Source organism: Saccharomonospora cyanea NA-134 (assembly GCF_000244975.1).
GTDB lineage: Bacteria > Actinomycetota > Actinomycetes > Mycobacteriales > Pseudonocardiaceae > Saccharomonospora > Saccharomonospora cyanea.
The window spans coordinates 3,270,790-3,384,337 of sequence record NZ_CM001440.1 but is presented as its reverse complement, the minus strand read 5'-3'; the positions used below and the strand labels follow the sequence as shown (position 1 = coordinate 3,384,337).

Annotated in this window: 101 protein-coding genes, 1 tRNA gene and 1 pseudogene (2 of these 103 running past the window's edge); 62 read left to right on the top strand and 41 right to left on the bottom strand. The window is 70.2% G+C overall.

From position 1 onward, the window contains the following. The 3 genes in view from dxs to SACCYDRAFT_RS15805 are tightly spaced (at most 49 nt apart) and all read left to right on the top strand, a layout consistent with a single transcriptional unit that may run on beyond the window. Positions 1-1,918, top strand: the 3' portion of a protein-coding gene (gene dxs, locus SACCYDRAFT_RS15815) for a 1-deoxy-D-xylulose-5-phosphate synthase (RefSeq protein WP_005457591.1). 20 nt of this gene lie to the left of the window's left edge; the window shows 1,918 of its 1,938 coding nt (coding positions 21-1,938); its start codon lies beyond the left edge, outside the window; it ends in the stop codon at positions 1,916-1,918. A 49-nt stretch (positions 1,919-1,967) separates the two neighbouring features. Next, positions 1,968-2,663 carry a response regulator transcription factor gene (locus SACCYDRAFT_RS15810; RefSeq protein WP_005457590.1) on the top strand — a complete coding sequence of 232 codons (696 nt, stop codon included), beginning with the start codon at positions 1,968-1,970 and terminating at the stop codon, positions 2,661-2,663. Continuing rightward, complete coding sequence (locus SACCYDRAFT_RS15805; RefSeq protein ID WP_005457588.1) at positions 2,660-3,799, top strand: sensor histidine kinase; 1,140 nt, start codon at positions 2,660-2,662, stop codon at positions 3,797-3,799. The genes SACCYDRAFT_RS15810 and SACCYDRAFT_RS15805 overlap by 4 nt, the downstream gene beginning before the upstream one ends. A gap of 2 nt (positions 3,800-3,801) precedes the next feature. Here the strand turns inward: SACCYDRAFT_RS15805 and SACCYDRAFT_RS15800 are convergent, their stop codons facing one another. The 3 genes from SACCYDRAFT_RS15800 to SACCYDRAFT_RS15790 form a co-directional block, all read right to left on the bottom strand. Next, on the bottom strand, positions 3,802-5,043 hold the full coding sequence (locus SACCYDRAFT_RS15800) for a ribonuclease D (RefSeq protein ID WP_005457586.1): 1,242 nt from the start codon (positions 5,041-5,043) through the stop codon (positions 3,802-3,804). A gap of 67 nt (positions 5,044-5,110) precedes the next feature. Further along, positions 5,111-5,827, bottom strand: coding sequence for a response regulator transcription factor (locus tag SACCYDRAFT_RS15795; RefSeq protein ID WP_005439383.1), 717 nt, complete (start codon positions 5,825-5,827; stop codon positions 5,111-5,113). A gap of 513 nt (positions 5,828-6,340) precedes the next feature. Beyond that, positions 6,341-6,895 (bottom strand): DUF3000 domain-containing protein, encoded by a 555-nt coding sequence (locus SACCYDRAFT_RS15790; RefSeq protein ID WP_005457585.1) that lies wholly within the window; start codon positions 6,893-6,895, stop codon positions 6,341-6,343. Between the two features lie 79 nt (positions 6,896-6,974). Between SACCYDRAFT_RS15790 and hemE the strand changes: the two genes are divergently transcribed. Genes hemE through hemQ form a run of 3 tightly spaced genes read left to right on the top strand, consistent with a single transcriptional unit; the run spans position 6,975 to position 10,190 of the window. Then, positions 6,975-8,054, top strand: coding sequence for a uroporphyrinogen decarboxylase (gene hemE, locus SACCYDRAFT_RS15785; RefSeq protein ID WP_005457584.1), 1,080 nt, complete (start codon positions 6,975-6,977; stop codon positions 8,052-8,054). Further along, positions 8,051-9,493, top strand: a complete 1,443-nt coding sequence (gene hemG, locus SACCYDRAFT_RS15780; protein ID WP_005457583.1) for a protoporphyrinogen oxidase — start codon at positions 8,051-8,053, stop codon at positions 9,491-9,493. The genes hemE and hemG overlap by 4 nt, the downstream gene beginning before the upstream one ends. Before the next feature lie 4 nt (positions 9,494-9,497). Next, positions 9,498-10,190, top strand: a complete 693-nt coding sequence (gene hemQ, locus SACCYDRAFT_RS15775; RefSeq protein ID WP_005457582.1) for a hydrogen peroxide-dependent heme synthase — start codon at positions 9,498-9,500, stop codon at positions 10,188-10,190. Between the two features lie 51 nt (positions 10,191-10,241). On the opposite strand, the gene msrB is transcribed toward hemQ, so the two are convergent. The 5 genes from msrB to SACCYDRAFT_RS15750 form a co-directional block, all read right to left on the bottom strand. Beyond that, positions 10,242-10,667 carry a peptide-methionine (R)-S-oxide reductase MsrB gene (gene msrB, locus SACCYDRAFT_RS15770; RefSeq protein WP_005457581.1) on the bottom strand — a complete coding sequence of 142 codons (426 nt, stop codon included), beginning with the start codon at positions 10,665-10,667 and terminating at the stop codon, positions 10,242-10,244. Between the two features lie 10 nt (positions 10,668-10,677). Then, complete coding sequence (locus SACCYDRAFT_RS15765; RefSeq protein WP_005457580.1) at positions 10,678-10,977, bottom strand: hypothetical protein; 300 nt, start codon at positions 10,975-10,977, stop codon at positions 10,678-10,680. 45 nt (positions 10,978-11,022) lie between these two features. Further along, the gene (locus SACCYDRAFT_RS15760; RefSeq protein WP_052309201.1) at positions 11,023-12,492 is read right to left on the bottom strand and encodes a serine/threonine-protein kinase; all 1,470 of its coding nucleotides are present in this window, start codon (positions 12,490-12,492) and stop codon (positions 11,023-11,025) included. Between the two features lie 171 nt (positions 12,493-12,663). Continuing rightward, positions 12,664-13,374, bottom strand: coding sequence for a TVP38/TMEM64 family protein (locus SACCYDRAFT_RS15755; RefSeq protein WP_005457578.1), 711 nt, complete (start codon positions 13,372-13,374; stop codon positions 12,664-12,666). A 38-nt stretch (positions 13,375-13,412) separates the two neighbouring features. Continuing rightward, complete coding sequence (locus tag SACCYDRAFT_RS15750; RefSeq protein ID WP_005457577.1) at positions 13,413-14,714, bottom strand: AMP-binding protein; 1,302 nt, start codon at positions 14,712-14,714, stop codon at positions 13,413-13,415. A gap of 66 nt (positions 14,715-14,780) precedes the next feature. On the opposite strand from SACCYDRAFT_RS15750, the gene SACCYDRAFT_RS15745 reads away from it, so the two are divergent. Continuing rightward, entirely contained in the window at positions 14,781-15,665 is an 885-nt protein-coding gene (locus tag SACCYDRAFT_RS15745) for an endonuclease/exonuclease/phosphatase family protein (RefSeq protein ID WP_005457576.1), read from the top strand. 6 nt (positions 15,666-15,671) lie between these two features. Here SACCYDRAFT_RS15745 and SACCYDRAFT_RS15740 read toward each other — a convergent pair whose 3' ends face one another. Both SACCYDRAFT_RS15740 and SACCYDRAFT_RS15735 read right to left on the bottom strand, forming a co-directional pair. Next, positions 15,672-17,219, bottom strand: coding sequence for an alpha/beta hydrolase (locus tag SACCYDRAFT_RS15740; protein WP_005457575.1), 1,548 nt, complete (start codon positions 17,217-17,219; stop codon positions 15,672-15,674). 83 nt (positions 17,220-17,302) lie between these two features. Further along, positions 17,303-18,085 (bottom strand): pyrimidine reductase family protein, encoded by a 783-nt coding sequence (locus SACCYDRAFT_RS15735; protein WP_005457574.1) that lies wholly within the window; start codon positions 18,083-18,085, stop codon positions 17,303-17,305. 56 nt (positions 18,086-18,141) lie between these two features. On the opposite strand from SACCYDRAFT_RS15735, the gene zapE reads away from it, so the two are divergent. Beyond that, on the top strand, positions 18,142-19,194 hold the full coding sequence (zapE, locus tag SACCYDRAFT_RS15730; protein WP_005457573.1) for a cell division protein ZapE: 1,053 nt from the start codon (positions 18,142-18,144) through the stop codon (positions 19,192-19,194). On the opposite strand, the gene SACCYDRAFT_RS15725 is transcribed toward zapE, so the two are convergent. Next, positions 19,136-19,789: a phosphatase PAP2 family protein gene (locus SACCYDRAFT_RS15725; protein ID WP_005457570.1), complete on the bottom strand. Its 654-nt coding sequence runs from the start codon at positions 19,787-19,789 to the stop codon at positions 19,136-19,138. The genes zapE and SACCYDRAFT_RS15725 overlap by 59 nt on opposite strands. Beyond that, on the bottom strand, positions 19,786-21,021 hold the full coding sequence (gene rocD / locus SACCYDRAFT_RS15720) for an ornithine--oxo-acid transaminase (RefSeq protein ID WP_005457568.1): 1,236 nt from the start codon (positions 21,019-21,021) through the stop codon (positions 19,786-19,788). Before rocD ends, SACCYDRAFT_RS15725 begins: the two co-directional genes overlap by 4 nt. 165 nt (positions 21,022-21,186) lie before the next feature. Between rocD and SACCYDRAFT_RS15715 the strand changes: the two genes are divergently transcribed. Continuing rightward, positions 21,187-23,280 (top strand): S9 family peptidase, encoded by a 2,094-nt coding sequence (locus tag SACCYDRAFT_RS15715; protein ID WP_043537328.1) that lies wholly within the window; start codon positions 21,187-21,189, stop codon positions 23,278-23,280. A 3-nt stretch (positions 23,281-23,283) separates the two neighbouring features. Here SACCYDRAFT_RS15715 and SACCYDRAFT_RS15710 read toward each other — a convergent pair whose 3' ends face one another. Further along, positions 23,284-26,322 carry a glycoside hydrolase family 3 protein gene (locus tag SACCYDRAFT_RS15710; protein WP_005457559.1) on the bottom strand — a complete coding sequence of 1,013 codons (3,039 nt, stop codon included), beginning with the start codon at positions 26,320-26,322 and terminating at the stop codon, positions 23,284-23,286. Between the two features lie 232 nt (positions 26,323-26,554). Here SACCYDRAFT_RS15710 and SACCYDRAFT_RS15705 point away from each other — a divergent pair, with 232 nt between their 5' ends. The 6 genes from SACCYDRAFT_RS15705 (at position 26,555) to SACCYDRAFT_RS15680 (ending at position 33,644) form a co-directional block, all read left to right on the top strand. After that, positions 26,555-27,559 carry a LacI family DNA-binding transcriptional regulator gene (locus SACCYDRAFT_RS15705; RefSeq protein WP_005457558.1) on the top strand — a complete coding sequence of 335 codons (1,005 nt, stop codon included), beginning with the start codon at positions 26,555-26,557 and terminating at the stop codon, positions 27,557-27,559. Positions 27,560-27,654: 95 nt separating this feature from the next. Then, the gene (locus SACCYDRAFT_RS15700) at positions 27,655-28,884 is read left to right on the top strand and encodes a sugar ABC transporter substrate-binding protein (RefSeq protein WP_005457557.1); all 1,230 of its coding nucleotides are present in this window, start codon (positions 27,655-27,657) and stop codon (positions 28,882-28,884) included. Then, the gene (locus SACCYDRAFT_RS15695) at positions 28,881-29,843 is read left to right on the top strand and encodes a carbohydrate ABC transporter permease (protein ID WP_005457548.1); all 963 of its coding nucleotides are present in this window, start codon (positions 28,881-28,883) and stop codon (positions 29,841-29,843) included. The genes SACCYDRAFT_RS15700 and SACCYDRAFT_RS15695 overlap by 4 nt, the downstream gene beginning before the upstream one ends. Further along, positions 29,840-30,667, top strand: coding sequence for a carbohydrate ABC transporter permease (locus SACCYDRAFT_RS15690; RefSeq protein ID WP_005457545.1), 828 nt, complete (start codon positions 29,840-29,842; stop codon positions 30,665-30,667). Before SACCYDRAFT_RS15695 ends, SACCYDRAFT_RS15690 begins: the two co-directional genes overlap by 4 nt. A gap of 25 nt (positions 30,668-30,692) precedes the next feature. Continuing rightward, positions 30,693-32,690: a glycoside hydrolase family 31 protein gene (locus SACCYDRAFT_RS15685; protein ID WP_005457543.1), complete on the top strand. Its 1,998-nt coding sequence runs from the start codon at positions 30,693-30,695 to the stop codon at positions 32,688-32,690. 489 nt (positions 32,691-33,179) lie between these two features. After that, on the top strand, positions 33,180-33,644 hold the full coding sequence (locus tag SACCYDRAFT_RS15680) for a hypothetical protein (RefSeq protein ID WP_198284931.1): 465 nt from the start codon (positions 33,180-33,182) through the stop codon (positions 33,642-33,644). 74 nt (positions 33,645-33,718) lie between these two features. Here the strand turns inward: SACCYDRAFT_RS15680 and SACCYDRAFT_RS15675 are convergent, their stop codons facing one another. After that, complete coding sequence (locus SACCYDRAFT_RS15675) at positions 33,719-34,300, bottom strand: putative immunity protein (protein ID WP_005457540.1); 582 nt, start codon at positions 34,298-34,300, stop codon at positions 33,719-33,721. Between the two features lie 152 nt (positions 34,301-34,452). Here SACCYDRAFT_RS15675 and SACCYDRAFT_RS15670 point away from each other — a divergent pair, with 152 nt between their 5' ends. After that, positions 34,453-35,319: a GNAT family N-acetyltransferase gene (locus SACCYDRAFT_RS15670; protein WP_005457538.1), complete on the top strand. Its 867-nt coding sequence runs from the start codon at positions 34,453-34,455 to the stop codon at positions 35,317-35,319. A 94-nt stretch (positions 35,320-35,413) separates the two neighbouring features. Beyond that, the gene (locus tag SACCYDRAFT_RS15665) at positions 35,414-35,848 is read left to right on the top strand and encodes a VOC family protein (RefSeq protein WP_005457536.1); all 435 of its coding nucleotides are present in this window, start codon (positions 35,414-35,416) and stop codon (positions 35,846-35,848) included. Between the two features lie 35 nt (positions 35,849-35,883). Here SACCYDRAFT_RS15665 and crcB read toward each other — a convergent pair whose 3' ends face one another. Further along, positions 35,884-36,255 carry a fluoride efflux transporter CrcB gene (gene crcB / locus SACCYDRAFT_RS15660; protein WP_005457534.1) on the bottom strand — a complete coding sequence of 124 codons (372 nt, stop codon included), beginning with the start codon at positions 36,253-36,255 and terminating at the stop codon, positions 35,884-35,886. Further along, the gene (locus tag SACCYDRAFT_RS15655) at positions 36,252-36,677 is read right to left on the bottom strand and encodes a fluoride efflux transporter FluC (protein WP_005457532.1); all 426 of its coding nucleotides are present in this window, start codon (positions 36,675-36,677) and stop codon (positions 36,252-36,254) included. Before SACCYDRAFT_RS15655 ends, crcB begins: the two co-directional genes overlap by 4 nt. 37 nt (positions 36,678-36,714) lie before the next feature. Between SACCYDRAFT_RS15655 and SACCYDRAFT_RS15650 the strand changes: the two genes are divergently transcribed. Continuing rightward, on the top strand, positions 36,715-38,664 hold the full coding sequence (locus SACCYDRAFT_RS15650; RefSeq protein WP_005457529.1) for an aconitate hydratase: 1,950 nt from the start codon (positions 36,715-36,717) through the stop codon (positions 38,662-38,664). Here SACCYDRAFT_RS15650 and SACCYDRAFT_RS15645 read toward each other — a convergent pair. Continuing rightward, positions 38,610-39,623, bottom strand: a complete 1,014-nt coding sequence (locus tag SACCYDRAFT_RS15645; RefSeq protein WP_005457527.1) for a GlxA family transcriptional regulator — start codon at positions 39,621-39,623, stop codon at positions 38,610-38,612. The two genes, SACCYDRAFT_RS15650 and SACCYDRAFT_RS15645, sit on opposite strands and share 55 nt — an antisense overlap. A gap of 95 nt (positions 39,624-39,718) precedes the next feature. Here SACCYDRAFT_RS15645 and SACCYDRAFT_RS15640 point away from each other — a divergent pair, with 95 nt between their 5' ends. From SACCYDRAFT_RS15640 to SACCYDRAFT_RS15630, 3 genes are all read left to right on the top strand, one after another. Further along, positions 39,719-40,420 (top strand): DJ-1/PfpI family protein, encoded by a 702-nt coding sequence (locus SACCYDRAFT_RS15640; RefSeq protein ID WP_005457526.1) that lies wholly within the window; start codon positions 39,719-39,721, stop codon positions 40,418-40,420. Between the two features lie 75 nt (positions 40,421-40,495). Continuing rightward, a tRNA-Pro gene (locus SACCYDRAFT_RS15635) sits at positions 40,496-40,569 on the top strand. Positions 40,570-40,906: 337 nt separating this feature from the next. Next, positions 40,907-41,347, top strand: a complete 441-nt coding sequence (locus tag SACCYDRAFT_RS15630; RefSeq protein ID WP_005457524.1) for a hypothetical protein — start codon at positions 40,907-40,909, stop codon at positions 41,345-41,347. 288 nt (positions 41,348-41,635) lie between these two features. On the opposite strand, the gene SACCYDRAFT_RS15625 is transcribed toward SACCYDRAFT_RS15630, so the two are convergent. Next, positions 41,636-42,841: an MFS transporter gene (locus tag SACCYDRAFT_RS15625; protein WP_005457523.1), complete on the bottom strand. Its 1,206-nt coding sequence runs from the start codon at positions 42,839-42,841 to the stop codon at positions 41,636-41,638. Between the two features lie 967 nt (positions 42,842-43,808). On the opposite strand from SACCYDRAFT_RS15625, the gene SACCYDRAFT_RS15620 reads away from it, so the two are divergent. The 6 genes from SACCYDRAFT_RS15620 to sbnA all read left to right on the top strand — a co-directional run bounded on the left by SACCYDRAFT_RS15620 (position 43,809) and on the right by sbnA (position 53,758). After that, positions 43,809-44,696 carry a M28 family peptidase gene (locus SACCYDRAFT_RS15620; protein WP_157606518.1) on the top strand — a complete coding sequence of 296 codons (888 nt, stop codon included), beginning with the start codon at positions 43,809-43,811 and terminating at the stop codon, positions 44,694-44,696. Between the two features lie 842 nt (positions 44,697-45,538). Then, complete coding sequence (locus SACCYDRAFT_RS15615; RefSeq protein ID WP_005457520.1) at positions 45,539-48,022, top strand: Pls/PosA family non-ribosomal peptide synthetase; 2,484 nt, start codon at positions 45,539-45,541, stop codon at positions 48,020-48,022. A 58-nt stretch (positions 48,023-48,080) separates the two neighbouring features. Next, positions 48,081-50,642 (top strand): non-ribosomal peptide synthetase, encoded by a 2,562-nt coding sequence (locus SACCYDRAFT_RS15610; protein WP_005457518.1) that lies wholly within the window; start codon positions 48,081-48,083, stop codon positions 50,640-50,642. 11 nt (positions 50,643-50,653) lie between these two features. Beyond that, on the top strand, positions 50,654-51,643 hold the full coding sequence (locus tag SACCYDRAFT_RS15605) for a TauD/TfdA family dioxygenase (protein ID WP_005457516.1): 990 nt from the start codon (positions 50,654-50,656) through the stop codon (positions 51,641-51,643). Between the two features lie 11 nt (positions 51,644-51,654). After that, positions 51,655-52,737 (top strand): 2,3-diaminopropionate biosynthesis protein SbnB, encoded by a 1,083-nt coding sequence (gene sbnB / locus SACCYDRAFT_RS15600; protein WP_005457515.1) that lies wholly within the window; start codon positions 51,655-51,657, stop codon positions 52,735-52,737. A gap of 34 nt (positions 52,738-52,771) precedes the next feature. Next, complete coding sequence (sbnA, locus tag SACCYDRAFT_RS15595) at positions 52,772-53,758, top strand: 2,3-diaminopropionate biosynthesis protein SbnA (RefSeq protein WP_005457514.1); 987 nt, start codon at positions 52,772-52,774, stop codon at positions 53,756-53,758. A 509-nt stretch (positions 53,759-54,267) separates the two neighbouring features. Here the strand turns inward: sbnA and SACCYDRAFT_RS15590 are convergent. Beyond that, a complete protein-coding gene (locus SACCYDRAFT_RS15590) occupies positions 54,268-55,293 on the bottom strand; it encodes a 2Fe-2S iron-sulfur cluster-binding protein (RefSeq protein WP_005457513.1) in 1,026 nt (341 codons plus the stop codon). A 1-nt stretch (position 55,294) separates the two neighbouring features. Beyond that, on the bottom strand, positions 55,295-56,518 hold the full coding sequence (locus SACCYDRAFT_RS15585) for a cytochrome P450 (RefSeq protein ID WP_005457512.1): 1,224 nt from the start codon (positions 56,516-56,518) through the stop codon (positions 55,295-55,297). Positions 56,519-56,657: 139 nt separating this feature from the next. Between SACCYDRAFT_RS15585 and SACCYDRAFT_RS15580 the strand changes: the two genes are divergently transcribed. Continuing rightward, entirely contained in the window at positions 56,658-57,614 is a 957-nt protein-coding gene (locus SACCYDRAFT_RS15580; RefSeq protein ID WP_043536541.1) for an AraC family transcriptional regulator, read from the top strand. Here SACCYDRAFT_RS15580 and SACCYDRAFT_RS15575 read toward each other — a convergent pair. Both SACCYDRAFT_RS15575 and SACCYDRAFT_RS15570 read right to left on the bottom strand, forming a co-directional pair. Continuing rightward, entirely contained in the window at positions 57,579-57,794 is a 216-nt protein-coding gene (locus SACCYDRAFT_RS15575; protein ID WP_043536539.1) for a hypothetical protein, read from the bottom strand. The genes SACCYDRAFT_RS15580 and SACCYDRAFT_RS15575 overlap by 36 nt on opposite strands. Positions 57,795-57,898: 104 nt before the next feature. Continuing rightward, positions 57,899-58,384 (bottom strand): carboxymuconolactone decarboxylase family protein, encoded by a 486-nt coding sequence (locus tag SACCYDRAFT_RS15570; RefSeq protein WP_005457510.1) that lies wholly within the window; start codon positions 58,382-58,384, stop codon positions 57,899-57,901. Positions 58,385-58,562: 178 nt separating this feature from the next. Here SACCYDRAFT_RS15570 and SACCYDRAFT_RS15565 point away from each other — a divergent pair, with 178 nt between their 5' ends. The 3 genes from SACCYDRAFT_RS15565 to SACCYDRAFT_RS15555 all read left to right on the top strand — a co-directional run bounded on the left by SACCYDRAFT_RS15565 (position 58,563) and on the right by SACCYDRAFT_RS15555 (position 60,263). Beyond that, entirely contained in the window at positions 58,563-59,498 is a 936-nt protein-coding gene (locus SACCYDRAFT_RS15565) for an RNA polymerase sigma-70 factor (RefSeq protein WP_005457509.1), read from the top strand. A 136-nt stretch (positions 59,499-59,634) separates the two neighbouring features. Next, a complete protein-coding gene (locus SACCYDRAFT_RS15560; protein WP_005457508.1) occupies positions 59,635-59,850 on the top strand; it encodes a type II toxin-antitoxin system VapB family antitoxin in 216 nt (71 codons plus the stop codon). Continuing rightward, positions 59,847-60,263, top strand: a complete 417-nt coding sequence (locus tag SACCYDRAFT_RS15555) for a PIN domain nuclease (RefSeq protein WP_005457507.1) — start codon at positions 59,847-59,849, stop codon at positions 60,261-60,263. Before SACCYDRAFT_RS15560 ends, SACCYDRAFT_RS15555 begins: the two co-directional genes overlap by 4 nt. A gap of 13 nt (positions 60,264-60,276) precedes the next feature. On the opposite strand, the gene SACCYDRAFT_RS15550 is transcribed toward SACCYDRAFT_RS15555, so the two are convergent. Next, the gene (locus SACCYDRAFT_RS15550; protein WP_005457506.1) at positions 60,277-60,855 is read right to left on the bottom strand and encodes an AAA family ATPase; all 579 of its coding nucleotides are present in this window, start codon (positions 60,853-60,855) and stop codon (positions 60,277-60,279) included. Between the two features lie 195 nt (positions 60,856-61,050). On the opposite strand from SACCYDRAFT_RS15550, the gene SACCYDRAFT_RS15545 reads away from it, so the two are divergent. The 5 genes from SACCYDRAFT_RS15545 to SACCYDRAFT_RS15525 all read left to right on the top strand — a co-directional run bounded on the left by SACCYDRAFT_RS15545 (position 61,051) and on the right by SACCYDRAFT_RS15525 (position 65,054). Beyond that, positions 61,051-61,317, top strand: coding sequence for a FitA-like ribbon-helix-helix domain-containing protein (locus SACCYDRAFT_RS15545; protein ID WP_005457505.1), 267 nt, complete (start codon positions 61,051-61,053; stop codon positions 61,315-61,317). A 2-nt stretch (positions 61,318-61,319) separates the two neighbouring features. Beyond that, positions 61,320-61,889 (top strand): GNAT family N-acetyltransferase, encoded by a 570-nt coding sequence (locus SACCYDRAFT_RS15540; RefSeq protein WP_005457504.1) that lies wholly within the window; start codon positions 61,320-61,322, stop codon positions 61,887-61,889. Between the two features lie 125 nt (positions 61,890-62,014). Beyond that, positions 62,015-63,439 (top strand): serine hydrolase domain-containing protein, encoded by a 1,425-nt coding sequence (locus tag SACCYDRAFT_RS15535; protein ID WP_005457502.1) that lies wholly within the window; start codon positions 62,015-62,017, stop codon positions 63,437-63,439. Beyond that, positions 63,436-64,398, top strand: coding sequence for a sensor histidine kinase (locus tag SACCYDRAFT_RS15530; protein ID WP_005457501.1), 963 nt, complete (start codon positions 63,436-63,438; stop codon positions 64,396-64,398). The genes SACCYDRAFT_RS15535 and SACCYDRAFT_RS15530 overlap by 4 nt, the downstream gene beginning before the upstream one ends. Further along, positions 64,395-65,054: a response regulator gene (locus SACCYDRAFT_RS15525; RefSeq protein ID WP_005457500.1), complete on the top strand. Its 660-nt coding sequence runs from the start codon at positions 64,395-64,397 to the stop codon at positions 65,052-65,054. Before SACCYDRAFT_RS15530 ends, SACCYDRAFT_RS15525 begins: the two co-directional genes overlap by 4 nt. Before the next feature lie 395 nt (positions 65,055-65,449). Here the strand turns inward: SACCYDRAFT_RS15525 and SACCYDRAFT_RS15515 are convergent, their stop codons facing one another. Beyond that, positions 65,450-66,118, bottom strand: coding sequence for a winged helix-turn-helix domain-containing protein (locus tag SACCYDRAFT_RS15515; protein WP_043537322.1), 669 nt, complete (start codon positions 66,116-66,118; stop codon positions 65,450-65,452). A gap of 34 nt (positions 66,119-66,152) precedes the next feature. Beyond that, positions 66,153-66,884, bottom strand: a complete 732-nt coding sequence (locus tag SACCYDRAFT_RS15510) for a helix-turn-helix transcriptional regulator (protein WP_005457498.1) — start codon at positions 66,882-66,884, stop codon at positions 66,153-66,155. A gap of 166 nt (positions 66,885-67,050) precedes the next feature. Here SACCYDRAFT_RS15510 and SACCYDRAFT_RS15505 point away from each other — a divergent pair, with 166 nt between their 5' ends. The 6 genes from SACCYDRAFT_RS15505 to SACCYDRAFT_RS15480 are packed head-to-tail and all read left to right on the top strand — an operon-like array spanning position 67,051 to position 75,090. Then, positions 67,051-67,728, top strand: a complete 678-nt coding sequence (locus tag SACCYDRAFT_RS15505) for a response regulator transcription factor (RefSeq protein WP_005457497.1) — start codon at positions 67,051-67,053, stop codon at positions 67,726-67,728. Continuing rightward, the gene (locus tag SACCYDRAFT_RS15500; RefSeq protein WP_005457495.1) at positions 67,725-69,008 is read left to right on the top strand and encodes a sensor histidine kinase; all 1,284 of its coding nucleotides are present in this window, start codon (positions 67,725-67,727) and stop codon (positions 69,006-69,008) included. The genes SACCYDRAFT_RS15505 and SACCYDRAFT_RS15500 overlap by 4 nt, the downstream gene beginning before the upstream one ends. 34 nt (positions 69,009-69,042) lie before the next feature. Beyond that, positions 69,043-70,890 carry a fibronectin type III domain-containing protein gene (locus SACCYDRAFT_RS15495; protein ID WP_232283690.1) on the top strand — a complete coding sequence of 616 codons (1,848 nt, stop codon included), beginning with the start codon at positions 69,043-69,045 and terminating at the stop codon, positions 70,888-70,890. Positions 70,891-70,916: 26 nt separating this feature from the next. Then, entirely contained in the window at positions 70,917-71,843 is a 927-nt protein-coding gene (locus SACCYDRAFT_RS15490; protein WP_043537320.1) for an AAA family ATPase, read from the top strand. A gap of 2 nt (positions 71,844-71,845) precedes the next feature. Continuing rightward, a complete protein-coding gene (locus SACCYDRAFT_RS15485; RefSeq protein WP_005457492.1) occupies positions 71,846-72,979 on the top strand; it encodes a DUF58 domain-containing protein in 1,134 nt (377 codons plus the stop codon). Continuing rightward, positions 72,976-75,090, top strand: coding sequence for a transglutaminase family protein (locus tag SACCYDRAFT_RS15480; RefSeq protein ID WP_005457491.1), 2,115 nt, complete (start codon positions 72,976-72,978; stop codon positions 75,088-75,090). Before SACCYDRAFT_RS15485 ends, SACCYDRAFT_RS15480 begins: the two co-directional genes overlap by 4 nt. Before the next feature lie 13 nt (positions 75,091-75,103). Here SACCYDRAFT_RS15480 and SACCYDRAFT_RS15475 read toward each other — a convergent pair whose 3' ends face one another. Then, positions 75,104-76,393 carry a protein kinase domain-containing protein gene (locus SACCYDRAFT_RS15475; protein WP_005457490.1) on the bottom strand — a complete coding sequence of 430 codons (1,290 nt, stop codon included), beginning with the start codon at positions 76,391-76,393 and terminating at the stop codon, positions 75,104-75,106. Positions 76,394-76,473: 80 nt separating this feature from the next. After that, entirely contained in the window at positions 76,474-77,067 is a 594-nt protein-coding gene (locus tag SACCYDRAFT_RS15470) for a DinB family protein (protein WP_005457489.1), read from the bottom strand. A gap of 59 nt (positions 77,068-77,126) precedes the next feature. Here SACCYDRAFT_RS15470 and SACCYDRAFT_RS15465 point away from each other — a divergent pair, with 59 nt between their 5' ends. Next, positions 77,127-77,657 (top strand): hypothetical protein, encoded by a 531-nt coding sequence (locus SACCYDRAFT_RS15465; protein WP_005457488.1) that lies wholly within the window; start codon positions 77,127-77,129, stop codon positions 77,655-77,657. A 7-nt stretch (positions 77,658-77,664) separates the two neighbouring features. On the opposite strand, the gene SACCYDRAFT_RS15460 is transcribed toward SACCYDRAFT_RS15465, so the two are convergent. Next, positions 77,665-78,255 carry a TetR/AcrR family transcriptional regulator gene (locus SACCYDRAFT_RS15460; protein ID WP_005457486.1) on the bottom strand — a complete coding sequence of 197 codons (591 nt, stop codon included), beginning with the start codon at positions 78,253-78,255 and terminating at the stop codon, positions 77,665-77,667. An 82-nt stretch (positions 78,256-78,337) separates the two neighbouring features. Here SACCYDRAFT_RS15460 and SACCYDRAFT_RS15455 point away from each other — a divergent pair, with 82 nt between their 5' ends. After that, positions 78,338-79,180 (top strand): acyl-CoA thioesterase, encoded by an 843-nt coding sequence (locus SACCYDRAFT_RS15455; RefSeq protein WP_043536535.1) that lies wholly within the window; start codon positions 78,338-78,340, stop codon positions 79,178-79,180. Here SACCYDRAFT_RS15455 and SACCYDRAFT_RS15450 read toward each other — a convergent pair. From SACCYDRAFT_RS15450 to SACCYDRAFT_RS15440, 3 genes are read right to left on the bottom strand one after another with little or no spacing between them, the layout of a single operon-like run. Then, positions 79,155-79,640, bottom strand: a complete 486-nt coding sequence (locus tag SACCYDRAFT_RS15450; RefSeq protein WP_005457483.1) for a nitroreductase family deazaflavin-dependent oxidoreductase — start codon at positions 79,638-79,640, stop codon at positions 79,155-79,157. The genes SACCYDRAFT_RS15455 and SACCYDRAFT_RS15450 overlap by 26 nt on opposite strands. Then, positions 79,637-80,278, bottom strand: coding sequence for a hypothetical protein (locus SACCYDRAFT_RS15445; RefSeq protein ID WP_005457482.1), 642 nt, complete (start codon positions 80,276-80,278; stop codon positions 79,637-79,639). Before SACCYDRAFT_RS15445 ends, SACCYDRAFT_RS15450 begins: the two co-directional genes overlap by 4 nt. Beyond that, the gene (locus tag SACCYDRAFT_RS15440) at positions 80,275-80,910 is read right to left on the bottom strand and encodes a TetR/AcrR family transcriptional regulator (protein ID WP_232283689.1); all 636 of its coding nucleotides are present in this window, start codon (positions 80,908-80,910) and stop codon (positions 80,275-80,277) included. The genes SACCYDRAFT_RS15445 and SACCYDRAFT_RS15440 overlap by 4 nt, the downstream gene beginning before the upstream one ends. Positions 80,911-81,086: 176 nt before the next feature. Here SACCYDRAFT_RS15440 and SACCYDRAFT_RS15435 point away from each other — a divergent pair, with 176 nt between their 5' ends. Continuing rightward, on the top strand, positions 81,087-81,884 hold the full coding sequence (locus SACCYDRAFT_RS15435) for an alpha/beta hydrolase family protein (protein ID WP_043537319.1): 798 nt from the start codon (positions 81,087-81,089) through the stop codon (positions 81,882-81,884). 63 nt (positions 81,885-81,947) lie between these two features. Here SACCYDRAFT_RS15435 and SACCYDRAFT_RS15430 read toward each other — a convergent pair whose 3' ends face one another. Next, on the bottom strand, positions 81,948-83,135 hold the full coding sequence (locus tag SACCYDRAFT_RS15430) for a Cmx/CmrA family chloramphenicol efflux MFS transporter (RefSeq protein WP_043536533.1): 1,188 nt from the start codon (positions 83,133-83,135) through the stop codon (positions 81,948-81,950). A 383-nt stretch (positions 83,136-83,518) separates the two neighbouring features. Between SACCYDRAFT_RS15430 and SACCYDRAFT_RS15425 the strand changes: the two genes are divergently transcribed. From SACCYDRAFT_RS15425 to SACCYDRAFT_RS15390, 8 genes are all read left to right on the top strand, one after another. Beyond that, positions 83,519-85,033, top strand: coding sequence for a DUF2029 domain-containing protein (locus SACCYDRAFT_RS15425; RefSeq protein WP_005457478.1), 1,515 nt, complete (start codon positions 83,519-83,521; stop codon positions 85,031-85,033). A gap of 134 nt (positions 85,034-85,167) precedes the next feature. Next, a complete protein-coding gene (locus SACCYDRAFT_RS15420; protein ID WP_005457477.1) occupies positions 85,168-85,713 on the top strand; it encodes a YbaB/EbfC family nucleoid-associated protein in 546 nt (181 codons plus the stop codon). Between the two features lie 26 nt (positions 85,714-85,739). Continuing rightward, complete coding sequence (locus tag SACCYDRAFT_RS15415) at positions 85,740-86,048, top strand: type VII secretion target (RefSeq protein ID WP_005457476.1); 309 nt, start codon at positions 85,740-85,742, stop codon at positions 86,046-86,048. Then, on the top strand, positions 86,041-90,957 hold the full coding sequence (locus SACCYDRAFT_RS15410; protein ID WP_005457475.1) for a DNA/RNA non-specific endonuclease: 4,917 nt from the start codon (positions 86,041-86,043) through the stop codon (positions 90,955-90,957). The genes SACCYDRAFT_RS15415 and SACCYDRAFT_RS15410 overlap by 8 nt, the downstream gene beginning before the upstream one ends. A 42-nt stretch (positions 90,958-90,999) precedes the next feature. Beyond that, positions 91,000-91,446, top strand: a complete 447-nt coding sequence (locus SACCYDRAFT_RS15405; protein ID WP_005457474.1) for a hypothetical protein — start codon at positions 91,000-91,002, stop codon at positions 91,444-91,446. A gap of 77 nt (positions 91,447-91,523) precedes the next feature. Beyond that, on the top strand, positions 91,524-92,576 hold the full coding sequence (locus SACCYDRAFT_RS15400) for a TNT domain-containing protein (protein WP_232283688.1): 1,053 nt from the start codon (positions 91,524-91,526) through the stop codon (positions 92,574-92,576). 180 nt (positions 92,577-92,756) lie between these two features. Beyond that, entirely contained in the window at positions 92,757-93,650 is an 894-nt protein-coding gene (locus tag SACCYDRAFT_RS15395; RefSeq protein ID WP_005457470.1) for a hypothetical protein, read from the top strand. 134 nt (positions 93,651-93,784) lie between these two features. After that, entirely contained in the window at positions 93,785-94,219 is a 435-nt protein-coding gene (locus SACCYDRAFT_RS15390; protein ID WP_157606517.1) for a hypothetical protein, read from the top strand. 159 nt (positions 94,220-94,378) lie between these two features. Here the strand turns inward: SACCYDRAFT_RS15390 and SACCYDRAFT_RS15385 are convergent, their stop codons facing one another. The 5 genes from SACCYDRAFT_RS15385 to SACCYDRAFT_RS15365 form a co-directional block, all read right to left on the bottom strand. After that, positions 94,379-95,041: a methionine ABC transporter permease gene (locus tag SACCYDRAFT_RS15385; protein ID WP_005457466.1), complete on the bottom strand. Its 663-nt coding sequence runs from the start codon at positions 95,039-95,041 to the stop codon at positions 94,379-94,381. Continuing rightward, positions 95,038-96,072 (bottom strand): methionine ABC transporter ATP-binding protein, encoded by a 1,035-nt coding sequence (locus SACCYDRAFT_RS15380; RefSeq protein WP_005457465.1) that lies wholly within the window; start codon positions 96,070-96,072, stop codon positions 95,038-95,040. The genes SACCYDRAFT_RS15385 and SACCYDRAFT_RS15380 overlap by 4 nt, the downstream gene beginning before the upstream one ends. Continuing rightward, entirely contained in the window at positions 96,069-97,037 is a 969-nt protein-coding gene (locus tag SACCYDRAFT_RS15375; protein ID WP_005457464.1) for a MetQ/NlpA family ABC transporter substrate-binding protein, read from the bottom strand. Before SACCYDRAFT_RS15375 ends, SACCYDRAFT_RS15380 begins: the two co-directional genes overlap by 4 nt. Before the next feature lie 284 nt (positions 97,038-97,321). Then, positions 97,322-99,640: a beta-xylosidase/alpha-l-arabinosidase gene (locus tag SACCYDRAFT_RS15370; protein ID WP_005457463.1), complete on the bottom strand. Its 2,319-nt coding sequence runs from the start codon at positions 99,638-99,640 to the stop codon at positions 97,322-97,324. Continuing rightward, a complete protein-coding gene (locus SACCYDRAFT_RS15365) occupies positions 99,637-100,689 on the bottom strand; it encodes a LacI family DNA-binding transcriptional regulator (protein ID WP_005457462.1) in 1,053 nt (350 codons plus the stop codon). The genes SACCYDRAFT_RS15370 and SACCYDRAFT_RS15365 overlap by 4 nt, the downstream gene beginning before the upstream one ends. 158 nt (positions 100,690-100,847) lie before the next feature. Between SACCYDRAFT_RS15365 and SACCYDRAFT_RS15360 the strand changes: the two genes are divergently transcribed. From SACCYDRAFT_RS15360 to hisS, 5 genes are all read left to right on the top strand, one after another. Further along, entirely contained in the window at positions 100,848-102,158 is a 1,311-nt protein-coding gene (locus SACCYDRAFT_RS15360; RefSeq protein WP_005457461.1) for an ABC transporter substrate-binding protein, read from the top strand. Then, positions 102,155-103,069 carry a carbohydrate ABC transporter permease gene (locus SACCYDRAFT_RS15355; RefSeq protein WP_043536532.1) on the top strand — a complete coding sequence of 305 codons (915 nt, stop codon included), beginning with the start codon at positions 102,155-102,157 and terminating at the stop codon, positions 103,067-103,069. The genes SACCYDRAFT_RS15360 and SACCYDRAFT_RS15355 overlap by 4 nt, the downstream gene beginning before the upstream one ends. Then, entirely contained in the window at positions 103,069-103,911 is an 843-nt protein-coding gene (locus SACCYDRAFT_RS15350; RefSeq protein ID WP_005457458.1) for a carbohydrate ABC transporter permease, read from the top strand. Before SACCYDRAFT_RS15355 ends, SACCYDRAFT_RS15350 begins: the two co-directional genes overlap by 1 nt. A gap of 83 nt (positions 103,912-103,994) precedes the next feature. Then, complete coding sequence (locus tag SACCYDRAFT_RS15345) at positions 103,995-104,558, top strand: hemerythrin domain-containing protein (protein ID WP_005457457.1); 564 nt, start codon at positions 103,995-103,997, stop codon at positions 104,556-104,558. A gap of 248 nt (positions 104,559-104,806) precedes the next feature. Continuing rightward, positions 104,807-106,105, top strand: a complete 1,299-nt coding sequence (hisS, locus tag SACCYDRAFT_RS15340) for a histidine--tRNA ligase (RefSeq protein WP_005457456.1) — start codon at positions 104,807-104,809, stop codon at positions 106,103-106,105. A gap of 18 nt (positions 106,106-106,123) precedes the next feature. Here hisS and SACCYDRAFT_RS26955 read toward each other — a convergent pair whose 3' ends face one another. The 3 genes and pseudogenes from SACCYDRAFT_RS26955 to SACCYDRAFT_RS15320 form a co-directional block, all read right to left on the bottom strand. Then, positions 106,124-106,972, bottom strand: a complete 849-nt coding sequence (locus SACCYDRAFT_RS26955) for a hypothetical protein (protein ID WP_232283687.1) — start codon at positions 106,970-106,972, stop codon at positions 106,124-106,126. 160 nt (positions 106,973-107,132) lie between these two features. Beyond that, positions 107,133-107,786, bottom strand: a pseudogene (locus tag SACCYDRAFT_RS26950) (serine/threonine-protein kinase); the annotation flags it as partial. 1,388 nt (positions 107,787-109,174) lie between these two features. Beyond that, positions 109,175-110,164 carry a helix-turn-helix transcriptional regulator gene (locus tag SACCYDRAFT_RS15320; RefSeq protein WP_005457450.1) on the bottom strand — a complete coding sequence of 330 codons (990 nt, stop codon included), beginning with the start codon at positions 110,162-110,164 and terminating at the stop codon, positions 109,175-109,177. 115 nt (positions 110,165-110,279) lie between these two features. Here SACCYDRAFT_RS15320 and SACCYDRAFT_RS15315 point away from each other — a divergent pair, with 115 nt between their 5' ends. The 4 genes from SACCYDRAFT_RS15315 to SACCYDRAFT_RS15305 all read left to right on the top strand — a co-directional run bounded on the left by SACCYDRAFT_RS15315 (position 110,280) and on the right by SACCYDRAFT_RS15305 (position 112,717). After that, positions 110,280-110,747 carry a VOC family protein gene (locus SACCYDRAFT_RS15315; protein WP_005457448.1) on the top strand — a complete coding sequence of 156 codons (468 nt, stop codon included), beginning with the start codon at positions 110,280-110,282 and terminating at the stop codon, positions 110,745-110,747. A gap of 61 nt (positions 110,748-110,808) precedes the next feature. Continuing rightward, positions 110,809-111,027 carry an aldo/keto reductase gene (locus SACCYDRAFT_RS15310; protein ID WP_043536528.1) on the top strand — a complete coding sequence of 73 codons (219 nt, stop codon included), beginning with the start codon at positions 110,809-110,811 and terminating at the stop codon, positions 111,025-111,027. A gap of 357 nt (positions 111,028-111,384) precedes the next feature. Continuing rightward, positions 111,385-111,588 carry an aldo/keto reductase gene (locus SACCYDRAFT_RS25940; RefSeq protein WP_083844765.1) on the top strand — a complete coding sequence of 68 codons (204 nt, stop codon included), beginning with the start codon at positions 111,385-111,387 and terminating at the stop codon, positions 111,586-111,588. 175 nt (positions 111,589-111,763) lie between these two features. Next, entirely contained in the window at positions 111,764-112,717 is a 954-nt protein-coding gene (locus tag SACCYDRAFT_RS15305) for an erythromycin esterase family protein (protein ID WP_232283685.1), read from the top strand. A gap of 22 nt (positions 112,718-112,739) precedes the next feature. Here SACCYDRAFT_RS15305 and SACCYDRAFT_RS15300 read toward each other — a convergent pair whose 3' ends face one another. Next, positions 112,740-113,548, bottom strand: partial view of an MDR family MFS transporter gene (locus tag SACCYDRAFT_RS15300; RefSeq protein WP_005457444.1) — the 3' portion only. Its footprint extends 754 nt past the window's final position; 809 of the gene's 1,563 nt are visible here — the last part of the coding sequence; its start codon lies off the right edge, out of view; the stop codon is at positions 112,740-112,742.

Sequence of the window (113,548 nt, the reverse complement as noted above, 5' to 3'; positions counted from 1 at the left end):
GCACGGGCCGGCTGACCTCAAACGAATGGACCACGACCAGTTGGGCGTGCTGGCAGGGGAGATCAGGGATTTCCTCGTGGAGAAGGTGCGCAGGGCGGGCGGTCATCTCGGACCCAACCTCGGTGTCGTGGAGGTCACCCTGGCGGTGCACCGGGTGTTCGACTCACCGAAGGACGCCTTGCTCTTCGACGTGGGACATCAGTCGTACGTGCACAAGATCGTCACAGGCCGGCACCGCGATTTCGGCCGGCTGCGTCAGCAAGGTGGCATCGCCGGGTACCCGGCGCGTGCGGAGAGTGAGCACGATTTCATCGAGAACAGCCACGCCTCCACCGCCCTGTCGTACGCGGACGGGCTGGCGAAGGCGTACCAGCTCGCCGGTCTCGGCAGGCACGCCGTGGCGGTCGTCGGTGACGGCGCGCTGACCGGCGGCATGTGCTGGGAGGCGTTGAACAACATCGCCGCCGACCCCGAGCGTCCCGTCGTCATCGTCGTCAACGACAACGGCCGTTCGTACTCGCCGACCATCGGAGGGTTCGCCGAGCACCTCGCGTCGCTGCGCCTGCGCCGCGGGTACGAACGCCTGCTCGACGGGGGCAAGGAACTCCTGCAGAACACCCCGGTCGTGGGCAAGCCGCTCTACACCGCCCTGCACGCGGCCAAGGCCGGTATCAAGGACGCGCTCAGCCCGCAGGTCATGTTCTCCGACCTCGGCCTCAAGTACATCGGCCCGGTGGACGGGCACGACCTGGTGGCGCTCGAGAAGGCGCTGCAGAGCGCCAAGGCGTACGGCGGCCCGGTGATCGTGCACGCCGTCACCGAGAAGGGCCACGGTTACGCGCCCGCGGTGAACCACCAGGCCGACCAGATGCACCAGACCGACCCGATCGACCCGCAGACCGGCAAGCCGCCCGCCAAGGGCCCGAGCTGGACTTCGGTGTTCGGCGACGAACTCGTCAAGATCGGTGCGGAGCGCGACGACGTGGTGGCCATCACGGCGGCCATGCTGCGTTCCACGGGTCTGCACTCGTTCGCCGAGGCCTACCCCGACCGCTGGTACGACGTCGGCATCGCCGAGCAGCACGCCGTCACCTCCGCCGCCGGGCTGGCGATGGGCGGGCTGCACCCCGTCGTGGCCGTGTACTCCACCTTCCTCAACCGCGCGTTCGACCAGGTGCTCATGGACGTGGCGCTGCACCGCCTGCCCGTGACGCTCGTGCTCGACCGCGCGGGCATCACGGGACCGGACGGGCCCAGCCACCACGGCATGTGGGACCTGTCGCTGCTCGGCATGGTGCCGGGCATGAGGGTGGCCGCGCCCCGGGACGCGCAGACGTTGCGTGAGGAGCTGCGCGAGGCCGTCGAGGTCTCCGACGGTCCCACCGCGCTGCGGTTCTCGAAGGGCGGCGTCGTGGAGTCGGTGCCTGCCGTCGACCGCGTCGGGAGTGTGGACGTCCTGCGGAGCGACGAGCGGCGTGACGTGCTGCTCGTGGCCGTGGGCGCGTTCGCCCGGCTCGGGCTCGCCGCCGCCGACCGGCTGGCCGACCAGGGCATCGGTGTCACGGTCGTCGACCCGCGTTGGGTGCTGCCCGTTCCCGGGGAGCTGGTGTCGCTCGCGGAGTCCCACCGGCTGGTCGTCACGCTCGAGGACAGCGGGCGGCACGGCGGCTTCGGCTCGGCGATGGCCGCCGCCCTGCGCGACGCCGACTGCGACGTGCCGCTGCGCGACCTCGGCGTGCCTCAGCGGTTCCTGGAGCACGGCACGCGCGAGGAGGTGCTGGCCGGCATCGGCCTCACCGCGCAGGACGTGGCACGCAGGGTCACGGAGTGGGCCGCGGGCAGGCTCGGTGACGCTGCACAGGCCACCGAGGACGTGAAGGAGCCCGCGGAAGAGGCGGTGGACACACCCCGTGAATAGCGGTGTGCGCCATCAGATTTCTCTCAGGTGACTGTGACACGGTGTTCACGTGCGCGTATTGGTAGTAGAGGACGAGGCGCCGTTGGCCGAGGCGGTCGCGCGCGGCCTGCGGCGTGAGGGGATGGCGGTCGACGTCGCGTTCAACGGTGACGAGGGCCACGAGAAGGCGTCCGTCACCCGTTACGACGTGGTGGTGCTCGACCGTGACCTGCCCGGCATGTCGGGTGACGACCTGTGCCGGGAGATCGTGACGTCGGGTGAGCTGACCCGGGTGCTCATGCTCACGGCGAGCGGTTCGGTGTCCGACCGCGTCGAGGGACTCTCCCTCGGGGCCGACGACTACCTCGCCAAACCCTTCGCGTTCCCGGAGCTGGTGGCGCGGGTGCGGGCGCTGGGCCGCAGGGCCACGCCCGCCACCCCGCCGGTTCTCGTGGCCGCCGACGTGGAGCTGGACCCGGCCAAGCGCACGGTCCACCGCTCCGGGCGCCTGGTCGAACTCACCCGCAAGGAGTTCGGCGTCCTGGAGGTGCTGCTGTCGGCCAAGGGCGCCGTGGTGAGCAGCGAGGAACTGCTCGAACGCGTCTGGGACGAGAACGCCGACCCGTTCACCACCACGGTCCGCGTCACGGTGATGACGCTGCGCAAGAAGCTCGGTGAGCCCGGCATCATCGAGACCGTGGTGGGTTCGGGTTACCGGGTGCCCGGTGCGGGCTCCTCGGCGGAGTCTGCTTCGCTGGATCGGTGATCCGCCGCACCGGTCTCCCCGCGCGAACGCTCCGCGCCCGCATCACCGTGCTCGCGACCTCGCTCGTCGCCGTCGTGAGTGTGGTGCTGTTGTGGTTGGCGTGGCGGCTCGTCGGCGACTCGGTCGCCGCGGTGCCCCAGTTGCCGCCGGGCACACTCGTGCGGGTGGACGGCGTCGACGTGGAGGCGTCCGTGCTCGCCGACCACCTGCGGGAACAGGCGCGGGAACGGATGGTGGCAGCGGGGCTCACCGCGTTCGTGTTCGTGGTGATGGCCGCGAGCATCCTCGCGTGGACGTTGACCTCGCACGTGCTGCGCCCGCTGCGGGAGATCACCGACACCGCTCGGCGGCTGTCGGTGGAGTCGATGGGCGAGCGTATCGGCGACGTCGACAGCCGGGACGAGCTGGCCGAACTCGCCCACACCTTCGACGCCATGCTCGACCGCCTTCAGGCGGCCTTCGACGCCCAACGGCACTTCGTGGCCAACGCGAGCCACGAGCTGCGCACCCCGCTGGCGGTCATCCGTACCGAACTGGACGTGACGCTGTCCGACGACGAGGCCGACGAGACGGAGCTGCGTCGCATGGCGGGGGTGGTGCGCGACGCGACCGATCGCGCGGAGCGGCTCGTGAACTCGTTGCTGCTTCTCGCCCGCACCGACGGCGCGGAACTCGCGATGACCGAGCGCGTGGACCTGGCCGACGTCGTGGACAGCGCCTGGCGGGCGGTCCGGGTGAGTGCCGAGAGCAAGGGCGTCACGGCCCGGTTCGATCTCACCGGGGCGGTGACGGCAGGCGACCCGGCACTGCTGGAACGCGTCGCCGGGAACCTGTTGGAGAACGGCGTCACCCACAACGTCGAGAACGGGTGGATCGAGGTCACCGTGCGTCCGGGAGACGGCTCGTGGGTGGCGCTCACGGTGCGGTCGTCCGGAGGTGTCATCGAACCCGAGGCCGTGGCCGGGTTGTTCGAGCCGTTCCGCAGGGCGGGCGTCGCGCGCACCGCCCGCACCGGTGCGGGTCTGGGGCTGTCGATCGTCCAAGCGGCCGTGCGTGCCCACGGGGGCTCGGTGCGTGCCGAACCCGTGTCCGGTGGCGGGCTCGCCGTCGAGGTGCTGTTGCCCGCCGCCCGATGACCTCAGGCGCGGGCGCGCAGGGCGGTGCCGAGGGCCTCGGCGGTCAACTCCACCTGCCACGGCCTGGCGCCACCTTTCGCCAGGACCGTCGCCACGGATTCCCGCGAGGTGTCCGAGGGCGGGCGCCAGCAGGTGCGACGCACGAGATCCGGCAACAGCAGGTTCTCCACGGGCAGCCGGTGCCGTTCCGCGATGTCGGCCAGCGCCGTCCGCGCGGCGGCGAGCCGGGCCGCCGCGTCCGGGTCCTTGTCGGCCCAGCGGTTCGGCGGTGGCGGCCCGTCGTGGGAGACGGCGGTACTCGGCAGTTCCGCGTCGGGCAGGGTTCGGGCGAGCTGCAGTTGCCTGAGCCAGCGGGAGGTGTGCCGCCGCTGGACACGGCCACCGAACACCGGGAGCTTCTGAAGGTCGGCCGGGGAGCGCGGATCGGCGAGCACGGCGTTGATGATCGCGCTGTCGGGCAGGATGCGGCCGGGTGCCCGGTCCCGCTTGCGGGCCAGCTCGTCCCTCGCTTCCCACAGGGCTCGCACGGCGGCAAGGCCACGAGCGGTGCGGATCTTGTGGATTCCCGAGGTACGGCGCCACGGTTCCGAACGCGGGCCCGGTGGTTCGGCCGTGCGGACGGCCTCGAACTCCTGCAATGCCCACTCCAGCTTGCCCGACGCGGCCAGTTCGGCTTCGAGCTTGTCGCGCAGCGGGACGAGCAGCTCCACGTCGAGTGCCGCGTAGTTCAACCAGTCGACCGGCAGCGGGCGGCGCGACCAGTCGGCGGCACTGTGGCCTTTCTCCAGCCGGTAGCCCAACAGTTCCTCGACCAGCGTGCCCAGCGCCACGCGCTGGTACCCCGCGAGCCTTCCCGCGAGCTCGGTGTCGAACAGTGCCGGTGGATGCAGCCCCAACTCGGCAAGGCAGGGCAGGTCCTGCGACGCCGCGTGCAGGACCCACTCGGCGTCCTTCATCACCTCGGCCAGCGGTGCGAGGTCGTCGCGAAGGGGGATGGGGTCGATCAGAAACGTGCCGGCCCCCTCGCGCCTGATCTGGACCAGGTAGGCCTTCGGCCAGTACCGATAGCCGGAAGCCCGTTCGGTGTCCACGGCGAGCGCGCCGCTGCCCTCGGCCAGCCGGGCGCACGCCGCACGCAACGTGCCGGGATCGGCGATGACATCGGGGGTGCCTTCGGCCGGTTCCGTCAGCGGAAGAGGCGCAGAGGCGCCCGGCGTGCCGGAGCCTTGATCTGCGTTGTCCACGTCTGTGAACCCTACGGGACGGGTCTACCGCGCCTGGTTCGCCCGCCCCGTAGGGCCCCGAAACGGACTAGCGGATGACGCCCGCGCGCATGGCCAGCGCGACCATCTGCGCCCGGTCGCCGGTGCCGAGCTTGCGCCCGATCCGCGACAGGTGGGACTTCACCGTCAACGCGGACAGACTGAGCTCCTCACCGATTTCCTTGTTCGACTGGCCGTCGGCCACGAGTTGGAGCACCTCGACCTCGCGAGCGGACAGCTCACGCGGCGTGTTGTCGGTGCCCGCCACCCGGGTTCCGGTGGCCAGGACGGGGGCGACGCTGGGATCGGCGTAGACGCCGCCCTCCAGCACCCTCCGCACGCCGTCGGTGACCACCACCGGCGACGCGGACTTCAGCAGATACGCCTGCGCGCCCGCCTGGAACGCCGAACGCACGGCGTACGGGTCGTCGGACGACGCGAGGACCACGACACGGAGCCAGCCACTGCTGCGAAGCTCCGTGACCAGTTCGATACCGCTGCCATCCGGCAGCCCGAGGTCGAGGATCGCGAGGTCGCACGGCCCAGTCGCGGCCGCCCTCGCTCTCGCCTCGGCGACGGTCGCGGCCTCGTGGACCGTGCCCGCGCCCATCTGCGCAAGTCGTGCGGCGATCGCCTCCCTCAACAGTGGGTGGTCGTCGACCACCAACACAGAAAACAGTTCCTCCCGCGGGTGCGGGACCATGCTCGCCGGCAACGAGCCGGCTGGCGTGGATCGGACGGCCTGAGTAAAGCCGACGGCAGCCACGTCACTACCTCCCTGGAGTCGGTCGTGCCCCCCGACCGGCACCGGGACTTTCGGCCAATCAGCCGCGCCAGCTTTAGACCGAAAGTGGTGTCGTCGAAAGCACTCTAGCCGCCCAGGTGGGTCAGTGGGGACATTCACCGCGGATCTGTCCCTATCGGGTAACAGCTCACCGTCGCTTCTATAGCGCATTCGGGTTCTTGTACGGAAAGTGGTTAACGGCTTGCACAGCGTGGACGATGTAGAGAAGTTCCCGATCGCCGGACGCCCGTGCATTTGACCCGTGCAAAGGTGTCGCAGAAGTTCCGCGAACGGCTTTCCGCGCGGGCTGGACCGGGCGAGGCGGCCTGGTGAGAACGCGCGAAACCGCCGAAACCACCGTCTTCTCTCACGCTAGGGAAGGGTTGCAAACGAAAAGAAGTTGCCTCCGAACACCCGTCCGTGGACCTTCGACGCCACGGCGAAACGGTTTCCGGTGAATGGAGGCGAACAGCACCACGAGCGGTCCCGAGAGGTTCAGTCACCGCGCCGCTGACCGAACACGGTCACCCCGACCGGCGGCAGGCCCGCGTAGTGCGACAGCGCCATCGAGAAGGCCTCGCCGTGCGGCCGGAGGTCGGTGCTCGTCGGTGTCCACGACGCGCGGAGCTCGATGTCGTCGGTGCGGGTCGACTCCGCGATGTCGCCGAACCGAGCCGAGGACGTCTCGGTGACCGTGCCGCCCAACGCGGTCCAGGACGCCCCCGTGGCGTCGAGCGCGTCGGTGAGCCACGACCAGCCGACGTCGGGCAGGAACGGGTCGGTGGCGAGTTCGGCGTCGAGTTCCGCCCGCATGTAGACCACGAGCCGGAACACGCCGTTCCAGCCCTCCTGGCCTCTCGGGTCGTGCAGGAGCACGAGCCGCCCCATCGCGGGCACGTCGCCGGGTCCGGTGGTCTCCGCTGCGAGGGCGAACGCCCACGGTGCCAGGCGCTGCGGAGCCTTGATCGTTTCCAGGGTCACCTCCGGCCGCGGGGTCACGGAGCGCAACGCGGCAACGGCGGCACGGAACTCGTCGGGCGCCTCGGTCATCGCGGTCACCACTCGACTGTAAGGTGCACCGCTGCCCGTCCGTGGACAGGCGCGCCGGGGACAGGGCCTCGGGAGCGGCATGGCACGATTGTTGGTGATGACAACTTCTTCTCCGTCGGCCCGTCGCGCCCTTACCGACGCGCCGTTCCTCGTCGCCGCGCGGGGCGAGAAGCCCGCGCACGTGCCCGTGTGGTTCATGCGTCAGGCCGGACGGTCCCTTCCGGAGTACCGGCGGCTCCGCGAGGGCGTTCCCATGCTGAGCGCCTGCTTCGATCCCGAGATGCTGGCGGAGATCACGATCCAGCCCGTCCGCAGGCACGGCGTGGACGCCGCGATCCTGTTCAGCGACATCGTGGTCCCGCTGCACGCCGCGGGCGTGGACATCGACATCGTGGCGGGCACCGGACCCGTCGTCGCGAACCCGATCCGGTCGCGTGCCGACGTGGAGGCCCTCCCCGAGCTCGACCCCGAGCAGGTACGCCCGGTCACCGACGGCGTGCGGCTGCTCCTGGAACAGCTCGGTGGGACACCGCTCATCGGTTTCGCCGGTGCTCCGTTCACCCTCGCGTCGTATCTGATCGAGGGAGGGCCCAGCAAGCACCACGCCCGTACGAAGGCGCTCATGCACGGTGATCCCGAGCTGTGGCACGCCCTCGCGGGCGCGCTCGCGCGGATCACACTGTCGTTCCTGCGTGCGCAGCTGGACGCCGGAGTGGACGCCGTGCAGCTCTTCGACTCCTGGGCCGGGGCGCTGTCGGCGCGTGACTACCGCGAGTTCGTGCTGCCGCACTCGGCCACGGTGCTGGAAGGCGTGGCCGACTACGGTGTGCCGCGCGTCCATTTCGGCGTGGGCACGGCGGAGTTGCTTCCGGACATGCGGGACGCGGGCGCCGACGTCGTGGGTGTGGACTGGCGGCTGCCGCTCGACGAGGCCGCGCGCAGGCTCGCCGTGCCCGGCCGGCCCGATCCGGTGGTGCAGGGCAACCTCGATCCCGCCCTGCTGGCGGCGCCGTGGCCGGTGATCGAGGCGGAGGTGCGTCGCATCGTCACCGAGGGCCGAGCCGCGGGCGGACACATCTTCAACCTCGGCCACGGGGTCCTCCCCGACACCGACCCGGGCGTGTTGACGCGCGTCGTGGAGCTGGTGCACAGCCTGTGACCGGGAACGGGGAAGCCGTGGGGCAGGACCGGCCGCGCCACGTGGTCGTGGTCGGTGCGGGTGTCGCCGGTCTCAGCGCCGCGTGGCGGCTCCGCGCCGAGCTCGGTGCCGACGCGCGGATCACGGTCTGCGACGCGGCGTCCGTGCCCGGCGGCAAGATCAGGACCGTGGAACTCGCCGGACGCCGGTTCGACGTGGGCGCGGAAGCCGTGCTCGCCCGCCGCCCCGAAGCGATGGCGCTCATGCGCGAGGCAGGGCTCGGTGACCAGGTGGTGCACCCCACGGCCGCGTCCGGCTCGGTGCGTGCGCTCGGTCGGACGCTGCCGCTGCCCAAGGGCACGGTGATGGGAATCCCGGCGTCCGCGGAGGCCGTGGCCGGGCTGTTGTCCCCCGAGGGAGTCCGTGCGGTGGCCGAGGAACCGGACGCACCGGCGTTGACCCTGCCCGAGCACGACGTCTCCCTGGGCGGACTGCTGCGCCGGCGGTTCGGCGACGAGGTCGTCGACCGACTCGTGGACCCGCTCCTGGGCGGTGTCTACGCGGGCGGCGCGGACGGCCTCGGACTGCGGGCCACGCTGCCCGCGGTGGCCGCCGCCGTGGACGCGGGTGCGTCGTCGCTCACCGAGGCCGCGGCGAGCACGTTGCCGCGACGGCCGAGCACGGAACCGGTGTTCGCCACACTCCGGGGCGGGCTCGGCGGGCTCGTCGACCGGCTCGTGGAGGGAAGCGCCGCCGAACTGCGGCTCGGGCAGCCCGTACGGGAGCTCCACCGGCGTCCCGGCGGCGGGTGGCGACTGAGGCTCGGGGCCGCGGCGGCGGCTCACGCCCCGCCCGACTCGGACCTGGAGGCCGACGCGGTGGTGCTGGCGGTCCCGCCGCCCGCGGCGAGCCGGTTGCTCGCCTCCGTCGCTCCCGACGCCGCCGCCGCGTACGGGGAGATGGAACTCGCCTCGATGGCGGTGGTCGCGCTGGCGCTACCGGAGGGCACCGAACTCCCGCCCACGTCGGGCGTGCTGATCGGGGAACGCGAACGCCGCTCGGACGGCAACCGGTTCACCGCGAAGGCGTTCACGTTCTCGGCGCGGAAGTGGGCACACCACGGTGAGGAGGGCGGGCCCCTGCTGGTCCGCGGCTCCGTCGGCCGGTTCGGCGAGACCCGCTCGCTGCAGGTGACCGACGACGACCTCGTCGCGCGGGTGCGGTCGGACCTGGCCGAGCTGACGGGCGTCACCGCCGAGCCGGTGGACGTCCACGTCATGCGCTGGGGTGGGGGACTACCGCAGTACGGCGTGGGCCACACCGAGCGCGTCGCGCGGATCGAACACGCCGTCGCGCGGCTCGACGGACTCGCGGTCGCGGGCGCCGCGCTGCACGGTGTGGGCGTCCCCGCATGTGTGGCCACCGGAACAGCCGCGGCGCTGCGCGTGGTGGGACGATAGAGACATGGCGCGGTTGAACTACGACGAACTGAACAACACCATTCGTTACACGGCGTGGTCCGTCTTCCGGGTCGAGCCGGGCAGGCTCGGCGACGACCGGGGGCAGGCGGCCTCGGAGACCACCGACTACCTCGACGCCCTCGAGGGCAAGGGAGTCGTCGTGCGTGGTGTGTACGACGTGTCCGGCCTGCGGGCCGACGCCGACTACATGATCTGGTGGCACGCCGAGGAGGCCGAGCAGGTGCAGGCAGCCTACACCGGCTTCCGCCGCACGCCGCTGGGCCGCGTCTCGACGCCCGTGTGGAGCCAGTTCGCGCTGCACCGTCCCGCCGAGTTCAACAAGAGCCACATCCCCGCCTTCCTCGCAGGGGAGGAAGCGCGCAAGTACGTGTGCGTGTACCCGTTCGTGCGTTCCTACGAGTGGTACCTGCTGCCGGACGCCGAACGGCGCGCGATGCTCGCCGCCCACGGCAAGGAGGCTCGCGACTACCCGGACGTGCGCGCGAACACGGTGGCGTCCTTCGCCCTGGGCGACTACGAGTGGATTCTCGCCTTCGAGGCCGACGAGTTGCACCGCATCGTCGACCTGATGCGGCACCTGCGGGGCACCGAGGCGCGCAGGCACGTGCGCGTCGAGACCCCCTTCTACACGGGGACCCGCGTGCAGCCGGGCGAGCTGGTGCTCAACCTGCCGTGACGGGGGCACCGGGCCGCCGAGACCGTCCACGACGCCTCGGCGGCCCGGCCGTCAGTCTTCTGCGGGTACCAGGCGCAGCGCGATCGAGTTGATGCAGTACCGCTGGTCGGTGGGGGTGCCGTAGCCCTCGCCCTCGAAGACGTGCCCGAGGTGGCTGTGGCACGTGGCGCACAGCACCTCCGTGCGCACCATGCCGAGGGAGCGGTCCTCACGCAGCAGTACGGCGTCGGAGTCGGCCGGGTCGTAGAACGAGGGCCAGCCGCAGTGGCTTTCGAACTTCGTGTCGCTGCGGAACAACTCGGCCCCGCACGCCCGGCACTCGTACACCCCCGTGGTCTTGGTGTCGTTGTACTCACCGGTGAAGGGCCGTTCCGTGGCGGCCTGCCGCAGTACCGCGTACTCCTCGGGACTGAGCTGGGCGCGCCATTCCTGCTCGGTCTTGACGACCTTCGGTGTCGTTTCTGTGCCGGACTCCATGCGGTCCAGGCTACCCCGCGAGCCACGCGAGGAGATCGACCACGATGTCCCACGCGCTGACGATCACGCCGACGAGGATCAGGCAGACGATGAGCGCGGCGACCCACCAGCGCAACCCACCCGCGCGGTTGCTGCCCTCGGCGAAGTCCGCCACCCCGCGCAGGGAACCCTCGATGGTGAACGCGGGATCGCAGCGCTGCATGCGGTCCAGATGCTCGGCGAACGCCTGGGCCTCCGGGTCGTTCGGGTCGAGCCCGACGAGGTCGTCGTCGAAGCGGGGATGACGCTCGGAACCCGGGTTCTCGGCCATGTCTCCACGGTAAGCCACGTCGCGCCCGCCGCCACAGGGCGAATGTCAGAGCTGCTGGGAGGCGTTCTCGGGCCGAGGGTCGCTGTCGATCAGCAGCTCTCCATCGGCCTGCACGACACGTACGTAGACTTTTTGCCTACCGTTACCGAAGTCGACCTGGATCTCCATGTTGACCGAGCCGTCTTCGTTGTTGCGCTTCAAGTAGGCCCAGGCGCCCCACGCCCCGTTGCGCTCGTACCGCTCCCAGTACTCTTCATAGGCGTCCTGGTTTTCGAAGAGCGCTTGAGCCCCTGGGGTGAGCTTGTCCCAACTGTTCTTGGGGCCGTTGTGATAGTAGTACGTCATCAGCATGTCCCCGGCGCGACCCCAGTCGACCGTGCCTTCCGACTGCTGGGTCGTCGGCACAGTTTTCGAGCTCGGCGGGGCGGTGGGTGACTGCGACGTGCCGGGGCCTGCCTGCGGGTTCTCCTCGCCGCCGTTGTTGGTCAGCACGATCACCAGGCCCGCCGCGACGACGAGCACGACGGCGGCGACGGATCCGAAGACCAGGTTCTTGCGCGTGCCGCCACCCGAGGACGCGCTCGGCGCGGGTGAGGCACTCGCTACCGGTACGGCCGGTCTGGCCTGCGCCTGCGGGGCGGGTTCCGGGGAGGCGTCACGGCGCCACGGCGGTGGGCTCGCCGGGGCGGCCGGCGTGGCGGTCATCTCGCGCGTCTGTTCCTTCGGCGCCGGGGGCGCGACGGCCGTCGCGACGCCTGCCTGCCCGGAGGCCAGTTGGGCGAGTTTGTCGCGCGCCTCCGTCATGCTCGGCCGGTCCTCGGGCTCCGGGCTGAGCAACCGCATCAGCAGTGCGGTGGCGGGGCCCGCCTGCTGCGGTGGGTTGATCTTGCCGCTCGCGGCGGCGTACAGCAGCGCGAGCTGGTTGGTGTTGTCGCCGTACGGCGGAAGGCCCTCGATCGCGTGGTAGAGCGTGGCACCGAGGGCGAACACGTCCGAGCTGGGCTTCGGGTCGGCGCCTCTTGCCAGTTCCGGGGCGAGGTAGGCGGGGGTACCGCCGATGAGGCCGGTCTGCGTGAGCGTGAGATCGCCGGTGGCGCGCGAGATGCCGAAGTCGGTGATCTTGCAGACGCCGTTGTCGTCGATGAGGATGTTGCCCGGCTTGATGTCGCGGTGCACGATTCCGGCGCGGTGGGCGGCGATCAGCGCCGAGGCGACCTGCTCGCCGATCCGCGCGACCTCGGGAACCGGCAGCGTCTCGTGCTCGACGAGGACCGCCGACAGACTTCGTGACGGCAGGTACTCCATCACCAGGCACGGATCGCCCTCGTGCTCGGCGATGTCGAACACCACGATCGCGTTGGGGTGCTGGAAGCGGGCGGCGTTGCGTGCCTCGCGCATGGCGCGCAGCCGCATGGTGTCGCGCTCGGCGTCGGAGAGGCCGGGCTGCGCGATGATCTGTTTGATGGCGACGGAGCGTTCGAGGCGCTCGTCGATGGCACGCCACACGATGCCCATGGCACCGCTTCCGATGTGCTCGACGAGGCGATAGTGACCTGCGATCAATTGACCGGTGTTGATGGCACTACTCCTCGGTTACGTTCCGCGATCGTGACAAGCCTGTGTGTGCGGGAAAACTGTGATCTCCGCACTCGGATGAGTGTAGCGGTCCGGCTGCGGACGCCGACGTCAACCGCCGGGCGGTTCGGCGCTCGCCCTTTTCGTGTTCGCGTCCGTTTCCTCCGCCGTCTCAACGGTTTTTCCCTTCACCGGACCCACCGCCCTCAGTAGTCCCAACGCGCCGAGAACCGCGAATGTCGCGTAGCAGACGACCAGTGCGGGTGGCGTGGTTCCGGTGAGCGCGTCACCGAGCACGACCACCGCCACGGTGCCCGGCAGGCTGCCGACCGCCGTGCCCGCGAGGTAGGGCCGCAAGGGCAACGCCGAGACGCCGCAGAGGTAGCTGAGCGGAGCGAACGGCACGACGGGGATGAGTCGCAGCGACGCGACGGCCAGCGCACCGCCGTCCGAGAGCCGGTCGTTGACCGTCCTGACCGGCCTGCGGTGCAGGTGCCGCACCACCACGTCGCGGCCGAGCGACCGGGCGAGCAGGAAACCGAGCAGCCCGGACGACACCGTCGCCACCATCGCCACCGAGACGCCGACGAGTTCCCCGAAGAGCAGTCCCGCGGCGAGGTTGAACACGGTGCGGGGGACGGGCGCGGCCGTGAGCACGGCGTAGGCGGCGAAGAACGCCGCGACGCCCACGGCACCGAGGTCCTCGGCCCACTGGCGAACCTGCGCGGGCCCGGGAACCGGTACCAGCACGGCGACGACGGCGAGAGCGCCGAGGACGAGAAGTCCTACGAACACCTTGGCCGGCCTGCCCACGGCGACCACCGTAGACGACCGCCGGGGCGGCGCCGTGGTGTGGTGGGTCAGTCCCTGGTGTCCGCGGTGACCCGGCCGGTATGGCGCAGAGCACCGTCGGCATCGACGGTGCCCGCGTCACCCGTGCAGAACCAGCCGTCGGGTGTGCGGCGCTGGGTGAGCGCCTCCGGGTCGGCCAGGAAGGAATCGGCGACGAGGTGACCTCGCACCTGGATCTCACCGGGTGCGCCCGGAGCCACGGGCGTGCCCGTCGCGGGATCGACGACGCGCACCTCCACGCCGGTCCCCACCGGCCTGCCACCCGCCCGGCCGCGCGTCTCCGGCGCGGTGTCGCCGGGCCACAGTGCGGCTGGACAGCAGAGCTCCGGCGAGGAGTACATCGCCGTGGCGGTGAGGTCGAAGGCCCGCTCGGCCCGGCGCACCGCGTCCGGGGTGGAGGAGGGGGCGCCCACCACGCCGAGCCAGGTCCACGACGACACGTCCCTGGCCGTGGCCGGCACGGTCGGCGTGGTCGGCGTGGTCACGGTCAGGTCGGCGAGACCGACCACCAGTTCGGCGCCGGCGACGACGTGCGTGACGCCGAAGCGGGTCACGTCGGCGAGCACCACGGCCGGGGTCGGTGAGGGTTCCAGCAGGCAGGTGGCTCCGGCGACGACGGCGGCGAGCGCGAGGGAGAGCCACGCCGGTTCGTCCGGCGAGCACGCACACAGCACCACGTCGTCACCGCCCAGACCGAGCGCGTCGGCGGTGTCGCCGGCGTGCCTGAGGAGCGCGGACTCGCGGTGCGCCGCCAGCTCGGGCAGGAAGGCCACGGCGAGCTCGTCGCCGCGCACCTCCGGCATCGGCATCCCCACGGTGGGAGCGCTCGGTAGCCACGCGCCCGCTCCGACGTCGTACGGAGACGGGTCGACCGGCGGCACCCGGCCCGGCGCCGTCACGACGGCCACGGCCGGGACCGCGCCACCGAGCTGCTCGTAGCGGCGGACGGCGTCGTGCAGGGCAGAGCGTCCCGGCCCGGGATACGACGCGGCGACGACCTTGGGCCGCACCCGGCGCAGCACGTCGGCGAGCTCGTCCACCGAGCTGTCGGGACCAGCGCACACGACGTGCGCACCGAGGGACGCGGTCGCGATGTGCCAGTCCAGCACCGACGACCACGCGGGCAGCACGACGAGCACGCCGTCACCGCGTCCGACACCGGCCGTGGCGAGGTCGGCACGCAACTGCAGCGCGCGGCGCCACAGTTCCGAGCGACTGACATGCTGCGGGTGGTCGGGATCGGCGTCGATCGCGATGAGGGCGTGCGGGTCGAGCTTGGTCCGACCTGCGAGCAACGACAGAAGGTTCACCGAAGGTCAGCGAAACATCTGTCCGCGGTTCAGTCAAGACCACGGCGGTCGCACTATGGTCCAGACATGTTGACTTACCGTGTTCCCGCCAGTCCGTTCCGTGTCCGGCGACGCGCGTCGCTGGTCGGAGTCGTCGCCGCTGTCGTGACACTGCTGGGCACCCTGCTTTCCGCGCCCGCGTCGGCGGCGAACTCCTCCGCCCGGGTACTGCGTGTGATGAGCTACAACATCCACACCGGTATCGGCACCGACGGCAGGTCCGATCTCGGGCGGATCGCCGGGGCGATCCGTGACGCCGGAGTCGATGTCGTGGCGCTCCAGGAGGTCGACGTCCACTGGTCCGACCGCAGCGACCACGCCGACCAGGTCGCCGAACTGTCCCGCCTGACGGGCATGGCCGCCTACTTCGCGCCGATCTACGACCTCGAGCCCGCTCCGGGCCGCCAGGAGCGGCGTCGTTACGGCGTGGCCGTGCTGAGCCGCCACCCGATCCTGTCGGTCACCAACCACGAGATCACCCGGTGGTCCACGGTGGACCCGGACGCCGTACCGCAGCCCGCGCCGGGCTTCGCCGAGGTCGTCGTGTCGGTGCGGGGCAAGCCCGTCCACGTCTACAACACCCACCTGGACTTCCGGCCCGACCCCTCGGTGCGGCAGCGGCAGGTGACGGACACGCTGGACATCCTGCGCCAGGACCCGCCGGGCGCGCGCCAGGTGCTGCTCGGCGACTTCAACGCCGAACCCGCCGCGCCGGAGCTGTCGCCGTTGTTCGCGCACGTGCGCGACGCCTGGGGCGCGCGTGACGGCGGGCTCACCTTTCCGGCCGACGACCCGGTGAAGCGGATCGACTACGTCACCGTGGCGGGTCCGGTGCGCGCCCTCAATGCGTCCGTGCCCGCGCTGACGGCGTCGGACCACCGGCCCGTGGTCGCCACCCTGCTGCTGCGCTGACAGTGGTCACGCGGGGCACAGCGTCCCGTCGCGCGGCACCTCACCGTCCACGAGGAACGCCGTGACCTCCTCGCCGACGCACGGGGAGCCGAGCGCGCCGTGCCCCGCACCCTGCCAGGCCACCCGAACGGCACTGGGGATCTGCTCCGCGGCCCGGATGGTGCCCTTCTCGGGTGTCACCGGGTCGGTCGCGGTGCTCAGCACGAGGATCGGCGGGGCGTCGGGCGACCCGAGCTCCGGCGTCTCCTCCTGGCGGTTCGGCCACGGGCTGCACCACACCAGCCGCTGGGCCAGCACCGGGCCGAACACCGGATGCTCGGTGCCGAACTCGCGGGACACCTCGCGGAGCTGGTCGATCGGGAGCCGGGCGGCGGTGTCGTTGCAGCGGGTCGCGAGCACCCCGTCGGTTCTCGGAACGCCGGGCCCGGTGTCGTCGAGCCACGGTGCGACGAAGGTGAACAGGCGCGTGCCGTCTCCTTCTCGGGCGGCGTCGACGGCGTCGGCGAGCTCCGGCCAGCGCGCGGGCTGGGACAGGCCCGCGAGCACGGCGTGCTGGACGAGCACGGAACTCATCCGGTGCTCACCGGCGCGCAGAGGGGTCGTCCGGGCGTCGTCGGCGAGCTCCGACACGGCCGCGCGGGCGTCGTCGCCCAGAGGGCAGTCGCGGCGGGCGCAGTCGGCGGCGAACTCGTCGAGCGTGGCCTCCGCTCCGGCGGCCACGTCCGCCAGCACGCCCGCCACGTCGGGGGAGGGGTCGGGCACCCCGTCGAGCACGATCCGGCCCGCGTGGGAGGGGAACCGGACCGCGTAGTAGGCGGCGGGGACGGAGCCGTCGCCGTGACCGAGGATGTTGAGCCTGTCGACACCGAGTTGTGCGCGCAGTTCCTCGAGGTCACCCGCCGTGCGCCAGCTGTCGTACGCGGTCTGGACGTCCTCCAGGGTGATCGCGCACTGTTGCCCGGCCGTCCTCGCCGCGTCGAGGAGCGGATCGACCGTGGTGGTCGGGTCATGGGTCAGCAGCGTCTCGCGTTCGGAGTCGGGCACGCAGCGAACCGGGTCGGACGTGCCCGTGCCCCTGCGGTCGACGCCGACGAGGGAGAAGGTCTCCAGTACCTCGTCGGGCAGTGTCTCGGCGAGCCGCACCGCGTACCGGGTGCCCGGTTCCCCGCCGACGTCGTTGAGCACCACCAGGGGGATCCGGCCGTCGCCCACCTTCGTCAGGCCGATCCGGGTGAGGCCGAGCCCGGGAAGGCCCGGCGCGTCGAGCGAGAGAGTGATCCGGGCGCAGGACACCCGTGGTGCGTCGCGGCCGGTGTCGAGGCCGTCCAGCAGGCCGGGATCGCAGTCCTCCCACGCGAGCGACGAGCCCCTCGGCTCGGCGAGGTCGGGCAGCGGCACGTCGGGCGACGCCTCGGTGCTCGGGGACGGGGCGGGAGCGTCCTCGCCCTCGAGCACGGCGGGCCGGGACGACGGTCCTGCCGTGCAGCCCGCCGCGAGTAGCCCGACCAGCGCGGACACGACCAGACGTCGGCGAGCACGACCACGGCGTGGCACGGAACCGGCCCTCACTTCCTGCGGCTGACCTTCCTCGCCGTCAACCTTGGCATGGCGACGGTGAGGCGCTCGTGAGCGGGGTCTCACGAGCGCGGCCGGGCGGCTCTGCGGTAGCGCAGCATGAGGAACCCGTCCTCGTGCAACACCGAGTCGAGCCGCAGCGACCGTGGCACCGGGCTCGGTGTGCCCGCCACGATGCGGCCCGGGCCCGAGCCCGCCAGCAGCGGTGCGACGGTGAGGCAGAGCTGGTCGACGGCGTCGGCCGCGATCAGGGCGGCGAACAGGTGGGGCCCGCCTTCGCAGTTGACGCGCAGCAGGCCCCGCTCGGCCAGCGCCGCGAGTGCGGCTTTCGGGTCGACGGTCTCGGTACCGGCCTCGATGACGTCCACCCCGGCGGCGGACAGGTCGGCCTTGCGGCGGGCCGGCGCCTCGGTGGTCGTGACGACGATCGGGGGCACCGTGGTGTCGGTCACGATCGGATCGTCCGGCGTGAGGCGGCACGAGCCCGTGACCACCGCGATGGGTGGGAGTTCGCTCAGCCCGAGTCGCCGGCGGCGCTCCGTCCGCAGCTCCCGCGCCCGCACCCCGCGGTAGCCCTCGGCCCGCACCGTGCCCGCTCCCACGAGGATCACGTCGGCGAGGTCGCGGCCCAGGGCGAAGACCCGTTTGTCGGCGGGGTGGGACAGGCCTTCGGAGCGGTCCGCAACGGACACGGCGCCGTCCGCCGACGACACGAAGTTGACCTGTACCCACGGGCGGGTGAGCTCGGCCGGGTAGTCGTAGAGGCGTTCGAGTTCCGCGTCGGTGACGGACTCCGACGCCGCGAGGTCGTCCGAGGTGGGCAGAAGCCTGTGCACGACAGTCATCACAACACGGGCCGACCCGCGCGGGCATCACGGGGGCAGCACATACGCTGATCCGTATGCCGACCGAGCAGCTCACCGCGCGCCGTCCCGAGATCGCTCCCGACGAACTGGTCTCGACGCTCGTGCCCCCGCCCCGGTTCGACGGTGTTCGGTTCTCCACCTACGTGCCCAACCCGGCCGAACCCAGTCAGGCCGACGCCGTGACCGCGTGTTCCGCGTTCGCCGAGCGGGTGGGTGACTCCGGTGGCGGTGCGGCGAAGGGATGGCGGGCGCTGTTCGGGCGGGGTCGCAAGCAGACGGAACGGCCCGGCCTCTACCTGGACGGTGGGTTCGGGGTCGGCAAGACCCACCTGCTCGCGTCGGTCTGGCACGCGGTACCCGGTCCCAAGGCCTACGGGACGTTCGTCGAACTGACCCACGTGGTGGGCGCGCTCGGGTTCGGCGAGGCCGTGCGCAGGCTGTCCGGACACCGGCTGCTGGCGATCGACGAGTTCGAGCTCGACGACCCCGGCGACACGATGCTCGTCAACCGGCTGCTGCGGGAGCTGACCGACGCGGGCGTGTTCGTCGCCGCCACCTCCAACACGCTGCCCGACAAACTCGGCGAGGGCCGGTTCGCCGCCGACGACTTCCTGCGCGAGATCCAGTCGCTGTCGGCGAAGTTCGACGTCGTGCGCGTGGACGGACCCGACTACCGGCACCGCGGCCTGCCCGAACCGCCCGAGCCACGCAGCGACGACGAGCTCGTCGCGTCGGCGCGGAGGTGGCCGGGCGCGACGCTGGACGACTTCGACGCCCTCTGCGATCACCTGGCGAGCCTGCACCCCTCCCGCTACGGGAGACTCGTCGACGGGGTGGCGGCCGTGCACCTGCGCGGCGTGCGGCCCGCGAAGGACCAGGCCATCGCACTCCGGTTGGTGGCTTTCGCCGACCGGCTCTACGACCGCGCCATCCCGGTGCTCGTCTCCGGTGGCTCGCTCGGTGAGCTGTTCGACGAGGACATGCTCGCGGGCGGCTACCGCAAGAAGTACCTGAGGGCGGTGAGCAGGCTCACCGCGCTGGCTCGGGACGCCGTGTCCTCGCCCGCCTCACCCGGCGCCCAGGCCTGAGCGACACGTTCCCGAGCAGCGCGACACCCGACACCAGCGACACGGCGGTGGCGGCACCACCCGCGACGTCGGTGACGTAGTGGTAGTCCAGGCCCGCCATGCCGACGGCCGCGCACCCCGTGAGCAGGGTGCCGCCCGCGACCGTGAGCAGGCGGGCACGTCGCAGCCGGACGAGCAGCGCCACCACCGTCACTGCGGCGACCAGGCTGACGGTGTGCCCGCTGGGGTAGGCCAGGTGGTCGTCGTAGTAGCGGCCGAAGGCGGGTTTGAGCACCCAGGTGTTGACCGACACCGCGAGCGCGGGGCCCGTCACGGCGAGGACCACGACCTCGGGGCGTCCTCGGACCAGGCCGAACCCGGCGACGGCCGCGAGAACGGCGAGCACCGCCCAGGGCTCCGTGGGCGCGACGAGCAGCGTCAGCACCCACGCGCCGCCGAACGTGTCGTCGACGCCGCTTTCGAACGCCGCGTCGAACCCGGTGGGCGACCGTTGCCCGGCCACGGCGACGCCGAGCGCGAGGGCGAACGCCCCGCACAGCGCCGCCGTGACGGCCAGCGTCCGAGTGGACGCGACGGCGGGAGAGCCGTCGCTCATCCCCGGCCGACGACCTCGGCGAGCGCGGCCACGCCCCGGTCGAGGTCGGCCTCGGAGATCACCAGTGGGGGAGCCAGGCGCAGCGTGTGCCCGTGGGTCTCCTTGCAGAGCACGCCGCGTTTCATCAGCGCCTCCGACGCCTCGCGGCCGGTGAGACCGTCGGGCGCGAGATCGACCCCCGCCCACAGGCCACGCCCTCGCACCGCCGCGACCCCGTTGCCGAGGAGTTCGGACAGCCGCTCGTGCAGGCGTGCGCCCAGCGAGGTGGAGCGCTGCTGGAACTCGCCCGTGGACAGCAGCCGGACGACGGCGCGACCGAGCGCGCACGCGAGCGGGTTGCCGCCGAAGGTCGACCCGTGTTCGCCGGGGCGCAGCACGCCGAGCACGTCGGCACGCCCGACCACCGCCGAAACCGGCATGATCCCGCCGCCGAGGGCCTTGCCCAGCGTGTACAGGTCGGCGGTGACGCGCTCGTGGTCCAGCGCGAAGATCGTGCCGGTGCGGGCCAGCCCCGACTGGATCTCGTCGGCGATGAGCAGGGCACCCGCCTCGTCACACAGTCTGCGAGCCTCGGCGAGGTAGCCGTCCGGGGGCACGACGACCCCGGCCTCACCCTGGATGGGCTCCAGCAGAACGGCGGCGGTGTGCTCGGTGACGGCCTGCGCCAGCGCCGCCGCGTCGCCGTAGGGCACGACGACGAAGCCGGGCGTGAACGGGCCGAAGTCGGCGCGAGCCTGCTCGTCGGTGGAGAAGGACACGATGGTGGTGGTGCGGCCGTGGAAGTTGGAGCCCGCCACCACGATCTGCGCCTGCTCCTCGGCGACGCCCTTCACCCGGTAGGCCCACTTGCGCGCGACCTTGATGGCGGACTCGACGGCCTCGGCACCGGAGTTCATCGGCAACACCATCTCGGTGCCGGTGAGCTCGGCCAGCTCCCGGCAGAACAGTCCGAGCTGGTCGTGGTGGAAGGCGCGCGACGTCAGCGTCACCCGCCCCAGCTGCTCGACCGCCGCGCGCACCAGCTCGGGGTGGCGGTGGCCGAAGTTCAGCGCCGAGTAGCCCGACAGGAAGTCGAGGTAACGCTCACCCTGCACGTCGGTCACCCACGCGCCCTCGGCCTCGGCGATCACCACGGGCAGCGGGTGGTAGTTGTGCGTGCTCCAGCGCTCGTCGAGGGCGATGTACTCGGCGGCGCTGCTGGTCTCTGCGGACTTGTCGGCGAACGTCGTCATGCGTTCAGACTAGGGCGAAGCCTCCGGCGAAATCATCCGGCAAACATTGCCTGGTGCCGTCTTTCGTTGCGCATTCGAACCCGAACGGACACGGATCGTTGCGTCGGCCACGCGCGGGTGCCGTGGTTGGCACTTCGGGTGTGGCTTCTGCGACAGTGGGACCTCGTGACGGACGATCTCTCATTCCTGCGCCGACAGGCCAGGACCCAGCGATTCACACTGGGCACCCCGAAGAACTTCCGCGTCGCCGGTGACGGTACCCGGCTGCTGTTCCTCCGATCACGGACGGCGACCGATCGGCGCAACGACCTCCTCCACCTCGACCTGCGCACCGGTGAGGAGACGACGGTGGTCGACGCCGCCGCGTTGCTGCCGGGGGAGGAGGACCTGCCCGCCGAGGAGCGGGCCCGCCGCGAGCGTGCGAGGGAGACCTCCGGTGGCGTGGTCGGCTACGCCACCGACGACGCGTTCCGCGTGGTGGCCTTCTCCCTGTCCGGCAAGCTCTACACGGCCGACCTCGATGGCGGCGACGTCCGACTGCTGTTGGACGCCGCCGTGGTGGACCCGCGACCGAACCCGGCAGGAACCCACGTCGCCTACGTCAGTGAGCGCAGGCTGCGCGTGATCGAACTCGCCACGGGCGACGACCGCGCTCTCGTGGACGACGAGGGGCCCGACGTCGCGTGGGGCCTCGCCGAGTTCATCGCCGCCGAGGAGTTGAGCCGCACGCGCGGCTACTGGTGGTCTCCCGACGGCCGGAGCCTGCTCGTGCAGCGCACCGACCGTTCGGAGGTTCCGGTGTGGACCATCGCCGACCCAGCGCGCCCGGACAACCCCGCCACCACCGTGGCCTACCCCGCCGCGGGCACCACCAACGCGTCGGTGTCCCTGTCGTTCCTCGGGCTCGACGGCAGCCGTGTGGACGTCGAACACCTCGACTGGGAGTACCTGGTTGCCGCGCACTGGTCCGCCGCGGGCGACCCGCTCATCGCGGTCGCGCCCCGCGACCAGCGGCGCATCGACGTCTACGCGCTCGATCCCCGCGACGGTTCGGCGCGGCTGCTGCACAGCGAGACCGACGAACGTTGGGTCGAGGTCGTCACGGGCGTGCCCGCGTGGACCACCGACGGCAGGCTCGTGCACGTGGGTGTCCGCGACGACACCTACCGCGTGCTCGTGGACGGCGAGCCGGTGACTCCGCCGGGGCTGCAGGTGCGTTCCGTGCTCGACGTGGGCGACGAGGTGCTGTTCTCCGCCTCCGAGGACGATCCCACGCAGCTCCACGTGTACCGCACGAACGATGGCCGGGTGGAACGACTGTCCGCTGTGGACGGTGTGCACGTCGGGGCGGGAACGGCCGAGGTGACCGTGCTCTCGACGTGGAGTCTCTCCCACAGCGGGCCCAGGGTGTCGGTCCTGCGCGACGGCGAGCACGTCACCGACATCGCGTCGTACCCGATGGACCCCGGACTGGAACCCCGCCCGGTGTGGCTGACGGTCGGTGAGCGTGCGCTGCGGGCGGCGCTCGTGCTGCCCGCGGGCCGGGAGGTGGACGACGGCGGTGAGGCGTTGCCGGTGCTGCTCGACCCCTACGGCGGTCCGCACGCGCAGCGGGTGCTGCAGAGCCGCAACGCGTTCCTCACCCCGCAGTGGCTGGCGGACCAGGGCTTCGCCGTGCTCGTGGCCGACGGCCGTGGCACGCCGGGACGGGGCAACGCGTGGGAGAAGGAGATCCACCACTCCTTCGCCGACGTCACGCTGGCCGACCAGGTGGACGCCCTGCACGCCGTCGCCGAACGGTGTCCCGGCCTGCTCGACCTCGACCGGGTGGCCATCCGGGGCTGGTCGTACGGCGGGTACCTGTCGGCGCTGGCGGTGTTGCGCAGGCCCGACGTCTTCCACGCCGCCGTCGCGGGTGCCCCGGTGACCGACTGGTCCCTGTACGACACCGCCTACACCGAGCGGTACCTGGGGCACCCGGAGGCGGACCCGGACGTCTACGAGCGCAACTCCCTCATCGCCGACGCGCCGTCGCTGCGCAGGCCCCTGCTGATCGTGCACGGCCTCGCCGACGACAACGTGTTCGTCGCTCACGCCCTGCGGCTGTCGGGCGAACTGCTGGCAGCGGGCCGCGACCACACCTTCCTGCCGCTGGTCGGTGCCACCCACATGACCCCGCAGGCCGAGGAGGTCGCCGAGAACCTCATGATGACGCAAGTGCGCTGGCTGAAGCGGCAACTCGGCGTCGAGGCCGGGTAGGGCTCAGCGCAGCAGTCGCAGTGAGGCGAGGATGACCGGTGCGTCGAGGACGAGCACCAGGTCGTGCCTGCCTCGGGCCGGGTCGAGGTCAGCACGTACGGAGGTGTACGTGTACTTCTCGCCCGTCGACGGGACGGACACCGTGCCGAGGACCCGGCCCGAGGCGGGATCGTCGAGCCTCACCTCGATCCGGCCGCTGGCCGCGGCGGGATTCGCCACCCGCACCTCGATTCCCCGGACGCCGCGCCGCAGGTCCACGTCCCGGAACCGGATCCAGGCGCCCGCCTCCGTGGCCTGGACCGAGGTGCCGCGGGTCTTGCTGCGGTCGGTGAGAGTGATGCCCGAGTAGTCGTCGAAGTTCTGCGCGTCCCTCTCGGTGTGCAGGTCGCGGGGCGGGATCCGTTCCCCGACGACGCGCACCGACGAGGTGCCGCGGATGTCCGCCGCCGACGCGCCCACGAGGATGTCGTGCCTGGCCGACTCGACCACCCACTTCTCCCGGGTGACGTCCCAGTGGGCTAGGTCGGCGGCCCGGAGCGGGATGCGCACCGTGGCCGTCTCCCCGGGCTCGAGGTGAACCCTGCGGAAACCTCGCAGTCGCGACCGGGGCTGCGGGTTCCGGGACCGGCGCTGGTGCGTGTACAGCTGGACGACCTCCGCGCCCGCACGCGACCCGGTGTTGGTGACCTCGACCGCGACCGTGATCTCGCCGTCCGAGCGCAGCACGCCGGCACTCACCCTCGGCCTGCCGTAGGCGAACGACGTGTAGGACAGGCCGTGGCCGAACGGGTACAGCGGCGAGCCCTCGAAGAACTGGTAGGTCCGGCGGTGCTTGATCAGGTCGTAGTCGAGGATGTCCGGTAGGTCGTCGGCCGACCGGTACCACGTCTGCGGCAACCTCCCGCTCGGGTTCGCCACACCCACCAGGACGTCGGCCACGGCGTTGCCGGTCTCGGCGCCCGCGTGCGTCGTCCACACGATCGCGGGGACGTGGTCCTGCGCCCACGTGATCGTGGTCGGGTAGCTGTTGTTGAGCACCAGCACGGTGGCCGGGTTGGCGCCGTGCACGGCTTCCAGCAACTCCTGTTGTCTCGGTGCGAGCCCGAGGTCGGTGCGGTCGTCGTCCTCCCTGCCGTTGATGAACGGCATGCTGCCGACCACCACCACAGCCACGTCGGCGTCCCGCGCGGCGCGCCGTGCCTCCTGGACCCCGTCGCGCACGACCTCGCGGGTGAACACGGTGGCCTCGGCCGCCGACGCCGCGGTGACGGTGAGCAGCCCGTCCGCGCCCACCACGACGTAGGTCCGGTCGCCGAACCACGAGTCGTCGGTCTCGTTGCCCGCGTAGCGCAGTACGTGGCCGTCACCGTGGGGGACGAGGCTGAACTGCTGCTGAACGAACCAGCTGTGAGGCTGTTCGGAGTCGTTCACGAGCGTGCGGTCGGGGCCGAACGAGACGTAACGGCCGCCTGCCACCGCGCGCAGCGTCACGGTGCCCTCGCCCCAGTCGAACACGTCGAAGTGCGTGTTCTCGGCAGCCGAGCCGACCGTGGCCCTCAGCGCACCGGGCTCGGCTGTAGCGGTGACGTGGCGGCCGTCGGCGGTGCGCAGAGCGATGCGGTCGGCGCCCTCCTCGTGCACGACCTCCGCGTCGCCCAGCCGGTCGCTGAGCCCGTCCAGGACCGTGACGCGGTAGGGCAGCGCACCGGAGTACCAGTCGGTGTAGAGGGTGTTCGCCAGCGGACCGAGCACCGCCGCACGACGGATGCGCTTGGCGTCGAGCGGCAGCGTGGCGTCGGCGTTCTTGAGCAGGACCACGGCCTGCGTCGCGGCCTCGCGGTTGACCGCACGGTGCTCGGGACCGTCGATGACGTCCTCGCCGATACCCGAGTGAGGCCCGCCGTCGGGGTCGAACTCGCCGAGCCGGAACCGCAGACTCAGGATGTTCCGCACCGCCTTGTCCACATCGGACTCCACGAGCAGGCCCCGCTCCAGTGCCGCCCTGACGGCTTCGACGGTGGGACCGGCGTTGGTGTCGTCGACGGTGAAGCTGTCGAGTCCGCACTTCAGCACGGCTGCGTCGGCCTCGGCCTGTGTCGCGTAGTAGCCCTGGCTTCCGGTGAGGTTGTTCGGACCGCCCGCGTCGGTGACGTTGCACAGCGGCCGCTCGGTCCACGTGCGCACCACGTCGTCGTAGTCGTGGTGCGCCGAGGCGGGACGACCGTTGACGAGGTTGTAGCTCGACATGACCCCCGTGGCGGCGTCGGCCGACAGCGCGGCGCGGAACGCGGCCTCGTAGTACTCCCGTTTGACCCGAGGCGGCACCATCGACGACGTCGTGTCGCGCCGGATCTCGTTGTTGTAGGCCAGGTAGTGCTTGAGCACGGGGGCCGCGCGCAACCGGTCGGGGTCGTCGCCCTGGATGCCGTGGCCGTACGCGATCGCGATCGTCGCGGTCAGGTGCGGGTCCTCCGAGTACCCCTCCTCGTTGCGGCCCCAGCGAGGATCACGCAGCAGGTTCACCACAGGGGCCCACAGTTGCAGGCCCCAGAGCTCGGGACGGCGGGAGTGGAAGGCACGCGCCTCCACGCCCACGACCTCGCCGACCCTGCGGACGAGATCCGGATTCCAGGTGCTGGCCAGTCCCACCGACTGTGGGAACACCGTCGAGGTCGCCGTCACCACGGCACCGCCGTCGTCGAAGTCGGTCGACCAGGCGACGCCGTGGAGTGCCTCGGTGCCCGTCTTGAACCGGCCGACGCCCAGGCGCGGAATCGCGGGCTGGTACTGGTGCAGCAGCGCGATCTTCTCGTCGAGGGTCAGCCGGGAGAGCAGGTCCTCGACCCGGACGGCCAACGGCAGGGACGGATCACGGAACCGGAGGGCGCGCGACGCCGTGGTGGGGGCCGCGGCGGCAGAGGCGTGAGCAGGCAGGGACGAGGCCAGAACAGGAGTCACGGCCGCGCCGGCCGCGATGGCGAGCACCCGGCGGCGGGACAGGGAAGAGGATCCGGTGCTCGGGTTCGGGGAATGCGGGCGCATGGGGAAGGGCCACCTCCATGTCGAAGCGTTTCGACAAATGTGCGACGTTGCCACTGAGGTAGAGCGCGGTGCAGCGGACTATGCCACCGCACGCTCGTGTCGGTCAACCGTCGAATGTATTGGTGAGAAACGAAAAAGAGGCAGTGATCCTTGTGTGCGGGTTGACAGGTGCTCTACGGTCTAATCGCTCGACCGAGTCGATGCGCTTCGACTGCGGAGTGGGAGGCCGCAGATGGTGACCATCGCCGACGTCGCCCGTGACGCGGGTGTGTCCGCGAGCACCGTGTCCTACGTGCTGTCCGGTAAGCGGTCGATCTCCGCGGAGACACGGCGTCGGGTGGAGGCCAGCATCCGCAGGCTCGGTTACCACCCACACGCCGGGGCCAGGGCGCTGGCCAGCAGCCGGACGAACGTGCTCGCACTCGTGATGCCGTTGCGCACCGACATCGACGTGCCCGTGGTGATGCGGTTCGTGACCTCGGTGGTCACGGCGGCCAGGGAGCACGACCACGACGTGCTGCTGCTGACCAACGACGAGGGGCCGCAGGGGCTGCGCCGCGTCGCGGCGTCCGCCATCGCCGACGCGATCCTCGTGATGGACGTCGAGGCCGACGAGCCGAGGATTCCCGTGCTGCGGTCGCTGTTGCGGCCCGCCGTGCTCATCGGCGTGCCCGACGATCCGGAGGACCTGTCCTGTGTGGACCTGGACTTCCATGCGGCCGCTGCCCGCTGTGTGCACCACCTCGCGGACCTCGGGCACACCGACGTGGCGCTCGTCGGCCCTTCGCCCACCGTGTACGAGCGGGGCACGAGCTTCGCGGGTCGCTTCCTGCACGGGTTCGACGGCGCGGTGCGGGAACGCGGGCTGCGAGGCGGGACGTACCCGTGCCCGCCCTCCCACGAGGCGGCGCGGGCGTGCCTGGACGAGGTCCTGACACGACAGCCGGACGTGACGGGCATCGTGGTGCACAACGAGGCGGCGCTCGGCACCGTGCTCTCCGAACTCGACCGACGCGGCAGGAAGGTCCCCGAGGACGTCTCCGTGGTGGCCGTGTGCCCCGAGGACATGGCCGACGGTTTCGCGGTACCGCTGACGGCGGTGCCCATCCCCTCCGACGAGGTGGGCCGCATCGCGGTGGAGATGGTGCTCCGGCAGCTCCAGGGCGACGCCGCGCCCGAGGTGCGCCTGCTCTCGCCCCGATTGCGTGAGGGCGGCAGCACGGCACCACGCCGATAGGACCCGTTCGAAAGGCACAGGGCACGTCGAGGACAACTGAATCGAAGCGCTTCGACGAGGCCTGGGAAGCGCGTATCCTCCCGAAGGAGTGACGAATGAGCAGAGTGGCTCGACAACTGATGGCCGGAGGCGTCGCCGCGAGTGCGTTGCTGGTGACCACGGCGTGCGGCCCGGCCGCGGGGCCGACGTCGTCCGAGCCGGCGACCGGGATCACGGTCCTCGACTACTACTCCGACCAGCAGGGCAGTGCCGCGTGGCAGCGGATCCTCGACACCTGCGCGGAGCAGACCGGCATCGACGTGCAGCGGCAGACGGTGCCCACGGACCAGATGTTGCCCAAGATCCTCAAGGACGCTAGTTCGCGCACGCTGGCCGACCTCGTCTTCCTCGACAACCCGACCCTCCAGCAGGTCGCCAGCACGGGCGCCCTCACGCCGGTGACCGACTACGGCATTCCCACGCGGGGCTACTACGACAGCATCCTGGAGGCGGGCACGTACGAGGGCGAGATCTACGGCCTCTCGCCGGGGGTGAACAACCTCGCGCTGTTCTACAACAAGGAGGTGTTCGCCGAGGCAGGGCTGGAACCACCCACCACATGGGAGGAGCTGGCCGACGCGGCGCGGGAGCTGTCGGGTGGCGACCGCTACGGCCTCGCCTTCTCCGCCATCCCGTCCGAGGAGGGCACGTGGCAGTTCCTGCCGTTCTTCTGGAGCAACGGCGCCGAACTATCCGCTCTGGACTCCGACGCCGCCGTCGAGGCCCTGGAGTTCGTGGTCTCGCTCGTGGAGTCGGGCGGAGCGTCCGAGTCGGTGGTGAACTGGAACCAGAACGACGTCGCCGACCAGTTCGTCGCGGGCAACGCCGCCATGATGGTCAACGGCTCGTGGAACCTCGCACGGTTGGACGAGGAGGGGCCCGAGTACGGCGTCGTTCCCGTCCCGGTTCCCGAGGAAGGCGCCGAACCGGTGGTGGCGCTCGGCGGTGAGGTCGGGGTCATCCCCGCCACCGGGCCGGGACGCCAGGAGTCGGCGGCGAAGGTGCTGTCGTGCATCCTCTCCGAGGACAACATGCTGGCCTGGGACGCCGCGCACGCCTACGTGCCGTCCCGGGGTTCGGTGGGGGAGACGTTCGTCGAGCGGCATCCCGAGATGGAGCCGTTCGTTCGCCAGGTGGAGACGGCCCGGTCGCGCACCGCGGAACTGGGCGAGGAGTACCCCGCCGTCTCCCAGGGACTCGCGAGGGCGCTTCAGGCGGCGCTGACCGGTGAGCAGTCCCCGAGGGAGGCGTTGCGGCAGGCACAGGAACAGGCCGGCCCGCGATGAGTACCGCCGTCGCGACTCCCGCCCGGACGCCGGAGGTGACCCGGCCCCGGCGGCAGCGTTCCCGGCGCTCGCGCGAACGCCTCGCGGCACTGCTCTTCCTGCTGCCAGCCGTGGTGTACGTCGGGTTGTTCTTCGGGTTCCCGCTGGTGAACAACGTGGCGATGAGCCTGCGCGAATACTCCGTCCGCTCGTTCTACACGGGAGAGGCGCCGTTCGTCGGCTGGGACAACTACCTCGCGGTGGTCCGGCACCCGTTGTTCGGCGAGGCGGTGCTCAACACCGTGCTGTTCACGGTGTTCTCGATCGCCTTCCAGTTCGGGATCGGCCTGGCACTCGCGCTGTTCTTCAACGGCCGCTTCCCGGGAAGCGGCCTGCTGCGGTCGCTGCTCCTGCTGCCCTGGCTGCTGCCGCTGGTGGTCAGCGGCGCGGTGTGGCGGTGGATGCTCGACAAGGACCACGGCGTCATCAACGCCGCACTGCGGGCGGTGGGGCTGGCCGACGAGGGCGCGCCGTGGCTCACCGACCCCGGCTGGGCACTACCGGCGGTGATCATCGTGAACATCTGGATCGGCATCCCATTCAACCTGGTGATCCTGCACGGCGGGTTGAAGGCGGTACCGAAGTCGTTGTCCGAGGCGGCGGAGCTGGACGGAGCCGGGGCGTGGCAGCGGTTCCGGCACGTCACCTGGCCCATGCTGCGCCCGGTGACGGCGGTGGTGCTGATGCTCGGCCTCGTCTACACGATCAAGGTGTTCGACGTGATCATGGTGGTCACCGGGGGCGGGCCCGCCGACGCGACGCAGACGTTGACGACCTGGTCCTACCAATTGTCGTTCGACGGCCAGTTCGTGTTCGGTCAGGGTGCGGCGGTGGGCAACCTGCTGGTGCTCGTGGCGACCGTGTTCGGCCTGCTCTACCTGCGGTCGGCCCGGTCGACGATCGCGGAGGCGGGCCGATGAGAACACGTGGAAACGCACGGCGTTGGGCGCGCACGGGCCTCGGCGTGGTGATCGTCGTGGTGCTGCTGTTCCCCTTCTACTGGATGATCAACGCGTCCTTGCAGCCCAGCGGGGCGCTCCTGGACTCCTCGCCGAGCTGGTTCCCCGTGCACGGCACCGCCGACGGGTACGTGAAGGCGTTCTCGAGTCAGGGTGAACACCTGCTGGCGAGTCTCGTCGTGGCCACGGGAACCGTCGTGGTGTCGCTGCTCGTCGCGCTGCCCGCGTCGTACGCGTTGGCGCAGTTACGCTTCCGCGGCGCCCAGCCGGTGATCTTCGTCCTGCTCATCGTGCAGATGATCCCGGGCATCGTGATGGCGAACGCGCTGTACGAGATGTTCGCCAACCTGGGGCTCATCGACAGCTACCTCGCCCTGATCCTCGCCGACTCGACGGCGACGATCCCCTTCGCGGTTCTCGTACTGAGGGCCTTCATGGTGTCGATCCCGCGCGAACTCGGCGAGGCCGCGCGGGTCGACGGTGCGGGGCACTGGCGCACGTTCGTCTCCGTGATCGTGCCGATCAGCCGTAACGCGACGGTGACGGCGGGACTGTTCTCGTTCCTGTTCGCGTGGGCGGACTTCCTGTTCGCCGTCACGCTGACCACCGGCCGGTCGTTCGAGCCGATCACCGTGGGCATCTACCGCTTCATCGGCAACCAGAGCGCCGACTGGAACGCCGTGCTCGCCACCGCCGTACTGGCCTCGGTCCCCGCCGCCGTCCTGCTCGTCATCGCGCAGCGGTACGTGGTCGCGGGCGTCACGGGCGGCGCGATCAAGGAATGACGCCTACTCGACAAGGGAGACAAGCATGATCGAAAGCCGGAACGGTGGGCAGGTACTCGAGGTCCGGGTGCGTCACGAGGTCCTGCGGATCGAGCCGTGGGGACCCGACAGCCTGCGGGTGCGCGTCGGGCAGCACCGGATCGTCGAGGACGTGCCTGGAGCGCTCGTCGAGCCGAAGCCCGCCCAGCCCACCGTGTGGGTCGGGGAGGCGTCGGGACGTATCACCAACGGCGCGCTGACGGCCGTGGTCGAGAAGGTGCCCACCGACACCGGTGTCGTCGCGTTGGTGCGGTTCGAACGCAGCGACACCGGGGAGGAACTGCTCGCCGAGCAGCAGGCCCACTTCTGGTGGCCGGGTGCGCGCGTGTTCCAGGCCCACGGCGGTGGCTACGCGCGGCTGGAGCAGCGGTTCGCCGCCTACGACGGTGAGCGTCTCTTCGGGCTGGGCCAGCACTCCCACGGCAGGCTCGACCAGAAGGGCATGGTGCTCGACCTCGTGCAGCGCAACGCCGAGGTGTCGATCCCGTTCCTCGTGTCCAGCCGAGGCTACGGCCTGCTGTGGAACATGCCCGGAGTGGGCCGGGTCGAGTTGGCCGAGAACGGCACCCGGTGGGTCGCCGACAGCGCTCGCCAGATCGACTACTGGGTCACGACGGGTGACGGGCCCGCCGACGTGCTCGCGCACTACGCCGACGCCACGGGCCACCCGCCCGTGCTGCCGGAGTGGGCCACCGGCTTCTGGCAGTCGAAACTGCGCTACCGAAACCAGGAGGAGCTGCTGGAGGTGGCCAGGGAACACCGGCGCAGGGGGTTGCCGCTGTCGGTGATCGTGGTCGACTTCTTCCACTGGACCCACCTCGGCGACTGGCGCTTCGACCCCGCCGACTGGCCCGACCCCGAGGCCATGATCGCCGAACTCGACGAGCTCGGGGTGAAGCTGCTGGTGTCGGTGTGGCCGTCGGTCAGCCCCCTGAGCGAGAACTACCCGACGATGCGGGACGCTGGGTTGCTCGTCGGCACCGAACGCGGCGTGCCCCTGCACGCGCCGTGGCACGACAAGGGCATGGGCGCGGAGATGCCCGTCGCGTTCTACGACCCCACCGAGCCCGCCGCCCGCGAGTTCGTGTGGAAGACCGCCAAGCGGAACTACTTCGACCTCGGGATCCGGGCGTTCTGGCTGGACGGCTGCGAACCCGAGCTGCAGCCGGGACACCCGCACAACCTCAGTTTCGCGGCCGGACCGGGCACCGAGGTGGCGTGCCTGTATCCGAGGGAGAACGCCCGCACGTTCTTCGAGGGGGCGCGCGTCGAGGGCGAGGACGTGGTGCTGCTGTGCCGATCGGCGTGGGCGGGCAGCCAGCGTTACGGCGCGGCCGTCTGGTCCGGCGATATCCCACCGACGTGGGAGTCACTGCGGGCCCAGGTGCGCGCGGGGCTGAACATCGCGTTGTCCGGCATCCCGTGGTGGACCACCGACATCGGTGGGTTCCACGGTGGCGATCCGGACTCGCCGGAGTACCGGGAACTGCTCGTGCGGTGGTTCTCCTACGGTGCCTTCTGTCCGCTGTTCCGCCTGCACGGGGTGCGTGAGCCTCGCATGCCGTTCGGCCCCGACATGACCGGCGGGCCGAACGAGGTGTGGTCGTACGGCGAGGAGGTGCTGGAGCACCTCACCCGCACGTTGGCCCTGCGGGAGCGGCTGCGGCCGTACCTCGCGGAGCAGATGCGCGTGGCACACGAGACCGGGGTGCCGCCGATGCGGCCGTTGTTCGTGGACCACCCGAGCGACGCGCGGACGTGGGAGGTCGACGACCAGTTCCTGCTCGGCCCCGACGTGCTGGTGGCTCCCGTGCTGGAGGCGGGCGCCCGCTCCAGGGAGGTGTACCTGCCGGAGGGGGCGGCCTGGACCGACGCCTGGACGGGGAAGGAGCACGAGGGCGGCACCACGGTGCGGGCCGACGCGCCTCTCGACCGCATCCCGGTCTTTCTGCGCGACGGTGCCCCGGTCCCGGTGGCCGGCTGAAACCTCACGCCGTGTCCGCAGTTCCTGCACACGTGTCCGCCGTCGCGGGGTACGGACACGATAGGACGGGCCGAGGTGGTCGTCGCGGTTCGGCCGTCGAGCACGCGCATCGGCGCCTCATCGAGCCCGCTCGACTCACGCCGCGAGCCGGTGAGTCGGTGACGTCGTCGACCCCGCGACTACGCTCAGCCGACCGGCCTCGGGCCGGTACGCGTGACTCGCAGTCGTAGCCAGTGCCTGGCCCGGTCACCGTCCCCGTCCCGATGTGGTGGGGAGGGGAGCGACCGGGTCGGGCAGCACTCGTCGGCGTGCGATGATCGTGCTGCCCGAAACCGGCGTCCAGGCCGCCTGAGGCTCGACGAGCCGAATCGCAGGAGTAAGGGGCGCCTCCCAGGTGAGGCGCTCGGTCCGCGTGTGCTTACTTCAGCACCGGACCCGGTGCCTGTGGTGGTGCCGAAGGAGAGGCAGGCAGCGATGAGACACGTCAGGGTGGAGAGCACCAGCACCGGCAACTTCCTCGACCCTGCCGCATATCTTGCTCTGTTGCCCACGCTGGCCGGTGCTCTTCCGTCTGGCGCGCGGGCATTCGCCACCGATCCCGACCATTACGACTTCTTCGGCCGGAGGTGTGTGAAGGACCTGGAGCCCGCCACGCTGCAGCGCGGAGAAGCCGACGGCGAAAGTTGGCTCCGCCTCGGCTTCCGTCACAACTGTTGGAAGCACGAGGAGGACTTGAGCATCCGCTACGTCGGTGTCAGCAGTCTCAGCCTCGACCCGGTCGACACCTCCGACTGGACCAGCTTCCGTGCGGTCACGCTAGACGAGATCCTGCCCCACGAGCACGGTTGCAGCCACGAGATCGGCTTCCTCGGTGGATCGCTCACTGTGGTCGGTCGTGATTTGACCGCGACCTGGACCGAGGCCGAGTGTCCGAACAGGCGGCCGGGGAGCTGATCTCGTCGCTTCGGTTGTCACCAGCCGGGCCGTGACCATCGTGTGCAGGACGAAAACACGGTGTCGTGGGGGACTCAGTCGGGCACGACCTGAGGACTCACTTCGCCTCCCTGCCGCAACGACGTGTCCAGGCTCCGCAACAGCTCTCCCACACGGCCGCGACCACCCGGGGCGTTCGGGTAGCGCGTCAGGACGCTCACCACGACGGGGCCGGCCAGAGCCCGTGCCTTCTCGATGTAGTCGGCACCGACGTGGTGGTCCTCGCCGGCATCGAACTCGAACGCTCGAGCCGCGTGGGCGGCGGAGCCGAGGATGTGCAGCACCTGTGTGGCTTTCGCCAGCGGATGGAGGAACGCCGCACTGGCCGCGGCGACGGCAGCGCGCGCGGCGTCGCTCGCCGCGGTCTGTCCCGCGTCGCGGGTCTGTTGAAACGCCCGGTGCGCCGCCCACGCGGTGTCACGGATCACCTTGGTCCGCCTGGCTCCCTCCGCGAACGCCCGCGCGGCGTCGACCGCGGCCCGTGGGCGCCGATCCTCGGGGTGTTCCCGCTCGAAGATCGCCAGTGCGGGTTCCGCGCAGGCCACGGCGTAACCCGTGACCTCGCGCAACTCGGCCATGCTCAGTTCCAGCGTCGGACTTCTGTCCACTCCGGTCATGACCTCGACGGTATCGTTGAACGATCGGTGGAAACTTCTCAGAGATCCGGGCAGGTCGGACAGGGAGAACCCTCAAGCCGGGTACGTCGCCGACGCCGCACGAGCCGGAAAACCGGTTGCGGACGGACGGCGTGGTGAGGTGGGCTCGGGCCATGGCGATCGTGCTGGGCAAGCCGGGGGTCGACGGGCTGAGCGAGGCTGTGGGTGTACTGCGGGAGTGGCAGCACGACGGGGCTCCGTGGCAACTGCATCCGGGAGATCTGGGGTGGTTCCACCGGTTCGGTGCGGAGGCGACGGCCGCGGCGGTCCGGACGTGGAGCCGGGACGGCCGGATCCTCGCCGTCGGGTTGCTGGATGGTCCCGGGCTGGTGCGGCTGACGATCGCGCCGGACGCCCGTCGGGACGAGGAGTTGGCGCGGCGGCTGGCAGGGGACCTGACCGAGCCGGAGCGCGGCGTGCTGGGCGAGGGGAGGGTGGCGGTCGAGTCCCCGGTGGGTGCCCTGGTCCAGGACCTGCTGTCCGAGCACGGCTGGCACTTCGACGAGCCGTGGACGCCGCTGCGCCGCGACCTCAGGGAGCCGGTGAAGGACCCGGGCGTGCGGGTCGAGATGATCGGACCGGAGCAGGCCTCGGTGTGGACGGCCGTGCTGCGGGCATCGTTCGAGGGGTCGACGTTCACGGACGAGCGCTGGCACGCGATGGCGGCCGGACCGCCGTACGCCGACGCCCGGTGCCTGGCCGCGTACGACGACCAGGGCGACGCGGTGGCGGTGGTGACGGTGTGGTCGGCCGGTCCGGGGAAGCCCGGGTTGCTGGAGCCGATGGGTGTGCACCGGGACCATCGAGGGCACGGCTACGGCAAGGCGATCACCCTCGCTGCGGCGGCCGCACTCCGGGAGCTGGGTTCGTCGAGCGCGATCGTGTACACCCCGAGCTCCAACGTCGGCGCCGTCGCCACCTACGAGTCGGCAGGCTTCCAGCGGCTCCCCGAGGTCCGGGACCAGTGCCGGGACGGCTAGGGCACGTCACCAGCTCATGCCGCGCGGGAACCCACCCTACGCGGCGACGAAAAACCGGTTCTCTGGGAACAGCACGCGTCACTACGGTGGCCCGATGACGTCGATCAAGCAGTTCCAGGTCACCTTCGACTGCGCGGAACCCGAGCGCCTCGCCCGGTTCTGGTGCGAGGTGCTCGGATACGTCGTGCCGCCACCGCCGGAGGGGTTCGCCACCTGGGACGATTTCGATCGCTCGCTGCCGCCTGAGCGTCAGGGTTCGTCGTTCTTCTGCGTCGATCCCTCGGGTGTGGGCCCGCGACTGTACTTCCAGCGCGTTCCCGAGGACAAGGTCGTCAAGAACCGGGTGCATCTCTGCGTGCGGGTCGGCACCGGGCTCGTGGGCGAGGAACGCCTCGCCGCACTCGAGGCCGAGTGCGCGCGGCTGGTCCCGCTCGGCGCGGTCCGCGTGCGACTCCTGCGTGCCGATGGCGTCAACGAGTCGTGCCTCGTGATGCAGGACATCGAGGGCAACGAGTTCTGTCTCGACTGAGAGGCCGCACACGCATCCTCCGATGAGGACACACCTCAGCCGAGGAGCCCTCCGACCGCGACTCCGCCCGCGGCTGCCGAGAGGCTCGCCGCCGTCGTCACGACCACGTTCGCCACGGCCGTCCGGTGCGCGCCGTCCAGGAACAACCGCACCGTCTCGTAGCCGAAGGTGGAGAACGTGGTGAGCGCGCCGCACAGTCCCACGCCGAGAGCCGCGTCGCTCGCACTCCCGGCCGCTCCGGGCAGCGCCGCGCCGGTGAGCATGCCGAGCACGACGCTGCCGAGGACGTTCACGACGAGCGTGCTCCACGGAAAGCGTGAGCTCTGCCTGCGGCGCACCAGCGTGTCGAGCAGGTAACGCAGCGTGGCGCCCACCGCCCCGCCCAGCATGACCAGAACCACCGTCACGATTCACCTCCTCGGGCGAACCGCCGCAGCAGCCGATCGGTGCCCACCAGTCCGGCGGCCACGGCCGGCAGGGACGCCGCCAGGGACCCACCGACGTACGCCACGGCCACGCCGACGTGCCCGTCCAGCACCGCCTCCACCGTGTCGAGCGCGAACGTCGACACCGTCGTGAACCCCCCGAAGAACCCGATGCCGAGGAACGGCCGCACCAGCCGGGAAGGCCTGCCGTGCTCGACGAACGCCATCAGCGTGCCGAGACCCAGACACCCGAGCACGTTCGTCACCAGGGTGGCCACGGCGAACCCGCCGGGAGGGTGGGGAAGCAGCTCGGCCAGCCCGTAGCGGGTGAGGCTGCCGAGTGCGCCGCCCGCCGCGACGGCGAGCAGCACGTCCCCTCGGTAGTCGCGCAACACGACCGCCATGGTTGCCGATCCGCCCGGAACGGGTAGTCGACGGGGCATGGGTAGGACGGTGGCGCAGAAACTCATCGCCGACCATCTGGTCGACGGCCGGATGGAACCGGGGGAGGAGATCTCCTTGCGGATCGACCAGACGCTGACCCAGGACGCCACGGGCACGCTCGTGATGCAGGAACTGGAGGCGCTCGGTCTCGACCGCGCGCGCACGGAGGTCAGCGTCCAGTACGTCGACCACAACCTCCTGCAGACCGACGAGAAGAACGCCGAGGACCACGCCTTCCTCCGCTCGGCCTGCCGCCGCTACGGCATCTGGTACTCGAAGGCGGGCAACGGCGTGTCCCACCCCACGCACATGCAGCGGTTCGGCGTCCCCGGCAAGAGCATGGTGGGCTCCGACTCACACACCCCCGCGTCGGGTGCGCTGGGGATGCTGGCGATGGGCGTGGGCGGGCTCGAAGCGGCCCTGGCCATCGCGGGCGAACCGGTGTACGTGCGCATGCCGGAGATCTGGGGCGTGCGGCTGACCGGTGAGCTGCCGCCGTGGACGTCGGCGAAGGACGTCATCCTGGAGATGCTGCGCAGACACAGCGTCAAGGGTGGTCTCAACCGGATCATCGAGTACCACGGTCCGGGGGTGTCGACCCTGTCGGCGATGGACCGGCATGTGATCGCCAACATGGGGGCCGAACTGGGGGCGACCACGACGGTGTTCCCGTCCGACGCCGCCGTGTACGAGTTCCTGCGCACGGAGGGCCGCGAGGACGACTACCGGGAGATCGTCGCCGACCCCGACGCCACCTACGACGTCACCGACGAGATCGACCTGTCGACGATCGAGCCGCTGATCGCGAGACCGTCCTCACCGGACAACGTGGTGCCCGTGAGCGAGGTCGAGGGCACGGAGGTCGGGCAGGTCGTCATCGGTTCGTCGGCCAACCCCGGACTGCGGGACTTCGCCATCGCCGCCTACCTCGTGCGCGGGCGGCAGGCCAGTGACGCGGTGAGCTTCGACGTCAACCCGACCTCGCGCGAGATCCTGGCCGACCTCACGAAGATGGGCGGCACGTTCGACCTGATCTCGGCGGGCGCCCGCATCCACCAGGCCGGTTGCATGGGCTGCATCGGCATGGGACAGGCACCCGCGGTAGGGCACAACTCCCTGCGTACCTTTCCCCGCAACTTCCCGGGGCGCAGCGGGACACGGGAGGACTCCGTCTGGCTCTGCTCACCCGAGACGGCCGCGGCCTCCGCGCTCACCGGAGTCATCACCGACCCGAGGAAGCTCGCCGACAAGCTCGGTCTCGACTACCCCGACCTGCCGTTGCCCGCGCGGGCGTCGGTGAACACCGACATGCTCCTGCCACCCCTGCCGCCCGAACAGGCGCGCCGGGAGAAACTGGTGAAGGGGCCGAACATCTCGGCGCTGCCGGACATGCCCCCGCTGCCGGACGACGCCGAAGCGCCCGTGCTGCTCAAGGTCGGCGACAACATCTCCACGGACGAGATCTCACCGGCCGGTGCGAGGGCGCTGCCGTTCCGTTCGAACGTGCCGCAACTGGCGACGTTCACCTTCGACCAGGTCGACCCCACGTACCCGCGCAGGGCGAGCGACTGCGCGGACACGGGCCACTTCGTGGTGGGCGGCGACAACTACGGGCAGGGCTCCTCCCGTGAACACGCGGCCATCACGCCGAGGTATCTGGGGCTGAAGGCCGTGATCGCCAAGTCGTTCGCGCGCATCCACTGGCAGAACCTGGCCAACTTCGGCATCCTCGCGCTGGAGTTCACCGACCCGGCCGACTACGACCGCGTCGAACAGGGGGACGTGCTCAGCCTGCACGGACTGCGCGAGCGGCTCACCAACCACAGCGACATCACGATCCGCAACGAGACCAAGGACGAGGACTACCGCCTGCGTCACCGGCTGTCGCCGCGTCAGGTGGAGGCCGTCGTCGCGGGGGGACGCATCCCGATGCTCGCCCGGTCGTGAGGCCCGCCGCCGCGAAGCATGCGGCGGTAGGTCGAGGGTGAGGTGTCGTAGTGCGCGACGAACGCCTGCCGCAGGGTGTGCGCGGAGCCGAAGCCGCAGCGCCGTGCCACCGAGGCCAGCGGGAGGTCGCTCGTGGACAGCAGGCGGGCCGCCGCCTCCACCCGCACCGTCCGCACGTAACGGCTGGGCGAGGCCCCGAGGTGGGTGGTGAACAGGCGCGTCAGGTGCCGAGCGCTCACCCCGGTGCGGGCGGCGAGCGCCTCGGTGCCGAGGTCGTCCGCGGGGTGCGCGCAGATGTACGACACGAGGTCGCGCAGCGGCTCGTGGTCGGGTGGTGGCGTGGTGAGGAACATGCTCATCTGGGCCTGGTTCCCCGGCCGTTGCAGGTAGACGACGAGGTAGCGGGCGATGTCGCGGGCCACGGAGGCGCCGTGGTCCTCCTCCACGAGGGCGAGGGAGAGGTCCAGGGCACTCGTGACACCCGCCGAGGTGTAGACGTTGCCGTCCCTGACGAACAGCGGCGCGGGGTCCACGGTCACGTCGGGGTGGCGTGCCGCGAGCCGGGCGGCCCAGCCCCAGTGGGTGGTGGCGCGTCGCCCCCGCAGCAGCCCGGCGGCGGCGAGCACCGTCGCCCCCGTGCACACCGACGCGACGCGCCGGGCCTCGGCGGCGAGCCTGCGCACGTGCGTGATGAGCCGGGTGTCGCCGGCCGCGTCCTCGTGGCCGAACCCGCCCGCCACCAGCACGGTGTCGACGGGACCCCGCACCTGGTCGAGCCGTGCGTGGGCGGCGAGCGTGAGACCGCCGGAACAGCGCACCGCTCGACCGCCGACGGTGGCGAGGGTGACCTCGTAGCCGGGGGTGACGCCCAGCCGATTGGCGCCGTCGAAGACGTCCGAGGTGCAGGAGACGTCGAGCAGCTGGGCGTTGTCGTAGGCGACGAGGACGACGCGGCGCACGCGACGACACTAGCAGCGGCGTGGATCGGACAAGGTCCGTGCGGTTTCGGACACCCACAGCCCACGGAGGGTGTCCGCGCGGTGATCGTGGCGGCATGAAGACGATCGCGTTCGTGACGTATCCCGGCCTCACAGCACTCGACCTGGTGGGGCCACTCCAGGTGCTGGACCCGCTGTCGGCGTTCCGGCCCGACGAGTACCGGACCGTGGTCGTGGGAGAACACACCGATCCGATGCCGTCGGACAACGCCGCGTTGCGCGTCGCGGCGAGTCACACGTTCGAGGAGGTGCCGGACCCGTTCGCCGTCGTGGTTCCGGGCGGCATGGTGTCGACGATCGAGGCGATGTCGGACGAGAAGCTGCTCGCCTACCTGCGACGGGCGGGGGAGACGGCGGAGACACTGGCGTCGGTGTGCACGGGTTCGCTCGTCCTGGGCGCGGCGGGACTGCTGGAGGATCGCGAGGCGACGACCCACTGGGCGTTCCTCGACCTGCTGGAGGCGTTCGGGGCGAAGCCCGTGGCGAAGCGCTGGGTGGCCGACGGCCGAGCGTTCACGGCGGCGGGCGTGGCGGCGGGCATCGACGCCGCCCTGCACCTGGTCGCCACCCTGGCCGGTGAGGACGTGGCGCGGCAGGTGCAGTTCGGCATCGAGTACGACCCCCAGCCGCCGTTCGGCCCCCTGAACTGGGAAGACGCGCCCCGCGACATGTGGCAGGCCTGGCGTGCCACGACGCTGAAGGAGGGCACCGCCGACGCCCCGGAGCTGGCGCGCCGCCTCGGCGTGACCAGCGCGTGATCGACACCGGCACCCCCCGTGCGGGACGTTCGGAGGGCACGGTAAGCTAGCTGCCATCACCGCAACGGTGGTGGCCGGGCTGTGGCGCAGTTTGGTAGCGCACTTGACTGGGGGTCAAGGGGTCGCAGGTTCAAATCCTGTCAGCCCGACGGTCGTAGAAGAGCCCCTGATCAGCGGGAAACCGCAGGTCAGGGGCTCTTTTTGGATATGGGTGTGCGCGGAGCGCGTCCGTTTAGCGAGGCGAGCCGCCGGCCGACTGAGTGACTAACTGGGTGACTATGCTTCTCGGGCCCTGCACTCGAAGATGTCGTCCATGGCCGTCGCGGCCTCCACCATCACTCCTCGAAGGCCTCCGAGATCCTTGGGGCACAGGGGAACACGGCGGATGAGCAAGAGATCCCACGCGCCAGTCGCATCCACGGTCGTGTGCACGCTGCTGATCATCACGGAAACTCCGCGGGGGACAGGGCTATCGTCGCCCAATCGATGGTTGACGGCGCACTGGAGCGAGAGGGTGACGACTCGATGATTGCCGTGACGCGTTTGGTGACTTTCGCCGATATCGACGACGTGAACGACACGGGACAGGTCTCAGTATCAGCGCGTCACGAGGCGGAGCTTGCCGACGGAAGCCGGGTGCTGCTGCTGGATGACCGAGGTTGGGGTTCGTCCCAGGACTGGGCCGCGGAATCAGTCGAGGGTATCCAGGAGACGACGCGCATGGTCGTCGGCCCGGACGAGCCATTCGACGGGCTCTCGCAGGAGGACATGGCAACAGACCATTGGGACTCCCTGCAGCAGACCCTCCAGCGACAGGGAGTCGTCATCGACGCGGCCGAGCTCAGGCAGCTGCCGCACGACATTGTGCTCAGCCAAAGGCTGCTCGCGCGCCTCGGCGCTAACCCAGACACCAACCCCTCCAGCTGACGGGTATCTCTGCGGCAACATCAGTTGAGACCACACAAAACCACTGCGTAGAACGTGTTCAAATTTTCTTCTCTTGTTCAAGGGCGGCCCCTCCGGGCCGCCGAAGAAGAAAGAGATGTCCTCGCCGGACGGGCAGGCTCCGGGATGCCGCGGGGAGGGCAGCCGCGGTGCCGGTTGGCAGGAAAGTTGTTTGCAGCGCAGCGCAGCGTTGACTACCGATTCAGCTTCGAGGACTCGGGAATCACGGTCCGGAACGACGATTCCTTGGCCAGCGTCCGATGTGCTTCCTCAGTTTTCTCTGTCTGGTATCTCCGGTGGGACAGTGGATTCGGGCGGGTTCGTGGTGTGTGGGGTAGTCCAGGACACGCCCACGATGCTGACGACGAGCATCGTGGCTGCTGCTGTTCCGCCGAGGATCAGCAGCGCTGTGGACAGCCCGAGGTGGTCGGCCACGGTGCCGGCCAAGGGTGGGCCACCGAGGTAGGCGAGATAGCCCCACGCGGTCAGCGAGGCCGTGACGGTGCCGAGGGGCACCGTCGTGTTGCGTGCGGCGGTGCTGATGGCCAGTGGGAACAACGGGCCGCAGCCCAGCCCGACGAGAACCAACGCCCCGAGAAGCACTTCCGGGTGGGGCTGGAGCAGCCCGGCCAGCAACGCGACGGTGACCATGGCGGCACCCCCGCGGGCCACCCCAGCCGGTGTGGTGAGGGTGACCAGCTTGTTGCCGAGGGCCCGCGACAACGTCATAGCCGCGCTGAAGATCGTGACCCCCAACCCGGCCACCGTGGCCGTGGCGCCGAGTTCCTGACGCAGTAGCACAGCCGACCAGTCGATGATCAGCCCCTCGGTCAGCAGAGCGCACAGCGCGAAGGCGACCAGCGCCCACGACGGGCGCCACCGCCGGTGAGAGTCAAGCGAGGACGTCGACTGCCCCGTATCGGGGTCGGCCATGGCTAACCGGGACCAGGCCAGGGCCAGCACGCCCAGCAACACGGCCGTGACGAGACCGAAATGCTCGGCCACCGACAACGAGCCGGCCGCCAGAGCCCCCATCCCGGCGCCGCAGAGCATCCCCAGGCTGTAGCCGCCGTGCAATCCGGGCAGCAGGGTGACCTGCCAGGCACGTTCCAGTCCGAGCGCGGCCGCGTTCATCGCTATATCGAGCATGCCGCTGGCCGCCCCCAGCAGCACCAGCGTCAGCGTCAGCGTGACCAGGTTCTCCGCAGCGGCGATCAGGGGCAGCCCGGCCGCGAACACCAGCGCCGAGACCCGGCACAGCGTGCGGGCGGACACCCGACGCAGCAGGCGCGCGGTCAGCAGCAGCGTCGGCACCGATCCGAGCGCGATCCCCCACAGCGCCAGGCCGAGAGCGGAATCGGACAGAGCAAGTTCTTCTTTGACCGCCGGGATGCGCGGCGCCCAACTCGACAACACAGCGCCGTTGAGAAAGAAGACAAGCCACAAGCCACGGCGGTGCGACACCAGGGCAGACACAGGGGATCCCTCCACGAGACCGCCCTGCCGGACAGGGATGCGTCCGCCTCCGGACGGAACAGAGGCCGTCCCCAGCACAACCTCAACGTGCGACCAGACACTTTCTGGCGCACAGACCTACCTTAAACGTCGGCACACCGGCTGTGAACCGCTGACTACTACGCCCATTCAGCGGGGCAATCGTCCCTGGACCCTGATCGCTGCCCACATCACAGGCCACTGGACTGCTTGAAGGGCCCTCGCCGGGCGGGCAGGTCTCCGGGATGGCCGGGAAAGTGCCGGCAGTGCCGGTTCGTTGGTGGTCTCCTGTGGGTGCGTCATCCCGTCGACCTCCCCAGGGCTGTCACGCCATTTCAAGGGCCAAGCCTGGCCACGCTCATCACCACCGCACGAAGGTCGCCCCGTCTTGGCACAGCGTGAGCGGGCTACGCCAGATCAGCGGGAGCGGACCGGACGTCAACGTCGCTGAGCGCGGGGTGGGTGGCGGCCGATTGCCCCGCGCCGGCACCCCAGATCTCCGGCGATGTCCCTCCCCGGGCCTCCGCCTCGAAGAGAGGCAGGCTCCTTCGCAACCGTCGACACGCCGACCTACGACACAGGGCACCAACCTGCGGCTCTTCATCGTCACCGAGGCCCGGACCGCCGAAACCGCACCCTCGCGCGTGGGCGATGCTGTTTCGCTGCGAACGCAGGTGGTATGCGCGACAATTCGATGACAACTACCGAAGCACGACCCGGCTGACATCCGTCTCCCTACCTCGCCGCGCAGGCTGACGCGAGCACCGGGAACGTAGCCAGGGAGGTAGTCACGTTGTACTTGCCGTCGCGGCCATCCCGAGGCCTCCGACTCGCGATAGCGTTGATCATCGCCTTGCCTCTCTCGGCCTGCGGTGCCACGAACCCGGAGCCACCAAGCACCGATGGTCCGGTGACGGATGGGCGACTGGCGCAAGAGCTGAAGGATGACGTGAGCGAAAGCGGAGCGTTCGCCCACCTTCAGGCATTGCAGAGAATCGCCGACGAGAACGGCGGCAATCGAGCTTCCCCCAGCCCCGGGTTCGCGGCGAGCGTCGACTACGTCGTCGGCGCTCTGCGTCGCGCCGGTTACGACGTGGAAACCCCGAACTATGTGGCCCAGGAGCATGGTGGAGGGCGGGTGATGCTACCGAACGTCATCGCGCAGACCCGCACCGGAGATCCAGGACGCGTGGTAGTGATCGGGGCGCATCTGGATTCGGTGAAGAACGGCCCGGGTATCGTCGACAACGGTTCTGGCGTGGCTACGCTGCTGGAAATCGCGGACCGCCTCGGTGCTTCTCCTCCCGTGCGTAACGCTGTCAGGTTCGCCTTCTTCGGTTCCGAGGAGACCGGCTTGGAGGGCTCGACGGGATACGTGGAGAGCCTTTCGACCGACGATCGCCGCAAGATCATGCTTTATCTGAACGTGGACATGGTGGCCTCCCCGAACGGCGGTTACATGGTGCAGGGCGGTGTGGGGCACGACGAGTCGGCATCGGGACCTCCCGGTTCCGCAACGGTTGGACGCGTCCTCGCCGATCAGCTGGCGACAACGGGAGTGAAGGCGGAGATCACCGAGTTCGTCGGAGACGACGAGTCGCCGTTCGTCGAGGCAGGTATCCCCTCCGGAGGTGCCGAGAACGGTGACAGCGCGGTGAAGAGCCAGGAGCAGGCTCGGAACTGGGGTGGTCAGGCGGGCCAGGTGTTCGACCGGTGCTTCCACGCAGCCTGCGATCGCTTGGACAACGTCAACCGTGTCGTGCTGGACCACTATCTACACGCGATCGCCGGGACGGTCGCACATTTCGCGACCTTGAACGAAGAACTCTCCGAGTGAGCCGAGTTGTGCTGGTCATGCGGATTCGCGACCGAGCAGTGCGGCGCGGCGTAGCACTCGAAGCGGCCGTCGAACTTCGCTTCGATGCTGGCGAGGGTGTTCTGGCCGTCGCCGGTCATGGACAGGCCGCACATGCGTCGAAACCGGGGCTTCGGGTGGGGCGTTCGTCGTCGAAGCCGGTCTCGTGGACGACCTCGCGAACGGGTGACAGCACCGGGATGGAAGAAGAAATTTCATGACTTGGCACAGGTCATCTTGACATCACTAGGAAACAAGAGTCTCTTAATAGGTGCGCATCGCGTTCCGAGAAGACACCGGATTCCCGATGCCGGCCCTGGGGCAGCGGCGGCGCGAAATGATCGTTCTCAGAGCGATCAAACTCAGTGGACTGAACAACTGTCGTTCTTCTAGGGAGATGCGAGAGGGCGTCGTGGGCAGCGCGGCCCGAAGCCCAGTGTCGATTCCACCACCACGAGACCAGCGGCAACAATCCGCACGAACACGCAAATCCGTGCCCTCGCACGGATTTGTGCACCATCGCCACGCGGACGGCACGGCAAACCCTGCGAACAGGCGATCGTCCATGTTCGGCTGCCGGGTTCCAGGCTTTTCGGTCCGGGAGGCTGACCGAACCCGACACGTCGTCGGGCCGGCTTTTCCCAGCCCGCAGCGGCGACTGGACCGATGTGGAAAAATGCCGACACAGGGTTCGTCAGGCGCCACCCTTCGCGACCCGCAGGGGGTGCACCAGTGATTCGTCGCCAACACGGCGGATGTCTCGTCTCGACATTCCGTGTCGAACGGAAAACAATCCGTGTCGACCGGGAGACAAGGGGAACTACATGGCCGTGAACGCGGAAGAGGTCGTCCTCAGCGGCGATCGATTGGAGACGAGCCTGTCCACGCTTTTGGCCGAGGTGGTGCGTGTCGACGCGGTATCCGCCGACAGTCATTTCTTCCGTGATCTCGGTGCCAACTCACTGCTCATGGCGCAGTTCTGCGCGCGAGTCAGGAAACACCCGGATCTGCCGTCGGTGTCGATGAAGGACATCTACCGACATCCCACGATCAAAAGCCTCACGACCGCGCTCGCCGATGTCTCGGTCACCCCGGCCGAGACCCGTGCACTCGCCCCCGTCCCGGCCACGGAGGACACACGTCGGACGAGCACACGGGCTTACATCCTCTGCGGCGTGCTGCAGGCCGCCATCTTCCTCGCGTACTCGATGCTGGCCGCCCTGGTCGCCGAACGCGGCTACGCCTGGATCTCCACGGGCGGAGACCTACTGCACATCTACCTGCGCGCCGTCGTGGTCGGCAGCGCCGGACTGACCGGGATGTGTGTCTTGCCGATCCTGGCGAAATGGATCCTCATCGGGCGGTGGAAGCCTCGGGAAATCCGCGCGTGGAGCCCCGCCTACCTGCGTTTCTGGACGGTGAAGGCGCTGCTGCACGCCAACCCGATCATCCTGTTCGTCGGCAACCCGTTGTACGTGCTGTACCTGAGGGCACTCGGTGCTCGCATCGGCAAGCGTGTCACGATCCTGTCGAAGCACGTGCCGGTCTGCACGGACCTGCTCGAGATCGGCAGCGACACGGTGATCCGCAAGGACTCGTTCTTCCTCGGTTACCGGGCGCACGAGGGCACGCTCCAAACCGGCCGCGTCACGCTCGGACGCGAGGCGTTTGTGGGTGAGCACACCGTGCTCGACATCGACACGTCGATCGGCGACGGTGCGCAACTCGGTCACTCGTCCTCACTGCACCGGGGAGGAGCGGTACCGAACGGGCAACGCTGGCACGGTTCCCCGGCCCAACCGACGGAGGTGGACTACATCCGTGTGGAGCCATCCCCGGACCGCCCGATGCGCCGCATCATGTACGGCTTCCTTTCCTTGGTCCGGGTGTGCTTCGTGTTCGTGCCTCTGTCCGTGGGAGGCGTGTACATGCTGCTCGCCGGAGTGCCGGAGATGGGGACGGTGCTGGGGCCGGAACAGGAAAACCTGCTGACCCCGCGTCCCTACCTCGTCGCCGTGATCCTGTCCTCGGCCCTGTTCGCGGCCTTCGTGCTCGTCGGCCTGGTGGCGGTGGCCGTCCTGCCGCGCCTGATGAACCTCGCCCTCAGACCGGGGAAGGCCTACCCGCTGTACGGCGTGCACTACTCGTTGCACCGGACGATCGCGCGGTTTTCCAACAGCAGGTTCTTCGTCTGGCTGTTCGGTGACAGTTCCTACATCGTCCACTACCTGCGCGGCATCGGCTACAACCTGTCGCATGTCGAACAGACCGGGTCGAACTTCGGCTCGGCGGTGCAGCACGAGACGCCGTTTCTGAGTTCCGTCGGCCGTGGAACGATGGTCGCCGACGGGCTGTCGTTCATGAACGCGGAGTACTCCAGCACCTCGTTCCGGCTGCTGCCCACCTCGATCGGGGCGCACAACTTCCTCGGAAACCAGGTCTTCTATCCCGCGGGTGGCAGGACGGGCGACAACTGCCTGCTGGCGACCAAGGTGATGGTCCCGCTCGACGGCCCGGTCAGGGAGGACGTGGGACTGCTCGGCTCACCGAGTTTCGAGATTCCCCGGACCGTGGAGCGGGACACCAGCTTCGACCACCTGCGCACGGGTGAGGAGTTCCGCAGGCGCCTGTCGGCGAAGAACCGCTACAACGTCCGCACGATGGGCGTGGGGTTGTTCATCCGCTGGCTGCACATTCTCATCCTCACCGTGCTCTCCTTCGTGGTGACCAACCTGTCCGGTGGTCACGCTGAACTGCTGGTGGCGGCGTTCCTCTCGCTCACTCTCGTGGTCACCGCGCTGTACCACGTCCTCGTGGAACGCGTCCTGCTGAAGTTCGGCCGGTTGCGGCCCCGGCTGTGCTCGATCTATCAGCCGTACTTCTGGTGGCACGAACGCTTCTGGAAGGTGCCCGACACCTACCTCGACTTCTTCAACGGAACGCCGTTCAAGAGTCTTGTCTGGCGGATGCTGGGCGTACGGGTCGGCAGAAGGCTGCTCGACGACGGCTGCTTCATAACCGAGCGCACCCTGACCACGATCGGGGACGACTGCACCCTCAACGCGGGCAGCAAGATCCAGTGCCATTCGCAGGAGGACGGCACGTTCAAGTCCGACCACGTGACGATCGGTTCGCGCTGCACCCTCGGTGTGGGCTCCCTGACGCACTACGGCGTGACGATGCACGACGACGTGATCCTCGCCCCCGACTCGTTCCTCATGAAGGGCGAGGAGGTGCCGCAACACGCGCGGTGGGGTGGAAACCCGGCCACGGAGATGCGAGATGCCCTCACCTGTCAGCCCGCATGAGACTCCGGTACCGGCACGACCGCAGCGGACACGGCTCCGGTCGGGGAAGGACGGACCGATGCGCATGTCCACGGTGTCCGACCGCGAGTACTGGCGTACGGTCTGCGAAACCGGGGGCCGCACGGCCGTCCCCCGGTGGACCCTCGATCCGGTCGCGGGTGTGGCCGTCCACGAGGAGGCGGTCTCCGACGACCTCGTCACCGCCCTGGACCGGCTCGCCGGTGAGCTGGGAGTGCCGCTGCGTCCGGTACTGCTGGCCGCCCACGCCCGGGTGCTGGCCGCACTGTCCGGCGACCGCGACGTCGTCACCGGCTACGTCGCCGCGAGTGGCTCGCCGTTGCCGTGCAGGCTCACCACGGGAGCGGTGTCGTGGCGGGAGATGCTGGCAGACGTCCGATCCGCAGAGTCGGACCTGCTGGCACACCAGAACGTCTCGATCGACGACCTCCAGCGCGAGCTGGGCGTGACGCCGCCGCCGTTCGAGACGGTGTTCGATCCGGACGACACCGGGGACACTGTCATCGAGGACATCGCGCTCGGGGTGAGCTTCCCGCGTCATGAGAGGGGACTCACGCTGCGGCTGCGGTACCGGACCGACGTCCTCGACGCGGATGCCGCCGCCAGGATCGCCGGATACCACCTCACCGCGCTCATGCTGCTGGCGAGCGACCCGGACGCCCGGCACGGGCGGCAGAGCCTGCTGTCGGCCGAGGAACGGCGCCTCCAGATCGACGGTCTCGGCGGGCCGCACCGCCGGTTGCCGGACCGCCGTGTCCACGAACTGTTCGAGGAACGCGTCCGGGCCCACCCCGAGGCTGTCGCCGCCGTGCACGGCGAGAAGAGCTGGACGTACCGAGAACTCAACGACCGCGCCAACGCGGTGGGTCGTGCCCTGCTCGCCGAGGGACTGCACCGTGAGGAGCCGGTGGCGGTGGTCACCGAACGCGATCTCGACTGGCTGGCGGCGGTGCTCGGGATCTTCAAGGCCGGTGGCGCCTACCTGCCGATCGAGCCGCACTTCCCGGCCGACCGCATCACCACCACACTCACCCGCGCCGGTTGCACCCTCGTGCTGACCGAGGCGGGCAGCACCATCTCGCTCGAGGGGGCGCTTGCCACCCTGCCCGGTGTCCGGGTGGTCTTCGCCGACGCGATCGACGACGCCGCCGGATCCCCGAACACCGCCGACGGCAATCTCGGCGTCGCCGTCGCCCCGGAGGCGCTCGCCTACATCTACTTCACCTCCGGATCCACCGGGGAACCGAAGGGCGCGATGTGTGAACACGCGGGCCTGGTCAACCACGTCCACGCCAAGATCGACGACCTGGGCGTCCGCGAGGGCGACGTGGTCGCCCAGACCGCGCCGCAGTGCTTCGACATCTCGCTGTGGCAACTCGTCTCCGCGCTCGTGGTGGGCGGCCGGACGTTGCTGATCGACCAGGACACCATTCTCGACGCCCAGCGGTTCGTCGACACGATCGTCTCCGGCCACGTCGCCGTGTTCCAGGTGGTGCCGTCGTATCTCGACGTGGTGCTGTCCTGCCTCGAACGCACCCCCCGGGAGCTGCCTGATCTGCGGTGCGTGTCGGTCACCGGCGAGGCGCTCAAGCCGGAGCTCGTGCGGCGCTGGTTCGCGGCCCAGCCCGGCGTTGCCCTGGTGAACGCCTACGGTCTGACCGAGACATCGGACGACACCAACCACGAGGTGATGCACCGGGCGCCGGATTCGGAGCGGATCCCCATCGGACGGCTTGTCAACAACGTCACCGCCTACGTCGTCGACGAGGACCTGTCCCTCGTCCCGCTCGGCGCTCCCGGCGAGATCGTGTTCTCCGGTGTGTGCGTGGGACGCGGCTACGTCAACGACCCGGACCGCACCCGAAAGGCGTTCCTCGCCGACCCGTATCGTGCGGGCGCGCGGCTGTATCGCAGCGGCGACCACGGTCGGTGGCGTCCCGACGGCAAGCTGGAATTCCTCGGCCGCCGCGACACCCAGGTGAAGATCCGCGGGTTCCGCATCGAGCTCGGCGAGGTCGAGAACGCGCTGCTCCGGGTGCCCGGCGTCCGGGACGGCGCCGTGGTGGTCGACGCCCCCTCGGGGCGCAGCGCCCGCCTCGTCGCCTTCTACTCGGGCGGACGGCCGCTCGAAGCCACCACGCTGCGGGACCGCCTGGCCCGCTCCCTGCCCGAGTACATGGTGCCGTCGGTCTTCCAGTGGCAAGGCAGTCTGCCGCTGACCGGCAACGGCAAGATCGACAGAAAGACTCTCACGACACGAGCGGCGAGCCTCGACGGCGCCGAGCCCGACACTGCCGAGCGCGACACTGCCGCGCCGGACACAGCCACCGAACGGCGCCTCGCGGCCGCGTGGGCGACGGTGCTCGGTATCCCGCCCGACCAGATCACCACGCGCGACCACTTCTTCGAACGTGGTGGCACGTCACTGTCGGCCGTGCGCTTGGCGATCGCGCTGGACCGCGCCGTGTCGCTGACGGACATCACCCGGCATCCGGTGCTGGCCGACCTGGCCCGCCTGGTGGACGACCGGTCCGCCCACCACCCCCGACTGCTGCACCAGCTGACCGAACCGGACACAGCATCCTGCTTCCACGGCAGTTGAAAGGAGACCAGATGTTGTCCGCCTCCGCCGCATCGCTGCTCGATGTGGACGTTCAACCCGGTAAACCGCCCGTGCTGCGGACCGGCGCCGTCACGGACCCGGTGACGTGGGTGTCCGGGCACCGCGATGCCCTGCGCAGCGTGGTCGACGAGTACGGCTCGGTCCTGGTGCGCGGGCTCGGGCTCCGCGACGTGACCGCGGTCGGCACCGTCTTCCACCGGCTGGCCGACAGTCTGATGACCGAGCGGGAAGCGTTCGCCGCCCGCGAGACCTACGCCGACGGCGTGTACTCGTCGGTGACGTGGCCGTCGAACCAGCCGATGTGCATGCACCACGAGCTGAGCTACCGGCTGGAGTTCCCCAGCCTCATGCTGTTCGCGTGCCTGACCGCGCCCACCAGAGGTGGAGCCACCGGCGTGGCCGATTCCCCGACCGTGCTGGACGCGCTGCCCACCGACCTGGTCGAACGGTTCGAACGGGAGGGGTGGCTGCTCACCCGCTCGTACAACGACGAGATCGGGGCCACCGTCGAAGAGGCGTTCGGCACCGACGACCGCGCGGCGGTGGAGAGCTACTGCCGTGCCAACGCGATCGAGTTCGCGTGGCAGCCCGACGGCACGCTGCGCACCCGCCAGCGGCGCAGCGCCGTGGTGCGGCATCCGGTCAACGGGCGGCGCTGCTGGTGCAACCAGATCGCGTTTCTCAACGAGTGGACGATCGACCCGGAGGTGCGGGAGTACCTCGTCGAGGTCTACGGCGCCGACGGCCTGCCGTTCAACACGCACTTCGGCGGTGGTGATCCCATAGGCAAGGACGTCGTGGACGTGCTGAACGCCGTCTACGAGGAGCACACCGCCCGGGAGCCGTGGCAGCCCGGCGACGTGATGCTCGTCGACAACATCCGCACGGCGCACAGCAGGGAGTCCTTCGAGGGACCGCGCGACGTGGGAGTCGGCATGGCCGAACCGGTCCGCCTGACCCCGCCCGAACAGCTCTGGTGAGGGTGACACGGATGCCCACAGTCTCTTCTTCCGCGGCCTCGTCGGTACCACAGCCACCGACGAGCGAACCGATCACCGCGCCGTCCTTCGCGGTGATCCCGGGTGCCCAGGTGCGGCAGGTTCTGCGGGGACGGGAGCCCGAGATGGTAGAGCTGGTCGAGAACACGTACCGCCTGCACAGCGCGGGCGACTCGGTCAACCCACAGTCCTACTTCCTGCGCTTTCCCGACCGGCCGACCTCCCGCATCATCGCGCTGCCCGCCTCGATCGGCGGCGACGTCAACGTAGCCGGCGTGAAGTGGATCTCCAGCTTCCCCGGCAACGTGGCGGCGGGAATCCCGAGGGCGTCGGCGGTGCTCATCCTCAACGACCACGACACCGGCTACCCCTTCGCATGTCTGGAGAGCTCGATCATCAGCGCCACCAGGACCGCCGCGTTCGCGACGCTGGCTGCCGACCGGCTCAGCCGCGACCGGGACCGCCCGGTGCGAGTGGGGTTCATCGGTGTGGGCTTGATCGCCCGTTACATCCACGCGTTCCTGACCGGCACGGGGTGGTCCTTCGAGGAGATCGGCGTCTGCGACACCTCGCCCGACAGCATCGTGGGCTTCCAGCGCTACCTGGAGCGGTCCGGAACCGAGGGCACGGTGAGCGTGCACACGGACGCGGAGAGCCTGATCCGATCGAGCGACCTGCTGGTCTTCGCGACCGTCGCCGGTCGCCCGCACATCAGCGACCCGTCGTGGTTCACACACAACCCGCTGGTACTGCACGTCTCGCTACGGGACCTCGCGCCGGAGATCGTGCTCGCCTCGACGAACATCGTCGACGACGTGGAGCACTGCCTCAAGGCGGACACCTCGCCCCACCTGGCGGAACAACTCACGGGCGACCGGGACTTCCTCGACGGAACGCTGCACGACGTGATGGCCGGGAAGGTGCGGCCGCGGCCGGACCTTCCGGTGGTGTTCTCGCCGTTCGGTCTCGGTGTTCTGGACCTCGCGGTCGGCCAATACGTCTACGACACACTGGTACGTTCCGGCGAGCTGGATGTCGTCGACGACTTCTTCCACGAACTGCGCCGGTACGGATGAGTGCCGGGCGAGCCTCGACAGACGAGGAGGTCTCGTGCCTGTCATAACCGCTCCCCTGGAATTCAACGAGGAACAACTCTACGTCGACCTCGAGTCGATGTTCGGGCACTCACTGTTTTTGAAGTGCGAGGGCTTCAACTTCGCCGGTTCGATCAAGCTCAAGGCCGCGATCGAAATGGTGGAGTCGGCTGAGCAGCACGGTCTGGTGACACCGGACACCATCCTGGTGGAGTCGTCGTCGGGCAACCTCGGTGTGGCGTTGGCCATCATCGCGGCGAGCAAGGGGTATGAGTTCCTGTGCGTGACCGACACCCGGTGCAACCTGTCGGCGCGGCGGCTGATCGAGGCCCTGGGCAGTCAGGTGCACATCATCACCGAACCGGCCCCCGACCGCGGTTTCCTCGGCGCCCGCCTGGACTACGTCCACTCCCTGTGCGCATCCGACCCTCGGTACGTGTGGCTGAACCAGTACTCGAACCCGAGCAACTGGAAGGCCCACTACCGCAGGACCGCACCCGAGATCGCCCGCCAGTTCCCGAACCTGGACGTGCTGTTCATCGGTACCGGCACCACCGGCACGTTGATGGGCTGCGCCCGGTACTTCCGCGAACTGGGCAGTCCGGTGCGGATCGTCGCCGTGGACAGCGTCGGTTCGGTGACCTTCGGCGGAGAGCCGGGACGCCGGATGATCCCCGGCCTCGGGACCAGCGTCCGCCCCCGATTGCTGGACGAGTCCTATGTGGACGACGTTGTGATAGTAGACGAGGTGGACACCATCCGCGCGTGCCACCGGCTGGCTCGCAGCGGCTTCCTCTTCGGCGGATCCACCGGCACCGTCGTCAGCGGCGCGATGGACTGGCTCGCCCGCCACGGCTCTCCCGGGATGACCTCGGTCGCCATCGCCCCGGACCTCGGCGAGCGCTACCTGGACACGCTGTACCAGACCAACTGGCTGCAGGGCCTCTACGGCGAGGACGTGCTGAACTTCGCTGAGATCGCCGCCGGCGTCCGGCCAGGGTGAGGCGAAACCACCGCCTCGCGGGAACGCCGCCCTCACGAGTGAGCGGTTCGACGCGTTCGCGGCACTTGGAGGCCCCCAGGGGCTCAAGGCCCGCGCGGACCCACTCGACGAGCTGCGTCGCCGGCTTCCGCAGGTCAGCCCTACCCGTTCTCCTGAGGTCGAGGGGGTGGGTTCAAACCCTGCCAGCCCGGCAGTACAGGGCCGGCTACGCAGGTAGGCGACCCCTTCGCGGTGGCGGATCCGGTGTTACTTCGTCAACGACCGACATTCGTTCGACACGCTGGTTGAGGCGCGCAAGCTGCCGACGGCCTGCCCGGGCATCGCGCCGTCGAGGACGTCGCCAGCACCCCGCACGCCACCATCTGGCCTACCGGATGCACCGATCCCCCCCCACACCCCACGCTCCCCGGCCGCCATGTTGTGAGCGCCGTGAGTTCGTGATGGGGGTGGCGGGCACGGGCCGGGATACTGTGCCCGGCCCGTGCCGCCGGTATCCGTGTGCCGACAGGTCAGGTGTCCGGGTCGCCGAGCGCGTCCGCCGGGGTGAAGTTCTCCCGGTGAATCGAGCGCGGCGCCATGCGACGCCGTTTGAACGCCTTGACTCCGGCCTGCACCATCGGCGGTGGTCCGCACAGCCAGCCGGACCACCCGCGCGCGCTCGGCACGTCCTCGAGGAAGGCGTCCGTGGGGAACCCTCTCCGGTACGCCGCGTCGGGTTCCTCGGACAGCACCGGCTCGAATCGGAAGTGTGGGTAGCGTTCGGCCAGTTCCGCGAACCGTTCGAGGTCGTAGAGATCGGCGGCGCCACGCACCCCGTGGTACAGGAGCAGTTGCCGTTCCGGATGCCTGCGCAGAGCCGTGCGTGCGAGGCCCACCAGCGGAGCGAGGCCGGTACCGCCACCGACGAGCACCATCGGCCCGCCGTCGTCGTCTGCGGCGGGAGGGAGATGGAAATCGCCCAGCGGGCCGGACGCCTCCACCCGGTCACCGGGTGCGAGACCCTCGAAGATCCAACGGTCGGTGGCCACGCCGCCCGCCACCCGCTTGACGTGCAGTTCGAGCACCTTGTCCTCGTCCGCGGTGTTGGCCAGTGAGTACTGTCGCCGCTCACCGGAGCCCGGCACGACCAGTTCGATGTACTGTCCGGCCTCGAACGCCAACGGCTCCGCCAGGCCCAGGGTCACGCGGCGGGTGTCGCGGGCGATGTCGGAGACCTCCAGCACCGTGGCGACGAGGTCCCGCAGCGGGTGCACGGCCCGGCCGGACGGTCCGGGGCTGGGCATCTCCAGGTCGGTGACGGGGCGGGCCTGGCAGGCGAGGGCCAGGCCCGCCGCGCGCTCCTCCTCGGTCAGCGTCTGGAGCGGGGAAGCGCCGTGGTCGACCTCGCCGGAGAGCACCCGGAACTTGCAGGTGCCGCAGGTGCCCTGGTTGCAGGAGTTCGGCATCCACACGCCCGCCCGCAGGCAGGCGTCGAGCAGGGTCTGGTCGGCGGCGCAGTCCACGCGGTTGCCGCCGACGGTCACCACGAAGCCCACGTCAGACCTCCCAGGTGACGTGCAGGCTGGTCGGCCCGCGGAAACCCCAGCCCCAGAACTCGACTCCCTCGCGCGTGTCCCGCTCGAGGTTCGGGATGGCCTCGAACAGCTCCTCCAGCGCGATGCGCATGACATGGTTGGCGAAGTAGATGCCGGCGCACGCGTGATTGCCGGCTCCGAAGGCCAGGTGCGGCAGCGGGGGGCGGTGCAGGTCGTATTCCGACGGGGCCTCGTACTGCCCGGTGTCGTGGTTGGCCGAGCCGTAGGACATCATCACCGGTGTTCCCGCGGGCAGGTCGACACCGGCGACGGTGACCGGCCTGGTGGAAATGCGGGCGGTGGCCGACCAGATCGGTGAGGTCCAGCGCAGCCCTTCCGAGATGGCGCGCGGAATCAGCGTGGGGTCGTCGATGACCTCCTCCAACTGCTCGGGCCTGCTGAACAGCCCGACGAGCGTGGATGCCATGCCGTGCCCGGGTTCCTGCATCGCGCCGAGCAGGTAGACGTAGATGGTGGGGTAGATGTACTCGCGGTCGCGGGTCTGCCCGGGAGGCATGCCGTCGTGCAACCAGTGGGAGATCGCGCTGTCGTCCGGGTGCTCGATCCACCTGTCGATCAGCGGGTCGACGATGGCACGGATCTCCGCCTTGGCCTCGTCACCCTCACGAAAGCCCTCCGGGTTGGCGAACTCACCGTTCTCGTCCATCGCCGCGTTCGTGAACGACCGGTTCAGCTTCGCGAACCATTCGCGCAGCTTGTCGGAGTCGACGTCGTGCAGGCCGAGCAGGTCGCCGAGCGAGCGCACGCTGACCGGCTCGCAGTACTGGGACACCAGCTCGGCGTGCCCGTCGTTCTCGAAGCGTTCCAGGTAGCGCCGGGCGATCGGGCGCACCAGGTCGTCGATCCAGCGGTCGACCTCCACCGGCTGCAGCGCCGGCTCGACCATCGAACGCAGGTCGTCGTGGATCTCGCCGTTGACGCCGATGATGGCCGGGTGGCCGAACGTCCGGCCGCCCGCCGGCGTGATGACGGCTTCGAAGTCGGGACTGGTCGCCACCTCGCGGCACACCTCGGCGGTGGAGGCGACGTACGAGCCGAGCACAGGGACGTACGCCAGCGGCGCCTCGGCGCGCAGCCGCTCGTACACCGGGTACGGGTTGCGCTCGAGCTCGGTCATCGTGACGTCGTCGAGCCAGGCGAGGTCGGAACGCTCTGTCGTCGTCATGGGTCGTGTCCTCCCACGTCGTTGTCGGGCAGGCACGGACGGTAGGGCGTTGGAGGACGATCGGGCGACACGCGGAGCGCGGCGGCGAGACAGATCGCGCGGCACGTTCGTGACCTGCGTCTCAGGTATCCTGCTGCGCATGCGTGCACGGCGAGGTGCCGCTCCCCGGGACTGGGACCAGGCGTCCCGGAAGGTGGCGGAAGCGTACTTCCCGCACGAGCTGCGCCTGCTCAGCGGGACCCGCGATCCACGGTTGACCTTGCACACCCTCGACCTCGGCCCGGTGTTGATCGGACACGTCGGCTGGGGTGCCGACGTGCGGGTGGCGTGCGACTATCCCGGTGCCTACGAGGTCAACCTGCCCCTGACCGGGCATCTGGAAAGCCGGGGCAGACACGGCGCAGTGGTCTCCATGCCGGGGCAGGCCACGGTCTTCCGCTCGGACACGCCCACCCTCATCAGCCACTGGGACGCGACGTGCACCGTGCTCGGCGTCAAGTTCGACAGTGTATGGCTGGATCGGGAGGCCGAGCGAGTACTGGGCACCGACCGCGCGACCCTGCGCGGCGCACTGCCCGAACAGTTGGTGCTCGCCGACGGCCGCGGTCACGCATGGCGCACGCTCATCGGCAGCCTGACGGCCCACCTGCGCGACCCCGGCCTGCTCGGGGACTGCGGTCCGGTTCGTGAGCAGCTCGCCGGAGCGGTCGCGGCCGGATTCCTGCTCACCGGGTGTCCGGAGCTCGGGTCCGGCCCCGCGCCGCGTCCAAGGGCGATCCGGCGTGTGGTGGACCAGGTGCACGACGACCCCGCCCGCGCGTGGACCGCGGGCAAGCTGGCCGCCGTGGCGGGAACCAGCGTCCGGCGATTGCAGGAGGGTTTCCGCCAGTGGCTCGGGTGCACGCCGACGGAGTACCTGACCGACGTCCGTCTGCAGCGTGCCCACGCCGACCTGCTCGCCGATCCCTCGCTCGGTATCAGCGAGGTGGCGGCCCGCTGGAGCTTCTCCAGCGCCAGCCGGTTCGCCGCCGCATACCGCAAGCGCTACGGGGTGTCGCCGTCACAGGCACGCCGGGACGGTGGCGGACACGGCTGAGGGCACCGCGCGGGCGGCCGTCGCAGGCTGGGCGATGTCGAACACCGTCGTGACCACATCGGACAGCAGAGCCCGGTCGTGGTCGGCGAACACCGCCTCCCGGCTGCTCCTGCAGTCGGGGATCAGGTGGTCGAGGCCATGGACGTCGGGGTGGTGGGACACTCCCCGCCACGGGACCACGTCCGGCTGCTCCGCGATGTCGTCACCGAGGTGAGACGCCGAGAACGCGGCGAACGGCCCCGGACGATGCCGAGACCGGTCGCGCTCCTGCGCTTTCCCGCCGATCAGCTCAGCATTTCGGCCATCATGCCCGGCTCGTACGAACCCGCCGGGTTGCGCACGATCACGTTCATGCGGTTGGCCGCGTTGACCAGGGCGACCAGCGAGACCAGCGCGGCGATCTGGTCGTCGTCGTAGTGTTCGCGCACCCTGGCCCAGGTCTCGTCGGACACGCCGGTGTGGGCGTCGGCGAGCCGGGTGCCTTCCTCGGCGAGTGCCAGCGCGGCCCGCTCGGCCTCGGTGAACCCGCCTGCCTCGCGCCAGGTGGCGACCAGGTTGAGCCGGGCAGGGGACTCCCCGGCTGCCGTGGCCTCCTTGGTGTGCATGTCGACGCAGAAGGCGCAGCCGTTGATCTGGCTGGCGCGCAGCGCCACCAGTTCCTGGGTGGTCTTCGGCAGCGACGACGCGCTGATCACCAGGCTGGCGTTGGCGAACCGCTTGCCGAACTTGGTGGCGACCTCGTTGGTGAACAGGTTGAATCGGGGTTCCATGGTTTTTCGTCCTCACTCGTGGGGTCGTGTGCTCAGCGCGCTGACGACCATCAGATGCCGGCGCCCTGCTCCCTGTGACAGCACGGCGATGTGACGTGGAACACGGGGCTCGGTGTCACAGAACGGCGGGGTTCGGCGTCTGGAGGGGGAGAGAGTCGAGAGCGAGCGGGAGTGATCCATGTCTGGGACGTCACAGACCGTGCCCGGTGGCGGGCGAACGAACGGGGACAGCCGTCCGGACATCGCCACGGAAGCCTTCCTCGCCCACCGCAACCTGCTGTTCACCGTCGCCTACGAGATGCTGGGCTCCGCCGCCGACGCGGAGGACGTCCTGCAGGAGACCTGGTTGCGGTGGGCGGACGTCGACCTCGGCACGGTGCGGGACCGGCGTGCGTACCTGGTGCGGATCACCACCCGTCAGGCGCTCACCCGGCTGCGCACGCTCGGTCGCCGCAAGGAGTCCTACGTCGGTTCCTGGCTGCCCGAGCCACTGCTCACCACGCCCGACGTGGCCGAGGACGTCGAGTTGGCCGACAGCGTCTCGATGGCGATGCTGCTGGTGCTGGAGACACTCAAGCCGACCGAGCGGGCGGTGTTCGTGCTGCGCGAGGTGTTCGACTTCGGCTACGACGAGATCGCCGAAGCCGTCGACAAGAGCCCCGCAGCGGTTCGGCAGATCGCCCACCGGGCGCGGGAACACGTCGCCGCGCGCCGTCCCCGCGGAGCCGTCTCCGCCGCCGAGACCCGAGGTGTCCTCGAAGCGTTCCAGCGGGCTGTCGAGACCGGCGACGTGCAGAGCCTGCTCGACATCCTCGCGCCGGACGTGGTCCTCATCGGTGATGGTGGCGGGGTCAAGCAGGCCGTGCCGCGTCCCATCGTGGGGGCGGGCAAGGTGTCGCGCCTGCTGGCCGCCGGGCTGGGCAGGCTCGCCGCCCCCGTGTCGCTGCAGCCTGCCCAGGTCAACGGCCACCCGGCTCTGGTCTTCCGGCTCGACGGCGAGCTCGACAGCGTCGTGGCGGTGCGTATCGACGACGGCCTCATCACCGGGCTCTATGCCGTGCGCAACCCCGAGAAGCTGGCGCACATGGAGCGGGAGACCACTCTGAGCCGCTGAGCCGGGCTCGGCATCTCCACCCGCGTGTCACTACCTGCTGACGAGCTGTCCTGCCGGCGGCACTGGTCAGGGAGCGACCCCGGAGATATCATGTCGGATATCAACGATTCGTTCCTTGATATACGGGAGATGCCTCATGAGCCGCACCGTGATCGACCTGGACGACGAACTCGTCGCCGACGTGGCGCAGGCTCTGGGTACGACCACCAAGAAGGAGACGGTCAACACCGCACTCCGGGAGGTGCTGGAGAACCGAAGGCGGGCGCTGGCCCTCACCCGCCTTCGCGCCGCCGCCGTGGAGGGGGCCTTCGATCTGGACGTCCTTGAGGACAAGGCCGACTACCGTCGGTGAACGCCACCCGGTTTCTGATCGACACCAGCGCTCTCGCCCGCCTCCTGCGGGCGGACGCGGAACAGTACGGCTGGGACCAGGCCGCGGCCGCCGGACTCATCGCGGTGTGTCCGATCACCGAACTCGAGTTCTTCTTCAGCGCCCGCAGCGCCGACGACCGTGCCCGCACCGTCGACGACCTGCGCCTGCTGTTCGGCTGGGTGCCTGTCCACGACCGTGCCTACGAGCGCGCCTGGGAGGTGCAGGAGGAGCTGACCCGGCGAGGACAGCACCGCGGTGCGGGTCCCGTCGACCTCCTCGTCGCCGCCACGGCCGAACTGCACGGTCTCACCCTGCTCCACCGCGACCACGACTTCGACCGCATCGCCGCGGTCACCGGACAAGCCACCCAGTGGTATGGGCCGGGGAAGTAGACCGCTCGGTCGATCAGCGGGCCTGTGCCGACAGCCCGTCGGCTGCGGGTTCCTCGCGCGTGGTGATCGTGTGCACCACCCGGTCGGCGAGCTCCTCCGGACGCAGTTGGTCGCCCGGCAGTACCAGTGTCCCCGGCGGGAGTTCGGCGCCCGCGGCCACACAGCGGTCGACGTTGCCGAGCCGGAACCGCCGGGCCTGTTCGTCCCGTTCCTCGTCGTCCGGGACGAGCACCTGGTTTTCGATCCTGCGACGCAACTCGGCAGCGGGGACGTCGAGCCAGACGTGCAGGATGTCCACGCCCGCCTGACCGAGCCCGCCGAAGACCTCGTCGCGGTAACGGGTGTCGACCAGCGTCATCGGCACGATCAGCGGTCGGCGGTACTCGCGGCACAGACCCGCTGCGAATTCGGCGGTGAGGCTGCGCCACAACGGGATGTCCTGGAAATCGGCCACGGGATCGGGAACCGACTGCCGGAGCAGACACCCCACGTATTCCGGGTCGAAGGCCAACGCTTCAGGCAGCCGATCGTGCAGAACATCCGCCAGCGTGGTCTTTCCGGAGCCGAAAGCTCCGTTGATCCATACGAGCACAGCATCCCCCAGGTCTGCCGCGAGCGTACTCGATCGGGCGGTGCATCGACGACCGGAACGGCAAGGTCGACGTCCGATACCCCCGCGGCGCCATCACTCGCGCGCTTCCGGCGTGTGGGACCGTTTGTGCGCGGCTGTCGGGCACCGCGCTCCCGCGGACGCAGCGGCAGCAGTGCGTTGACAGGAGGTGTGCCGATGGCGACGTCGACGATCCGGGACTTCGACGACGACCGCAAGACCGCTCTGCGGGGCCGCGCGGACGCGTACGGCCGTTCGAGGGAGGCGGAGACGCGCGAGAGCAGTCGGGTGGCGTCGACACGCCCCTCCCCAGATGTCGGCATGGCGACTCGGACCCGGCGCCGGTTCGCCGACGTGGACGATGCCTCGACCGCGGGGCCTGCCCGGACCGAGCACCTCCGAGCCGGGGGAGTGATCGTCCTCGTCGCTCCGTGGAGCGTCTGACCATGCCGGGAACGCTCCCTGACACGCCGGAGGCTCCTCGCGTCGTGCGAGGGGAGGCCACCTGCCTGTCGTCGCTCGCTCGGTGCGACTTCACGTTCGAGGTGACCGCCGAACTCGCCGGGCCGTTCGACGACGATGTGACCAGCCGCGTCGTCCCCGTCGTTCCCGCCTACACCAAGGACTACGGTTTCGACGGCGACGAACTGGCCACGTATCTCGATCGTCCGGACGGCGAGCTGTTCGTCGCCACGGTGCGGAACGCCTGCGTCGGCTACGTGGCCGTCTCCGCGGGCTGGAACGCCTACGCCGTCGTCGACGACCTCGCCGTGGACGTCGCCCACAGGGGCACCGGGATCGCTCGCGCGCTCATGGACGCCGCCGTGGAGTGGGCGAGGCGGGCCGGCCTGAGCGGCGTGCGGTTGGAGACCCAGTCCACCAACGTCGCCGCCTGCCGCTTCTACCGGCGCTACGGATTCGTGCTCGGCGGCCACGACCGCTTCCTCTACCGCGCGCTGCATCCCGGGACGCGTGAGGTGGCCCTGTACTGGTACTACCCGTTCCTCACACCGTGACGTGGCGGTAGGTGCGCGCCCGCGGTCGTCGACCCGTGGCGCACCTGACCCCTCACTTTCGTCAGGGGTGTCTCCGGACGGTCGACGGATCCGGGCGCCGGTGTCCACTTTCTACGGTCATCGGTATGAAACGCACACTTCTCGTCCTGGCCGTTGCGGCACTGCTGGGCGGCTTGCCCGCCACACCGGCCTCGGCGGAACAGCCGGGCGCCGACACGTTCGACGACTACCTCGCCCAGGCGTGGGAAGGCACCGGCGTGCCCGGCCTGTCCGCCGTGGTGACGCACCACGACCGGATCGTGCACGCCTCCGGTCACGGCCACGACGCCGACGGCGGAGCCATCACCGAGCACACGCCCATGCGCGTGGCGTCGGTGAGCAAGTCGTTCACCGCCACGGCCGTGCTGACGCTCGTCGACGACGACAGGGTCGCGCTCGACGAACCGGTGGTCTCCTACCTCCCGGAGTTCCACATGGCCGACGAACGCGCACGGCGGATCACCGTGCGCGAGTTGCTGAACCAGACGTCGGGACTCTCCGACACCGCGGTCGACATCGCGGCCGCCGAGGAGGCCACCTCGCTGTCCGAGTACGTCGCCGCGTTGCGTGACGGCACGCTCGCCGCCGACCCCGGCACGCGCTGGGAGTACTGCAACGTCAACTACGAGCTCGCCGCCCGCCTCGTGGAGGTGGTGAGCGGGCAACCCTTCGGCGACTACCTGCGCGAGCGCGTGTTCACACCGCTGGGCATGTCCTCCAGCGCGGTGGACGCCTCCGAGGTGACACCGGCGCTCGGCCACAACTCCCTGTTCGGGCTGTGGTTCCCACGATCCGAGCTGGAAGGGTTCCTCGACAACGGCGGAGCGGGCGGGGTCGTCACCACCGCGCGGGACATGGGGCGGTGGTTGATCGCGCAGCACGGTCACGGCCCCGCCGTCGTGACACCCGAGAGCCTGGCCGAGCTGCACCGCCCGGTGACCGAAGCCGAGTACGCGATGGGCTGGGGCAGGCAGCGGGTCGGCGAGCGCGACCTCCTCGTGCACAGCGGCAACCTCTTCACCTACACGGCCGTGCAGGCCGTCGACCCCGACACCGGGTGGGGGTTCGCCGTCCTGGTCAACGGCGCCGGGCTCTACGACGACGCCTACGAGGTGCTGACCGGGCTGGTGGAGCTGAGCCAGGGCGGGACTCCGGACGCTCTCGGAGGCAGCAGGCAGGTGGTGGAGCTCGTTCTCGGGTTGCTCGCGCTCACGGCGACCGGACTGGGGGCGTTGGGTGTGGTCCGAGCCGGGCGGTGGGCGCGAGCAAGCGGGAGCGGCCCGCGGTGGTGGCTCGGGGTGCGACTGGCGGGCGTGGCCGTGCCGGTCGTGGTGTTGGCGGCGTACCCGGACCTGGCTTCGGTGCTCATGAACGGCAGGACCGTCACGTGGGAGCAGTTGACGTACTTCGCGCTGCCGCTCACGGTGACGCTCGCGCTGGCGGCGCTGGCCTCGGTGGCCACAGTGGTGGCGCGGGTGGTGGCTCTGCGCTCGGTAGGGTCGGCGCGGTGAGAAACGGGGCGGTCCTGGCGATCCTGGCCGCGGGATGTCTGGCGAACGCGGTGGAGCTCGACACCGTGCCGGTGTGGCGACAGCTCGCCTTCGTTGTCGCGGCCGTCGCGGCGTACCTGCACGGGCGTCACCTGCCGGTGCGGCGGGCCTGGCCGGTGTTCCTCGCCGCCGTCGTCGTCTGTGCCGGCTTCACCGTGGCGGACTTCTGGGTGGGCACGGGCATGCTCGCGGCGGTCGCGCTGTTCACGGGGTTGCCGTGGCTGGCCGGGCGGTTCCGCCGCCAGCAGGCCGAACTGGTCGCCGCGGGCCGGCAGCGGGTGGCACATCTCGAACGGGAGCGGGAGCTGGTCGCCGAACACGCGGCACTACGGGAACGCGCCAGGATCGCCTCGGAGTTGCACGACGCGCTCGGGCACGAACTGGCTCTGCTGTCGCTGCGGGCCGGTGCGCTGGAGCTCGTGCCCGATCTCCCGGAGAGACACCAGGCAGCGGCGGCGGAGGTGCGCGCGGGAGCCGTGGCCGCGACCGACCGGCTGCGCGAGGCCGTCGGTGTGCTGCGGGAACATGACGCCGGTGCTCCACCGGCGGCCGACACGGTGGCGGACCTCGTCGACCGTGCGCGGGAGGCGGGAATGGACGTCTCCGCCGACCTGCCACCGTGGCCGCTCGGCGGAGACGTCCACCGCGTCGTCCGCGAAGCGCTCACCAACGCCGCCCGGCACGCGCCGGGAGCTCCCGTGTCGCTCCGGGCGAACGTCGCCGACGACGACACGCTGGAGGTCACGGTGTCCAACCCGGTGAACGGCGCGTCCGCCGGGAGAGGATCGGGCACCGGGCTCGCGACACTACGTGAGCGCCTGCGAAGCTCGGGCGGAACGCTGACCGTGGAGAGCGAGGGGCAGCGGTTCACCGTGACGGCGCGCTGGTCCGTGAGGCGACGCGACGGAGGTGGCCGGTGATCCGGGTGGTGCTCGCCGACGACGAGGCGATGATCCGCGCCGGAGTGCGCACCATCCTGGCGTCGGACGCGGACATCGAGGTGGTCGCCGAGGCCGGGGACGGACGGGCCGCGATCGAGGCGGCACGACGGCACCGGCCGGACGTGGTGTTGCTCGACATCCGGATGCCGGGGCTCGACGGGCTGTCCGCCGCCGCGGAGCTGCGGGAGACGATGCCCGGCACGGCGGTGGTGGTGCTGACGACGTTCGACGAGGACGTCTACGTCGCCGAGGCGCTCGAACACGGGGTGAGCGGTTTCCTGCTGAAGGCGTCCGATCCGAGGGAACTGCTCATCGGCGTGCACGCGGTGGCCGAGGGTGCGGCGTACCTGTCGCCACGGATCGCCCGCAGGGTGATCACGCACGTGCGTGGCGGGGGCTTGTCACGCCCGGCCATGGCGCGTCGTCGCGTCGCGGAACTCACGCCCCGCGAGCGGGACGTACTGGCCGCACTCGGCACCGGACTGTCCAATGCCGACATCGGGCGCGCGCTTTCGCTGTCGGAGGGCACGGTCAAGGCCCACGTCAGCGCCATCCTGCGCCGACTGGGACTGGACAACCGGGTCCAGGCCGCGATCCTCGCCTACGAGGCCGGACTGGTCGTCAGAGACACCTGACCAGGCGTGCCCTGTGCCTGCCGGCTTTCCGTTCGAACACCGCTGAGTCGGTCTGTGCGTGGCTACCTTCGTCGCGCGGACGACGCACTCGGGGTCGTGGAACGGCGCTGGTCGTGGAACGGGACGCGGGTGAGCCACCCACGCCGAGGAACTTGCGACGGTTGCTCCCGTACATACGATTCCCGCGTTCCACGGTGCTACAGAACCAGGCGGCGGTCATACTGAACCACTGCGCGATCGCGGTGGACCAACGCAGGTCTCGGCGTGACCTCGCCCCCGGCTGCTGCGACTTGTGGGCGACCTCGCCGTCGACCCGCCAGGCCGGGATGCGATCCTCACCGACGAGTGCGCGCAACCGCACGGTCACCCCGCTGGTCACACCCGACGAGCCGTGATCACCCGGTGTGGACCGTCCCGAGGTAGTAGCCCGATCCCCGCACGGTCTGGACCACGTCGGGCGGCCCGAGTTTGCGGCGGAGCTGACGAATGACCACGTCCAGCACGTTCGAGGAGGGTGACACGAGCTCGTCCCAGGCCGCCGCGACCAGCTCTCGCCGCGGCACGAGCCGGCCGTCCGCGGCGAGCAGCCGCTGCAGCACCACGAACTCCCTCGGTGTGAGCGACAGCGGCGCCCCGCCCCGCCAGGCCTCGTGCCGCTCGGGGTCCAACTCGATGTCGAACAGCCGCAGCGGCGCCGACACCGGAGCCTCGACCCGGCGGCAGAGGCTGCGCACCCGCACGAGCAGCTCCTCCATCGCGAACGGCTTGACCAGGTAGTCGTCGCCCCACGTCAGGCCGTCGACGCGGTCGCTCACCGTGTCCCGCGCGGTCAGGAACAGCACCGGCACCGACCATCCCCGCCGTCTGCGCTCGGCCACGTAGTCGAGCGCGTCACCGCCGGGCAGCATCCGGTCGAACACCGCGCAGTCGTAGGCGTTGACGCTCACCGCCTCGTCGGCGGCGGCGATGCTCCCGGCGACGTCGACCGCGAACCCGTCACCGCGCAGGGCGCTCTCCAGCGCCACCCGCAGGTTCTCGTCGTCCTCGATGACCAGTACACGCACGGACACAGACGGTATCGGGTGCCGCCACTTCCGGTCACGAACCGAGCCAGCCCCGACGCGCCGCCTTGACCCCGGCCTCGAAGCGGCTGCGGGCCCCGAGCTGCTCCATCAGGCCCGCGACGAGGCGCCGCACCGTCCTGACGGAGACGCCCAGCAACGCCGCCACGGACTCGTCGGTGCGGCCTGCGGCCAGCAGGACCAGGATCTCGTGTTCCCGCATCGTGAGCTCCCCGGCCTCGGTCCCGGCCCGCCTCAGCGGGGCGGTGGACGCCCACACTCGCTCGAACAGCTCGACGGTGGTGTCCACGACGCTCGGCAACGTGAACAGGGTCGCGCCGTTCGCGGACTCGCCGCCTGTTCCGGGAAGCACGGCAGCGGTGCCGTCGATCAACAGTGCGGACAGCGGAACCTCCGACGCGGTGCGCAGCTCGACGCCGTCGCACGCCCATGCCCCGGCGAGCCTGCGGCCCTCGATGCTCGTCAGCGTCCGCTCCGGCAGCAGCACCCGGTACCGGACCCCGCGCCGAAGGTTCGCGGAGTGGACCTGACGCGGCCGGGCGAGCCGACCGCTCGCCGCCTCCGGTGACACACTCACGCAGACCTCACGCGCGGCGTGTGCGAGTGCCACGTCGACGCGGTCGCGTACGGCGCCAGCCACGGACACCGGGGGCACGACCGCCATGCGGGTCAGCGTGGGAGCGGACGGCCTCCGGGTGGACGGTGACGGTGTGGACAGTGCCGGACTGGGCAGTGTCGGACTGGACATCGGAAGCCTCCCTCTCCCTTTCCCACGGCGAGGCAGTTTGCTGCCAGCCGGGCCGAACCTGCGGTCTCACCCGGACCCCCGCGTTAGGCTGCCGCGGAAGCGGCCTGGAAGCGGCCTGGAGGTGACCCGGATGCCGACACGATGCGGGTTCGAACATGAGGATTCGATGACACACGCACCCACCTGGCGGGTTCTCGTGGTCGAGGACGACGAGAACGTGCGGGTGGCGGTCACCGCCGAACTGGGCGGCCACGGGCTGGTGGTCGACACGGCGGGCGACCTCGCAGCAGCCGACGCCGCACTGGCCACCGCCGGACACCACTGTGTCGTGTTCGACCGCATGCTGCCCGACGGCGACGCCACCGAGTACGTGTTCCGCCGCAGGCGGAGCGGGTGGACCGTGCCGGTGCTGTTCCTGACCGCGCGTGACACGCTCGCCGACCGCGTCGCGGGCTTCGAACACGGCGGCGACGACTACCTCGTCAAGCCGTTCGCCATGGCCGAGTTGACGGCCCGGGTGCTGGTGTTGTGCCGGCGTTCGGGCACCGGCAGGCCGTCCGTGCTGCGGCACACCGATCTGGAGGTGGACTGCGCGCGTCGCCGCGTGCGGCGGGCGGGGGTCGAGCTGTCCCTGAGCGACAAGGAGTTCGCCGTGCTGGAGTACCTCATGATCAGACAGGGCAAGGCGGTGTCACGCACCGAGCTGATCGAGCACTGCTGGGACAGCAGCACCGATCCGATGTCCAACGTGGTCGACGTGGTGGTGCGGCGGCTGCGGCGCAAGCTCGGTTCGCCGGACGTGGTGCTCACCGTGTTCGGCGTCGGCTATCGGCTGGCCGCGTGAACACCTCGGCCGCCGCGCGGCTGCGCCGGTTGCGCTGGCTGCTCACCGTGCTGTTCACCGCCATCAACGCCGTCGGTCTCGTGCTGTTCGCGTGGTTGCTGGTGCGCGGCAACGCCGAGCGGGGCCACGAACGGCTCGACGCCGAGGTGCACCGCGTCACCTCCACGGTGAAGCGCCTGCTCCAGTACGACGGGACCCTCGTCACGGCGTTCATCTCCGATGACGAGATCAACACTCAGTGCCCCCAGTTCGCCGTGCTGCCCGGCGACACCGGGCAGTTTCCCGGCCACGTCAGCGAGCGATCCTGCGTCGAGGTCGACCTCGACGTGCTCAACGGCGCGGCGAGGGAGGCCGTGCTCACCGAGTCCTTCTTCCGCGCTCCCGTGCGCGGTCCCGACGGTGGGTTGGTCTGGGTCGGTGCCGACCCCTTCCGGAACGACACGGGGCAGTACATCGGGGCCGTGGTGGCGGCCGTCGACGCCGACCCGATGAGCCAGGAGCACGACCGGCTGGTGCTGTTCGTGGTGGGCGGCTGCGCCCTGCTCCTCGGAGCCGTGGCAGTCGGCGGCCACCTGCTGTCGGGTCGGGCGATCCGCCCCGCGGTCGCGGCACTGGAGCAACAGGAGTTGCTGCTCGCCGAAACGGCTCACGACCTGCGTTCCCCGGTGGCCGCGTTGCGTGCACTCGCCGAGTCGGCGCAGCGCAACCCGGCGGAGCGGGAGGAACTGCTGTCCCGCACGGTGAACCTCGCCGCCAGGATGGGAGGCATCATCGACGACCTGTTGACGCGGGCACGGCTGGCGGCTGGTGTCGAGGAGATCACCCCCGTGCCGGTGAGGCTGGACCAGTTGGTGACCACGGTGGTGGACGAGACCAACGCCGGGACCGCGACGATCACGGTGACCACGGCGCCGACCACCGTGATCGCCGATGCCGCGCTCGTGCAGCGGGCGGTGGGCAACCTGGTCGACAACGCTTTGAGATACGGACGTCAGCCCGGTGCCGACGCGATCGTCCACGTGACGGTGGCGGGCGGCCGGGTCATCGTCGCCGACCACGGACCCGGCATCGACCCGGAGGTGGTCGAGGAGCGCGTCGACCGGTTCTCCAGCACCGGCGGTTCCAGTGGTCTGGGCCTCGCCATCGTTCGCTGGGTGGCGCAGGCTCACGGCGGTTCGCTGCGGGTCTACAACGCCGAGGCGGGCGGCGCGATCTTCGAGCTGGTCCTTCCCGAGTCGGATCCGAAACACGCACCGATGGGGCAGTCTCCGGAAAGTTGATCCGATCATGACCGGCATCTCCTATGCTCACAACGTGACCGCAACGCTACAGTCGACGTGGCGTGGTCGAGTCCTGCGCGGACGAGGGCCGCTGGCCGCGGTGGTTCTCGCCTGTGTCGCCGCGGTCGTGGCGGCGGTGACGGCGGTGGTCGCCCCGGCCACGGGACTCCGGTTCGTGCAGGACGGCCACTGGGTCGCCCAGCCCGAGTCCGACCTGGTGGTGCACGTCGACGGCGAGGCCAAGACGGTCGACGCGCGGATGCGGGTGCCGGACATCGAACCGGGCAGCAGCGTCGTGCACGGTGAGACCAGCGGTTATGTCGTCGGGCGTTCGCGCATCGTCCAGTTCGGCAAGTCCACGCTCACGGTCGAGCGGACCGTCCCCGCACCCGCCGACGAGCAGCCCGCCGCCGTCGAGACGCCCGGCGGCCCGTATCTGGTCTACCGAGAGGCGGGCATGGTGGTCCGCCTCGGTCCCGAGCACGCCACGGTTCCGGTTCCGGGCCCGCTCGGCGAGCCGGTCGCCACGCCGGACGGCACGCTGTGGGTGCACCGGCTCGACTCGGGTGTGCTGTGCCGGCTGCCCCGGGACGCGCGGCAGGTCACGTGTCCCGCCGTGGCGCCGGGCGGGCACTCGGGTGCCCTTACCGTGGTGGGGTCGCAGGCGGTGTTCGTCGACGCCACCGACGACACGTTGCGGGCCGTGTCGACCGAAGGGCTGGGACCGTCCGTCCCCGCACGTATCGACATCCCGGACACGGCCAGGGTCGCGCCGAGGGACGCCGACGGGCGGGTCGCGATCCTCGACGGTGAGGCCTCCCGCATGTTCCTCGTGGACGCGGCCGAACTCGATCCGCGGCGTGCTCCGTCGGCGCCGGTGACGGTGGACCTGCCGCAGGGCGACTTCGCGCCCCCGGCGGTCAGCGGTGAGTCCGTGGTCATGCTCGACCGGACTCACAAGTCCGTGCTCACCTACGCCTCCGACGGCACCCCGTTGCACGAGGCCGGGCTGCCGGAGAAACGCGGCGATCCCCGGCTCGCGATGGCCGAGGACGGCCGCGTCTACGTCGAAGGTGCGCAGGGCAGGCACGTGCTCGTGGTCGACCACGACGGCGCGGTGGACGCGGTCGCCGTGGTGGGAGACGAGGAGCGGACGAGCCGGGAGACCTCCGTGCCGCCGGAACGGAACACTCCGGAACGCGAGCCGGCCAACACCGACGACGAGACCGGTGACGCCCGAGACGTCCGTGTCGACGAAAGCTCGGGCGGTGGCGAACCGAGACCGAACCCCGAGCCGCCGCCGGATCCGGCCGGACCACCGGGCCTGCCGCCGAGTGTGTCGGCACAGGCCGACGACGACACGGTGACGGTCAGGTGGGGCGCGGCGCAGTCCAACGGCGCTCGCGTGACGGCCTACCACGTCACGTGGTCCGCCCCGTCGGTGGCGCAGCGCTCGAAGTCCGTGTCCGGTGGCGCCCGTTCCACCGTCCTGACCGGACTGGACTACGACACCACCTACACGATCACCGTGACGGCCGAGAACCGCACGGGCCGGGGTGCCCCCGCCACCACCAGCGTCACCGTGGAACGCACCCCGGTGGTCACCGTGACGCGGGGGACGACGGACGGCTACGACGGCTGCGAAACGCCCGAATGCGCGAAGATGCGGGTCGTACTGCGCAATTTCGAGCCGAACACGGAGTACCACATCGTGCCGTACTCCACCAATCGCTACTACAGCAACGAGGGCTCGTCCCAGACCACCGACGACAACGGCTACGTGAGCTTCGAGGCCTTCCACTACGAGGGAGTCGGCGACACGGTGTGGGTGGTCGTGGACGATCGCTGGGAGTCCAACAGGTACGTGTGGGAGGCGGAGTGAGCGGGACGCGAGCCGGTGAGGTCGCCATGCTCATCGTCAACAACGTGTGCGGCGTGATCCGGGGTAAGCCGGAGCTGGTGCGGTTCTCCGTCGCGGCGCTGCTCGCCGAGGGCCACCTGCTCGTCGAGGACGTTCCGGGCCTCGGCAAGACGACGCTCGCCCGCTGTCTCGCCCGCAGTATCGACGGCCGCTGGAGCCGTATCCAGTTCACCCCGGACCTGCTGCCCGGCGATGTCACCGGCGTGACCGTCTACCACCAGAAGGACGAGGAGTTCGCCTTCCACCCGGGGGCCGTGTTCGCCAACGTCGTGGTGGCCGACGAGATCAACCGGGGTATGCCCCGCACCCAGTCCGCGCTGCTGGAGGTCATGGCGGAGCGGCGTGTCACCGTGGACGGGACCGCCCACGAGGTGCCCCGGCCGTTCCTGGTGCTGGCGACACAGAACCCGATCGAGCTGGAGGGCACGTACCGGCTGCCGGAGGCGCAGCGCGACCGGTTCCTCATGCGGCTGTCCGTCGGCTATCCCGACGTGGAGACCGAGGTGCTGGTCATCATGAGCGACTGCGCGGGTGTGAGTGCTGACGACCTGTCGCCCGTGGTGGACGTCGAGACGTTGCGTGAGGTCATCGCGGACGTGCGCATGGTCCACCTCGAACGAGCCGTCGTCGAGTACGCCGCGCGGCTCGCCGCGGCGACCCGCGAGCACAAGGCCGTGCGGTACGGTGCGAGCCCCCGCGGGAGTATCGCGCTCGTGCGGACGGCGCAGGCGCTGGCCGCCATGGAGGGCCGCACCTTCGTCACCCCCGACGACGTCAAGGACGTGACCGTACCCGTTCTCGCGCATCGGCTGGTACTCACCGCCGAAGCGGAGCTGGGACAGCACGCTCCCGAGGAGGTCGTGCGTGAGGTTCTGACGGCGACGCCCGCACCGGCGCTGAGCCCCGGGCGGTGAGGATGCGGCTCACCGCCCGGGGAGCCGTGGTGCTCGCCGTCTCGGTCGCGATGCTCCTGTTCGGACAGTGGGCCGGTTATCCGTTGCCGCGGGGACTCGGCGCGGCGGGTTCCCTGTCGGTGGTCGCGGCACTCGCGCTGTCCGCCCGCGGGCCGAAGGTGGAGGCGCGGAGGGTCGTGTTTCCCGAGCGGGTGGAGCGCGGCAGCCCGGCGTTGGCACGCCTGTCGTTGACGAACGCGTCGACGCGGTGGCAACAGGGGCTGCGCCTCACGGACGGTGTCGCCCACGCACGGCAGGAGCTGCGGACCTCGGCGTTGCGGCCGGGACAGAGCACGGTCCGACGCTACGAGTTGCCGACGACCCGGCGCGGCAGGTACGCCGTCGGCCCGCTCACCCTGTATCGGGTGGGTCCGTTCGGTCTGGCGAGCAGACGGTGGACGGCGGGCGAGACGGCGACCCTGTGGGTCCACCCACGTCGACTGGCCGCCCGGCCGCTGCCCGGAAGGCTGCTCCGCCACGCGCGGCACACCGGGACCCCTGGCGCGCTTCGGGGTGTGGAGGACCTGCGGGACGTGCGCGAGTACGTGCCGGGCGACGAGGTGCGGCACCTGTACTGGAAGGCGACCGCGCGCACGGGCCGGTTGATGGTCCGCGACCTCGTCGATCCGGGACAGCCCAGGGTGACGGTGGCGGTGGACACCCGGTCGGACGTGCTGTCGCCGGAGCTGTTCGAGGACGCCGTGGACGTCGCCGCGTCGGTGCTCACCGCCTGCGGGCGGGCGGGGCAGCCCACGCGGCTGGTGACGTCCGCCGGACGGGAGCTCGTCGCCGGACCCGGCGAGGAGACCACGCGGATGCTGCTCGACGAGCTGTGTGTCGTGTGCCAGGAGGGTGAGCGGGCCGATCCCGTGGTCCCGGAGGTGTCGGCGGCCCGCTCCGCTTCGGACGTCCTGGTGGTCGTGACGTCGGTGCGGGCGGACCCCGACTCGTGGCGGGTACCCGCCCGACGTTCCCCGGCGGCGATCTGCCTGCTGCTCGGCGACGAGCCGGGGGTGTCGGTGGATTCCGGTGTGACGGTCCTGCGGGCTCCCACGGCGAACGAGGCGGTCGGGTGGTGGAACAAGTTCGTGGCATGACACCGAGGGCAGGCGCGACCGCGTGTGTCGTCCTCGCGGCCGTCGTCGCGGGACTGCTGTTCGTACCCGTGTTCGGACTACCGGCGCTGTTGGCGCCCGTCGGGGTGCCCGCTTCGGCGGTGCTCGTCGCCGCGTTGCTGTGCCGGAGACCCGCGCTCTCCGCGTGGCGGCCGGTACTCACCCTGCTGAGCGGCCTGCTCGCCGTCGTGGAAACCTGCTTGTGGCCGACCACCGTGGCGGGTGTGCCCACCGGGGACACCCTGGCGGCGTTCCGGCAGGGGATCACGTTGTCGTGGCAGCAGGCGTTGCAGTCGACGTGGCCCGCCCGCGGCGATGCGGAACTCGTGTTGTTCGTACCCCTGCTCGTCGTGGTCGCCGGTGTGCTCGGCATCGAGCTGTTGCACCGGACCGCCTCGTTCGCGGCGCTCCTGCCGAGCCTCGCCGTTCTGGTCCTCGCGCAGACCTACGTCGCCGTGTCGGGGTGGTCCGCGGCGGTGGCCGGGCTGGCCTACGTCGCCGTGGTGGGTTGCCTGGCGCTGGCGGGCCGGGACGACGCCGACCGCGCGGCAGCCGGTGGGGCTCCGGACACTGTCCTCGTCGGTGTGGTCGGAGTGGCCGCGATGCTCGTGGTGACGGTGGTGCTGCCGTCACCGAGCCCGCGTTACTCGCTGCGGGACGACTGGACCGTGCCGCTGGCACAGGTGAGTGTGGCGAGTCCGCTCGATCGCGTCGCTTCCCGGTTGGCCGACCCGGCCGAACCGCTGTTCCGGCTCCACGGCGACGTGGCGGGCCACTGGCCTCTCGTGGTGCTGGACGCCTTCGACGGCGTCACGTGGCATCCCGGCACCCGGTACCGCACGCTCGGTGCCGGGCTGCGGCCCGGCCCGGAGGTCGACGTGGCCGTGCGCGGGCGAACCACCCGGGTCGAACTGCTGAACCTGGACGGTCCCTGGTTGCCCAGCCGCACGTGGCCCTCCCGGGTGGAGGGTGCCGCGCCGCTGGTCGAGGAACGCCACGGAAGCCTGCTCGTGCCCGAAGGCCCGAGCCCACGCGAGTACACCCTCACGTGGTGGGGTCCGGAGGTCACCGCCGAGGTGCTGGCCGACGCCGCCGTCGACGGGGACGCCGAAGGCGGGCTCGCCGCGATCGGTGACGTTCCGCCGGAGGTTGCCGCGCTGGCGGAGCGAGCGGTGGGGGACGGGCGGCCCACGTTCCGGACAGCCGTCCTGCTGGAGCGCTACCTGCGGGAGAACTACACCGTCGCCAGCGGGGACGAGCTGACGTCCGGGCATTCCTGGCCGCACCTGACGGAGTTCCTGCTGTCGAGCCGCCGGGGGACCAGTGAGCAGTTCGCCGCCGCCTATGTCGTGTTGGCGCGTATCCGCGGGATACCGGCGAGACTGGTCGTGGGGTTCCGGGTCCCCGAGCAGACCGAGTCGTACACCGTCCACAACAGCAACGTGGAGGCCTGGCCCGAGGTCGCCGTGGAGGGCGTCGGGTGGGTGCCGCTGGACCCGACCGGGGCCGCCCTGGCGGACGGTCCGAAGGGGGACGGCCTGGGCGCGGTGACCCAACAGGCGCGTGAGGTGGTGGAACACCACGGCCCCGGCCCGATGCCACCGCGAAGAGAGCACGAACGGCAGGAGGAGCGGCACGGCGACCCCGGGACCCCGGGGAGCACCCTGCCGGTCTGGCTGGCCACCGCCGTGCCGTTGGGGCTGGTGGTGAGCTGGTTCGGCGGGCTCACCGCGGTGAAGGCGGTGCGGAGGGGCAGGCGACGACGACTGACCGGGCCCGCGGGGGTGCTCGCGGCGTGGGCGGAAGCACGCGACCGGTTGCGAGGCCACGGCGTCGTCGTGACACCGGCGATGACCGCGCGGGACGTCGCTGAGGCGGCCACCACGGTGGCCGATCCGCCGACGGTGGCCGCCGTGCGCGACCTCGCCGTGCAGGTCGACCTCGCCGTGTGGTCGGATCGGAGTGCCCACCGCGGTGACGACACCGAACGGGCGTGGGAGGCAGTCGGCACGATCCGCCGTGGACTCGCCCGAAGAGGATGGCGGGCCCGGCTACGCGCAGCGCTCGATCACCGGACACTGTGGGCGCCCTGACCCGCCCGGCCGGTCACAGGGAGCAGGTGGCGTCGCGGAGCGACCGGACCTCGCTGGTGTACACCCGCGCACCGTCGGTGCCGTGAACGCGGAAGCAGTACCCCAGCGCCGGATCGACCTCGACGCGGTGGCTGGTCCTGTCGCGTACGTACACGGTGTCGAGGCCACCGCCCTCCACGGCGATCAACACGGCATAGTGGAGTCGCGCTTCGCTGTGCCACGACAGTTCCACGTAGTGGCCGTGGTCGAGGGGTTCGGCCAGCTCCACGTGCGGCGTGCGGGCCGGCGGCGGCGACGGCGTCGCCGGCCCCCGGATCTCGGCCGGGGCGGGCGACACAGCGACGTCCTGTGGTCGGTAGGCGAGCAGCAGCACGGCACCGACGACGAGCATCGCCACGGCCATCAGCCCCACCACGACCGGGCCGGGCCCCAGCCGTCGCCGACGGCGCCGCCGCGCCGGGCCGGACACCAGGATGGGCTCACCGAGATCGGGGAGCAGTGGGGGCGCCGGGCGCTCGGCGCCCGCGCGGACCGCTCGCAGGCGGGCGCCGACCTCCGCCGCGTTACCGGGGCGGTCGGCGGGGTTCTTCGCGAGCAGGCGCAGTACCAGGTCCGCGAGTGCCGGAGGAACGTCGGGGCGGTCGATCGCGGCCACCGGCTCACTCAGCACACGCAACACGTACGCGTCGTCGGGTTCCCCGCGGTAGCGCGGATGTGGGGAGCGCCCGGTCAGCGCGAAGTACAGCGTCGCACCGAGTCCGTAGAGGTCGGACCGTTCGTCCAGCGAGCCGTCGCGCAGCGTCTCCGGCGCGGCCGTCTCGTGCGGAGAGGTGTCGGGGGCGAATCGGCGCCGCAGCGTGGTACCGAAGTCGGAGAGCAGGGTGGCGCCGGAACCCTGGAACAGTACGTTGCCGGGAGAGACACCGCCGTGCACGACGCCCCGGCCGTGCGCGGCGGCCAGGGCCTCCACGAGGGCTTCACCCATGGTGAGCGTCTCCTCCGCCGGCCTCCGCCCCGCGCCCTCGACGAACTCGGCCAGCGACTGTGCGCACAGTTCCATGCGCAGGCCCGTCCGGCCTCCGGGCAGGGACTCGACGGAGTCGGCCACGAGCACGGGAGCGTGGCCGCGGAGTGAGGCCAGAGTCGAGAGTTCGGTGCGCACCGCTCGGAGAGTCCGGCGATCGAGCACGCCGGGGTAGACCTTGAGCGCGAATCCCGCGTCGTCGCGTACTCCGGCGTACACGGTGGCGACCGGCCCTCGACCCACCAACACGAGTTCGTCGGCATCGTCGCCCGTCGTCACCGTGGCCCTCACCTCGTCCTTGTGCTCGCGGCTTCGAGTGTGGCACGCCGGAAGCGGCGGAGGGGAGGGCTCGGGCGGGGTCACGGGCGTCCGCTCACCTCACGGGCGACGCGCTCCAGCCTGTCGTGGTGGTTGCGCCACCAGTCCGCGTCGCCGTTCGGCAGGTTGAGTTTTCCTTCGAGGAGCCCCGCCGCACCGTCGACGAGTTCTCTCACGATGTCGGCGTGCCCGGCGTGCCGCTGGGTCTCGGCGATCATGTGGACCAGCACGGCGTGGAGTGTGGTGTGCGCACGTTCGGCGGGCCAGTGCGGCACGATGCCGGGCGAATCCAGGTCGAGGCTGGCGATGGTGCGGTCCGAGTGCGCGCACGCCCGCCGGTACAGGTCGACGATGTCCTCGCGTGATTCCTCGGCCGTGGCCCACATGTCCATGTTGTCCTCGGCGTCGTCGGCCAACCACGGGAGGTGCTCGTCGAACGGCCGGTCGAAGGTGAAGGCGAAGTAGGTGACCTCACAGCCCGCCAGGTGTTTGAGCAGGCCCAGCAGGTTCGTGCCGGTGGGGGTGAGCGGGCGTCGGACGTCGTACTCGGTCAGACCCTCCAGCTTCCACACGAGCGCCTCACGCGCTGCCGTGAGGTAGTGGTGGAGAACGGACTTGGGATCCTGGGGATTCATCAGGGCATCATGTCACCGGCCACTGACCGAACGAACCGGTTTTGTGCTTGGCTTCGGTCATGAGTGCCATCGTGGTCGCCGTCATCGCCGCCGTCGCCTCCGTCACGGCCGCCGTCGTCGCCGGTGTCTTCGCCACGGCGTCACGCCGCCACGAGCTACGGGTGCAGCGTGCCGACGCTGCCCACGAGCGGATTCTCGACGACAAACGTTCGATGTACGGTCCGCTGGTCGACATGCTCGATCGCATGTTCACCAGTGACGACCTGCCGACCGATGAGGAGCGGGAGCACAAGCTCCGGTTCGACAGGTGGATCAACGTGTACGGTTCGGACGGTGTCGTGGCCGCCTACGGACGCCTCATGCAGGCGCTGCCGCACAACCCGCCCGCCGACCTCCAGTTCCGCCTCTACGGTGACTTCCTGCTGGAGGTTCGCAAGGACATCGGCGATCCGGCCAGCAAGGTCGGGGTTCTCCAGATTCTCGGCCCCCGCCTCGCGGGTGTCTCCGATCCACGTACGCTCACCGATCCCGATCTCGACGCGGTGTGCAGGCGGCTCGGGTGGACGCCGCCGTGGAAACTTCCGCGGTAGGCGCAGGTCACGTCCGGGAGGCGGCGACGGCGGCGCCGCAGGTGATCTCCAGTTCGGTCACCACCGCGTCGAGGGGTGCGGCACTGCGTTGCGCTCTGGCCAACACGAGCGCGCCCTCCAGCGCGCTCACCACGAGTGTTCCGAGCGCTCCCGCCCGTTCCGGTGGCACACCCTCCCGGCGCAGCGACTCCGCGACGGCTGACTCCCAGCCCCGCAGGGCCGCTCCAGCGGCGTCCCTGGCCCCGGGCACCGGGCCGAGCGCCGACGCGGCCACCGGGCAACCCGCCGTGTAGTCGCTGCGCGCGAGGTCCCGTCGCCACAGGTCCGCCACCGCGCGCAGCGCGGATACCGTACCGTGGTCACGTAGCAGGCGGGTGATCCCGGCCGTCAGCTCGCCGGACGCCGTGCGCGTCGCCTCCTCGACCAACTGCGCCTTGCCCCCGGGGAAGTGGTGGTACACCGAGCCGCGCGGAGCGCCGCTGTGGGCGAGGACGTCGGCGAACGAGGTCCCGGCCACGCCCCGCTCCCGCAGCAGAGCCACGGCACTGGCGGTCATCGCCGTTTTCGGTCCTGTCGTCCGGGGCGTCCGCTGTGCCATGCGTTACCTCCTGGAGCGCGTGATCGCCATGGCTATGTATGTTGTCATACCGAACCATCGGATCGCCCCCGAAGGGGAACCCATGACCGAAGCCGCCCACTCCGCGGACGTCCATCCGTTCGATGACGCCGTCGCACTGGATCCAGTGGCCGAAGGTGTCTACAGTGGACGCACCCACCCCGCGTACGCCAACATGGTGGGCCCCTTCGGCGGTATCACGGCGGCCGTTGTCGTGCGGGCGGTACTCGATGACGCCCGGCTGCTCGGAGAGCTCCTCTCGCTCACGGTCAACTACGCCGCTCCGGTGGCCGACGGGACGTTCGAGCTCACCGCCACCCCGGTCCGCACCAACCGCTCCACCCAGCACTGGACCGTCGAGCTCGCGCAGGACGGGACGGTGACCACCACGGCGACCGTCGTGACCGGGCTCCGCCGACCCACGTGGTCCGACACCGAGGTCGCCATGCCCGAGGTGCCCGCGGCCGAAGCCGTGCCGGTGCGCCCGATGCCGGACTTCGTCGTCTGGGCGCGCAACTACGAGATGCGGTACGTGGAAGGCGCACTGCCCGACGTGGACACCGGCGCGCAGCCGGACTCGACCACCACGCTGTGGGTGCGCGAGCGACCGTCCCGGCCGCTCGACGTTCCGGCGCTGGCGGCGTTGTGCGACGTCTTCTACCCGCGCGTGCTCCGTCGCAGGGGCACCTTCGTGCCTGCCGGCACGGTGTCGCTCTCGACGTACTTCCACGCCGCTGCCGACACGGTGCGCGCGCAGGGAGACCGTCCCCTGCTCGCGACCGCGCGAGCGGGGGTTTTCGGCGGCGGTTACTTCGACCAGTCGGCCCGCCTGTGGAGCGCAGGCGGCGAGCTGCTGGCGAGCAGTCACCAGCTGGTGTACTTCAAGGAGCGAGCCCTCTCGGCGTGAGGCGGACGAACGGGACGCGGCGCCCCACCTCGCGGAAGCCCTCCTCGCTGCCGTCAACGGGAAAGCCCATGAGGCGCTTGCACAACTGCCTGGCCACCCACGGGTGCCGGCTCGCGTAGGCCACCATGAACTCCGCGGCTTCCGCGGGCGGGACGGGTGTCGCGATGGCGGGTGCAGCGGTGGTGCGCACGACGATCGCCACCTCCGGATGCGCCAGCACGTTGCGGTACCAGTCGGCGCGCGGGCCGAAGCCCGACGCGACGACGTAGGCGCCGTCGGCGTGGCCGACCACCTCGATCACGGTGGCCCGCCTCCTGCCGGAGCGGCGTCCGGTGTGGTGGAGCAGCAGCAGCCGTCCGCCGAACAACCAGCCCAACCGCAGGCGGAAGAGGTGGATCGGCAGCCGGAACATCAGCCGGGACAGCCCGGTCGGCCTCCGGGGTGGTTCGTGGCGGGTCATCGTGGCTCCTGACGGCTGTCGCGGACCAGGGGTGCCTCGGGTACGAGGTGACAGACGAGCAGCTTGAGGAAGAACAGCACGGGCAACCACACCAGCGACGGGGGAAGCGGAAGCCACGTCAGGTTCACCAGGACCGCCACGACGTACAGTGCGAACGCCACGGGACGCTTGAGTTCGACCGGCACGGCCTCGATCGCGAAGGTCGAGCCCAGCAGCAACACGGAGTTGACCGCTGCCCACATCCACCCGCCCGCACCGAGCACGGTCGGCACGGCGACGACGTAGAGGAGGTGCGCCACGACGAACCCGACGCGGTGACCGGCGGTGGCGTCGTCGCGGTGGTACCAGCGTTTGGCCGGGTTGGTCGCGTTGGTGACGACCCCGCCGACGAGATCCAGGACGAGGACCCCGAGTACGACGACGCCGAGCGGTGACAGGGGCGTCCAGCCCGAGGTGAGCGTGACGTGCGTCGTGAGCAGTGCCGAGCCGACGGCCGTACCGAGGGCCTGCACTGCCGCCTCCGCGCGGGTGGTTCCGGGCCCGAAGAACCGACGCGGAGCCCCGCGCGGCCCCGGCGGTGTGCTGGGGATGGCCCAGTCGATGCGGACACCCGTGGGGGCCCGGTCCGGCCGTGTCACGACGGCACCTCCGTGTCGGGTGCCAGTAGCCGCCGCAGCGCGGCCAGCTCACCGCGCACCAGCGCCCGCATCACCTCCCCGTCGAGGTCCTCCTGGTGGCGCAGGGTCCACTCGTCGAACGTCGCCAGGACGGCGAAGGTGACGTCTCGCAGGAGGCTCGGAGGGAGATCTCCGCGGACCGCGCCCGCCGCGACGCCCTCGGCCAGGGCGCGGTCGAGCCACGACCGTGCGGCCGCGAGCGCCGAACCCGCCGCCGAGCCCGGGTCCGTGGGCGCTCCGGGAAGGTGGAACATCCGGCCGACGTCGGCGAACAGCGGCTGTTCGCGGGCCAGCACGGTGAGGCGCTCGAAAACGCGGGCCGTGTTCGGCCAGAAATCGGCCGCGAATTCCTTGGGGTCCGGAACGGAGAGCCGATCCAGCAGTTCCCGGGTCAGTTCCCGTACCACGAGGTCGAACAGATGTCTCTTGGACTCGACGTAGTAGTAGAAGGAACTCTTGCTCATGCGGCACTCACGGATGATGCGGTTGAGGGAGGCTCCCTCGTATCCGGACTCCGCGAACTCCCGGGCCGCGGTCTCCAGCAGGCGACGACGCCTTTCGGGATTCATTCTCCGGGTCGCGAAATCGTTCACGGCTCTGACCGTACACCGTGTGGACCGGCTGGTCCACACTGGCCGTGTCGTGACACGTGAGCACGGAGATGGCGCGATCCGCCGACGGTCGGAACGGCGACATCGCCCAGCCGCGCCGTTTTCCGCTGACAGCGGAATCGAACCCGGGTACGCGTTCCCCCGTCTACCGTGGCCGCATGCACCCACCGATCACGGGCACCGCCGCCGGCGTGCCGTTCACCGCTCTGCCCCCGGCCGGCAACGGCCCCGCACCGTTGATCGTCACCTGGCACATGCTGGATCCGCCGAGGTCGGACGCCGCGTTCGCCGCCGCGTTGCCGATGAACGACCTTCCCGCGTGGCGGGTGCATCTCGGCATGCCGATGTGCGGTGCGCGCATGGTCGACGGCAGCATGGACGCGGGCTGGAAGCTGATCCAGCAGGACGTCCTGATGTCCGCCATGTACCCGTTCGTCCGGCAGGCGACCGAGGAGTTCCCCGCCGCGCTGGCGTCGATCCGTGCTCAACTGCCGGTCGGTGACGGTCCGATCGGTGTGCTCGGTGGCTCGCTGGGCGGGGCCGTCGCGCTGCGGATCCTTGCCGACACCGAGATCCCGGTGTTCGCCGGTGCCGTCGTGAACGCCGCCGTCCGGATGCGGTCCGTCATCGACCTGTTCCCCGGCGACTACCCGTATGACGCCGAGTCCGAGAAGGCCGTCGACAGCCTGGACTTCGTCGCCAAGGCGGGCGTCATCGCCGGTCGCGCGCCGCTGCTGGTCGTCAGCGGCGAACTGGACCACCCCGCGTTTCGCGACGACGCGGTGGACCTCGTCGACGCGTTGGGCGACCGGTCCGAGCTGCTGTCGATCCCCGGGCTGGCCCACCCGCTCGTCGAGGAACCCGGCATCGAGCCCGCGCCACCACTGCCACCGGTCCGCGAGGTGGACGCCGGCCTGACGGCCTGGTTCCGGCGCCACCTCGCGAAGACGGGCTGACGTGGGAGGGTCAGACGTTCGCGACGCCTTGCTGAGGTCGTGGTGGTGGAGCGTTCGTGTGGGTCATCCGATCGCCTGGGCTTGACCGGCGCGGGGCGCGACGACTCGCAGGAGCGGAAGGGCGATGAGCAAAGCCACCGCGACCAGGAGGCTGCTGGTCCACACCGGGCCGAGGTTGCCTGCATCGGCTCCGAGGGTCGCCGCCGCAACGAGCGGGCCGCCGGCTGCGCCGATGTTGAGCGCCGCGGTCGCATACGACCCGCCCATGGTGGGGGCGCCCGCTGCTTCGTAGAGCACCCTGGCGATCAGGGTGCTGCCCAACGCGAAGGACAGCGCGCCCTGGACGAACACGAGAAGCAGAAGCGCCACCGGTTGGATGGCCAGGGTCGCCAACGCGACCCACCCGAGCAACAGCATCGGACCACCGACTCCGATCACGATGCCCGGACGCTGATCGGAGAGCCGTCCCGCGAGAGTGACACCGGCGAAGGAGCCGATGCCGAAGAGCACCAGTACCACCGGGACCCACAGTTCGCCAAGACCGGCGGTGCCGGTCACGATCGGTGCCAGGAAGGTGAACGTGGCGAAGGTGGCAGCGTTGACCAGTGCCCCGAGCAGCATGGCCAGGACCAGCCGGGGCATCGCGAGCTGGGCGATCTCGGCCCGCAGAGAAATACCGGCCGGAGAGTCCTGGGAGGACTTTCCGGCATGAGCGGGGACGCCCTTCACGATGCCGAAGGCGGCGGGAAGGCAGAGCAGTGTGATCGCCCAGAAGGTCGCCCGCCAGCCGAGCACCGTGCCGAGCACCGCGCCGCCGGGAACTCCGGCGATGGTGGCCACCGTCGTACCCGAGAGCAGCACTGCCAGCGCGCGTCCTTTCCGGTCGGCTGGGACGAGCGTGGCCGCCGTACTCAGTGCCACGGCCAAAAAGCCCGCGTTGGCCAGGGCGGCGACGGTCCTGGTGACAAGCAGGACCGCGAAACTCGTCGTAAGGGCGCCCACGACATGGGCGGCGGCGAACAGCGACACGAAGCCCAGCAGGCTGGCCCGAGCGGGCCACCGGCGCGCGAGCGCTGCCATCAGCGGCGCACCGACGATCATCCCGACCGCGAACGCCGAGGTCAGAAGCCCAGCGGCTCCGAGCGACACGTCAAGGCTCGTGGCGATGTCCGGCACCAGGCCGGCAAGCATGAACTCCGAGGTGCCCATGGCGAAGACCGCCACGGCGAGCAGGTAGAGCGAAAGAGGCATCGAAGGCATCGAAAGCTCCGAGGTGAGAGAACGAGAAGGAGACGTCTCGTCACCGCGGCCAGCGCCCCGAAGACACGCGCGACCACCCCGTCCACTCAGGCTGTGTGGGACGGGGAAGCGGATCGATGATTCAGCGGTTCAGGGAGCTGACGGCGTGACCGAAAGCCCCCACCTTGGATGCCTCAGGACTCGACATGGCAGGAACACTACCCAAGTCCACCGGGCACCGGGCAACCGGATTCCGCTGGAGGGGAGTGTCGCCGACGTCGTGCCCCGCAACACCTGGGCGCGGCCGACGCGGCCTGGAGGTCTTGTGGTTTCCGGGGCCCGGCCGCCGAACCGTGGCTGCTCGTGCCGAAGCGGCCCTGGGTAGTGTGTCCGCGATGTCGCACTCAGTCGTGGCGGCGCCCGAGTCCGACGGCGCCGAAAGACCTCGGGACCGGGGGCGGAGCCTCCGAGGCCCCCTCCGCGCGGAATGGACGTTTCCCCTCGTCGTCGGTGTGGTGTCGGCGGTGGTCTTCGCCTTCGTGCGGACCCACCTGATCGACGACACCTACATCACGCTGTCCTACGCCCGGAACCTCGCCTTCGACGGGCACTGGGGACTGACTCTCGAACAGACGTCCAACACGGCGACGTCGCCGCTGAACGTGCTGTCGCTCGCGGCGATCACCCTGGTGGTGCGCGATGCGGTGGTGGCGGCCGGGGTGTTGTTCGTGCTGTGCCAGGTAGGGCTCGCACTCGGGCTGCGCCGGTGGGGACGGGAGCGCGGCCTGGAGCTCGCCTTCGCTCCGCTCGCCGTGGTCACGCTGCTCGTCAACCCGCTGCTGGTCTCGTCGGTCGGCCTCGAGATGGCGCTCGGCGCCTCGATCCTGGTCTGGCTGGCCGTGTTCACCGGGGAACGCCGGTACTGGGCGGCGGGCGCGATGGTGGGGTTGCTGGCCGTGACGCGGCTGGATCTGCTCGTCGTGGCGGCCGTCGTGCTCGTGGTGCGGCGCCGGTTCTGGGTCGGCATGTGGCACGTGGTGACCTCGGCGGCCGCTGTCGCGTTGCCGTGGTTCCTCTTCAGCTGGTTGGTCCTCGGCTCCGCCGTTCCCGACACCCTCGTGATCAAGACGTTGCAGGAGTCGTGGGGCGAGCACGACTTCGGAAACGGCCTGGCCCTGTACTTCCGGGAGTACCCGGCTGCCACCGTGTTGTCGGTGTGGGCGGTCGCCGCCGCCGTCGTCTCCGCGGTGGTGTGGGCGCTCGGACTGCGCCGGGGTGCCCGCCTGGCCCGCGTGTCGGCTCCGATGGCGGTCTTCGCGCTCGGCGGCGCGGCCCACGCCCTGGCCTACGTGTGGCTCGGGGTCCCGCCGTACCACTGGTACTACGCGCCGAGCGTCGTCGCGGCCACGGTGTTCGTGGCGGCGCTGTGTTCCCGGTGGTGGTTCACCGCCGCGGTCCCCGCGCTGGCAGCGGCTGCGAGCGTCGCGCTCTACGGTGCCTCGGGACTGCCGCGCGACGAGGCTCCCGTCCACAGCAACCACGTGGCGTCCCCGCAGTACCTGCGCATCGGGGAGGAGTTGCGGGACATCGTCGGTGACGGTGCCGTGCGCAGTGCGGGGGAGATCGGGGCGCTCGCGTACTCGTGCGAGTGCGCGATCGTCGACGTGTTCTCCGACCGGGGGCGCATGGCGGAGGCCATCGAGGAGAAGAAACGGGAGTCGAGCGCGCTCGGCGTGACCCTGCTCGAAGCCAACTTCGCCTTCCTCGACGCCCCCGCCGAGCCGGTGCGGACCGAGTACGAGTTGCGCATCACCACGAAGGAGGCGCCGGCCGAGGCGATCGCCGTGTGGCCGACCACGTCGGCGTGGGGATCGGGCCACCGCACGCTGTACCTGGTGGAGACGGACTGAACCACTGGTTCGGCGCACCTGCCGTCCGGCCGCCGCGACCTGCCATGATCTATGCGCTCGGTCGGCATGGGAACCGATGTGGGGGCCCATGCGTCGAACACCGGTGCGACCAGGTCGATGGGGAAGGACGTGTCATGACCGACGGCGTGGACGCCAGTGACCGCATGATCGACAACTGGACCCGGCGGGTTCAGGAGCAGGCGCAGCGCTACCAGGCGATGGCGGCGCGCGTGCAGGAGATCTCGGTCACCGAACGCTCGCCCGACAACACCGTCGAGGTGACCGTCGACTCCAAGGGACTGCTCACCGGTCTGACCATCGCCGACAGCGCGCAGAGCAAGCGCATGGCAGAGCTGTCGGCTCAGATCATGCGGACTGTGCAGGCCGCGCAGGCCCGCATCCCCGAACTCCTCCAGCAGGCGATGGCCGAGACCGTCGGCACCGAGGACCAGACCGCGGCGAAGGTCTTCGAGGAGGCCAGGAAGACGTTCCCCGAACCGCCCGCTGACGACCACCCGCAGCCCGACGACCACGAACTGAGGTTCGGTCCCCAGGAGGACGACACCCCACCGCAGGCACCTCCGGCGCGACCGGCCACGCCGCCTCCGCCGCGGCCGACCACTCGCCGCCGCCCACCCGAGGACGACGACGATTTCGGCGGCCGCTCCATCCTTTCCTGATCCACATCATTCGACTGGGGGTTTCGATGCCAGAGGGCGGGTTCGAGGTCGGCGCGGATCTCGAAGCACATGCGACGCAGCTCGACGGGGTCGCCGACCAGCTGACGCAGGCTCTGGAGGCCGCGCAGCAGGTCAGCATGCCCACCGACGCGTACGGCATCCTCTGCCAACCGTTCCGGATGCTGCTCGACCCGGTGGAGCAGTACGGCATCGACGCGCTGCGCGACTCCGTCAAGGCGATGCAGGCCACGGCCGACAAGGTGCGCTCGGCCGCGCAGCGGTACCAGGCGGCGGACGAGGGCTACCGCGACGCGATGCGAGGTACCGATGCCTGAGGGGAACCCACTCGTCGCGGAGGCGCCGCAGGACGGTGCCGGTCCCGGCCCGCTGACCTCGGGCAACGGCGACCACGGGTGGGCGACGGGCATCGGTGTCGCCGAATCGGCCATCGACGCGTTCAACGGGATCCAGGAGGGCAACTGGATCGAGGGTGGGCTCGGTGTGCTCGGGCTCGCCGCCGAGGGCGCCGCCGCCGCGATCGATCCGTTCGGTTGGTTGATGTCGTCGGTGGCGTCGTTTCTGATGGAGCACGTCCAGCCGCTGAAGGACATGCTCGACTCGGTCTGCGGCGACCCGCCGGTGATCCAGTCGTACTCCGAGACGTGGGCCAACGTTGCCAAACATCTGGAGGAAACCCAGGTCACCTTCGCCAACGCGGTGAAGAACGGCACCACCGGGTGGACGGGCGAGGCCGCCGACGCCTACCGCGCCTCCTGCAAGGAGCAGGAGGAGACCATCGCGGGCGCGGCCACCACCGCCGGGGCCATCAGCACCGTGGTGATGATCTTCGGTGAGGTCGTGGCGTTCGTCAGGGAGACGGTGCGTGACCTCATCGCCGACCTGGTCGGCAAGCTCATCTCCTGGGTGCTGGAGACGGTGTGCACGCTGGGGTTCGGCACGCCGGTCGTGGTGGCGCAGGCCGTCACGGCGATCGCGAAGTGGGCGACCAAGATCGCCGACCTGCTCAAGAAGCTCACCGAGAGCATCCGCAGGGTCTCGCCGCTGCTGGGCAAACTCGCCGACGTCTTCGGTTCCATCATGAAGGTGTGCGGCAAGATCATGGGCAAGGTCACCGGCCTGGACGTCATCGACACGAAGAACATCATCGACGGCGGGTTCGTCCAGCGGCTCGGCCGCGGCGGTGACGGTCCCGACCTCGGTGGCAACGGCAGCGGCTCGGGTGGATCCGGCTCGAACGGCGGTTCCGGTTCGGACGGTGGCTCGGGATCCGGTGGGTCTGATTCGGACGGCGGCGACGGGTCGGGCGGTGATTCCGGTTCCGGCGGGGACGCGAATCCGAGCGGCAACAGTCCTCGAAGCGACCGAACTTCCGGTGGAAACGGTGGTTCGCAGAGCGACGGCGCGGAGGGCGGTTCAGGGGACCGTGGTTCGGATGGCGGCTCAAGCCCGGGGGCTACGTCGGATGGTGGCGGCAGTGCGCCGGACTCGTCACGTCCGGGTTCCGACCGTGGTGGTGACGACTCGACGTCGGAGTCGCCGCGCGGCAACACCGGTGACTCCGGTTCCCCCGCGACCTCACCGGGCTCGCCGGGTGGGCGCGGCGGTGACGGCGGCTCACCGAGCACACTGCGCAGCGACACACCGAACACGGTAGGAGCGAACGACTCCGCGAACGCGGGCGGCCGTCCGACGAGCGACTATCAGAGCACATCGACCACACAGAACCCGTATTCCTCGCAGCCGTCGCCCGACACGTCCGGACCGGCGGCGAGCCCGGCGGCATCCCATCCGACACCCTCTCACCCGACGTCGTCCACTCCGTCACCCGACACGTCGGCTCCGAACTCGCCGTCGGGCGATCGACCGGCTCCGTCCACGCCGGGCCACTCGACGCCAAGCAGCCCTGGCGGTTCGGACCCGGGGGCGCCGCCTCGCGCGGACAGTCCTTCGTCCTCACCGCACAACTCTCCCGGTTCCCCGAACGCACCGCACACGCCGAGCCACCAGTCGCCCGGTCCTGCGCACGCGGACCCGGGAGGGCCCCGGCCGAGCGGGGCACATCACACCGACAGCACCACGACGAGTGGGCTGGCCACGTCGCCGTCCTCCCCGTCGTCGACCCCGGCGGCGCCGAGGACGGACGGCTTTTCCCCGACGCCGCAACGTGGTCCGGACGCCGGGCCGTCCACACAGAACTCTCCGCAGCCGATGGCGGGCGGTCCGGCCCACCACGGTTCTCCGGGAGGGAACTCACCGAGCAGCGCACCCGGCGGTCGCGGCGGTTCCCCGCGAGACTGGACCGGCACTCCCGGCAGCCCGGGGGCGAGGCCGCACGCCGATGTTCCGCCGACCCGGCCGGGTCCCGACGGCCCGCCCCACCGGCCGCCGACGCGCCCTCAGGGACACCACCCGCAGCCCGGCCCACACCGGCCGGGGCCCGCGCCGGAAACCCACGTGCGGGGGCCGCGGCCGACCCCGTCGGCACACGCACCCACGCCACCGCACGCGCCGAGGGGCTTCACCTCGCAGCCCGGACCGGCGAACCCGCCGCACGTGCAGCCGGACGGCCGGCCTTTCGGGCCGTCGCCGGATGCGGGACCGGGCCCGCACACCCACCCCCCTGCGCACGGTCCGGGGCCCCAACAGCCGCACGCGCCGCGGGGCCCGCACGCACCGCGCCCGAACCAGCCGGGAGCGAACCCGCCAGGGCGCCCCGACGCCGGCGTCCCGCCGCAACGGCCGTCGCACGGCCTCGCCCCGGACCGGAGCAGCGGTGACAGTGGCCAGCCTCCGTACCGACGCCCGGACCACGACGGCCGGGACGGCGGACCGCGGGACCACGACTCCCGGCCGGACGACCACGACCCGCGTCATGGCGACCGGCACGACCGCAACCCCGACAACCGCGATCCTCACGACCGCGACGGCGATCGGAGCGAGAAGCCGGACGACCGCGATCCGCACGGCAACGACGACCGGCCGACCCCCGAGCAGGTCAACCAGCGGCACGCCGAACGCACCCCGGCGGGCACGTCGTTCCACCGTGGCGACCCGGAGATGGGCGACCTGCCGCATCGGGTCAAACCCGATCCGGACGGCCGTTACACCGTGGACGTGCACGTCACGCCGGAGGGCAAAGCCCGTATCGGCAACCGGGAGTACTCTCCGGAGGAGTTCGCCGAGATCCTGCGCCGCAACGGCGACTACGGTGATGTCGCTGGCCGTCCGATCCGGCTCATCGGCTGCGACGCGAGCTCGAACGACTTCGCGCAGCGCCTGTCGCGGGAGCTGGACACCGAGGTCCTGGCGCCGAACAAGCCCGCGTGGACCGACTCGAACGGCAACGTCTTCAGTTCCGACTACGAGATCGGCCCGGACGGCAAGCCCCGCCCGAAGATCCCACCGAACGGCGAGTGGTCGACGCACAGCCCCGACGGCTCCACGACCCGTGCGAGTGACGACGGCTTCACCCCGGACACCGCGGACGCGCACAAGGGTGACGTGTCCACCGACACCTCGCGCGCACGAGGAAGCGGCGACGGTCCCCCTGATCCTGACGCACCGAACCGGCGACCGAGTCCGGACCAGCCCGCTGACCCGGACAGCGATCACCCCAACCGCAACCCGAAGTCACGTGTACAGGAGGCGCAGCTTCGCGATCCCGAGTACAGCAGAAGGCGGCGGGAGACTCCGCAGGCCGTGCGGGATTTCGAGCCGCCAACGAACAACCGGCCGGACCGGATCGCTCACGGGGAGGCGAACGGGATTCGGCCACCGAGGCGCGACGAGTCGTTCCCCGGGGACCGGCAGCTGGAAGCGAACACCTCGTACGAGGTGCGCAACGACGACGGCACTCTGCGCGGCACCTACCACACCGACGACCGGGGTCGGGTCACGCACATCGACACGTCCGTGGACAACGTGCCTCCGAGGAACCGGGACGGAAGCCCGAACGACGACTACAAACCGAATCCTGACGTGGCGCATCCGCCGCCGAACACGACGTTGCGGGTGGAGATCGAAGGGCAGCACCAGGTCTTCCACACGGACGCCGACGGCATGCCGGAACCCGCCGTCACGTTCGAGCGGCCCGACTACCCGGACGAGAACCGGGTCGCCATCCCGCCGGGGCCGCCGAAGCCTCCGAGGCCAGGCCAGCCGTTCGTGACACGTAAAGACCTCGAACCGCACCGCGAGTACGAGGTGCACGACTCGCAAGGCGTTTACCGCGGCCGGTTCTACACCGACGGCGAGGGGAGAGTGCGCTGGGCGGATGTCGATTCGGGCCGTCTCATGCGCACCAACCCGGACTTCGCGGGCCTTCACCGGCTCGCGGAGGACGCCTCGGTGCGCAACCCGGAGGTCCGGCTCCGCCAGCGGTTCGACCCGGACTCGCCGCCCAGCGACGTGAACCTGCCCGACCACGAACGCGACCTGTTCGACAACGCGGTGCGCGAGGACGTCACGCTCAGTCAGAAGGAATCCTTCTTCGACGGGCGGACGCTCGAACCCAACCGGCAGTATGTCGTCCACAGCGACTACGAGGACCGCGACGGCACCGTCACCAAGGTTCGTGCGGTGTACTGGACGGACTCGAACGGACAGATCGCGGTCGCGGAGACCTACCAGCCGCATCACCCGGACCTGAACAAGCCCGCGCCTCGCGTCGTCTACAACGTCGACGGCGGCCGGTATGTGTACGAGACAGGGCCGGAGGTGACGCCGACTCATGGTGTCAGGAGTTACCGGACCGACACGGTCGCGGGGTCGACCCACGACGTGGAAGTGGTGAAGAAGGACGATCTCGTCCGCCAGGACGAAACGGCGCAGAAGACGGCGGGTGGCATCGACGGCAAGGAGAAGTGGATCAAGGCCGACGGCACTGACACCGGGCGCATGCGGAACAAGTACGACGGCGGCCACATGTACGCCAACCAGCTGAGCGGCCCGGGAGAGTTGATCAATATGGTCGCCCAGTGGCGGGTCCAGAACGCCCAACTCGATCTCGACGGCATGCACTGGCGATCCTTTGAGGACGATCTGATCCGCTTTCTGCAAAGAGACGACACGTCGATCGAGCGAATGGAGGTCTTCGCCCTGCGAGACGGCAGCCGGGTGCCACACGAGCTGCAAGTACGATGGATCGAGGAAGTCGGCGGGGTGCGGACCGTGCGCATCCGGAGCTTCCCGAACGATCCGGCCAGTGCGCAGAGTGTGCCGTGACGCAGGAAAGTCGGAGACGATGCGGACGAAGGAATCGATGACGTGACTGCAAGCGAGGAGCCAGGAGAGGCCCTGGACCGCCGGATCGGGTTCATGTTGCTCGATGCCGTCGACGGTGGTTGGCTGCGGATCGACTTCAGGTGCAAGGTCGTCTCCGATGCACACGACCTCGCACTCACGGTGTTGCTGGCCGATGGGAGCTCGCCTGCGGTGCCACTGCCCGAGGCGATCCTCGAACCGGTGTTGCAGCTCAGGGAGGAGATGTACCGCGAGGGTAGGGGAACGTGGTTCTCGGCACGATGGACGCTCGAACCTCCCGGACGGATGAACCTGACCTACAACCTGGACTGGGACCCGTTGTGGGAGCCGGATGTTCCCGCATCGAGTTGGCGGGCGGATCTCGAAGCCTTCCCTCGGGACGGCGACCATATGCCCGAGTGGCTCAGGATGAGACTGGCTGAGGCGGACGAGGGGGATGGGACTCGATGACGGGTGACGTAAGGCTCCCGACCTCAGCTTTGAGCAGGGCCGGCGAAGACAAAGTGCTCGGTGGGGTGGGTGCCCTGGTGGCTCATTTCGCGCCGACCGACTGGGCCGGGGCGTTCTTGACCTACCGCGCGCTCGGCGACCACACCGAACTGGTGGTGATGTTGCGGCGCGTGACCGACGGCAACCTCTATCTGTGGACGCCGCCCGCCGATGTCGCCCAGTACCTGGCACGGCTGCGGCAGCTGATGTACCAGGAGGGGCGCGGGACCTGGTTCGAGCTGTCCGGAACGGTCGCGCTCGACGGGCGGATCGAGGTCCGGTACCGGTGGGACGATGAACCCGACTGGGACGGTGAGCCACCACCCGGCGCGTTCACCCGAGAACTGACGCGGTATCCGCGAGACGAGGGCATGGTGCCGGACTGGTTCGCGGCCAGGCTCAGCAGGCCCGTGCTCGCGACTCTCGAGGACGGCTTGAACCCCGAGGAAGCGCTACGCCGGGCCGAGAGCGTGGCGGCGGAACTCGAGGTGGACCCGCGGTCCTACCGTGTCGGCGAAGTCGCGGACGGTGCCTGGTGCCTGGTGCGCGAGGACTCGCGATGGGCTGTGTTCCTGGCTCTGGGGGAGCAACAGCTGGCAAGGGCGGAGTTCGCCACAGCCGAACAGGCCGCACGATACTTCGTCGGACACCTGTCCCTGCGCCGCGATGCCTTCCGCGACGAACTACCGCTGGACGCGAGGCGTGCGACCGAGGAATGGCCGATCCAGCCGGTGGGTGGTGATCGGGGACTGAACTACTACGGCGGGAAGCGGCTGGTGACTGTGTCGCCGGGTACCGAGCTCGACCGTTACGGCGACCCTGCAGGCAACACCGTGTTCGCGGCGCGCACCGAGTTCACCCATCGGTCGCAGCCCGCCGACGAGGTGCACCGTGAGTACCACGTCTACCGGGTCTTGCGTTCGATCCGCGCGGTCATGGGGCAGGTTGTGCCATGGCACGACCAGGCCGGAGGGGGCACCGCGTACGTGCTCGAGCGGTCGGTGGGTGACCTGCTTTCATCAGGGGCTCTCGAGGAGATCCCACAGGCGACCACTCGCCCGTCGAGCGTGGACGGGGAGAGCACCGAGTGACGGCTGGGCCCGATCGGCTACGTGTACCCGCGCCGTCCGGGCAAACCCCGCGTTTCCGAGGCGGCAGCGTCATCCCCCGGTCGGTGGTGAACCTGCCGAGCGAGGGCGTGCTCGAGAAAACTCCCCGCCCCACTCTGCCGCCCTCGCCGCGGTCGTGATTGCGACAGGAGTGACATGGTCATGACGTACCCAGTGGGGCCGCTGAACGACCGGCAACGGGAGGAGCTGGTGAATCGGATCGGGGCGCTGCTCGCCGGTGTCGCTCCGACCGGGTGGACCCAGTTGCTGAGCGAGTACCGCAGCGTCGGCAAACACGTGGAAGTCGATGTGACGGTGTTCGGCGCGGACGGCTCGCCGGTGCCCATGCGTCCTCCGGCCGAGGTCGTGAGCCTGCTCGGGCAGCTACGCACCGGGATGTACGAGCCGGGGCGCGGTACCTGGCTGAGCGCGATGTTGACCGTCGACCCGCCGGGGACCACACATGCCGATTTCGTTCATCACGCTCAACCCCGCTGGCGGCGGACTCCGCCTCCCCTCGGTTTCCAGGACGAGCTGCGGATGCACCCGCGCGACGACGCCCACCTTCCCGCGTGGCTGCGTCAGCGTGCCGAGCTGGGTTCCACCATCGGGCCCGAACAGCGAGGGCGGCCGTCCACGGTGCCGCTCGCGCAGGCACCTGCGGCTGGGACCGGCGAATTCGGCGAGTTGCGTTTGTCGAAGGTCTTTGACGGGCTCGGTGGGGACGGTCGGCCGGTGGTGAACCGACCGCCGTTGGACCCGGCGGAGAAGGATCGGGTGCTCGACTACCTCGGTGGGGCTCCGGTGGTGCTGGCGGCGCGGAGCTACGACACCGACGCGTTCGATCGGGGTCGGCCGCCGTCGGTGCCGTTGACGTTCCGCACGGATGGGGCGTGGGTGTGGCCGGGCGCGGTGGCGTACTACCTGCGGGAGCACGATGTGGCGCCGGATCCCGAGTTGCTGGCCCACATCCGGCGCCGTGACTACGCGGTGCCGGACGTGGGGGAGGACGCGCGTCAGCGGGCCGTGGAGCTGGTCACCAGGCAGGAGAGTTGACAGGTGGCCGAAGCGGGCCACCGCACTGCAAGACCGGCCGTCGCCGTGCGTACCTCCCGGTTGCTCGACGGGCGGCAACCGGAACAGTGACGAGGAACGAGCCTGGAAAAGGACACCATTCGATGATGTCGGCTGTGCCGTTGAATCCTGTGGAACAGAACGAGTTGGTGGAGCGCATCACCGCAGGGCTCGTTGCCGGGTTGCCAGAGGGGTGGCAGCGGCTGGTGATGGACTACGTGAACATCGGTCGCTATGTCAGTGTGGCCTCGGGTGTGATGGTGAGCGATGGTTCGATCCAGCAGTGGGAGCCACCCACCACGGTGGCGCCGTTGTTCCACGAGCTTCGGCACGGCATGTACATGCCGGGACGGGGGACCTGGTACTCGATGGAGCTGATCATCGATCCGCCTGCGATGTACTCCGTGCGGTACAACCGGACTGATCCTCCGCCGCTGCCGCAGCCTCCGCCCGCGGGGGAGTTCGCGCTCGACTTGGAGCGCTACCCGCGGGCGGCCGAGGAGGTCCCCGGTTGGTTCGCCGCTCAGGTCCCCGGTCCGGCTCGCAGCTGACGGCACGCGACGAGGGCGATCCCTCGGAGGAGGATCGGGGGAGCGATGACCACGGGTGGTGACCGTGCAGTGCCCCGTTCGCTCTGACGGCTTTGAGGGCCTGCGGCGGTCCCACGGCAGCGCCACAGCGCCTGGCCGTGCCGTGGGACCGCCGGGCCGTCAGTGTCGCAGTGCCTTGCGGGCCAGCCAGTTGCCCAGGAACTGCACCGCCTGCACCAGGACGATCATCAGCACCACGGCGACGGCCGTGACAGCCCAGTCGAACTGCTGGTAGCCGTAGGTGATCGCGAAGTCGCCGAGCCCGCCACCGCCGACCGCGCCCGCGACCGCCGTCATGTCGACCACCGCGACGAAGACGAACGTGTAGCCGAGGATCAACGGTCCCAGGGCCTCCGGCACCAGCAACGTGGTGATGATGCGCAGTGGGCTGGCGCCCATCGCGCGGGCCGCCTCGATCACGCCCGGGTCGATCGTGACCAGGTTCTGCTCCACGATGCGGGAGATGCCGAACGTGGCGGCGACGATGAGCGCGAACGTCGCCGCGGCCGTGCCGAGCTGGGTGCCCACGACCTTGATGGTGAGCGGTCCGATCGCCGTGATGAAGATGATGAACGGGATCGGCCTGATGATGTTCACCGCGACGTTGAGCACCGTGTGCACGACGCGGTTCGCCCACAGACCACCGGGGCGGGTGGTGTAGAGCAGGATGCCGAGAAGCAGCCCGAGGACACCGCCCACGACGAGCGTGGCGGCCACCATCCAGAGGGTCTCGCCGATGGAGTCCCACAGCACCGGGCCGAGTGTCTCCCAGTCGGTGTTCACAGCTTCACCTCCTGCACCTCGGTGACCTCCCGCAGTTCGGCGATCAACGCGTCCACTCCGGTGTCCTCACCGATCAGTTCCAGCGTCAGACCACCGAACGACTGGCCCCCCAGCTCCTTGATGCCGCCGTAGACGATCTCGAAGCTCACGTCGTGGCGGGCCTGCGCGCTCGACAGGACCGCGCCGATGTTGCGGTCGTCCCGCACGCGGGCGGTGACGAGCCGTCCCGGGTGCCGGGTGCGGATGCGTTCCAGGTTCGCGCCCCGTGGCTGGTCCCGCAGCACCGTCTCCACGAACCGGCGGGTGGTCTCGTGCTTCGGGTCGGCGAAGACGTCGAGCACGTCGCCCTGCTCGATGATCCGGCCGGAGTCGAGCACGGCGACCCGGTCGGCGATCTCGCGGACGACCTCCATCTCGTGCGTGATCACCATGATCGTGACGCCGAGTTCGGTGTTCACCCGCTTCAGCAGGCGCAGCACGTCGGCCGTGGTCTCCGGGTCGAGTGCGCTCGTGGACTCGTCGGCCAGCAGGATCTTCGGGTTGGTGGCGAGCGCCCTGGCGATGCCGACGCGCTGCTTCTGCCCGCCCGACAGCTGGTCCGGGTAGTGCCACGCGCGGTCGAGGATGCCCACGAACTTCAGCAGCTCCGCCACGCGTTTCTCGATCTCGGGTTTCGACCAGCCGGCGATCTTCAACGGGTAGGCGACGTTGCCGAACACCGTCCGCGAGCGCAGCAGGTTGAACTGCTGGAAGATCATGCCGATGCCGCGCCGCACCTCGCGAAGCCTGCGCTCGCCTAGGGTGGTGAGGTCCGTGCCGTCGACGATCACCTGCCCGCTCGTGACGTGTTCCAGCGCGTTGACCAGCCGCACGAGGGTGCTCTTGCCCGCGCCCGAGTAGCCGATGATCGCGAACACGTCCCCGGCGTCCACGGTGAGATCGATGCCGTCGAGCGCGGTGATCGTCCCTCGGCCCGCCGTGTGGAAAGCCTTGGTGACGTTCCGCAGCTCGATCAGGGGCCGATCGGTCATTGCTTCGCCGCCCGCACGGTGTCCGACAGCTCGGCGAGGACGGTCTCCAGCTCCTGCTGCGAGCGCTGCACGGGCACGGACGTGCCCCGCGACTCGGTCCTCAGGGCATCCTGGACCTCCGGGTGGTGGAACAGCTCGACGATCCGTCGGTAGGTCGGGTCGTCCTTGTCCTCGGCGCGCGCCGCGACGATGTTGATGTAGGGCTCGGCGGCGTCGCTGCGCGGGTCGTCGGAGAACAGCGCCTTGCTCGGGTCGAGACCGGCGTCCATGGCGAAACCGTTGTTCACGATGGAGGCGTCCACCGAGTCCAGCACGGCCACGGTCTGCGCGGCGTCCACTGGGGTCACCTCGACCTTCGACGCGCCCTCGTCGATCTCGGCGGGTGTGGACAGCACGGTGCCGCCGTTCCTGAGGCTGATCAGTCCGGCTTCCTGGAGCACCAGCAGGGCCCTGGCCTGGTTGGTGGGGTCCTTCGGGATCGCCACCGTGCCACCCTCGGGGATCTGCTCCACGGCGGTGTGCTTGCGCGAGTACAGCGACAGCGGCACCACGTAGGTGGAGCCGACCGGCGTCAGGGTGTCCTCGTTGGAGACGTTGTAGTTGGCGAGGAACAACACGTGCTGGAACAGGTTCAGATCGGTCTGCCCCTGCGACAGCGCCGGGTTCGGCTGGTTGTAGTCGCTGAAGTTGACCGTCTCGATCGTGATGCCCTCGTCCGCGGCGAGCCGCCGGAACGCCTTCCAGTAGTCGGACCCGGCCTCGGTGGTGCCGATGCGCACCGTCACGTTCCCGGTGCCCCCGCTCTCCTCGCCGTCTTCGCCGCCCGTGAGAACGACCGTGATCGCCACCAGCGCGGCGACCAGCACGACACCGAGTGCGATGAACGGCCCCTTCGATCGCCGGGGCCGTTCGGGCAGCCGGATCTCGGCGTCACCCGCGTTGTCGCTGCTGTGTGTGTCTGCCATGTCACCTTCCTGGAACTACTCCCGCACGCGCCTCGGGGTTGTGCCGCGTGCGTGGCGATTCCAGGGTGTGGCAACGACGGGGGTCCGAAAAGTCGTCTCACACGGTGGTCAGGTGAGTGCGAGAGTTACACCACAGTGGAGTGGTGAGAGGTGAGGGGACGAACTCGCCGTGACCGCCCGAACGCGACACGTACGTACCCGGCAGGCTCACCGTCGAGTGTCGGGGCGCGTGCGTCCACCAGCGTAGTCGTGGTGCGAGCGGACCCGCCCGCACCACGACCACCTCACCCCCGGATGGTCACGGTCACCGGTGTGGTGAGCACCCTGTCGTGGCCTACGTTCCGGACCGGGCCGGTCAGCTCGAACGACGCCGAGCACGGCAGGTCCGCCACCGAGCGGCCCACGTGGACGTCGATCCGGCCCGGCTCCACGATGCGGCCCAGGTCACGCCCGGTGAAGCTCGTGCGGTCGGCGTGCAGGGTGAAGGTGACCCGCGCGGTCTCGCCCGGTGCGAGATCGACCCGGGCGAAGCCGGCGAGTTGCCGGACCGGCCGGGTCACCTGGGCCTGCACGTCGTCGAGGTAAAGCTGGACCACCTCGGAGCCCGCCCGCTCACCGCTGTTGCGCACGTCGACGGCGATGTCGAGGGTCCCGTCGGTGGGCACCTGCTCGGCGCTGACGGTGAGGCCGCCGTAGTCGAACGTCGTGTACGACAGGCCGTGTCCGAACGGAAACGCCGGAGTCGGGTCGAGGTTGCTGATGCCCTGGCTGTTGCCGCCCAGCGGCGGATGAAGGTAGGTCGCCGGTTGCCCGCCGGGATGCCGGGGGACCTGCACGGGAAGGCGGCCCGACGGTGCCGTGCGCCCGGACAGGATGGAGGCCAGTGCGGCGCCGCCCTCCTCGCCGGGCAGGAACGCCTGCACGACGGCGGCGGCGTGGTCGGCGTGGGCTCCGAGCGCGTACGGGCGGCCGGAGACCACCACGACCACCACGGGGGTTCCCGTGGCGAGCAGCGCGGACAGCAGCTCCTCCTGTACCCCGGGCAGCCGCAGGTCGGGAGCGTCGCAACCCTCGCCGGAGGTGCCTTCACCGAACAGTCCCGCCCGGTCACCCACGACGGCCACACACACGTCGGCACCGTCGGCGGCGGTGACGGCCTCGGCGAACCGCGACCGGTCGTCGTCGTTGACTCCGCAACCCGGCACGGCGGTGATCTCGGCGTCCGGTAGTTCGGCGCGCAGTGCCTCGACCAGCGACGGCACCTCGATCCCGAGCCCCAGCCCGGGGTAGCGCGGCAGCACGTGGTTGGGGTAGGAGTAGCAGCCGAGGAAGGCCAGTGGGTCGTCGGCGCACGGGCCGACGAGCGCGATCCGCCGGTGTTCCGCCGCCAGCGGCAACACGCCGTCGTTGGCCAGCAGCACGACCGACCGCTCGGCGATACGGCGCGCCAGCTCCCGATGCGCCCCGGCGTCCAGGTCCACCGACGAGTCCACGTCCGACTCCGGTGTCCAGTCGGGGTCGAGCAGGCCGAGCTCGGCCTTCTGCCGGAGCACGCGCATCGCGGCGCGGTCGACCAGCGCCTCGTCGACCTCACCGCGGCGGACCCGCTCCACCAGTTCCGCCCCGTAGCACAGGGCGTCGGGCAGTTCGACGTCGATGCCCGCCGCGAGGGCGAGCGCACCGGCGTCGGCGGCGCCGTCGGCCACCCGGTGCATGGTCGCGAGGAAGGCGACCGCCCAGTAGTCCGACACCACCGTGCCCTCGAACCCCCACTCGTCGCGCAGCACGCCGGTGAGCAGCGTGGCGTCGGCGGCGGCGGGCACACCGTCGAGGTCGACGTAGGCGTTCATCACCGAGCCCGCGCCCGCGTCCCGCACCGCCATCTCGAACGGCGGGAGGATGACGTCACGCAGTTCCCGGGGCCCGATCGGCACCGGCGCGTGGTTGCGTGCTGCCCGCGAGGCGGAGTAGCCCGCGAAGTGTTTCAGCGTGGCGATCACGCCTTCGCTCTGCAGCCCGCGCACGTAGGCGCTGCCGAGCATGCCCACGAGGTAGGGGTCCTCGCCGAGGGTCTCCTCCACGCGGCCCCAGCGGTGATCACGCGCGACGTCCAGCACCGGGGAGAGCCCCTGGTGAACTCCCACCGCACGCATGTCCGCCCCGATCGCGGCCGCCATCCGCTCCACGAGTTCGGGATCGAACGTGGCCGCCCACGCCAGCGGCGCCGGGTACACCGTCGCGCCGTAGGTGGTGAACCCGGTCAGACATTCCTCGTGCACGATCGCGGGTACCCGGAGCCTGGTGTTGTCCACGATGTCCCGCTGAAGCTTCACGACCCGTGCGGTGCCGTCGGCCACGTCGACCGGCGCGGTGCCGAACACGCGCGTGAGGTGCCCGAGCCCGTGCTCGCGCCGTTGCTCGAACGTGGCGGCCCCTTGCGAGAAGACGTCCTGCATGGGGGCGACGTTGCCGCTGACCTGCTCGTTGCCGGGCCACGCGCTGCCCAGCTGTGCGACTTTCTCCTCCAGCGTCATCTCGGCCAGCAGGGCCTGCGCGCGCCGGGCCGGGTCGGCCGACGTGTCGTGCCAGGGCTTGTCGGTCATCGTTCTCCTCGTCGAGGTGCTGTCGAGTCGCGCACGACGAGCTGCGTGGCCAGCTCGACGTGGTGGGAATCCAGGGACTCGCCCGCCGCCAGCCGCAACAGGGTGCGGAGCGCGACCCGGCCCATGTCGAGCAGCGGCTGCCGGACCACGGTCAGGGCGGGTGTGGCGAGCGTGGCCAGGATGGTGTCGTCGAAGCCGACCACGCTGAGGTCGTCGGGCACGCGCAGCCCGCGCCGGCGGGCGGCTTCGATCACGCCGAGTGCGGTGGTGTCGCTGGCCGCGAACACTGCGGTGGGTGGTTCGGGCGAATCCAGCAGGCGGCTGCCCATCTCCAGTCCGGCGGGGTAGCTGAAGGCGCCGTGCAGGGCCAGTTCCGCCTCCGGCGGGACGCCGGCCTTCTCCAGCGCCGCCCGGTAGCCGTGCAGGCGTGCCTGCCCGCACGCCGCCCGCACCGGCCCGCCCGCGAACCCGATCCGGCGGTGTCCGAGGGACAGCAGGTGTTCGGTGGCGGAGAGTCCGCCGGAGAAGTTGGTGGCGCCCACGCTCGTGACGTCCACCCTCGGCAGGTTCAGCGGGTCGATCACCACGAGTGGCAGGCCGGCCCGGTCGAAGGCGTCCACCTGTTCCTCGGTCAGCTCCGAGGTGACGATGATGATGCCCTCGCGCCCCGCGGCCTTGAGGCGGTTGGCCCATCCGTCCGGAGAGGACGACGAAGCCCGTTCGCCGTCGTCCGTCGGAATGCGGTTGACGACGACGTCCACGCCCGCTTCGGTGCCCGCCTCGGTGACACCGCGCAGCACTTCCAGTGAGTAGGGGCTCACCAGGTCGTCGAACACCAGGTCCACGACTCGCGCGGGGGTCACACTGCGCCTGCCGACCGGGGGAACGTAGTCGAGTTCGCGAGCGGCCTCCTCGACCCGGGCGCGGGTCGAGGAGGCCACGTCACCGCGGCCGTTGAGCACTTTGGACGCCGTGGGGAGGGACACGCCCGCCGCCTCGGCCACCATTGCCAGCGTCGCTCGTCGTCGGGCGCTGGAACCACTCGGCACCGCAACCTCCGCTTTGATTTTCGAAAACTTTCGGACAACTATAACCGAAAATGCCAGGAAGTCGACTCTTGACCTTGGATTCCGGCGCTTCTAGGGTGCGTATCCACACCATAGTGTTTTCCGAAAACTTTCGGACCCTTCGACGAGGAAGGCGCGTCATGGCACTGGGTACGAGACGTACGGGACTGCTCGCGGTGGGAGCGGCGGCGGTGCTGACCCTGTCCGCCGCGTGCGGCACGAGCGGGCCGGGCGGGGGATCGGGTGCGAACGCCTGGGCTCTCACGGGCGGGGACGAGCAGACCATCCGCAGCTCCTTCGAGTCGTGGAACAGCGGCAGCCCCGACCGCGCGATCAACGCGGAGTTCTTCGCCAACGACGCCTACAAACAGAAGATCCGCACCTCCATCGGCGCCGGTGGCGCGCCGACGCTGATCTTCGGTTGGGGTGGCGGAACCCTGCGCGACTGGGTCGAGGCGGGCAAGGTCGTCCCGATCTCGGAGCTGGTCGAGGACGAGACCGAGCTCACCGACCGGTTCCTGCCCTCGGTGCTCGACACCGGTGTCGTCGACGGCGAGACCTACGCGCTGCCGAACAACGGCATGCAGCCGGTGCTGCTGTACTACAACAAGAAGCTGTTCGACCGGGTCGGTGCCGAGCCTCCGCGCACGTGGGACGAACTCATGGACCTCGTCCCGCGCTTCCAGGAAGAGGGCATCGCGCCGTTCGCGATCGGTGGGCAGAGCAGGTGGCCACAACTGATGTGGCTGGAGTACCTGGTCGACCGGATCGGCGGCCCCGAGGTGTTCGACGCCATCGTGGCGAACGAGCCCGGCGCGTGGTCGCATCCGGCCGTGCGGCGGGCGGGGGAGATGATCCGGGAACTCGTCGACGCGGGCGGGTTCGTCAAGGGCTACAACTCGATCGCGGCCGACAGCGGCGCCGACGCCGCCCTGCTCTACACCGACAAGGCCGCCATGTACCTCATGGGGTCGTGGGCCTACCCGAGCATCAAGGACTCCGCACCGCAGTTCATCGCCGACGGCCACCTCGGTTACACGACCTTCCCCTCGGTGGACGGCGGTGAGGGCGATCCCGCCAACATCGTCGGCAACCCGGCGAACTACTGGGCGGTCAGCGCCGACGCCTCCCCGAAGGAGAAGGAGGCGGTGGCCGCGTACCTCACCGACGGGCTCATGAACGACGGCTACGTCGACACGCTTCTGGAGAACGGGTCCGTGCCACCGCTGAAGGGCGTCGACAGCAGGCTGTCCACCACGGACGCCCCCGACTACCTCTCGTTCGTCTACGAGCTGGCGGCCGAGGCGCCCAACTTCGAGCTCTCCTGGGACCAGGCGCTGTCGTCGAAGCAGGCGGACGCGCTGTTGACGAACCTGGAGCAGTTGTTCACCGGGCAGTTGTCCCCGGAGCGGTTCTGCACCGCCATGGACTCCACGATCGAACAGAAGTGACGACAGTGGCCGATTCACGTGTGTCCGGTGCCGGTACGGGCGCCCGCCGCAGCGGGCCGTCCGCGGTCATGGCGGCGCCCGCGCTGGTGTTCTTCGGCGTGTTCGCGCTGGTGCCCCTGGCCGGGGTGGTGGTGCTCAGCCTCGTGCACTGGGACGGCATCTCGGAGATGACGTGGGCGGGGTCGGCCAACTGGTCGGACGTGCTCACCGATCCGTCCACACTGAACGCGATCTGGCTCTCCGTCCAGGTGATGGTGTTCAGCTGGTTGGTGCAGACACCGATCTCGCTGCTGCTCGGCGTCTTCGTGGCCGGGCGTGGCCGTTACCGGGCGCTGCTGGGGGTGCTGTACTTCCTGCCGATGCTGCTGTCGTCGGCGGCCATCGCCATCGCCTTCAAGGCGCTGCTCGACCCCAACTTCGGGATGAGTCTCGCGTTCGGTGCCACCTCACTCGCCCAGGACTGGCTCGGAGACTCGGATCTGGCGCTGTACGTCGTGGTGTTCGTCGTCGCGTGGCAGTTCGTGCCGTTCCACACCCTCCTCTACCAGGCGGGGGTGCGGCAGATCCCGGCGTCGCTGTACGAGGCGGCTCAGCTCGACGGCGCCGGGACATTCCGGCAGTTCTTCCACATCACGCTGCCGCAGCTCCGCTACACGATCATCACGTCGTCCACGTTGATGACGGTGGGTTCGCTGACGTACTTCGACCTCGTGTTCGTGTTGACGGGGGGCGGGCCCGGTGAGGCGACGCGAATACTGCCCCTGCACATGTACCTCACCGGGTTCTCCAGTGACGAGATGGGCAAGGCCAGCACACTCGCCGTCCTGCTCGTCGTCACCGGCCTCACCCTCGCTCTCGGACTGTCCCGCTGGGCGAACTTCCGTCGTGGTAGCCAGTTGGAGGGCGCGTGATGGCGGCCGGCGTTCGCAGCAGGGCCCACAGCAGGCCCAACGTCCTGGGTGGACTCGCCGGGTTCGCGTGGCTGCTCCTGGTGCTCGTTCCGGTGTACTACGTCGTGATCACCAGCCTGCGCGATCAGGAGGGGTTCTTCTCGGCCAACCCGCTGGCCCCGCCGGACGACCCCACACTCGACAGCTACCGGCTGGTGCTGGAGAACGACTTCCTCCGCTACCTCGGCAACAGCGTGGTGGTGACGCTGGCGACCGTGGCCATCACCGTCGGCGTGTCGTTGCTCGCCGCGTACTACGTGGTGCGCGCCGACGGCCGGCTGGCGCGGCTGACGTACCGGTCGTTCCTGCTCGGGCTCGCCATCCCGTTGCAGGCCACGATCATTCCCGTCTACTACCTCATCACCCAGGCCCGGCTCTACGACACCCTGCTGGCGATCATTCTGCCGTCGGCGGCGTTCGCGATCCCGCTGACCGTGGTGATCCTCGCGAACTTCCTGCGTGACGTTCCGAGTGAGCTGTTCGAGTCGATGCGGCTCGACGGTGCGGGACACTGGCGGATGGTGTGGAGCCTGGTGCTGCCGCTCACCCGTCCCGCGGTGGTCACCGTGGCGGTGTACGACGCGCTGCAGGTGTGGAACGGCTTTTTGTTCCCGCTGATCCTCACGCAGAGTCCCGACCAGCGGGTGCTGCCGTTGGCGTTGTGGAGCTTCCAGGGGCAGTTCACGGTGAACATCCCGGCCGTGCTCGCGGCCGTGGTGCTCTCGACGTTGCCGGTGCTCGCGCTGTACATCCTCGGCAGGCGGCAGCTCGTCAGTGGACTGACGGCGGGCTTCGGCCGCTGAGCACGGCGCGCTGTTTGTCGGATGCCGGACGTGGGTAGTACGCGGCTGAACGCTGACCGTGACGCCGAAGGGATCCCACCACGATGACGAGTACCTCGGAACAGAACCTGATCGATGTGATCATTCAGGACCACCGCGAGGTGGAACAGGTGTTCGCCCAGCTCGAAGAGCCCGGTGTCGAGCCGCAGCGCCGCAAGCAGCTGGTCGACCACGTGATCGCCGAACTCGTGCGGCACTCGGTCGCGGAGGAACAGCACATGTACCCCGCCGCGCGCCGTCGCCTGCAGAACGGTGACGAGATCGCCGACCACGAGATCGAGGAGCACTCCGAAGCGGAGCGGATCATGAAGCGGCTGGAGGGCATGGAGGCCACCGACCGGGAGTTCGACGGTCTCGTGCGCCAGCTCATCGACTCGATCCGGCACCACATCGAGGACGAGGAGAAGGACCTCCTGCCCAAGCTGCGGGCCGCCTGTGACGAGCAGGAGTTGCGCGACCTGGGAGAGAAGGTGGTCATGGCGAAGCGCACCGCGCCCACGCGCCCGCACCCGTCGGCGCCGGACACTCCTCCCGCCAACCGCATCCTCGACCCCGGTGCCGGGTTGGTCGACCGGGTGAGGGACATGCTGAGCGGACGCAACGTCTGAAACCCGGTCATGCCGGGTCCGCGGCCGACCGCGTTCGGGTGTCACCCGTGCGGTCGGCCGTCTCGCGTCCGGAGGGTGTCCAGGGCTCTCGCTAGCGGCGGTGGCCGACCGCTCCGTTGCCGCAAAGTATGTATAACGACCTATACGCTCGGGATCGGGTGGGTGCTCACCCCAGGGGTGGCGCGCCGTGCGGCGGCCGACGCGGGACAATGGGCGCCGAGTCGACGACAGCGGAGGAAACGACAACCATGGCGAAGGCCGCCGAGCCACCCTCAGGCACCCGGGACTTCCTCGCGGACGACGTACGTCGCCGCAAGGCCGCGTTCGACACGGTGTCGGGCGTGTTCGAGCATTACGGGTTCGACCCGCTGGAGACTCCGGCGTTCGAGCGGCTCGAGGTCTTCGCGGGCAAGCTCGGCGACGAGGCCAGCGCGCTCATCTTCAAGATCCTCAAGCGCGGGGTGCACGAGGCGACAGGTGAGGCCGACCTCGCGTTGCGCTACGACCACACCGTGCCGCTGGCCAGGGTCGTCGGCACCTACGGCAGCCAGTTGCCCTCGCCGTACAAGCGGTACGCGATCGGTCCGGTGTGGCGGGCCGACCGGCCCGCGAAGGGCCGGTTCCGGGAGTTCACCCAGTGCGACATCGACACGGTGGGCTCGGCCTCGCCGCTGGCGGACGCCGAGATCCTGTGGGCGATCCACGACAGCCTGGCGGCGCTGGGCGTGACCGACTTCCGGGTGCTGGTGAACAGCCGCAAGGCGCTGCACGGCCTGCTGGAGGCGTACGGCATCGCCGAGGAACGCGGCACGGCCGTGCTCGGCACGCTGGACAAGCTGGACAAGCTCGCCGCCGACGCGGTGGTGGCCGAGCTCGTCGACCGGGGCCTGGAGGCCCGCGTCGCCGAGGAGCTGGTGGGCGACGTGACCGCCGCCGACACCGACCGCGTGCGCAAGCAGCTCGACACCACCGAGCGCGGGCGCGAGGGACTGGCGGAGATCGACCGGCTGCTGGAGCTGACGTCCGGCCTGCCGGACGGCCGAGTGGTCTTCACACCGCGCATGGTGCGCGGCCTCGACTACTACACCGGACCGATCTTCGAGGTGGTGGCCACCGGATACCCGGGTTCCATCGCCTCGGGCGGCCGCTACGACGGGTTGGTGGCCAAGCTGGGCGGGCCGGACCTGCCCGCGTGCGGTGGTTCCATCGGCCTCGAACGCATCCTCGCCATCCAGGCCGCCGACGCGGAGGCGACCGGCGGGCTCGACGTCGCGTTGACCGTACTCGGCGCGGAGGACATCGTGATGCGCATGGCCGCCGACCTGCGCGGTCAGGGCCTGCGCGCCGGCGTCTACCTGGGCACGTCGGGAAAGCTGGGCAAGCAGCTCAAGTGGGCCAACGACCAGCGGGCGCGCGTCGTGCTCATCCACGGGCCCGAGGAGCAGGCCGAAGGCGAGGTCACCGTGCGTGACATGGCCAGCGGCGACCAGAGCCGCGTTCCGGTGACCGAGGTCGCCACGAGGGTGCGCGAGCACCTCGGCCGCTGACAGGCGCGACCGTGCCGCTCACCGCAGGAGGTCGCGGGTGTCCACACGCGGCGCGGTACGGCGGGCGGTGCGGCGCGCGGTGAAGCGCCGCACCAGGACGAACGGGATCGCGAACGTAGCGACGGGCAACCCCTGCAGGTAGACCAGCGGTTCGTTCAGTGGGGCGCCCAGGAGCAGGTAGAGCGCCACCGGCAACACGCTGGCCCCGATGCCGATCACGAGACCGAACCGGTCGAGCAGGTCCCGCCCGGACACCGACGACAGCAGTACGAACAGCAGCACGGCCGTGATCGGCGTAAGGAAGATCAGGCTCGTGCCGGAGGCGGAGACCTCGGTCTCCAACTGGATGTGGAAGCCGGCGACCCAGGTCGCCAGTGGAAGCGCGAACTGCGCCGTCCCGCCCAGTGGTTCCCCCGTGGTGTGCCGTGCGATGGCGATGTCGGCGACGGCGAGCAGCGCCAGCGGCGCCAGTGCGTGGCCGCAGAAGACGAGCACGGTGTCCGGAGGCGAGAGCAGGTTGTCGTACGGCACCCAGCGCGCCGTGATGACGGCCGGAAGGAGGACACCGAGCGTGAACGCGCCCCAGAACCGGGTCCGCTCGGTGCGGAACGGCCGGAGCAACACGACCAGCGCCGTCAGCACCAGCGGCACGATCTCGGTGAGGCCCAGCGTGTCCAGTGGCACCGGCGCCTCGATGGCCTGGTTGAGCAGGCGGGCACCGACGTAGCCGAGCACACCCGCGAGCGCGGCGCCGAGGGCGACCCCGTTGGGCAGCCGCCTGCCCTCGTTCCCGGGCGGAGTGGCGTGTGGGGGAGCGGGGAGAGGTCGCTTGGCCGGCGTGGCGGGTCGGCTCTTCCTCCTCCGCAACCACCGCGGTCGGGGCGGGAGAGGGTTGCTGCACGGGTCGAGTGGCCTCGGCGGCCGGTACCGTGGTCGCGACGGTGGTGGCCGGACCGTGGTCGGGGGTGAGCGATTCGAGTAGTCGTGCCGCGGTGGGACGCCCGGCGGGGTCTTTGGCGAAGCAGGGTTCGAGCACCGCGCGCAGGCGGGCTGGAACGTCGTCGAGGCGGGGTTGGCCGTGGGCGACGGCGTAGAGGACGGAGGGCAGCGACCCTGCCTTGAAGGGTCCGCTGCCGGTGGCGGCGTAGACGAGCACTCCGGCGAACGAGAACACGTCGCTCGCGGGTCCGACCTCGCCTGCTTCGACCTGTTCGGGTGACATGAACCCCGGGGTCCCGATGGCGACCCCGGTGGCCGTGAGGGTGGTCTGGTCGAGGACGCGGGAGATGCCGAAGTCGATGACTCTGGGCCCGTCGCCGGAGATGAGGATGTTGCCGGGTTTGAGGTCGCGATGCACCACGCCCGCCTCGTGCACGGAGACGAGTGCTTCGGCGAGCGCGGCCCCCAGCGCGAACACCTCGTCCTCGGGCAGCGGCCCCTTGTCCTGCACGTACTGGGCGAGTGTGGGCCCGTCGATGTACTCGGTGGCCACCCACGGGCGGGGCGCGTCGGGGTCGGCGTCGACGACACCGGCGGTCCAGAAACCGCCGACCCTGCGCATGTTCGCCACCTCGTGGCGGAACCGGTCGCGGAAGGAGGACTCCTCGGCGAGGCCCGCGGACACGAGCTTGACGGCGACCCGCCGCCCGCCGCGGGACCGGCCCAGGTAGACGGTGCCCATCGCCCCCGAACCCAGGCGGCCCAGCAGCGTGTAGTCGCCAACGCGGGCAGGGTCGTCGTCGGTCAGCGGCCGCACAGCACCCCCCAGCGAGCTCATGGATCCGACGCAGCGTAGCCGATGAGACACCGGCCACGAAGTCAGCTCTCGCTCTTGGTCCGGAGCGCGTCGCAGCTCTATGTCTATGTGGTTCGGCAATCGTGCTGGACAGGTGCACGAGGGGCACAAAGGGGAAGTGCCAGCAGATGCTCACTCTGGTCCCATGATGGGTGCATGACATCCATTCATGTACGTGATGTCTCCAAGGACGTGGTGGATTGAGGAGTGACTTCATGGGTGTGGACGTGGTCCTCGTACGCGTAGAGAGGAAGGGGACCAGTCCGAAGCGGCGACATGCTCGTCAGGTAGCTGTGGTCCTGGACACACAGGACAGGTTTGCGCGTCTCTGTGTATCGAGCAGTCTTCCGATGTTGAGCCGTGCGGATCCCTACGGAACACTGGTCCTGACCCGGCAAGAGACGAACCAGTTTGTTTCCGAGGTGGAGGCTGAATCAGTCCGAAGCGAAGACCCGGAACTCAAGGACCTCCTGGGAGAGGTGCTCGGACTGGCGCGATGTTGTGAAGCTCAAGAAGGATCTGAACTGCGTCTCGAAGGGGACTGAAACCAGCGTGGGCTTCGTGGCTGTCGCCGCGGGCGAGTCGCCGGCGCAGTACGTCGGGAAGTTCGGGTGCTTGGACGGCGAACACATCGGTGCCCTTGTGTACGGGCTGTCCCGTAATGGTCAGTTGGGCATGGACAGGACCACCAGCCTGCGTGCCACGGATTGGTGGATGGGTGTAGGCGGATCCCCCTATGCTCCCGCCGTGCGGGAGCCTCTGATCACGGCAGTGGCCGACGACGACCCGGTGGGTGCGTTCCCGCGGAACCTTGCTGATGAGGTTCGTGCGGTCTTGGCGGTCATGCCGGAGACGCGGCTCCCGCCCGTGTTGCCGTTCCTGGTGGACGTGGCCGGTGAGGTCGTCGCGATCCCGTATCGGATCTACCAGGACGAGCCGCCCGTCGACGCGGTGCGCTCGCTCACAGCCCCGCAGCGGGTGATCCTGTACTGCCTGTACTCGCGGCACAGCGACGGGTTGGTCCGCCAGCGCCACCTGGAGCAAGTCGCCGGTTCCGACGAGCCGTGGGTGGTGCCGTTCGTGGTGCAACTGGTCGGCGAGTACGTCCTGGAGATCCTGGAGACCGTTCAGCACGGCCTTTGCGACCTGCCCTACCCACGCTCCGCCCAGCGGCTGCTCTATGGAGACTTCATCGCGCGAAATCCGGCCTACTTCTCCCCGCCACAACCATCTTGGCGCTGCCAAAGCCGCAGTACCACCGGGTGGTTGCCGCCCTACCCGGTTCCCGCGGCGCGCTTGGAGCGACGGGACAGCTCCGCGAACGCCGTTCGCAGCTCCGGCGGTCCGACCACCTCGATTTCGGTGTCGAAGCGAGCCAACGCCGCCGCGAGGGCGGCCCAGGACCAGGATCCCGCCGTCAGCCTGGTCCGGGCGGTGCGGAGTTCCTCGACGACGCCGTCGCCGGCGAACGGGGCCACCTCCGTTGCGGGCAGGTCGAGGATCACTTCGCCGCGACAGGGCCAGGCGTCCGTACCTTCGGAGCCTTTGAACCGGGCCGACAGGAATGTGGCTACGTCGCCGCCCGGCACTTCCCGGGGCGTGAATCGCGGGCCGTTGGGGACCCGTGGTGTCATCCGGTCGGCGCGAAAGGTCCGCCAGTCGGCGTGGTCGGGGTCCCAGCCGACGACGTACCAGCGTCCGGCCCGCGCCACCAGGTGGTGGGGCTGCACCCGACGGGGCGGGAGCGGCTCGGCGTCCTCGGGTCGTCCCGGTGAGCGGTAGTCGAACCGCACCTCCTCGCGCGCTCGGACCGCGGCGCTCAGCGTGAGCAGGATGGCGGTGTCGACAGAGGGATCGGTGCTGTGTCCGGTCGCGCTGATCTCAAGGGCGTCGACACGCTGCCGCAACCGCGACGGGAGCACCTGCCGCACTGTGGTCAGAGCCCGCGCGGCCGCCTCTTCGATGCCCGCGCCCGTCCCGACGGCGATCCGCAGCGCCACGGCCAGCGCGACCGCCTGCTCCTCGTCGAACAGCAGTGGCGGCATCCGACTGCCCGCTTCGAGCCGGTAGCCGCCGTCAGGGCCCTTGACCGCCTGGACGGGGTAACCCAGCTCGCGCAGCCGGTCGACGTCGCGGCGCACGGTCCGCTCGCTGACGCCGAGCCGCTCGGCGAGCAGGCCGCCCGGCCAGTCCCGGCGGGCCTGCAGCAGCGACAACAGCGACAGCAGTCGGCTGGAGGTCGTCGTCGAGGAGGCGATCGGCATGGTTTTCACCTTGCCCCAAGTAGCGGACGTTCTCTGACCGGTACTGCCGACATCGTCGTTCCTGTCGCCGGAAACCTCCGGCACCAGGAAACCAATCGAGAAGGACCGGAACACCATGTCGCTCAACGCCGTCGCCCATCTGAACTTCCACGGCCAAGCCCGCGAAGCCCTGGAGTTCTACCAGTCGGTGTTCGGCGGGCAGCTCACCGTCGCCACCTACGCCGACTTCGGGATGCCCGCCGAGCTTCCCGGCGCCGCCCACGTCGTGTTCGGCCAAGTCGTGGCCGACAACGGCTTCCGGGTCATGGCCTACGACGTGCCCGGCGAGCACACGCCGACCGCTCCGGGCGCGCCCACCACGCGTCGTGAGAACGGCACCACGATCACCGAGGAGCCGTTCTTCCTCTCCGTCCGCGGCGAGAGCATCGACGAGGTCACCCCCGTGTGGGAGGGTCTCGCCGAGGGCGCGACCGTGATCGAAGAGTTCGGCCCCGCGCAGTGGGCGCCCGCCTTCGGGATGCTCGCCGACCGCTTCGGCGTCACCTGGATCGTAGACGTCGCTGCCGACCACACCCAGGCCTGACCGTCCCGAAAGGAGTGCGGCCGGTCGCGGCCGCACTCCTTTCGTCCTCGCAGGAGGATCCGTGCAAACTCGCCCGCCCGGCCGGACCGGCATCCAGGTCAGCGCCTACGCCCTGGGCACGATGTTGTTCGGACCCCACGGCAACCCCGATGCCGACGACCGTGTGCGCATCGTCCACCGCGCCCTCGACGACATCATCGACATCATCGACACCGCCGACGTCTACGGCGGCGCCGGCACCGGCGGAAGAACGAGGCCGAACAGGTTCATCCGGCGGTGATCGGCATGCCGATGCTCCCTGGCCCGGTGCGGGTGTTGTTGCGTGCAGCCGATCCAGTGAGACGAGCTTCTTACGGGCGGCGTCCAGGCCGACCTGAAGCCCTTGCACTTCGCCGAGCCAGCCGTTGGCACGGGCCTCGGCAATCCGGTCGGTGAGGTTGCGGGCGATCTCGACCAGCCGGGTTCGCTGGCGGGGACCAACGCGCAGTATCGGGCAACGGACTCGGCATGCTCGTGGGCGCACGGGCTTCCATAGGGCCTGCCGCAGGTGCCGGAAAACAACTCTCGGAAGCCATCCCTGAACTGATCTTGGTGGTAGGAGTGGTGGGATCCTGGCGAGTCCCGCGACGGCTCGGGCGTGGTCGGGCGTGTCGAGGCAGTTGGCGGAGTTTCCCTGCGGTGCCTGCGCCGCTTGGACACCGACTACATCGACGTGCTCTGGGTGCACGCCCGCGACATCCTGAGCCCGTTGCCGGAGCTGATGCGCGCGCTGGACGATCAGATCCGGGCGGGCAAGGTACTGCACGTAGGTGTCTCGGACTGGTCCGCGTGGGGCCCATGACCTCGCGATGGTCGCGTGGGGCCCCTCGCCGAGGGGTGGCTGACCGGCAAGTACCTCGATGGCGCGGAAGGCCACCTCACCCGGGTGGCTGGGACTTCAGCGGTGAACGCCGTGACCCGGTTTCGCCTTGACCTCGAGCGTGCTGGAGCTCGTAGCGTCCTCCAGGGACAACGCCGTGGGCAGGAAGCGAATGAGGGGTACGGGTGTGGAAGAGCTGGGGTTGAGGTCGTGGTTGGCGGCGAACGTCCGCCCGTTCCCGCTCACGGGTGAGGCGACGGTGGCCGTGCCGGAGGTGTTGGCACGTGCCGAGGTCGTCGGTCTCGCCTCGGCCGTCCGTTCGGCGCGGGAGTCCGTGCTCGCCACCGGGGTGCTCCTCCGCGGTCTCGTGGCGGAGGCCGGGTTCCGCGCCGTGTTCATCGAGGGCACCGAGGAAACGGGCCCCGCGCTCGACCGGTACGTGCGCACGGGGGAGGGGGACCTGCGGGCACTCGTGCGGGCGAGCCAGTCGTTCCTGCGCACCACCGACGCGGAGGACGTGCTGCGCGGAATCCGGTCCTGGAACCGCAGTCACCCCGACGACCCCGTGTCCCTGGTGTCCGTCCAGAGACCGATCGAGGGCGACTCGCTCGCCGGGATCGAAGCCGCACTCGCCGACACCGTGCTGACGTGGCGGGCCGAGACGGGGCAGCGGATCGTCCACTGGGGCGGCATCGCCCACCTCGTCGTGGGCGACCCGCGCCGAATCCCGCCCAACCACGTCGGCCGCAGCGCGGGCGGAGCTCTGCGCGCCCGGCTCGGCCCCGGTTACGCCGTCGCGGCGTTCACCACGGGCTGCGGAGCGGCGCCGTTCCCGGTGCCCGCCCCGCAGCCGGACTTCCTGGAGTCGGTGTTCGAGGGGCTTCCCGCCGGAGGAGACGAGGGACTCCTGCTCGACCTGCACCGGGCGGCCGAACACGCTCCCGACACCGTGGCGCGGTGGCTGCGGCGCCCGCTGCGTACGCGCATGATCGGACCGGTCTACGACCCCGGCCGCGACCAGGACTTCCGCGTCGAGGCGGGGCCGCTCGCCGACAGCCTGGACGCCGTCGTGCACCTGCCCCGCCTCACCCCGACCACGCCCGTGACGTGAGTCTGCGGCGTGAGTTCTGCCGTCAGGAGCGGGCGTCGTCCTTCTCGGCCGGCTCCACGTCCAGGGTCGTGCGCAGCGGTGCGGGCTTGAGCAGCAGCGCCGCGACGACACCCACCACCGCGATGGCCGTGGAGAGCAGGAAGATGTGCCCCGTGGCGTCGCCGTAGGCCAGCTCGACGATCCCGCGGATCGGCTCGGGCAGCGCCTCCAGGTTGAGGTTGCTCGTCCCGCCCGACGCGGAGGCGGGAACACCGGCCTCCCGAAGGCCTTCCGCGACGCTGTCGTTGACCCGGTTGGCGAGCACGGCTCCCAGCACCGAGATGCCGATGGTGCCGCCCAGCGACCGGAAGAACGTGATCGACGCGCTCGCGGCACCGACGTCGCGCAGCGACACCGTGTTCTGCACGGCGAGCACGAGGTTCTGCATCGACATGCCGACGCCGACGCCGACGGCGGCCAGCCCCGCGAAGACGACGAGCAGCGGCGTGTCGCGGTCGAGCGTCGACAGCACGCCGAAGCCCGCGACCAGGACCACCGTGCCCGCGACGATCTGCGCCTTGAGCTTGCCGGTGCGGCTGACGATCTGGCCCGACACCGTGGACGAGACGAGCGTCCCGAGCATCATCGGGATCATCAGCAGCCCGGCTTCCGTCGGGTTGTACCCGCGGCTGACCTGGAAGTACTGGCCGAGGAACACCGCGCCGCCGAACATCGCCATGCCGACCGCGAGACTCGCCAGGATCGCCAGTGCCGGGCCCTTCTGCTTGATCACCGACAGCGGCAGCACGGGCTCGGCCACGCGCGACTCCCACCACACGGCGATGCCGAGGA

What these genes read in the sequence shown, in the direction of transcription:
- SACCYDRAFT_RS15790 (WP_005457585.1), bottom strand. Translation starts at nt 6,895, where the DNA reads ATGACCGAGGCGCCCGACGAGTTCCGTGCCGCCGTTGCCGCGTTGCGC.
- hemE (WP_005457584.1), top strand. Translation starts at nt 6,975, where the DNA reads ATGGCACGATTGTTGGTGATGACAACTTCTTCTCCGTCGGCCCGTCGC.
- hemQ (WP_005457582.1), top strand. Translation starts at nt 9,498, where the DNA reads ATGGCGCGGTTGAACTACGACGAACTGAACAACACCATTCGTTACACG.
- msrB (WP_005457581.1), bottom strand. Translation starts at nt 10,667, where the DNA reads ATGGAGTCCGGCACAGAAACGACACCGAAGGTCGTCAAGACCGAGCAG.
- SACCYDRAFT_RS15765 (WP_005457580.1), bottom strand. Translation starts at nt 10,977, where the DNA reads ATGGCCGAGAACCCGGGTTCCGAGCGTCATCCCCGCTTCGACGACGAC.
- SACCYDRAFT_RS15760 (WP_052309201.1), bottom strand. Translation starts at nt 12,492, where the DNA reads ATGGGCATCGTGTGGCGTGCCATCGACGAGCGCCTCGAACGCTCCGTC.
- SACCYDRAFT_RS15745 (WP_005457576.1), top strand. Translation starts at nt 14,781, where the DNA reads ATGTTGACTTACCGTGTTCCCGCCAGTCCGTTCCGTGTCCGGCGACGC.
- SACCYDRAFT_RS15735 (WP_005457574.1), bottom strand. Translation starts at nt 18,085, where the DNA reads ATGACTGTCGTGCACAGGCTTCTGCCCACCTCGGACGACCTCGCGGCG.
- zapE (WP_005457573.1), top strand. Translation starts at nt 18,142, where the DNA reads ATGCCGACCGAGCAGCTCACCGCGCGCCGTCCCGAGATCGCTCCCGAC.
- SACCYDRAFT_RS15725 (WP_005457570.1), bottom strand. Translation starts at nt 19,789, where the DNA reads ATGAGCGACGGCTCTCCCGCCGTCGCGTCCACTCGGACGCTGGCCGTC.
- rocD (WP_005457568.1), bottom strand. Translation starts at nt 21,021, where the DNA reads ATGACGACGTTCGCCGACAAGTCCGCAGAGACCAGCAGCGCCGCCGAG.
- SACCYDRAFT_RS15710 (WP_005457559.1), bottom strand. Translation starts at nt 26,322, where the DNA reads ATGCGCCCGCATTCCCCGAACCCGAGCACCGGATCCTCTTCCCTGTCC.
- SACCYDRAFT_RS15705 (WP_005457558.1), top strand. Translation starts at nt 26,555, where the DNA reads ATGGTGACCATCGCCGACGTCGCCCGTGACGCGGGTGTGTCCGCGAGC.
- SACCYDRAFT_RS15700 (WP_005457557.1), top strand. Translation starts at nt 27,655, where the DNA reads ATGAGCAGAGTGGCTCGACAACTGATGGCCGGAGGCGTCGCCGCGAGT.
- SACCYDRAFT_RS15695 (WP_005457548.1), top strand. Translation starts at nt 28,881, where the DNA reads ATGAGTACCGCCGTCGCGACTCCCGCCCGGACGCCGGAGGTGACCCGG.
- SACCYDRAFT_RS15690 (WP_005457545.1), top strand. Translation starts at nt 29,840, where the DNA reads ATGAGAACACGTGGAAACGCACGGCGTTGGGCGCGCACGGGCCTCGGC.
- SACCYDRAFT_RS15685 (WP_005457543.1), top strand. Translation starts at nt 30,693, where the DNA reads ATGATCGAAAGCCGGAACGGTGGGCAGGTACTCGAGGTCCGGGTGCGT.
- SACCYDRAFT_RS15675 (WP_005457540.1), bottom strand. Translation starts at nt 34,300, where the DNA reads ATGACCGGAGTGGACAGAAGTCCGACGCTGGAACTGAGCATGGCCGAG.
- SACCYDRAFT_RS15670 (WP_005457538.1), top strand. Translation starts at nt 34,453, where the DNA reads ATGGCGATCGTGCTGGGCAAGCCGGGGGTCGACGGGCTGAGCGAGGCT.
- SACCYDRAFT_RS15665 (WP_005457536.1), top strand. Translation starts at nt 35,414, where the DNA reads ATGACGTCGATCAAGCAGTTCCAGGTCACCTTCGACTGCGCGGAACCC.
- SACCYDRAFT_RS15655 (WP_005457532.1), bottom strand. Translation starts at nt 36,677, where the DNA reads ATGGCGGTCGTGTTGCGCGACTACCGAGGGGACGTGCTGCTCGCCGTC.
- SACCYDRAFT_RS15650 (WP_005457529.1), top strand. Translation starts at nt 36,715, where the DNA reads ATGGGTAGGACGGTGGCGCAGAAACTCATCGCCGACCATCTGGTCGAC.
- SACCYDRAFT_RS15640 (WP_005457526.1), top strand. Translation starts at nt 39,719, where the DNA reads ATGAAGACGATCGCGTTCGTGACGTATCCCGGCCTCACAGCACTCGAC.
- SACCYDRAFT_RS15630 (WP_005457524.1), top strand. Translation starts at nt 40,907, where the DNA reads ATGGTTGACGGCGCACTGGAGCGAGAGGGTGACGACTCGATGATTGCC.
- SACCYDRAFT_RS15615 (WP_005457520.1), top strand. Translation starts at nt 45,539, where the DNA reads ATGGCCGTGAACGCGGAAGAGGTCGTCCTCAGCGGCGATCGATTGGAG.
- SACCYDRAFT_RS15610 (WP_005457518.1), top strand. Translation starts at nt 48,081, where the DNA reads ATGCGCATGTCCACGGTGTCCGACCGCGAGTACTGGCGTACGGTCTGC.
- SACCYDRAFT_RS15605 (WP_005457516.1), top strand. Translation starts at nt 50,654, where the DNA reads ATGTTGTCCGCCTCCGCCGCATCGCTGCTCGATGTGGACGTTCAACCC.
- sbnB (WP_005457515.1), top strand. Translation starts at nt 51,655, where the DNA reads ATGCCCACAGTCTCTTCTTCCGCGGCCTCGTCGGTACCACAGCCACCG.
- SACCYDRAFT_RS15585 (WP_005457512.1), bottom strand. Translation starts at nt 56,518, where the DNA reads ATGACGACGACAGAGCGTTCCGACCTCGCCTGGCTCGACGACGTCACG.
- SACCYDRAFT_RS15580 (WP_043536541.1), top strand. Translation starts at nt 56,658, where the DNA reads ATGCGTGCACGGCGAGGTGCCGCTCCCCGGGACTGGGACCAGGCGTCC.
- SACCYDRAFT_RS15570 (WP_005457510.1), bottom strand. Translation starts at nt 58,384, where the DNA reads ATGGAACCCCGATTCAACCTGTTCACCAACGAGGTCGCCACCAAGTTC.
- SACCYDRAFT_RS15565 (WP_005457509.1), top strand. Translation starts at nt 58,563, where the DNA reads ATGTCTGGGACGTCACAGACCGTGCCCGGTGGCGGGCGAACGAACGGG.
- SACCYDRAFT_RS15560 (WP_005457508.1), top strand. Translation starts at nt 59,635, where the DNA reads ATGAGCCGCACCGTGATCGACCTGGACGACGAACTCGTCGCCGACGTG.
- SACCYDRAFT_RS15545 (WP_005457505.1), top strand. Translation starts at nt 61,051, where the DNA reads ATGGCGACGTCGACGATCCGGGACTTCGACGACGACCGCAAGACCGCT.
- SACCYDRAFT_RS15540 (WP_005457504.1), top strand. Translation starts at nt 61,320, where the DNA reads ATGCCGGGAACGCTCCCTGACACGCCGGAGGCTCCTCGCGTCGTGCGA.
- SACCYDRAFT_RS15535 (WP_005457502.1), top strand. Translation starts at nt 62,015, where the DNA reads ATGAAACGCACACTTCTCGTCCTGGCCGTTGCGGCACTGCTGGGCGGC.
- SACCYDRAFT_RS15510 (WP_005457498.1), bottom strand. Translation starts at nt 66,884, where the DNA reads ATGTCCAGTCCGACACTGCCCAGTCCGGCACTGTCCACACCGTCACCG.
- SACCYDRAFT_RS15505 (WP_005457497.1), top strand. Translation starts at nt 67,051, where the DNA reads ATGACACACGCACCCACCTGGCGGGTTCTCGTGGTCGAGGACGACGAG.
- SACCYDRAFT_RS15490 (WP_043537320.1), top strand. Translation starts at nt 70,917, where the DNA reads ATGCTCATCGTCAACAACGTGTGCGGCGTGATCCGGGGTAAGCCGGAG.
- SACCYDRAFT_RS15485 (WP_005457492.1), top strand. Translation starts at nt 71,846, where the DNA reads ATGCGGCTCACCGCCCGGGGAGCCGTGGTGCTCGCCGTCTCGGTCGCG.
- SACCYDRAFT_RS15480 (WP_005457491.1), top strand. Translation starts at nt 72,976, where the DNA reads ATGACACCGAGGGCAGGCGCGACCGCGTGTGTCGTCCTCGCGGCCGTC.
- SACCYDRAFT_RS15470 (WP_005457489.1), bottom strand. Translation starts at nt 77,067, where the DNA reads ATGAATCCCCAGGATCCCAAGTCCGTTCTCCACCACTACCTCACGGCA.
- SACCYDRAFT_RS15465 (WP_005457488.1), top strand. Translation starts at nt 77,127, where the DNA reads ATGAGTGCCATCGTGGTCGCCGTCATCGCCGCCGTCGCCTCCGTCACG.
- SACCYDRAFT_RS15460 (WP_005457486.1), bottom strand. Translation starts at nt 78,255, where the DNA reads ATGGCACAGCGGACGCCCCGGACGACAGGACCGAAAACGGCGATGACC.
- SACCYDRAFT_RS15455 (WP_043536535.1), top strand. Translation starts at nt 78,338, where the DNA reads ATGACCGAAGCCGCCCACTCCGCGGACGTCCATCCGTTCGATGACGCC.
- SACCYDRAFT_RS15450 (WP_005457483.1), bottom strand. Translation starts at nt 79,640, where the DNA reads ATGACCCGCCACGAACCACCCCGGAGGCCGACCGGGCTGTCCCGGCTG.
- SACCYDRAFT_RS15435 (WP_043537319.1), top strand. Translation starts at nt 81,087, where the DNA reads ATGCACCCACCGATCACGGGCACCGCCGCCGGCGTGCCGTTCACCGCT.
- SACCYDRAFT_RS15430 (WP_043536533.1), bottom strand. Translation starts at nt 83,135, where the DNA reads ATGCCTCTTTCGCTCTACCTGCTCGCCGTGGCGGTCTTCGCCATGGGC.
- SACCYDRAFT_RS15425 (WP_005457478.1), top strand. Translation starts at nt 83,519, where the DNA reads ATGTCGCACTCAGTCGTGGCGGCGCCCGAGTCCGACGGCGCCGAAAGA.
- SACCYDRAFT_RS15420 (WP_005457477.1), top strand. Translation starts at nt 85,168, where the DNA reads ATGACCGACGGCGTGGACGCCAGTGACCGCATGATCGACAACTGGACC.
- SACCYDRAFT_RS15415 (WP_005457476.1), top strand. Translation starts at nt 85,740, where the DNA reads ATGCCAGAGGGCGGGTTCGAGGTCGGCGCGGATCTCGAAGCACATGCG.
- SACCYDRAFT_RS15410 (WP_005457475.1), top strand. Translation starts at nt 86,041, where the DNA reads ATGCCTGAGGGGAACCCACTCGTCGCGGAGGCGCCGCAGGACGGTGCC.
- SACCYDRAFT_RS15395 (WP_005457470.1), top strand. Translation starts at nt 92,757, where the DNA reads ATGACGTACCCAGTGGGGCCGCTGAACGACCGGCAACGGGAGGAGCTG.
- SACCYDRAFT_RS15380 (WP_005457465.1), bottom strand. Translation starts at nt 96,072, where the DNA reads ATGACCGATCGGCCCCTGATCGAGCTGCGGAACGTCACCAAGGCTTTC.
- SACCYDRAFT_RS15375 (WP_005457464.1), bottom strand. Translation starts at nt 97,037, where the DNA reads ATGGCAGACACACACAGCAGCGACAACGCGGGTGACGCCGAGATCCGG.
- SACCYDRAFT_RS15370 (WP_005457463.1), bottom strand. Translation starts at nt 99,640, where the DNA reads ATGACCGACAAGCCCTGGCACGACACGTCGGCCGACCCGGCCCGGCGC.
- SACCYDRAFT_RS15360 (WP_005457461.1), top strand. Translation starts at nt 100,848, where the DNA reads ATGGCACTGGGTACGAGACGTACGGGACTGCTCGCGGTGGGAGCGGCG.
- SACCYDRAFT_RS15350 (WP_005457458.1), top strand. Translation starts at nt 103,069, where the DNA reads ATGGCGGCCGGCGTTCGCAGCAGGGCCCACAGCAGGCCCAACGTCCTG.
- SACCYDRAFT_RS15345 (WP_005457457.1), top strand. Translation starts at nt 103,995, where the DNA reads ATGACGAGTACCTCGGAACAGAACCTGATCGATGTGATCATTCAGGAC.
- hisS (WP_005457456.1), top strand. Translation starts at nt 104,807, where the DNA reads ATGGCGAAGGCCGCCGAGCCACCCTCAGGCACCCGGGACTTCCTCGCG.
- SACCYDRAFT_RS15320 (WP_005457450.1), bottom strand. Translation starts at nt 110,164, where the DNA reads ATGCCGATCGCCTCCTCGACGACGACCTCCAGCCGACTGCTGTCGCTG.
- SACCYDRAFT_RS15315 (WP_005457448.1), top strand. Translation starts at nt 110,280, where the DNA reads ATGTCGCTCAACGCCGTCGCCCATCTGAACTTCCACGGCCAAGCCCGC.